Annotated in this window: 101 protein-coding genes, 1 tRNA gene and 4 pseudogenes (1 of these 106 running past the window's edge); 69 read left to right on the top strand and 37 right to left on the bottom strand. The window is 61.4% G+C overall.

Annotated features, from left to right (window positions below; translation table 11 throughout):
- Nucleotides 1–33 precede the first annotated feature (33 nt).
- A complete protein-coding gene (locus C1725_RS16350; RefSeq protein WP_102412751.1) occupies nucleotides 34–1,026 on the top strand; it encodes a substrate-binding domain-containing protein in 993 nt (330 codons plus the stop codon).
- Between the two features lie 46 nt (nucleotides 1,027–1,072).
- Here the strand turns inward: C1725_RS16350 and uvrA are convergent, their stop codons facing one another.
- Nucleotides 1,073–3,928 (bottom strand): excinuclease ABC subunit UvrA, encoded by a 2,856-nt coding sequence (gene uvrA, locus C1725_RS16345; protein WP_102412750.1) that lies wholly within the window; start codon nucleotides 3,926–3,928, stop codon nucleotides 1,073–1,075.
- Nucleotides 3,929–4,088: 160 nt separating this feature from the next.
- Nucleotides 4,089–5,084 carry a LacI family DNA-binding transcriptional regulator gene (locus C1725_RS16340; RefSeq protein ID WP_346026760.1) on the bottom strand — a complete coding sequence of 332 codons (996 nt, stop codon included), beginning with the start codon at nucleotides 5,082–5,084 and terminating at the stop codon, nucleotides 4,089–4,091.
- Between the two features lie 264 nt (nucleotides 5,085–5,348).
- Here C1725_RS16340 and C1725_RS19510 point away from each other — a divergent pair, with 264 nt between their 5' ends.
- The 6 genes and pseudogenes from C1725_RS19510 to C1725_RS19660 form a co-directional block, all read left to right on the top strand.
- The gene (locus C1725_RS19510; RefSeq protein ID WP_346026759.1) at nucleotides 5,349–6,776 is read left to right on the top strand and encodes a sialidase family protein; all 1,428 of its coding nucleotides are present in this window, start codon (nucleotides 5,349–5,351) and stop codon (nucleotides 6,774–6,776) included.
- A 4-nt stretch (nucleotides 6,777–6,780) separates the two neighbouring features.
- The gene (locus tag C1725_RS16335; protein WP_346026758.1) at nucleotides 6,781–7,590 is read left to right on the top strand and encodes an HpcH/HpaI aldolase family protein; all 810 of its coding nucleotides are present in this window, start codon (nucleotides 6,781–6,783) and stop codon (nucleotides 7,588–7,590) included.
- The gene (locus tag C1725_RS16330) at nucleotides 7,587–8,528 is read left to right on the top strand and encodes an ABC transporter permease subunit (RefSeq protein WP_102412747.1); all 942 of its coding nucleotides are present in this window, start codon (nucleotides 7,587–7,589) and stop codon (nucleotides 8,526–8,528) included. The genes C1725_RS16335 and C1725_RS16330 overlap by 4 nt, the downstream gene beginning before the upstream one ends.
- Nucleotides 8,525–9,442, top strand: coding sequence for a carbohydrate ABC transporter permease (locus tag C1725_RS16325; protein WP_346026757.1), 918 nt, complete (start codon nucleotides 8,525–8,527; stop codon nucleotides 9,440–9,442). The genes C1725_RS16330 and C1725_RS16325 overlap by 4 nt, the downstream gene beginning before the upstream one ends.
- A gap of 101 nt (nucleotides 9,443–9,543) precedes the next feature.
- Complete coding sequence (locus tag C1725_RS16320; protein WP_102412746.1) at nucleotides 9,544–11,211, top strand: type 2 periplasmic-binding domain-containing protein; 1,668 nt, start codon at nucleotides 9,544–9,546, stop codon at nucleotides 11,209–11,211.
- 26 nt (nucleotides 11,212–11,237) lie between these two features.
- Nucleotides 11,238–11,429 (top strand): annotated as a pseudogene (locus tag C1725_RS19660) (hypothetical protein); the annotation flags it as partial.
- Here the strand turns inward: C1725_RS19660 and uvrB are convergent.
- The 3 genes and pseudogenes from uvrB to C1725_RS16305 form a co-directional block, all read right to left on the bottom strand.
- Nucleotides 11,389–13,356 (bottom strand): annotated as a pseudogene (gene uvrB / locus C1725_RS16315) (excinuclease ABC subunit UvrB); the annotation flags it as partial. The pseudogenes C1725_RS19660 and uvrB sit on opposite strands and share 41 nt — an antisense overlap.
- A gap of 224 nt (nucleotides 13,357–13,580) precedes the next feature.
- The gene (locus C1725_RS16310; protein ID WP_102412744.1) at nucleotides 13,581–14,612 is read right to left on the bottom strand and encodes a response regulator; all 1,032 of its coding nucleotides are present in this window, start codon (nucleotides 14,610–14,612) and stop codon (nucleotides 13,581–13,583) included.
- Between the two features lie 18 nt (nucleotides 14,613–14,630).
- Entirely contained in the window at nucleotides 14,631–16,361 is a 1,731-nt protein-coding gene (locus C1725_RS16305; RefSeq protein ID WP_102412743.1) for a histidine kinase, read from the bottom strand.
- Between the two features lie 178 nt (nucleotides 16,362–16,539).
- On the opposite strand from C1725_RS16305, the gene C1725_RS16300 reads away from it, so the two are divergent.
- From C1725_RS16300 to miaA, 5 genes are all read left to right on the top strand, one after another.
- Nucleotides 16,540–17,487, top strand: a complete 948-nt coding sequence (locus tag C1725_RS16300) for an ABC transporter permease subunit (RefSeq protein WP_102412742.1) — start codon at nucleotides 16,540–16,542, stop codon at nucleotides 17,485–17,487.
- A 14-nt stretch (nucleotides 17,488–17,501) separates the two neighbouring features.
- Nucleotides 17,502–18,398, top strand: coding sequence for a carbohydrate ABC transporter permease (locus C1725_RS16295; protein ID WP_346026756.1), 897 nt, complete (start codon nucleotides 17,502–17,504; stop codon nucleotides 18,396–18,398).
- Between the two features lie 90 nt (nucleotides 18,399–18,488).
- The gene (locus C1725_RS16290; protein ID WP_346026755.1) at nucleotides 18,489–20,051 is read left to right on the top strand and encodes a type 2 periplasmic-binding domain-containing protein; all 1,563 of its coding nucleotides are present in this window, start codon (nucleotides 18,489–18,491) and stop codon (nucleotides 20,049–20,051) included.
- A 59-nt stretch (nucleotides 20,052–20,110) separates the two neighbouring features.
- The gene (locus tag C1725_RS16285; protein ID WP_102412740.1) at nucleotides 20,111–21,523 is read left to right on the top strand and encodes an MBL fold metallo-hydrolase; all 1,413 of its coding nucleotides are present in this window, start codon (nucleotides 20,111–20,113) and stop codon (nucleotides 21,521–21,523) included.
- 80 nt (nucleotides 21,524–21,603) lie between these two features.
- Nucleotides 21,604–22,509, top strand: a complete 906-nt coding sequence (gene miaA / locus C1725_RS16280; protein WP_102412739.1) for a tRNA (adenosine(37)-N6)-dimethylallyltransferase MiaA — start codon at nucleotides 21,604–21,606, stop codon at nucleotides 22,507–22,509.
- A 271-nt stretch (nucleotides 22,510–22,780) separates the two neighbouring features.
- Here the strand turns inward: miaA and C1725_RS16275 are convergent, their stop codons facing one another.
- From C1725_RS16275 to C1725_RS16265, 4 genes are read right to left on the bottom strand one after another with little or no spacing between them, the layout of a single operon-like run.
- Entirely contained in the window at nucleotides 22,781–24,433 is a 1,653-nt protein-coding gene (locus tag C1725_RS16275) for a CotH kinase family protein (RefSeq protein WP_102412738.1), read from the bottom strand.
- Nucleotides 24,423–24,578, bottom strand: a complete 156-nt coding sequence (locus tag C1725_RS19505; RefSeq protein ID WP_346026754.1) for a hypothetical protein — start codon at nucleotides 24,576–24,578, stop codon at nucleotides 24,423–24,425. Before C1725_RS19505 ends, C1725_RS16275 begins: the two co-directional genes overlap by 11 nt.
- A gap of 34 nt (nucleotides 24,579–24,612) precedes the next feature.
- Complete coding sequence (locus C1725_RS16270) at nucleotides 24,613–25,860, bottom strand: hypothetical protein (protein WP_102412737.1); 1,248 nt, start codon at nucleotides 25,858–25,860, stop codon at nucleotides 24,613–24,615.
- Nucleotides 25,860–26,336: a sigma-70 family RNA polymerase sigma factor gene (locus C1725_RS16265; RefSeq protein ID WP_102412736.1), complete on the bottom strand. Its 477-nt coding sequence runs from the start codon at nucleotides 26,334–26,336 to the stop codon at nucleotides 25,860–25,862. The genes C1725_RS16270 and C1725_RS16265 overlap by 1 nt, the downstream gene beginning before the upstream one ends.
- Before the next feature lie 128 nt (nucleotides 26,337–26,464).
- Between C1725_RS16265 and C1725_RS16260 the strand changes: the two genes are divergently transcribed.
- Both C1725_RS16260 and C1725_RS16255 read left to right on the top strand, forming a co-directional pair.
- Complete coding sequence (locus C1725_RS16260) at nucleotides 26,465–27,061, top strand: GNAT family N-acetyltransferase (protein ID WP_102412735.1); 597 nt, start codon at nucleotides 26,465–26,467, stop codon at nucleotides 27,059–27,061.
- Nucleotides 27,062–27,076: 15 nt separating this feature from the next.
- Entirely contained in the window at nucleotides 27,077–27,571 is a 495-nt protein-coding gene (locus tag C1725_RS16255) for an NUDIX domain-containing protein (protein WP_102412734.1), read from the top strand.
- 79 nt (nucleotides 27,572–27,650) lie between these two features.
- On the opposite strand, the gene asnS is transcribed toward C1725_RS16255, so the two are convergent.
- Nucleotides 27,651–29,045 carry an asparagine--tRNA ligase gene (asnS, locus tag C1725_RS16250; protein WP_102412733.1) on the bottom strand — a complete coding sequence of 465 codons (1,395 nt, stop codon included), beginning with the start codon at nucleotides 29,043–29,045 and terminating at the stop codon, nucleotides 27,651–27,653.
- 209 nt (nucleotides 29,046–29,254) lie between these two features.
- Between asnS and C1725_RS16245 the strand changes: the two genes are divergently transcribed.
- The 11 genes and pseudogenes from C1725_RS16245 (at nucleotide 29,255) to C1725_RS16195 (ending at nucleotide 39,573) form a co-directional block, all read left to right on the top strand.
- Nucleotides 29,255–29,330, top strand: a tRNA-Ala gene (locus tag C1725_RS16245).
- A 244-nt stretch (nucleotides 29,331–29,574) separates the two neighbouring features.
- Nucleotides 29,575–30,027, top strand: a complete 453-nt coding sequence (locus tag C1725_RS16240; protein ID WP_102412732.1) for a YfcE family phosphodiesterase — start codon at nucleotides 29,575–29,577, stop codon at nucleotides 30,025–30,027.
- 567 nt (nucleotides 30,028–30,594) lie between these two features.
- The gene (locus C1725_RS16235) at nucleotides 30,595–32,724 is read left to right on the top strand and encodes an AraC family transcriptional regulator (RefSeq protein ID WP_346026753.1); all 2,130 of its coding nucleotides are present in this window, start codon (nucleotides 30,595–30,597) and stop codon (nucleotides 32,722–32,724) included.
- A 629-nt stretch (nucleotides 32,725–33,353) separates the two neighbouring features.
- Complete coding sequence (locus C1725_RS16225) at nucleotides 33,354–34,472, top strand: mandelate racemase/muconate lactonizing enzyme family protein (RefSeq protein ID WP_346026752.1); 1,119 nt, start codon at nucleotides 33,354–33,356, stop codon at nucleotides 34,470–34,472.
- A gap of 54 nt (nucleotides 34,473–34,526) precedes the next feature.
- Nucleotides 34,527–35,519, top strand: a complete 993-nt coding sequence (locus C1725_RS16220) for a DctP family TRAP transporter solute-binding subunit (RefSeq protein ID WP_102412728.1) — start codon at nucleotides 34,527–34,529, stop codon at nucleotides 35,517–35,519.
- A 62-nt stretch (nucleotides 35,520–35,581) separates the two neighbouring features.
- Entirely contained in the window at nucleotides 35,582–36,121 is a 540-nt protein-coding gene (locus C1725_RS16215) for a TRAP transporter small permease (protein WP_346026751.1), read from the top strand.
- The gene (locus tag C1725_RS16210) at nucleotides 36,122–37,420 is read left to right on the top strand and encodes a TRAP transporter large permease subunit (RefSeq protein ID WP_102412726.1); all 1,299 of its coding nucleotides are present in this window, start codon (nucleotides 36,122–36,124) and stop codon (nucleotides 37,418–37,420) included.
- 26 nt (nucleotides 37,421–37,446) lie between these two features.
- A complete protein-coding gene (locus tag C1725_RS16205) occupies nucleotides 37,447–37,623 on the top strand; it encodes a twin-arginine translocase TatA/TatE family subunit (protein ID WP_102412725.1) in 177 nt (58 codons plus the stop codon).
- A gap of 77 nt (nucleotides 37,624–37,700) precedes the next feature.
- Nucleotides 37,701–37,883: pseudogene (locus tag C1725_RS19045) on the top strand (hypothetical protein); the annotation flags it as partial.
- Nucleotides 37,884–38,145: 262 nt separating this feature from the next.
- Nucleotides 38,146–38,985, top strand: a complete 840-nt coding sequence (locus C1725_RS16200) for a GNAT family N-acetyltransferase (protein ID WP_346026750.1) — start codon at nucleotides 38,146–38,148, stop codon at nucleotides 38,983–38,985.
- 27 nt (nucleotides 38,986–39,012) lie between these two features.
- Nucleotides 39,013–39,573 (top strand): DUF447 domain-containing protein, encoded by a 561-nt coding sequence (locus C1725_RS16195; RefSeq protein WP_102412723.1) that lies wholly within the window; start codon nucleotides 39,013–39,015, stop codon nucleotides 39,571–39,573.
- Between the two features lie 450 nt (nucleotides 39,574–40,023).
- Here C1725_RS16195 and C1725_RS16190 read toward each other — a convergent pair whose 3' ends face one another.
- From C1725_RS16190 to C1725_RS16155, 8 genes are all read right to left on the bottom strand, one after another.
- Nucleotides 40,024–40,356: a phage holin family protein gene (locus C1725_RS16190; RefSeq protein ID WP_346026749.1), complete on the bottom strand. Its 333-nt coding sequence runs from the start codon at nucleotides 40,354–40,356 to the stop codon at nucleotides 40,024–40,026.
- A complete protein-coding gene (locus C1725_RS16185; protein WP_102412721.1) occupies nucleotides 40,356–41,072 on the bottom strand; it encodes a pseudouridine synthase in 717 nt (238 codons plus the stop codon). The genes C1725_RS16190 and C1725_RS16185 overlap by 1 nt, the downstream gene beginning before the upstream one ends.
- The gene (locus tag C1725_RS16180; RefSeq protein ID WP_102412720.1) at nucleotides 41,065–41,937 is read right to left on the bottom strand and encodes a class I SAM-dependent methyltransferase; all 873 of its coding nucleotides are present in this window, start codon (nucleotides 41,935–41,937) and stop codon (nucleotides 41,065–41,067) included. Before C1725_RS16180 ends, C1725_RS16185 begins: the two co-directional genes overlap by 8 nt.
- Before the next feature lie 134 nt (nucleotides 41,938–42,071).
- Nucleotides 42,072–43,463 (bottom strand): family 4 glycosyl hydrolase, encoded by a 1,392-nt coding sequence (locus tag C1725_RS16175; RefSeq protein ID WP_102412719.1) that lies wholly within the window; start codon nucleotides 43,461–43,463, stop codon nucleotides 42,072–42,074.
- A 6-nt stretch (nucleotides 43,464–43,469) separates the two neighbouring features.
- A complete protein-coding gene (ileS, locus tag C1725_RS16170) occupies nucleotides 43,470–46,595 on the bottom strand; it encodes an isoleucine--tRNA ligase (RefSeq protein WP_102412718.1) in 3,126 nt (1,041 codons plus the stop codon).
- Between the two features lie 358 nt (nucleotides 46,596–46,953).
- Nucleotides 46,954–47,712 (bottom strand): HAD-IIIA family hydrolase, encoded by a 759-nt coding sequence (locus C1725_RS16165; protein ID WP_102412717.1) that lies wholly within the window; start codon nucleotides 47,710–47,712, stop codon nucleotides 46,954–46,956.
- Nucleotides 47,713–47,734: 22 nt separating this feature from the next.
- A complete protein-coding gene (locus C1725_RS16160) occupies nucleotides 47,735–48,448 on the bottom strand; it encodes a hypothetical protein (RefSeq protein WP_102412716.1) in 714 nt (237 codons plus the stop codon).
- Nucleotides 48,445–49,332: an ATP-binding cassette domain-containing protein gene (locus C1725_RS16155; protein ID WP_102412715.1), complete on the bottom strand. Its 888-nt coding sequence runs from the start codon at nucleotides 49,330–49,332 to the stop codon at nucleotides 48,445–48,447. The genes C1725_RS16160 and C1725_RS16155 overlap by 4 nt, the downstream gene beginning before the upstream one ends.
- Before the next feature lie 194 nt (nucleotides 49,333–49,526).
- Between C1725_RS16155 and C1725_RS16150 the strand changes: the two genes are divergently transcribed.
- The 10 genes from C1725_RS16150 to C1725_RS16105 all read left to right on the top strand — a co-directional run bounded on the left by C1725_RS16150 (nucleotide 49,527) and on the right by C1725_RS16105 (nucleotide 60,845).
- Entirely contained in the window at nucleotides 49,527–50,339 is an 813-nt protein-coding gene (locus tag C1725_RS16150) for a hypothetical protein (protein WP_102412713.1), read from the top strand.
- Between the two features lie 161 nt (nucleotides 50,340–50,500).
- Entirely contained in the window at nucleotides 50,501–52,804 is a 2,304-nt protein-coding gene (locus tag C1725_RS16145; RefSeq protein ID WP_346026748.1) for a peptidoglycan-binding protein, read from the top strand.
- 109 nt (nucleotides 52,805–52,913) lie between these two features.
- The gene (locus C1725_RS16140; protein ID WP_102412710.1) at nucleotides 52,914–53,624 is read left to right on the top strand and encodes a ThiF family adenylyltransferase; all 711 of its coding nucleotides are present in this window, start codon (nucleotides 52,914–52,916) and stop codon (nucleotides 53,622–53,624) included.
- A gap of 231 nt (nucleotides 53,625–53,855) precedes the next feature.
- On the top strand, nucleotides 53,856–54,491 hold the full coding sequence (locus C1725_RS16135) for a GntR family transcriptional regulator (protein ID WP_346026747.1): 636 nt from the start codon (nucleotides 53,856–53,858) through the stop codon (nucleotides 54,489–54,491).
- A 23-nt stretch (nucleotides 54,492–54,514) separates the two neighbouring features.
- A complete protein-coding gene (locus C1725_RS16130) occupies nucleotides 54,515–55,438 on the top strand; it encodes an ABC transporter permease subunit (protein ID WP_102412707.1) in 924 nt (307 codons plus the stop codon).
- A 2-nt stretch (nucleotides 55,439–55,440) separates the two neighbouring features.
- Nucleotides 55,441–56,295, top strand: coding sequence for an ABC transporter permease subunit (locus tag C1725_RS16125; protein WP_146009275.1), 855 nt, complete (start codon nucleotides 55,441–55,443; stop codon nucleotides 56,293–56,295).
- 67 nt (nucleotides 56,296–56,362) lie between these two features.
- Nucleotides 56,363–57,883, top strand: a complete 1,521-nt coding sequence (locus C1725_RS16120) for a type 2 periplasmic-binding domain-containing protein (RefSeq protein ID WP_102412704.1) — start codon at nucleotides 56,363–56,365, stop codon at nucleotides 57,881–57,883.
- Between the two features lie 66 nt (nucleotides 57,884–57,949).
- Entirely contained in the window at nucleotides 57,950–59,608 is a 1,659-nt protein-coding gene (locus C1725_RS16115; RefSeq protein ID WP_346026746.1) for a DUF5060 domain-containing protein, read from the top strand.
- Complete coding sequence (locus C1725_RS16110; protein ID WP_102412701.1) at nucleotides 59,605–59,997, top strand: cupin domain-containing protein; 393 nt, start codon at nucleotides 59,605–59,607, stop codon at nucleotides 59,995–59,997. The genes C1725_RS16115 and C1725_RS16110 overlap by 4 nt, the downstream gene beginning before the upstream one ends.
- A gap of 74 nt (nucleotides 59,998–60,071) precedes the next feature.
- Nucleotides 60,072–60,845 (top strand): sugar phosphate isomerase/epimerase family protein, encoded by a 774-nt coding sequence (locus C1725_RS16105; RefSeq protein WP_346026745.1) that lies wholly within the window; start codon nucleotides 60,072–60,074, stop codon nucleotides 60,843–60,845.
- Between the two features lie 88 nt (nucleotides 60,846–60,933).
- Here C1725_RS16105 and C1725_RS16100 read toward each other — a convergent pair whose 3' ends face one another.
- Together C1725_RS16100 and C1725_RS16095 are read right to left on the bottom strand one after the other, a co-directional pair.
- Entirely contained in the window at nucleotides 60,934–61,821 is an 888-nt protein-coding gene (locus C1725_RS16100; RefSeq protein WP_102412697.1) for a helix-turn-helix domain-containing protein, read from the bottom strand.
- Between the two features lie 136 nt (nucleotides 61,822–61,957).
- A complete protein-coding gene (locus C1725_RS16095) occupies nucleotides 61,958–62,686 on the bottom strand; it encodes a glycerophosphodiester phosphodiesterase family protein (protein ID WP_102412695.1) in 729 nt (242 codons plus the stop codon).
- A 170-nt stretch (nucleotides 62,687–62,856) separates the two neighbouring features.
- Between C1725_RS16095 and C1725_RS16090 the strand changes: the two genes are divergently transcribed.
- From C1725_RS16090 to C1725_RS16055, 9 genes are read left to right on the top strand one after another with little or no spacing between them, the layout of a single operon-like run.
- Nucleotides 62,857–63,870: a glycosyltransferase family 2 protein gene (locus C1725_RS16090; protein WP_346026744.1), complete on the top strand. Its 1,014-nt coding sequence runs from the start codon at nucleotides 62,857–62,859 to the stop codon at nucleotides 63,868–63,870.
- Entirely contained in the window at nucleotides 63,867–64,991 is a 1,125-nt protein-coding gene (locus tag C1725_RS16085; RefSeq protein WP_102412692.1) for a glycosyltransferase, read from the top strand. Before C1725_RS16090 ends, C1725_RS16085 begins: the two co-directional genes overlap by 4 nt.
- A complete protein-coding gene (locus C1725_RS16080) occupies nucleotides 64,988–66,172 on the top strand; it encodes a glycosyltransferase (protein ID WP_102412690.1) in 1,185 nt (394 codons plus the stop codon). Before C1725_RS16085 ends, C1725_RS16080 begins: the two co-directional genes overlap by 4 nt.
- A 39-nt stretch (nucleotides 66,173–66,211) precedes the next feature.
- Complete coding sequence (locus C1725_RS16075) at nucleotides 66,212–67,552, top strand: O-antigen ligase family protein (RefSeq protein WP_102412688.1); 1,341 nt, start codon at nucleotides 66,212–66,214, stop codon at nucleotides 67,550–67,552.
- Complete coding sequence (locus tag C1725_RS16070) at nucleotides 67,549–68,565, top strand: glycosyltransferase (protein ID WP_102412687.1); 1,017 nt, start codon at nucleotides 67,549–67,551, stop codon at nucleotides 68,563–68,565. The genes C1725_RS16075 and C1725_RS16070 overlap by 4 nt, the downstream gene beginning before the upstream one ends.
- A gap of 36 nt (nucleotides 68,566–68,601) precedes the next feature.
- Complete coding sequence (locus C1725_RS16065) at nucleotides 68,602–69,252, top strand: sugar transferase (protein WP_346026743.1); 651 nt, start codon at nucleotides 68,602–68,604, stop codon at nucleotides 69,250–69,252.
- Between the two features lie 44 nt (nucleotides 69,253–69,296).
- Nucleotides 69,297–71,123, top strand: coding sequence for a hypothetical protein (locus C1725_RS19500; protein WP_346026742.1), 1,827 nt, complete (start codon nucleotides 69,297–69,299; stop codon nucleotides 71,121–71,123).
- A 14-nt stretch (nucleotides 71,124–71,137) separates the two neighbouring features.
- Nucleotides 71,138–71,935, top strand: coding sequence for a pyrroline-5-carboxylate reductase (gene proC / locus C1725_RS19495; protein ID WP_346026741.1), 798 nt, complete (start codon nucleotides 71,138–71,140; stop codon nucleotides 71,933–71,935).
- Nucleotides 71,936–71,943: 8 nt separating this feature from the next.
- Nucleotides 71,944–72,702, top strand: coding sequence for a CHAP domain-containing protein (locus tag C1725_RS16055; RefSeq protein ID WP_102412685.1), 759 nt, complete (start codon nucleotides 71,944–71,946; stop codon nucleotides 72,700–72,702).
- An 89-nt stretch (nucleotides 72,703–72,791) separates the two neighbouring features.
- On the opposite strand, the gene C1725_RS16050 is transcribed toward C1725_RS16055, so the two are convergent.
- Nucleotides 72,792–73,631, bottom strand: a complete 840-nt coding sequence (locus tag C1725_RS16050; protein ID WP_346026740.1) for a DUF7687 domain-containing protein — start codon at nucleotides 73,629–73,631, stop codon at nucleotides 72,792–72,794.
- Nucleotides 73,618–73,851, bottom strand: a complete 234-nt coding sequence (locus C1725_RS16045) for a helix-turn-helix domain-containing protein (RefSeq protein WP_102412684.1) — start codon at nucleotides 73,849–73,851, stop codon at nucleotides 73,618–73,620. Before C1725_RS16045 ends, C1725_RS16050 begins: the two co-directional genes overlap by 14 nt.
- 86 nt (nucleotides 73,852–73,937) lie before the next feature.
- On the opposite strand from C1725_RS16045, the gene C1725_RS16040 reads away from it, so the two are divergent.
- Nucleotides 73,938–74,795: a DNA adenine methylase gene (locus C1725_RS16040; RefSeq protein WP_102412682.1), complete on the top strand. Its 858-nt coding sequence runs from the start codon at nucleotides 73,938–73,940 to the stop codon at nucleotides 74,793–74,795.
- A 298-nt stretch (nucleotides 74,796–75,093) separates the two neighbouring features.
- On the opposite strand, the gene C1725_RS16035 is transcribed toward C1725_RS16040, so the two are convergent.
- From C1725_RS16035 to C1725_RS16020, 4 genes are all read right to left on the bottom strand, one after another.
- A complete protein-coding gene (locus C1725_RS16035; protein WP_102412680.1) occupies nucleotides 75,094–77,136 on the bottom strand; it encodes an FtsX-like permease family protein in 2,043 nt (680 codons plus the stop codon).
- A complete protein-coding gene (locus C1725_RS16030; RefSeq protein ID WP_102412678.1) occupies nucleotides 77,129–77,911 on the bottom strand; it encodes an ATP-binding cassette domain-containing protein in 783 nt (260 codons plus the stop codon). The genes C1725_RS16035 and C1725_RS16030 overlap by 8 nt, the downstream gene beginning before the upstream one ends.
- 148 nt (nucleotides 77,912–78,059) lie before the next feature.
- Nucleotides 78,060–79,040 (bottom strand): ATP-binding protein, encoded by a 981-nt coding sequence (locus tag C1725_RS16025; RefSeq protein ID WP_102412676.1) that lies wholly within the window; start codon nucleotides 79,038–79,040, stop codon nucleotides 78,060–78,062.
- Nucleotides 79,033–79,719 (bottom strand): winged helix-turn-helix domain-containing protein, encoded by a 687-nt coding sequence (locus C1725_RS16020; RefSeq protein WP_102412674.1) that lies wholly within the window; start codon nucleotides 79,717–79,719, stop codon nucleotides 79,033–79,035. Before C1725_RS16020 ends, C1725_RS16025 begins: the two co-directional genes overlap by 8 nt.
- Nucleotides 79,720–79,884: 165 nt before the next feature.
- On the opposite strand from C1725_RS16020, the gene C1725_RS16015 reads away from it, so the two are divergent.
- The 12 genes from C1725_RS16015 (at nucleotide 79,885) to C1725_RS15960 (ending at nucleotide 93,805) form a co-directional block, all read left to right on the top strand.
- Nucleotides 79,885–80,961, top strand: coding sequence for a substrate-binding domain-containing protein (locus C1725_RS16015; protein ID WP_102412672.1), 1,077 nt, complete (start codon nucleotides 79,885–79,887; stop codon nucleotides 80,959–80,961).
- Nucleotides 80,916–81,404 carry a ribose 5-phosphate isomerase B gene (gene rpiB / locus C1725_RS16010; protein WP_102412670.1) on the top strand — a complete coding sequence of 163 codons (489 nt, stop codon included), beginning with the start codon at nucleotides 80,916–80,918 and terminating at the stop codon, nucleotides 81,402–81,404. The genes C1725_RS16015 and rpiB overlap by 46 nt, the downstream gene beginning before the upstream one ends.
- A 224-nt stretch (nucleotides 81,405–81,628) precedes the next feature.
- Complete coding sequence (locus C1725_RS16005) at nucleotides 81,629–82,894, top strand: extracellular solute-binding protein (RefSeq protein ID WP_102412668.1); 1,266 nt, start codon at nucleotides 81,629–81,631, stop codon at nucleotides 82,892–82,894.
- A gap of 71 nt (nucleotides 82,895–82,965) precedes the next feature.
- Nucleotides 82,966–83,883, top strand: a complete 918-nt coding sequence (locus C1725_RS16000) for an ABC transporter permease subunit (RefSeq protein WP_102412667.1) — start codon at nucleotides 82,966–82,968, stop codon at nucleotides 83,881–83,883.
- Nucleotides 83,884–83,896: 13 nt separating this feature from the next.
- Nucleotides 83,897–84,718 (top strand): ABC transporter permease subunit, encoded by an 822-nt coding sequence (locus C1725_RS15995; protein ID WP_102412665.1) that lies wholly within the window; start codon nucleotides 83,897–83,899, stop codon nucleotides 84,716–84,718.
- Nucleotides 84,719–84,736: 18 nt separating this feature from the next.
- Nucleotides 84,737–87,898, top strand: a complete 3,162-nt coding sequence (locus C1725_RS15990) for a hypothetical protein (protein ID WP_102412663.1) — start codon at nucleotides 84,737–84,739, stop codon at nucleotides 87,896–87,898.
- A 12-nt stretch (nucleotides 87,899–87,910) separates the two neighbouring features.
- Complete coding sequence (locus tag C1725_RS15985) at nucleotides 87,911–89,314, top strand: L-fucose isomerase (protein ID WP_102412661.1); 1,404 nt, start codon at nucleotides 87,911–87,913, stop codon at nucleotides 89,312–89,314.
- Nucleotides 89,315–89,402: 88 nt separating this feature from the next.
- Nucleotides 89,403–90,230, top strand: coding sequence for a TIM barrel protein (locus tag C1725_RS15980; protein WP_102412660.1), 828 nt, complete (start codon nucleotides 89,403–89,405; stop codon nucleotides 90,228–90,230).
- Nucleotides 90,227–91,030, top strand: a complete 804-nt coding sequence (locus tag C1725_RS15975) for a phosphoketolase family protein (protein WP_102412658.1) — start codon at nucleotides 90,227–90,229, stop codon at nucleotides 91,028–91,030. The genes C1725_RS15980 and C1725_RS15975 overlap by 4 nt, the downstream gene beginning before the upstream one ends.
- Nucleotides 91,027–91,962, top strand: coding sequence for a transketolase C-terminal domain-containing protein (locus C1725_RS15970; RefSeq protein WP_102412656.1), 936 nt, complete (start codon nucleotides 91,027–91,029; stop codon nucleotides 91,960–91,962). The genes C1725_RS15975 and C1725_RS15970 overlap by 4 nt, the downstream gene beginning before the upstream one ends.
- 1 nt (nucleotide 91,963) lies before the next feature.
- A complete protein-coding gene (locus C1725_RS15965) occupies nucleotides 91,964–92,860 on the top strand; it encodes a TIM barrel protein (protein ID WP_102412654.1) in 897 nt (298 codons plus the stop codon).
- A 3-nt stretch (nucleotides 92,861–92,863) separates the two neighbouring features.
- A complete protein-coding gene (locus C1725_RS15960; protein WP_102412653.1) occupies nucleotides 92,864–93,805 on the top strand; it encodes an NAD(P)-dependent oxidoreductase in 942 nt (313 codons plus the stop codon).
- A gap of 56 nt (nucleotides 93,806–93,861) precedes the next feature.
- On the opposite strand, the gene C1725_RS15955 is transcribed toward C1725_RS15960, so the two are convergent.
- Nucleotides 93,862–94,092 carry a helix-turn-helix transcriptional regulator gene (locus C1725_RS15955; RefSeq protein WP_346026739.1) on the bottom strand — a complete coding sequence of 77 codons (231 nt, stop codon included), beginning with the start codon at nucleotides 94,090–94,092 and terminating at the stop codon, nucleotides 93,862–93,864.
- A 94-nt stretch (nucleotides 94,093–94,186) separates the two neighbouring features.
- Between C1725_RS15955 and C1725_RS15950 the strand changes: the two genes are divergently transcribed.
- Nucleotides 94,187–94,459: a hypothetical protein gene (locus C1725_RS15950; protein WP_102412649.1), complete on the top strand. Its 273-nt coding sequence runs from the start codon at nucleotides 94,187–94,189 to the stop codon at nucleotides 94,457–94,459.
- Here the strand turns inward: C1725_RS15950 and C1725_RS15945 are convergent.
- Both C1725_RS15945 and C1725_RS15940 read right to left on the bottom strand, forming a co-directional pair.
- Entirely contained in the window at nucleotides 94,428–95,372 is a 945-nt protein-coding gene (locus C1725_RS15945; RefSeq protein ID WP_102412647.1) for an EamA family transporter, read from the bottom strand. The two genes, C1725_RS15950 and C1725_RS15945, sit on opposite strands and share 32 nt — an antisense overlap.
- A 22-nt stretch (nucleotides 95,373–95,394) precedes the next feature.
- Complete coding sequence (locus C1725_RS15940; protein ID WP_346026738.1) at nucleotides 95,395–96,498, bottom strand: sensor histidine kinase; 1,104 nt, start codon at nucleotides 96,496–96,498, stop codon at nucleotides 95,395–95,397.
- A gap of 235 nt (nucleotides 96,499–96,733) precedes the next feature.
- Here C1725_RS15940 and glf point away from each other — a divergent pair, with 235 nt between their 5' ends.
- Complete coding sequence (gene glf / locus C1725_RS15935) at nucleotides 96,734–97,834, top strand: UDP-galactopyranose mutase (protein ID WP_102412645.1); 1,101 nt, start codon at nucleotides 96,734–96,736, stop codon at nucleotides 97,832–97,834.
- 242 nt (nucleotides 97,835–98,076) lie between these two features.
- Entirely contained in the window at nucleotides 98,077–98,958 is an 882-nt protein-coding gene (locus C1725_RS15930; protein WP_102412643.1) for an ROK family protein, read from the top strand.
- 314 nt (nucleotides 98,959–99,272) lie between these two features.
- Here C1725_RS15930 and C1725_RS15925 read toward each other — a convergent pair whose 3' ends face one another.
- Nucleotides 99,273–99,593 (bottom strand): helix-turn-helix domain-containing protein, encoded by a 321-nt coding sequence (locus tag C1725_RS15925; protein WP_102412641.1) that lies wholly within the window; start codon nucleotides 99,591–99,593, stop codon nucleotides 99,273–99,275.
- 294 nt (nucleotides 99,594–99,887) lie between these two features.
- Here C1725_RS15925 and C1725_RS15920 point away from each other — a divergent pair, with 294 nt between their 5' ends.
- The 5 genes and pseudogenes from C1725_RS15920 to C1725_RS15905 all read left to right on the top strand — a co-directional run bounded on the left by C1725_RS15920 (nucleotide 99,888) and on the right by C1725_RS15905 (nucleotide 103,468).
- The gene (locus C1725_RS15920; protein ID WP_102412639.1) at nucleotides 99,888–100,730 is read left to right on the top strand and encodes a DegV family protein; all 843 of its coding nucleotides are present in this window, start codon (nucleotides 99,888–99,890) and stop codon (nucleotides 100,728–100,730) included.
- Between the two features lie 250 nt (nucleotides 100,731–100,980).
- Nucleotides 100,981–101,367, top strand: coding sequence for a transcriptional repressor (locus C1725_RS15915; RefSeq protein WP_102412637.1), 387 nt, complete (start codon nucleotides 100,981–100,983; stop codon nucleotides 101,365–101,367).
- 48 nt (nucleotides 101,368–101,415) lie between these two features.
- Nucleotides 101,416–101,814 (top strand): annotated as a pseudogene (locus C1725_RS19490) (flavin reductase family protein); the annotation flags it as partial.
- Between the two features lie 150 nt (nucleotides 101,815–101,964).
- On the top strand, nucleotides 101,965–102,510 hold the full coding sequence (locus tag C1725_RS19485) for an NADH peroxidase (RefSeq protein WP_346026904.1): 546 nt from the start codon (nucleotides 101,965–101,967) through the stop codon (nucleotides 102,508–102,510).
- Nucleotides 102,511–102,724: 214 nt separating this feature from the next.
- Nucleotides 102,725–103,468: a helix-turn-helix domain-containing protein gene (locus C1725_RS15905; protein WP_102412633.1), complete on the top strand. Its 744-nt coding sequence runs from the start codon at nucleotides 102,725–102,727 to the stop codon at nucleotides 103,466–103,468.
- A gap of 331 nt (nucleotides 103,469–103,799) precedes the next feature.
- Here C1725_RS15905 and C1725_RS15900 read toward each other — a convergent pair whose 3' ends face one another.
- From C1725_RS15900 to C1725_RS15890, 3 genes are read right to left on the bottom strand one after another with little or no spacing between them, the layout of a single operon-like run.
- The gene (locus C1725_RS15900) at nucleotides 103,800–104,858 is read right to left on the bottom strand and encodes an HlyD family efflux transporter periplasmic adaptor subunit (protein ID WP_102412632.1); all 1,059 of its coding nucleotides are present in this window, start codon (nucleotides 104,856–104,858) and stop codon (nucleotides 103,800–103,802) included.
- A 44-nt stretch (nucleotides 104,859–104,902) separates the two neighbouring features.
- Entirely contained in the window at nucleotides 104,903–107,209 is a 2,307-nt protein-coding gene (locus C1725_RS15895; protein WP_102412630.1) for an FtsX-like permease family protein, read from the bottom strand.
- Entirely contained in the window at nucleotides 107,203–107,904 is a 702-nt protein-coding gene (locus tag C1725_RS15890; RefSeq protein ID WP_102412628.1) for an ATP-binding cassette domain-containing protein, read from the bottom strand. Before C1725_RS15890 ends, C1725_RS15895 begins: the two co-directional genes overlap by 7 nt.
- Nucleotides 107,905–108,169: 265 nt before the next feature.
- Between C1725_RS15890 and C1725_RS15885 the strand changes: the two genes are divergently transcribed.
- Nucleotides 108,170–108,712: a TetR/AcrR family transcriptional regulator gene (locus C1725_RS15885; RefSeq protein ID WP_346026737.1), complete on the top strand. Its 543-nt coding sequence runs from the start codon at nucleotides 108,170–108,172 to the stop codon at nucleotides 108,710–108,712.
- A gap of 106 nt (nucleotides 108,713–108,818) precedes the next feature.
- Here the strand turns inward: C1725_RS15885 and C1725_RS15880 are convergent, their stop codons facing one another.
- The 3 genes from C1725_RS15880 to C1725_RS15870 all read right to left on the bottom strand — a co-directional run bounded on the left by C1725_RS15880 (nucleotide 108,819) and on the right by C1725_RS15870 (nucleotide 111,538).
- Complete coding sequence (locus C1725_RS15880; RefSeq protein ID WP_102412625.1) at nucleotides 108,819–110,648, bottom strand: hypothetical protein; 1,830 nt, start codon at nucleotides 110,646–110,648, stop codon at nucleotides 108,819–108,821.
- Complete coding sequence (locus C1725_RS15875) at nucleotides 110,641–111,189, bottom strand: sigma-70 family RNA polymerase sigma factor (protein WP_102412624.1); 549 nt, start codon at nucleotides 111,187–111,189, stop codon at nucleotides 110,641–110,643. Before C1725_RS15875 ends, C1725_RS15880 begins: the two co-directional genes overlap by 8 nt.
- Nucleotides 111,190–111,295: 106 nt before the next feature.
- A complete protein-coding gene (locus C1725_RS15870; RefSeq protein ID WP_102412622.1) occupies nucleotides 111,296–111,538 on the bottom strand; it encodes a helix-turn-helix domain-containing protein in 243 nt (80 codons plus the stop codon).
- A gap of 111 nt (nucleotides 111,539–111,649) precedes the next feature.
- Here C1725_RS15870 and C1725_RS15865 point away from each other — a divergent pair, with 111 nt between their 5' ends.
- On the top strand, nucleotides 111,650–111,937 hold the full coding sequence (locus tag C1725_RS15865) for a helix-turn-helix domain-containing protein (protein ID WP_102412621.1): 288 nt from the start codon (nucleotides 111,650–111,652) through the stop codon (nucleotides 111,935–111,937).
- 187 nt (nucleotides 111,938–112,124) lie between these two features.
- On the opposite strand, the gene C1725_RS15855 is transcribed toward C1725_RS15865, so the two are convergent.
- The gene (locus C1725_RS15855; RefSeq protein ID WP_102412617.1) at nucleotides 112,125–112,604 is read right to left on the bottom strand and encodes an NUDIX domain-containing protein; all 480 of its coding nucleotides are present in this window, start codon (nucleotides 112,602–112,604) and stop codon (nucleotides 112,125–112,127) included.
- A 281-nt stretch (nucleotides 112,605–112,885) separates the two neighbouring features.
- On the opposite strand from C1725_RS15855, the gene C1725_RS15850 reads away from it, so the two are divergent.
- Both C1725_RS15850 and C1725_RS15845 read left to right on the top strand, forming a co-directional pair.
- On the top strand, nucleotides 112,886–113,848 hold the full coding sequence (locus tag C1725_RS15850; RefSeq protein ID WP_102412615.1) for an ABC transporter permease subunit: 963 nt from the start codon (nucleotides 112,886–112,888) through the stop codon (nucleotides 113,846–113,848).
- A gap of 12 nt (nucleotides 113,849–113,860) precedes the next feature.
- On the top strand, nucleotides 113,861–114,373 hold the 5' portion of the coding sequence (locus C1725_RS15845; protein ID WP_102412613.1) for an ABC transporter permease family protein. 399 nt of this gene lie beyond the right edge of the window; only the first 513 of its 912 coding nucleotides appear in the window; it begins with the start codon at nucleotides 113,861–113,863; the stop codon falls past the right edge of the window.

Below are 114,373 nucleotides of genomic sequence, written 5' to 3'. Positions count from 1 at the left end.
AAGTTATCGATTACAAAATCGGAGGAACATAAGATGGCGACGTGCAAAGATGTTGCCCAGCGTGCAGGCGTATCGACGGCAACCGTGACCAGGGCTTTTGAAAGCGGCAGCACGATTAAGGAGTCAACACGGCAAAGAATTTTACAGATTGCACACGAAATGCAGTATACTCCAAACCTTACGGCACGCAGCCTTAAACAGCAGCGTACGCATACGATCGGCATCACCCTAAAGGATGCGGATAACCCGTTTTACATGCAGGTAGCGAAGCGTTTGGAGCATCGCTTATTGGAGCGAAATTATCGCGCGCTGCTTTCGTTTGCGGATCCCGTGACGCTGGATGAAACGAAGTGCTTGGAGGTCATGTTCGGCTCGCGGGTAGACGGTGTTATTTTTTCTCCTGAAACGACGGCTTGCGCTTCGGTGGTGGATGCAATGCAGGCGCAGAATATTCGATTTTTGCAAATCTTTAAGCATTCATTCGCCAATTTGGACGCCCTGTGCATCGAAAACGAGTTGGGCGTGTTTATGGCGGCACAGTACCTCCTAGACCTTGGACACCGACGTATGCTATTTATCAGCGACGGACACGACGCGCGCATTGCCGGATTTTGGAGGGCGCTGGAAACGCGGCAGGTGCCGCCGTTCTGTGCACAAGAGGTTCCTCTCGAAAAAGACGCGGCGGAGGCGACGGCGCATCTGCGGGCAGAGATGGATCGTATTCATCCTACGGCGATGATCTGCATTGCAAACCGCGCCAGCACAGTGGCGTTTCGCTTGCTTTGGGATATGGGGCTTCGCATTCCGGAGGACATGAGCCTGATAATTAACGACGATCTTCAGTGGTGCCAAATGCTCGATATCACGACGGTCGCCCATCCTTATGACGAGATTGCGCAATGTGCGGTTGATAAACTGCTAGACCGCTTAGAAAACCCCTCCCAGCCTCAGGAACCGAAGACAACATGGATTAAGCCGTTGCTGATTCGGAGAAAATCCGTGAGCCGCATAGCGCCGGGTGAATAAGCGGAGCGGGCTGCAGACGAAACATCGTCCGCAGCCCGCCCCTCCATTATTCGTACTTCCCGTTTTCGAGCGTCCGCTTGAGGAACTTGCCGGTGTAGCTCTTTTTGCACCTGGCGACTTCCTCGGGCGTGCCGGTGACGACCACCTGACCGCCACGGTCGCCGCCCTCCGGCCCCAGGTCGATCACGTAGTCGCAGGCCTTGATGACGTCCAGGTTGTGCTCGATGATGAGCACGGTGTTGCCGGCCTCCGCCAGGCGCGAGAGCACCTGCACCAGGCGGTCGCAGTCGGCCATGTGCAGGCCGGTGGTGGGCTCGTCCAGCACGTAGAGCGTCTTGCCGGTGGAGGCGCGGGAAAGCTCCGTCGCCAGCTTGATGCGCTGCGCCTCGCCGCCGGAAAGCGTCGTGGAGGGCTGCCCCAGCTTGATGTAGCCCAGGCCCACGTCGTAGAGCGTCTGCAGCTTGCGCAGGATTTTCGGGTGGTTTTCAAAGTAGGAGAGCGCTTCCTCGACGGTCATCTCGAGCACGTCGTAGATGTTCTTGCCCTTGTAGGTCACCTCGAGCGTCTCGCGGTTGTAGCGCTTGCCCTTGCAGACCTCGCAGGGTACGTACAGATCCGCGAGGAAGCTCATGTCGATCTTGATGATGCCGTCGCCGGAGCAGGCCTCGCAGCGGCCGCCCTTGACGTTGAAGGAAAAGCGGTTTTCCTTGTAACCGCGCTCCTTGGCGTCCGGCGTCTGCGCGAAGACCCTGCGGATGAGGTCGAACAGCCCCGTGTACGTCGCGGGGTTGGAGCGCGGCGTGCGCCCGATGGGCGACTGGTCGATGTCGATCACCTTGTCCAGAATGGGCTTGCCTTCCGGCGGGAAGAGCCCGTCGATGGCGTCGTGATCGCCGGGGCGGGTCTTGGCGCGGTTCAGGTCGTGGGCGAGGGCCTTGTAGACGATTTCGTTGACGAGCGAGGACTTGCCGCTGCCCGAGACGCCGGTGACCACGCACATGACGCCCAGCGGGATGTCCACGTCGATGTCCTTGAGGTTGTGCGCCCGCGCGCCGCGCACGGTGATGAAGCCCGCGGGCTCGCGGCGGCGCTTCGGGATGGGGATGTAGCGCTTGCCGGACAGGTACAGGCCGGTGATGGAGTCGGGGTTTGCCTTGATCTCCTCCACCGTGCCTTGCGCGATCAGCTTGCCGCCATGCGCGCCCGCGCCGGGGCCGATGTCCACGATCTGGTCCGCCGCGTACATCGTGTCCTCGTCGTGCTCCACGACGACCAGCGTGTTGCCCAGGTCGCGCAGGTTTTTGAGGGTATTCAGCAGCCGTTCGTTGTCGCGCTGGTGCAGGCCGATGGAGGGCTCGTCCAGGATGTAGAGCACGCCCACGAGGCTGGAGCCGATCTGCGTCGCCAGGCGGATGCGCTGGGCCTCGCCGCCGGAGAGCGTGCAGGCCGAGCGGGAGAGCGTCAGGTAGTCGAGGCCGACGTCCGCCAGAAAGCCCAGGCGCGAACCGATTTCCTTGAGCACCTGGTGGGCGATCATGCGCTCCTTTTCGGTGAGCTCCAGCCCGTCGAAGAACTTCTTGGCCTGCAGAACCGACATGTCGGAAATCTGCGCGATGTTCTTGCCGCCGATGGTGACGGCCAGCGCTTCGCGCTTGAGGCGCTTGCCCTTGCAGGAGGGGCAGGGCGTCTCGGTCATCAGCTCCTCGTACGCTTCCTTCGCGCCGTCGCTGCTGGTCTCGTTGTAGCGGCGCTCGATGGTGGTGATGATGCCCTCGAACGGCGCCATGAAGCTGCCGCTGCCCTGCGCGCGGCTGTATTCAATCTTGATCTTTTCGCCCTTGGTGCCGTAGAGCAGGATGTCTATGATCTCCGGCGGCAGATCGGAAAGCGGCGTGTCCAGCGAGAAGCCGTAGTGCTTGGCGAGCGCGCCGAAGAACATGCTCGCCTGCGAGGAGGCGTCGCGCGTGTTCCAGCCGGTCGCCTGTATGGCGTCCTCGCTGAGGCTCTTGGACCAGTCGGGGATGACGAGGTTCGGGTCTACCTTCATGAGCGAGCCCAGGCCCGTGCAGGTCGGGCAGGCGCCGTAGGGGCTGTTGAAGGAGAACAGGCGCGGCGCGAGCTCCTCGATGCTGACGTTGCAGTCCGGGCAGGCGTAGTTCTGCGAAAAGAGCAGCTCCCGCTCGCCGGGGCCGATGTCCACCACGGCGAGGCCGCCGGACTGGTGCAGCGCGGTTTCCAGCGAGTCGGTGAGGCGGGTGGAGATGCCCTCCTTCACGGCGATGCGGTCCACCACGACCTCGATGGTGTGCTTTTTCTGCTTGGTGAGCTGCGGCACGTCGCCCACGTCGTACGTCTCGCCGTCCACGCGCACGCGGACGAAGCCCTGCTTGGCGATGTCCTCGAAGAGCTTTTGGTATTCGCCCTTGCGGCCGCGCACGAGGGGGGAGAGGATCTGAATGCGCGTGCGCTCAGGCAGCGCCTCGATCTGGTCCACCATCTGATCGACCGTCTGCTGCTTGATGACCTTGCCGCAGACCGGGCAGTGGGGAATGCCGATGCGCGCGTAGAGCAGGCGCAGGTAGTCGTGGATCTCCGTAACCGTGCCCACGGTCGAGCGCGGGTTGCGGCTCGTCGTCTTCTGGTCGATGGAGATGGCGGGGGAGAGGCCGTCGATGTAGTCCACATCCGGCTTTTCCATCTGACCCAGGAACATGCGGGCGTAGGAGGACAGGGATTCCACGTAACGGCGCTGGCCCTCGGCGTACAGCGTGTCGAACGCGAGGGACGACTTGCCGCTGCCGGACAGGCCGGTGAAGACCACCAGCTTGTCGCGCGGGATGGTCAGGTCGATATTCTGCAAATTGTGCTCGCGGGCACCTTTTATGATAATTTGGTCTTGCACGGAGTACCTCCACCTGTCATTTGAATGCGGGCTCATTATAACACAATATAAAAATGAGAACAAGCGTTTTTATAAAAGAAGGAGACCGGAAAATCCCGGGGGGAACGAAAACAGCGCCGGGGAGAGGGCGCGGCGGGCCGTTTCGGCCTTCCGCGTCCGTTCATTCTCTGAGCGAGCGCACGCTGCCGCGGGCGTTCAGCCTAGGGGAATAGATGGTCTTCACATGGCGGCCCAAAGGGTCCGCGATGCGCTTTAACAGGGTTTCCGCCGCCGCGCGCCCCATGATCTGCGGCTCGCAGCTGATCGTGGTGAGATTGAGGCCATCCTCCGACACCAAAGGCGAATCGTCGAAGCAGACGATGCTGATGTCCTCGGGAACGCGTCTGCCCAGCTTGAGAAGCTGGTGTACGGCGCCTGCCGCCATGTAATTATTGCCGATATAGGCGGCGGTATAATCGCGCGGCATGAGCCAATCGGCAAATTTTTTTCCGCATTCGCGCGAGAGGTCCCCAAAGACGGCGTCGTCCTGGGTAAAGGGAACGCCGTTATCGTGCATGGCTTCGGTAAAGCCGCGCAGGCGGTCCTGGGGCGCGGCGGAGTTGCGCGGCCCGGCCAGGTGCGCGATTCGTCTGTGCCCATTTTCAATCAGGTGCTGCGCGGCCAGGTAGCCGCCCCGGTAGTTGTCGATGCGGACGACGTCCAGGTCGAGGGAGCGTATATACCGGTTGACGAGCACGACGGGGATTTCGGCGCTTTGCAGAAAGGAAACCAGCTCCTGCGTTTCCACCGCGGTAATCATGATGATTCCCGCGTAGCCGTTTTCCTCGGCGGTCTTGATGCAGCGCATTTCGACCTCGGAATCATACCGGCTGTTGCAAAGCGACATCTGGTAGCCGTTCGCTTCGAGCACGTCGTAAAGGCCGAGGATGATGTGCGCGAAAAACTCCGTGGCGATGTCGCCGACCACGACGAGCACCGTCTTGGAGAGGATGCCCCTGCCCTGAAAAAGGGCGTCGCTGTCGCTGATGCCCAGCTCCTGCATGGCTTTGCGGATGCGCTGCATCGTCTCCGGGCGCACCTTTGCGCTATGCGTCAGCGCTCTGGAGACCGTCGCGAAGGAAACGCCCGCCTTTTCCGCGATGAGTTTTTGCTTCATCTCTGCGCCCTCCATTTGTTTCCTGCCGGTATTATATAGCCAAGCCCTCCTTGCGTGCAACTTGATTTCATGAAAAATTTGAAATTCGTGAAATTGGATTGCGGCCGCAAGAAGGGAACCCTATAATGAACACAAAACAGGGGAGGAAAAATGGAGATTATCTCCAAACCCTTTGAAAGCTGCACACGCTGCGCTTAGCGTACGGACATCTGAGGGGACCTCGAAAGCGATGCCTGAGAAAATATTTCAGAAGGAGCGAAAGCGATGATTCATCCTGTTGGATGCCGGCGCGAGCTGTTCGTGGATGGCGAGCTGCTGGACGCCGGACGGACGACCGCGCGCGAGACGCTGCACCATCCGCAGCGCCGGGAATGCGTCATGACGAACGACGCGCCGTGGGAGGCCGACGGCTGGGTCTATTACACCGTGTTGCAGGACGAGCGGATATTCCGGATGTATTATCTGTGCATGCCGATGTACAACCGGGAGCATACGCGCCACGATCCCCCGTTTCATCATATCTGCTATGCGCAGAGCGGGGACGGGATTCACTGGCACAAGCCAGATCTGGGTATCTGCGCCTATGAAGGCGACACCCATAACAACATCGTGGCCATCACGGACACGATGGACGCATTTCACGTGTTCATCGACCGGAATCCCGCGTGCCCGGCGAGCGAGCGCTATAAGGCCGTGTATACGCGCCCGGGGCGGCAGCTCTGGTGCATGACCAGCGCGGACGGTCTCCACTTTCAGGACGGCTGGATGCTCTGCGATAAAGGGGTCTACGATTCGCACAACACGGCATTTTGGGACGGAAACACGGGACGGTATGTGTGCTACGCCCGCGATTTTCACGAGAGCGCGGAGGGCGAACGGATCCGCGACATTCGGCGGATGGAGTCCGGGGATTTCCGCACCTGGTCGGAACCGGAGCGCATCTCCTACGCGGACTCGCCCTACGACTTTCACATGTACACCAACGGCATTCAGCCCTACTTCCGCGCGCCGCATCTGTACGTCGCCTTTCCGGCGCGATATACGGAACGCCGGGAATGGACGGCGAATTACGAACGGCTGTGCGGCGCGGAGCGGCGCAGGTGGCGCATGCAGTTCCACCCGCGCTATGGCCTGGCGGTGACGGACGGGCTGTTCATGTCCTCGCGCGACGGAAGGCGCTTCAGGCGATGGAACGAGGCTTTCCTGCGGCCCGGCCCGGAAAGCGAGAAGCGTTGGGTATACGGGGACGGCTATGCGGCCTATGGCCTGATCGAGACGCAAAGCGCCGTGGACGGCGAGGATCGGGAGCTCTCGCTTTACGCCAGCGCGAACGATTGGTCGGACACGCCCGTGCAGGTGTTCCGCTACACGCTGCGCCTGGACGGCTTCGTCAGCCGCGGCGCCGGCTACGCGGGCGGAGAGGTCGTCACGCAGCCCCTCGTCTTTGAAGGGGAGGCATTGTCCGTGAACTTCGCCACCTCGGCTGCGGGCGGCATGCGCGTTCGCCTGGAGGATGCGGAGGGCAACGCGTTAGCGGGGTATGACAGCGGCGAGCTTTTCGGCGACGCCACCGACCGGCGGGTTGACTTTGAAAGGCCGCTTTCCGAGCTGCGGGGCAGGCCGGTGCGCCTGTGCTTCCATTTGCGCGATGCGGAGGTCTACGCATTTCAATTTTTGCCGAAGGAGAAATGAGCGAATGAAAAATCAGTTTCGGGCGGCGCTCGCTTCCGGGCGGCGTCTCCTGGGCACCCACGTCAACCTGACCGACCATCGCGTGTGCGAAATGCTGGGCTCGGTGGGCTTTGACTACCTGTGGATCGACATGGAGCATATTTCCACAAGCTTTCATGAGATGGAGACGCACCTCATCGCCGCAAAGGCTGCGGGCACGCCCAGCATGGTGCGCGTCACCTGGAACGACATCCCGAACATCAAGCGCGTCCTGGAGGCGGGGCCGGACGCCATCGTCGTGCCCATGGTCAACAGCGTCGAGGATGCCCGGCGCGCGATCGACACCTGCATCTACCCGCCGGAGGGCAGGCGGGGGTTCGGGCCCTGCCGGGCGATTCGTTACGGCCTGGACAGCGTGCAGGACTACATCGACCACGGCAGCAAGGAGCTGTGCAGGTTTTTGCAGGTGGAGACGCTGGACGCGGTTCACGCCATGGAGGAGGTCGCGAAGATTCCCTATGTAGACGGCTTCGTGATCGGCCCGATGGATCTCAGCGGCTCCGTGGGCGAGCTGGGCCACGCGTTGCAGGGGGAAAGGACCAACGCTTATATCGATTTGGCCATCCAAAAAGCGCACGACGCGGGCAAGCCCATCGGCCTTTCCACGGGCGCGGATACCGCCGCGGAGCTTGCGCATTGGATGAGCAAGGGCGTAGACTTCATTTCCGCGAGCACGGACATGTGGAGCATTTTAAAGGGCGCGCAGGATCTCCTGGCGCTCATGCAGGAGGTGTCCGGCAGATACCCGCGCGATGAGGGAGGGAAGGCCGTATGACGGCCGCCGGAAAAAACCGCCGGCGAGAGGCGGTCCGAAGGCTGGGGCGGGATGTCGTGCGCGACCGTCAGCTCTACCTTCTCATCCTGCCGGCTGTTTTGGTGGTGTTCTTCTTCAACTACGTGCCGATTTACGGCCTGCAGATCGCTTTTAGGGACTTCAAGCCCTCGCGCGGCATCTGGGGAAGCCCGTGGGTGGGGCTGAAATACTTTGAGCGCTTTGTAAAGTCGCCCAACATGTGGACGTACGTGCGCAACACCCTGAGCCTTTCCATCTGGGGCGTGCTGATCGCCTTCCCTTTGAAGGTATTCCTCGCGCTGGTGATCAACGAGATCGGCGCGCCGCGCTACAAGAAGTTCGTGCAGACCGTGACGTACGCGCCCTATTTTATCTCCGTGACCGTGCTCATCAGCATGGTGAACCTGATGCTGAACAAGGAAACCGGCGTCCTGACGCTTCTCTTTCAGGCGATGGGGCTACACGCCGAGGACTGGCTCACGAGCCCCAGGGCCTTTCAGTGGGTTTACGTCGTCTCCGGCATGTGGCAGCAGACGGGCTGGGGCGCGGTGATCTTTCTGGCGGCGCTGTCCGGCGTGGATCAGCAGCTCCACGAGGCGGCGATGATCGACGGCGCGACGCGCGTGCAGCGCATTTGGCACGTAAATCTGCCGAGCATTCTGCCCACGGTGACGATCATGTTCATCCTTCAAATGGGCGGGCTGATGAGCGTCGGCCATGAAAAGGCGCTTTTGATGCAGAACGCGCTGAACCTGGAAGCCAGCGAGCTGATATCCACCTACGTCTACAAGGTAGGCCTGCAAAAGGCGCAGTACAGCTTTTCGGCGGCGGTAGGAATGTTCAACTCGGTGGTCAACGTCGTGCTGATGCTGACAATGAACTGGATCGTCAAGAAGATGGGGCAGGTGAGCGCGCTGTGAACGCTAGACGTGTATCCCGGAAACGCCTTTCAAGCGGGGATGACTTTATCGTCGACTTCATCGTGCTGCTGTTGACGGCTGCCGCCCTGATCGTCGTGCTGTATCCGCTCCTGTTTGTGCTTTCCTCCTCGGTCAGCGAACCGATGAGCGTCGTGCGCGGCGAGGTTCGGCTGCTGCCCGTCGGGTTCACCCTGGAGGGCTACAGCCGGATTCTTGAATACACCCCCATCTGGCGGGGCTATCTGAACACGATCTTTTACACGCTCGGCAGCGTCGCCGTCACCCTCGTCACGACGATTCCCGCAGCCTACGTGCTTTCGCGCAAAGAGCTGCGAGGGCATGGCTTCCTGACGGCCTATTTCGCGTTCACGATGTTTTGCAACGCGGGCCTGATTCCGACCTACCTGGCCGTTCAGAGCTACGGAATGCTCAATACGTTCTGGCCGCTGATCCTGGAGGGCGCGGTAACGATGTCCAACCTGATCGTCGTGCGCACTTACTTTACCACGTCCGTGCCACGCGACCTTTCTGAGGCGGCCTTTATCGACGGATGCAGCAATATGAAGCTGTTTGTGCAGATCATGCTGCCGCTGGCCAAGCCGGTGATCGCGGTGATCGCGCTGTACGCGGCGGTCGCGCAGTGGAACAGCTACTTCAACCCGCTGATCTACCTGTCCGACCCGGCCAAATATCCCCTGCAGGTTCACCTGCGCAATATCCTCATCATGGGGGAGACGACGGACTTCATGGGCTCCGACCCCGAAGAGCTGGCGGATATGGTGCGGCTGCGCCAGCTTCGCGAGTCGATGAAATATGGGCTGATCGTCGTATCGGCGCTGCCCATGCTCTGCGTTTATCCGTTCCTGCAGCGCTTTTTTATGAAGGGAATCATGATGGGGTCGATCAAGGGCTGATCGTAAAGCGGCCTGGTAACGCGGCGGGAAAGGAGGGGGACGATTTTCAACGGAGCACCGACGAACAGAATGACCGACCTACTATGAAAGGAGTTCACGTGATGAAGCGCTTTCTGGCGTTGTTTCTCTCGGGGTTGCTTTGCGTTTGCGCGTTTGGCGCCTGGGCTGACGACAACTTATCCGAGTACAGCAAGCAGATCGACCTGACGGTCGATTACCCGGTCTTTATGCAGGAGGACATCACCTTCCCTCTGGTCGAAACGCCGATGACGGTAAGCGTCCTGTTTCCGCGCACCGCGAGCCATGCCGAGGATTTCAGCGACATTTGGTGGACGAAGTACGTCGCTGAACTGACCGGCATTACCTTTGACTTCAAGCTGGTGGAAAACAGCGTCTGGGAAGAGCGCAAGAATCTCGCGTTCATGTCCGGCGATTACCCGGAGGTCTTCTTCACGGGCATCACGGCCGCGGACGAGCTCTCCTATGGCTATGAGGGGAAGCTGCTCGACCTCAAGCCGCTGATCCAGGAATACGCGCCCAACCTTTGCGCGCTCTATGAGGCATTTCCGGACGTGGTGAAAGGCACCATGCACGAAAACGGCGCGATTTACGTGCTGCCGATGATCTCTTACGCGCCAAGAAGCGCCAACCCCGCCTGTATCACGATCAACCAAAACTGGCTGAAGGCCGTCGGAAAGGAGGTTCCCACGACGACGGAGGCGCTTTACGACGTGCTGAAGGCGTTCAAGGAGGGGGACCCGAACGGCAACGGCGAGGCGGACGAGATTCCCACCACGCTGATGGCCACCGACAGCAATGGCGAGCCGAAAAACGACTACCTGCTGTACGCCTTCGGCTATACGGATATGACCGACGACATTCTTGATGGGCAGTACGTGTTCGTGCCTGCGCAGGACAACTACCGCGCTTACGTGGCGTTCATGCACAGGCTTTACACCGAGGGCCTGCTGGACGGCGCCTACTTTACGCAGGACACCACGGAGATGGAGTCCAAGCTGTCGGCGGAGCAGGTTGGCGTCACGACGACCGGGCTGACGGCGCTGCTGGGGAACTATCAGGACTATATCGCCGTCCCGGCGCTCACCAGCCCGGAAAACGCCGAGGCGGTCTGGCCGATGACCAGCATCAACTATCAGCGCAACGTAGCCTGTATGGCCCTCACGGATAAGTGCTCCGAAGAGACCGCGATCGCGATGATCCGTTTCGCCAATTACCTGGTGACCACGGAGGCGTCGCTCGCCGTGCGCCTCGGCCCGTCGCAGGCGGAGAGCGATGACGGTTACGGCTACACCTATGATTCCATCGAAAACAAGCACGCCTATGGCGCGACGCGCAAGTTCCCCGACGCGTATTCCAGCTATTACAACTTCCGGATGAGCAAGACGCCCATGAATCTGCCGGCCTACATCAATCCGCTGGTGGACGACGTGGTCGTGGGCAGCGACGACAAGAACAACTGGTCTACGACGCTGTGGACGAACGCTGGCATTTACGCAATCAGCCGTCCGGTGTTCGACCTGCAGTGCACGTTTACGGAGGAGGAGCAGACGGACCTCGCGTATTATCAGGAGCTCGTTTCCTACGCGACGTCCAGCCGCGCGAAGTTCATCTCCGGCGAGGTCGAACTGACGGACGAGAACTGGAACGCCTACCTTTCGACGCTCGAATCGTACGGGCTGAGCGACTACTGCGCCCTGTGCCAGGCGGCCTATGAGCGCTATCTTGCGCTGCCGGATACGATCGGCTGACGGATGCCCGCGGTCAGCGCATTCATATGAACGCGGCCATCGGCATTGCCGACAACCTAAACGCGCTCCCGGCCGAAAGCTCTTCGGCCGGGAGCGCGTTTGACTGGGCCCCGATTACCTGCTCCTTCTGCGCGAGCGCTGGCGGCTTCTTACCTGCTCCTTCTGCACGGGCGCTTCCTCGCCGCGCAGCTCGAACAGCCGGTCGCGCAGCTTGGCGGCGAGCTCGAAGTCGAGGTTGGCCGCGGCCTGCAGCATCTGCTCCTCGACGTGCTCCTCCATGCGGCGCTGCTCCTCGTCGGTGAGCGGCTGCTCGCGCAGGCGCCCCTTCTTCTTCTCGCCGGGCGCGTGGCCAATCTCCAGCAGCTCGCGCACCGCCTTGCTGACGGATTGCGGCGTGATGCCGTGCGCTTCGTTGAAGGCCATTTGAAGCTGGCGGCGGCGGTTCGTCTCGAAGATCGCGGCGTTCATGCTGTCGGTCATGACGTCCGCGTACATGATGACGCGGCCGTCCACGTTGCGCGCCGCGCGGCCGATGGTCTGCACGAGCGAGACCTCCGAGCGCAGGAATCCTTCCTTGTCCGCGTCGAGGATCGCGACCAGCGCGACCTCCGGGATGTCTAGCCCCTCGCGCAGCAGGTTGATGCCCACCAGCACGTCGAACTCGCCCAGGCGCAGGGCGCGGAGGATCTCCTGGCGTTCCATGGTCTGAATGTCCGAATGCAGGTAGCGCACGCGGACGCCCATCTCCTGCAGGTAGCTCGTCAGGCTTTCCGCCATCTTCTTGGTGAGCGTCGTCACCAAGACGCGAAAGCCCTTCTCCGTGACGAGGCGCACCTCCGAGAGCAGGTCGTCCACCTGCCCCTGCGCCGGGCGCACGATGATTTCCGGGTCGAGCAGGCCCGTCGGGCGGATGATCTGCTCCACCACCTGCGAGGAGCGTTCCAGCTCGTACTGCGAAGGCGTGGCGCTGACGAAGACCGTCTGGCCGATGCGCGCCTCAAACTCGGAAAACTGCAGCGGGCGGTTGTCAAACGCGGAGGGCAGGCGAAAGCCGTATTCCACCAGCGAGGTCTTGCGCGCGCGGTCGCCGTTGAACATCGCGCGGATCTGGGGAATCGTCACGTGGGATTCATCGATGAAGCAGATGAACCCCTTGGGGAAGTAGTCCAGCAGCGTGTAGGGCGCGTCGCCGGGCTTGCGGCCGTCGAAGTAGCGCGAATAGTTCTCGATGCCCGTGCAAAAGCCGATCTCACGCAGCATCTCGATGTCGTAATTCGTGCGCTGCGAGAGGCGCTGGGCCTCGAGCAGGCGGTCGTCCTCCTTGAGCTCCTTTACGCGGGACGCCAAATCCTGCTCGATGTTCGCGATCGCCTGGTCGATCGCATCGCGCGGGGTGGCATAGTGCGTCGCGGGGAAGACCACCGCGTGGTCGAGCACCATTTCGACGTGGCCGCTGACGACGTCCACCTGCGAGATGCGATCGATCTCGTCGCCGAAGAACTCCACTCGAATGGCTTTATCGCTGCTGTTCGCGGGGATAATCTCCACAACATCGCCGCGAACGCGGAAAGTTCCGCGGTCAAACTCCATATCGTTGCGCGTGTATTGAATATCGACGAGGCTTCGCAGCAGCGCCTCGCGGTGCATCTCCATGCCGGGGCGCAGGGAGACCATCATGCCCTCGTACTCGCTGGGGTCGCCCATGGAGTAGATGCAGGAGACGGAGGCCACGACGATGACGTCCCTGCGCTCCCGCAGGGCGGCCGTGGCGCTGTGGCGCAGGCGCTCGATTTCGTCGTTGATCGAGGCGTCCTTTTCGATGTAGGTATCCGTCGAGGCGATGTACGCCTCCGGCTGGTAGTAGTCGTAGTAGCTGACGAAGTACTCCACCGCGCTGTCGGGGAAGAACTCGCGAAACTCCGCGCAAAGCTGCGCGGCGAGGGTCTTGTTGTGGGCGATGACGAGCGTGGGGCGCTGCACGCGCTCGATGACGGACGCCATCGTGAACGTCTTGCCCGAGCCGGTGACGCCCAGCAGCACCTGCCCCGGATCGCCATTTTCGATGCCGCGCGCGAGCGCCTCGATGGCCTGCGGTTGATCGCCCTGCGGTTTAAAGGGGGACTTGAGGACAAAACGTCCGTCCATGGTTTCAACTCCCTTAAATCGGCTGGATCGCCGTTGATAGTGGATGGGGAATGCGACGGCATGGCTGCCTGAACGTTTATTATACCACATATTCCGGAAAATTAGAACGCCCGTTCGTAAAAATGCGCGAAAAGAGGCGGACTTTGCGTCAAAAAAGGACGGCAAAAGCCGCCCAAGAGAGGGTGGGGAAAACAGGAGACGGGGTGCGGCGAGTACGCAGGGGCCTACAGCAGAAGATCGCGCCGCAGGCGGCATTCTTCCGGCGTCATGGCAAATTCCCGCTTGTACAGGCGGCCGAAATAGCTGGTATCCCAATATCCGACGGATTCCGCGACCTCGCGGATGCGCATGTCGGTGTGCAGCAGGCGCCACCGGCTGAGGTGCAGGCGCACGTGCTGCAAAAAGGAGGCGGGCGAATAGCCGGTATGGCTGCGAAACAGGGCGCACAGGCGCGTGCGGGACAGGTAAAAATGGCCGGCGAGCTCGTCGAGCGAGGGATTGTCCAAAAGACGCTCGCAAAGATACTGCTGGATGTCCGCGGCCTGCTCGTGTTCGCTGAAGGCAAAGCATCCGCGCAGAGAGAGCTCGGCTTCCGATAAAAATGCGCCGAAATCGCGGAAATCCCGATGCACGCGGCTGAGCCCGGCATGCGCGGGAACGGACGGGATGCCCTTTTTCTGTGCGATCAGCCACGCGCTGACGTACCCGTGGACGCGGAGCGCGCCGGCGCACGTGTTTGGAGCCTCAGCCGGCCGAAAGGCGTATTCCGAAAGGAGAAGAAAGCAGCGGGCATGAAGGGACACCTGGCTGCAAAGGCGCGAGAAGGCAGGATTGGCCCGATAGCTGAGCGGTTCAAGCGGATCTACGCAGGGCAGCTCCTGGCGGCTCAGGCGCTGGCGCAGTTCAGCCAGCGTGGCCAACACCTCGTCCTCTTCAAAGGGCTTGACGATATAGCGGCTCACCCCCAGCCGGATCGCCTCCTTTGCCGCGTCAAAATCGCGGTAGGAGCTGATGAATACGATCTCGGGCTTTTGCCCGGCGGCATTCAGCGCTTCGATCAGTTCAAGCCCGCTCATTTCCGGCATCCGGATGTCGGTCATGACCACGTCCGGCCGTTCCGCACGAATAAAGCTAAAGGCTTCGCGCGCGGAGGTAAACCGTCCGACGATCGTAAAACCGGCTTCTTCCCAGGGAATGAGGCCGCTGAGCCCTTGAAGCGCGAGCTCCTGGTCGTCTACGAGCACCACTCGGATCATGGCGCCTGCCGCCTCCTTTCAGATGTCGCAGGGAATGCGAAGGTGGATGCAAGTATAGTGCCCCGGTGAGGAGGCGAGGTCAAAGGAGAAGGCCGGACCGAAGAAGAGGCGAAGCCGCCGCGTGATGTTTCCCAGGCCGATGTGCTCCCCCTGCTCCAACGCGCGGTCATCCTTGCATAGACGGTAGATTTCTTTGAGCCGATCTTCGGAGATGCCGTGCCCGTTGTCCGCGACGCGCAGCGAGAGGCGACGGTCGGGATCGATCTCCGCCGCGATCAGAATTACGCCGGGACGGTTCAGCCCCGACAGCCCGTGCAGAAGGGCGTTTTCGACCAGCGGCTGCAGCGTCATGGAGAGCACCTTCGCTTCCTTCGCCTCTTTACTGGCCCGGACTTTGAGGGTCAGCGGCTCGGCGTACTGCGGCCGCAGGACGTTGAAATACCCCTCCACGCTGCGGAGCTCTTCGGCGAGGGTGACGACCATATCCGCGCTGAGCAGGTACCGGTAGCTCCGGGACAGGCCGCGCACCTGCTCCTCGATCTCGGGCACGCCGTGCCGCTGCGCGAGAGAACGAATGCATTCCAGCGCGTTAAAGAGAAAGTGCGGGTTGATCTGCGTGCGGTAGGCGTAGAGCTTGGCGCGCGTCTGCTCCTCCTGCGCGGCGTAGAGCCTCTCCCGTGCCTCGCTCTCGTTTTGGTTCGCATCTTCAATCTCGGCCAGCATGCGGTTGATGGCGTCGGAAAGGGTGACGAATTCCTCCATTTTGGCGGGGCGCACGCGCGTGTACTGCGTGTGGCGAATCGCCTGCACGTCGGAAACAAGGCGGCGCAGCGGACGCGCCACAGAGCAGAAAAGGAGCAGGAAGAGCGTGAGCAGGACGGCCATTTCGCCGAGCAGGAGCATCACCGCGATGTTTCGCAGGCGTGGGGCGCTGCCGGAGAGCGCGGCGCGCGGGGTCAGGAACACGAGCGTCCAGGGCAGGCGCGGGGACGTGACGCGATAGAGGAACGACTGCCCGCGTAATCCCGTGTCGCTCGACAGCACGAGCGCGCGCTCGCTTTCCGTCAGGTCGCGTCCGGAGGCGATCAGGCTCCCCTCCGAAAGGAGGCATACCGTGCTTCCCTGTGCTGAATTCCCCTGCAGGGTTTGCAGCATTCCGCGCAGATCACAGGCGACCGCGCATAGCGCTTCGGGCCTGGAGCCGACCTTGCCCGGACGGATGTCCGATACCGGCATGACATATAAAAAATAGGGACGCGCTTCGCCGGTGGCGCTGTTGAAGAAGACGGGGCTGAAGAAGGGCTCGCGCTCCAAAGCCCCCTCCTCCAGGTACGCTTTCAGCCACGGGCGGCAGACGGACTTGGCGCCTGAAAGCACGTAGCCCTGCCTGTCGGAGGTGCAGAGCAGATAGATGAAATCCGCATAGACGTTTCCGTCGCGCAGCAGGTTGATCACCTGGTCTGCGTCGGAGCGGGCACGCAGATAGTCGCTGGGCACCTGCGTGAAGAGCACCGTCTGCACCTGCGGCGCGTACGCGGCGGCCTTGGCCGTGGTTTCCAGGGTTTCGACCGCCAGACTGACCTGCGTTTCCATGCTGTAGGCCAGCGTCGCAAAGGAATGGCTCGCGTAGGCGTCGATGGCCTGGTCGTACGAGAGCAGGCAGAGCCCCACGACAGACAGCGTGCTCAACGCGAGCGCAAGCGCGGTACATTGAAGGCTTTTGCGCAGCGAAGGCAACTTCGTTTTCAAGGCAGGACACCTCCGTCGGGCTTCTTGTCGATATCCATTGTATATCTTTGTGGAAAAAGTGAAAAGCAAATTGGACGAAATGTGGAGGATCGTGCGATAAAACGCTACGATCCTCCCTGTCTTTTGGATTGTAAGAAACGTAAAATACAGTTGCACATCAAAAAGCGGGGGATGCACGATGAATCGAACGGCAGCTACGGCACACGGACCGCGGGGGCTACGACGCCTTGGTGCGGAGGTCTACAAGAATCGCATGGTGTATACGCTCGTCCTTCCCGGGCTGATCTGGTATCTGCTCTTCGCCTATGGGCCGATGGGCGGGCTGTCCCTGGCGTTCAAGACCTACCGCGCGAACCTGGGGATCTGGGGGAGCCCCTGGGTCGGCATGCAAAATTACCATTACGTCTTTCGGGATGCGGCCTTCTGGAGGTCCGTCTGGCGGACGCTTTACATCAACCTGGGGCGCCTGATCTTTGAATTTCCGATACCCGTGTTCCTCTCGCTCATGCTCAACGAGCTTCGCGTGGGCCGGTACAAAAAGGTGCTTCAAACCGTCTTCACGTTTCCGCACTTTCTGTCGTGGATCATCGTCTCCAGCGTGCTGATCAATTTCCTGTCGGCGGAGGGGCTCGTCAACAGCATCCTCAAAAACTGCGGGGGCGAGGCGTTTCATTTTCTGGGCAATACCGCGACCTTCCAACCGATGCTCTACATCACGGCGATCTGGAAGGGCGCGGGGTGGAGCGCGATCATCTATCTGGCCGCCATCAGCGGCATCGACGTGGACCAGTACGAGGCGGCGGAAATCGACGGGGCTTCGCGCCTGCAGCGCGTCGCGCATATCACCCTGCCGAACATCCTGCCCACCGTCATCGTGATGTTCATCCTGCAGACCGGCAATCTCATGTCCGCGGGCTTCGACCAGATCTTTAACCTCTCTAACGTCGCCGTTCGGGACGTGGCGGAAACGCTGGATATGTTCATCTATCGCATCACGTTCCAGGCGCCGCCCGACTTTGGCTTTTCAATGGCCGTCAGCCTGTTCCGGTCGGTCATCAACATGGCGCTGCTGGTGCTCGCGGACAGGGGCGCGAAGCTCATGGGCGGGAGCGGTTTGTTCGCATGAAGGAGGAATGCAGATTGAAGGGTCATCAAGCGGCAGCGGGAAGACGGGAGCGCATGGAAGCGCTCGACGTCGTGCTGCTGATCGTCGTCACGCTCTGGGCGCTTTTGATTATCGTGCCGGTGTACAACGTCGTCGTCATTTCCCTGACGCCGCAGAAGGCTTACCTGGATCATCCGGTTCTTCTGTTTCCGCAGAACGTGACGCTCAAAAATTACGCGGATCTGTTTGAAGACGGCAGAATTTTTACGGGCTACCGCAATACGCTGTTGATCCTCGCGTGCGGCCTGCCGCTGAACCTGCTGCTCACGACCAGCTTTGCGTACGGCACCAGCCGGGGAAACTACCCGGGCAGAAGGCTGCTTTTCATGATGGTGCTCTTCACGATGATCTTCAACGGCGGCATCATCCCCATGTACCTCATCATGAAGCAGATGAAATTGACCAACACGGTTTGGTCCGTCGTGCTGGCTTACGGCATCAACACGTTTTACATGATCATCATGCGCAATTATTTTTCCACGCTGCCGGAGTCGCTCATGGAATCCGCCAAGCTGGACGGCGCGGGCGAGTGGCGTACCCTGATCTCCATCGTGCTGCCGCTTTCCCTGCCCATCATGGCGACCATCACGCTCTTTTACGCGGTGGACCGTTGGAATGAATGGTACAACGCCATGATCTTTATCCAGCGCTCCGGCCTGCAGCCGCTGCAGCTCGTGCTTCGGGCCATCGTCATCGAGTCGCAGGTGCTGGATTCGTATGCGAGCGCGGACGCGCTCATCGACGCGCAAAAGTTTTCGATGGGCCTGAAATCTTCTGCGGTCGTCGTGACGATGCTGCCCGTCATGTGCGTGTTCCCTTTTCTTCAAAAGCACTTTGTCAAAGGCGTGATGGTGGGGGCGATTAAGGCGTAAGCCTGAAAACATATGAAAGGAGGATATGAATATTTACATTTCACATGTTGCAGGAGTATGATAACACAGATTGGAGGAGAAAGCATGTCCATGAAACGTTTTTTTAGCTGCCTGCTTGCGGCGGCGATGCTCGTGTCCGCTTTTGCGGTTCCCGCGCTGTCGGAGGACGGCCGGGCGCAAAAATATACCTACACCTGGTGCACGCCGGGCGCTCCGGACGGAACGGATTATACCGCAGGGGACGCCTACGCGAAGTTTTTTACCGACCAGTACAACATCGAATGGGACAAGATCAACACGACGTTTGACAACCACACCGAAAGGCTCCGCATCTGGATTAACTCCGGCGATATGCCCGATTTGGTGAACGAGTGGAATTTTAACTTCAGCGAGCTCAAGAGCTACGCGGAGCAGGAGCTCGTCGGCCGTTTCCCGGACGACTGGAAGGAGCGCTGGCCGAACCTGGCGAGCGCCTATGCCCGCACGGGCGTCGGTGAGGAGCTCGAAGAGCGCCTGGGCGGAACGTACGCGCTGCCGCACCCGATCTTTGCGGAACATCAGCCGATCGATCCGCTGGTCTGGCATTACGTTGCTTACATGCGCAAGGATTGGATGGAGGCGTGCGGGATCGAAATCAAGGACAGCTACACCGTCGAGGAGCTGCTTGACATCGCCCGCGCGATCAAGGAGAAGGATCCCGGTCAGGTAGGCGCGAATCTCAAGGTCATCAACACCCACGTGGCCTACATGGCTTACTTGATCCCCTATGCGCTCTACGAGGGCGCGTGGCCGGACGGCGTGTTTTTCAGGGATGCGGACGGGACGGTGCAGTGGGGACCGGCGCAGCCCGAGATGCTGCAGGCGCTGAAGGTCTATCAGCAGGCCTATCGGGAGGGGCTGATCAACCCCGAGTTCTACACGCTCAAGACCAACGAGGGCGCGGAGGATTTTTATACGACGGGCAACACCGCGATCACGGTGGAATGCGGCATGGCGGTGTTCATGGATCGCTATCGCGGGTACATGGAGGCGAACCTGGGGCTCAACTACGACGACGTGGTGCATACGGCGGTCATAACCGGCATGGACGGCAGGTATCACAGCGCTGAGCTGGCGAACTTTGCGAATGCGCTGCTGGTGTCGCCGCAGCTCGTGGCGGACACGCCGCGCTTCGAGCGGCTGATGGACTTCCTCGACTACATGTGCACGGACGACGCGCAGCTCGTGCAGCGCCTGGGGCTTGAAGGCATCGACTGGAAACGCGCGGAGGACGGGGAGATCGAGGTGCTCACGCCGGGCGTCGTGCGCGAAAAATACGCGACGGCGCAGCGCTGCTGGAGCAACGTGTACGTGCTCTCCGACGACTTCGGCATCATCAATCCCACCTATCCACAAATTTATCGCGATCGCGTGAAGACGCTGTACGAGATCAAGCACGAGCTCGGCGCCGGTACCGTGCTCGATGCGGACTGGGATCTGCGCTTTTACACCTCCCCGTCCCGGGATCGCGTCAGCTTCATCTACCCCGATGAATACGCGGCGCTGATCCTGAAGGAGGGCGATTTGGAGGAGAACTGGAACGCCTGGGTAAAAGAGGCGATGAACACCTATATTCAGCCTGTATTGGACGAGATGAACGCGCTCAGCAAATAAGGACATCACATGGCGCCGCGCGGCAAGCGCGGCGCCGTGTTTGAAAGCGGGAGGATATCATGGAACGCACATATTGTGGCGCGGAGGGCGCGACGCTTCGGTATACCCTTCATCTGCCGCCTGCCGAATCGCAGCCGCTTTACGTCTGCTTGTATTCGGGGGAGCGGCCGGAGGAGCGGAGCGCGCAGCAGGCAGGCTACGTCCTGATACGAACGGAGAAGGGCTGCCTGACGGATGCCTGCGCGTTAAAGGCGATCGCAGCCCTGCTGCACGAGATCTGCCGGGATCCGAGGGTGGACGACATGCGCCTCTACCTTCTGGGCGTGAACAGGGGAGCGGACGGCGTCTGGGCGCTGCTTTCGCTGTATCCCCGTCTGTTTGCGGCCGCTGTACCGGTTGGCGGCTGGGGGGATCCATACGCCGTGCGCACGGTGTGCACGACGCCGGTCTGGAGCTTCTACCGCCCGGAGGATACGCCCCAAACGCCTGCAGGCGGGGCACGAGGGCTGGCGGACGGCAGGCTGATGACCCTTTCCCTTCGGGGGCAGGGGCATGAGCAGGCGCTTTGCAGCGCGTGGACGGATGAAAACCCCTTGGAACGCGCGGACGTACAGCGTTGGCTGCGCGCGCAAAGCCGCCGCACGCAGCTGGAGATTCACTGCATCCGGCCCGGTCTTTGGCATATGGAGGATTACTTCCGGGCTTCGTGCTATCTCGTGGAAGGGAAGGAGAAGGCCCTGCTGATCGATACGGGCATGGGAGAGGTAGACCTGCCCGCCGTCGTGTCGCACTTGACGCGCCTGCCGGTCGAGCTGGCCATTACGCATGCGCACGGCGATCATTACGCAAACGCGGGCGGCTTTGCGCCCGTATACCTGCATGAACGCGACGTGAAGACGCTGCCGCGGCAGATCGAGCGCTTCCGCCTGCGCCATCCCGACGCCGCGCAGGCCGACCCCGTGAAAGCGGATGCGCTGCGCCCCGTGAAAGAGGGCGACGTCATCGACCTGGGCGGCGGAATACGCTTTGAGGTGCTCGAGCTCCCGGGGCATACGGTGGGCTCGGTCGCCTATGTGTGCGAAAGTCTGGGGCTGATCTTCACGGGAGATGCGATGGGGTCGGGGGAAATCGTCCTCCTGTACGGGCAGCGCGACGAGCTTCACGACGTAATTGCCGGGTATCAAAAGCATCTGCGGCACTTCATCGCACGGCTTGAAGGGATGGCGGAAATGACGTTTTTTGGCGGACACCGCATGCAGGACGCGAGCTGTGAACTTCTCGAGCAGGAGCGCATCGTCAGCGGCGGCATCGCCTATTACAACCCCCTTTGCCTGCAGGTCGCCCGGGATATGGAAGGGCTTTGCGGCGAAATTCTGGCCGGTCGCTGCCTCCCCGCGGAGGATGGGACGGCCCTCACATTCAAATATCGCCGCGGGGGCATCGTTTACCGGCTGGAGCCGCGGGTCGTTTGACGCCTCTGCGTGCTCCGCGCTTGTCCCTTCGCCGGCGATCTGATATAATAGGGGAAAACGCCGCAAGGAGAAATGCGTCTATGCAAAAGCTGCCCCCCATCATCGCCGTCGTCGGCACCAACGCCTCCGGCAAGAGCGGGCTTGGCGTCGAGCTCGCCCTGCGCTACGGAGGCGAGATCCTCTCCGCCGATTCGCGCCAGGTGTTCCGGGGGCTCGACCTGGGCAGCGGCAAGATCACCCCGGAGGAGATGAAGGGGGTTCCCCATCACCTGCTCGACGTGCGCGCGCCGGGGGAGTTCTTCTCCATGGCGGACTTTCAGCGCCTCGCGTACGAGGCCATCGAGGCGATCCGGGGCCGGGGCGGCTTGCCGTTCATCGTGGGGGGCACGGGGCTGTACGTCGATTCCGTGGCGGACGGCTACGTGCTCTCCGACTGCGCCCCGGACCTCGAGTACCGCGCGGAGCTGGAAAAGCTCGACACGCCGGAGCTTTACCGAAGGCTCATGCAGCAGGCGCCGGACGCGCAGATCGATCCCCGCAACCGCAACCGGGTCATGCGCGCGCTGGAGCGGCTGAAGGCGGGGGACTACCACCCCGGGCGCAAGGAGCCCCGCTACGACGTGCTGCGCCTGGGCGTCACCTGGGATCGGGAGACGCTCGGCAGGCGCATCGACGAGCGGCTTTCGCGAAGGCTCGGGCAGGGCATGATAGACGAGGTGCGCGGGCTGCTGGAGGCGGGCGCGAGCGCGGAGTTCCTGCTGGGCCTCGGCCTCGAGTACCGCTACATCTGTCAGTACCTGCTGGGCGAAATCCCTACGCAGGAGGAAATGGCGGACCAGCTCGCGGCCGCGATCAAGAAGTTCGCCAAGCGCCAGATGACCTGGTTCCGCCGAAACCCGGACGTGCTGTGGCTCGACATGGCGGGCGACCCCATGGCGCAGGCGTGCGAGGCAATCGACGCGTTCCTCGAAAAACACGGAAAATAGCCGCAAAAAACAAGCGCCCGACGGCGGAGAGCTCCGCCGTCGGGCGCTTTGGCTATCGGCAGGGCCGACGGCCTAAGGCAAAATGAAGGCTTGCGTTGCACGAAGGACGCGGGAAATGTGTCCCACCGCAAATGCCGCGCGTTTGACGGCAGGGTGCGGGGAGGGCCGTGCCCAGCGCGCCGATCGGGGCGCAGCGGGCAGAGCTTATCGATACGACTTCTTTGATAGAAGAGGAAGCTTCCCCTTTTTTAGGACGACGCTTTGCCGATCATCAGAGCGCCCACTCCCGCGCGAGAAACTCCGCGCGCGCCTCGATGAACGCGCGCAGCATCTCCACGTTTTCCGCGTGCGTCCGCCCGATCGGCGCGGCGGTCGTGGGGTTTTTCGGAATCGGCCAGCGCACGAAGTTCATCGCCGCGGAGTCCTCGATCTCCTGCGCGTAATCGGAAAGGGAACGCATCTGCCCGCCGTCGCCGGTCAGGTCGAGCAGCAGGGGCAGAAAGTCCTGCGCGTAGAGGCACGCGACCGCCGCGCGGAAGTCCTCGTGCGCGTACAGGGCGGGCCACCAGTACTTCCCTCCTGAACGGGTGGCGACGGAAAGCCCCTCGGGCCGCAGCACGTCCATGCCCTTCTCCCGCGCGTAGCCCGCGTAGGCGCTGTCGTAGTCCCAGGCGGGCCCGGCGTAGAGCAGCGTGCTCTGCGCGTCGCGCGGCTTGTAGAAGAACTGGCTGCTCTGGTTGCCGTCGTAGTTCTTGCTGATCTCCTCGATCAGGTACTTGCGCGCGAGGGAGGGCAGGTCCGCGATCTCGTCGTAGCGCAGGCCCGAGGACGGGTCCACGCCGTCCGGAGAGCGGATCGCGTCCTCAAAGCGCTGCAGGAGCGACGTGATGTACGCCATCTGCGCCTTTGAAGCGTATTCCGGGCTCTTGACGACCAGCACCGCGCCGCCCTGCGTGGTGTAGGCGCTCGGTTCCTCCTTATAGCGCACGGGATAGGCCTCGTATTCGACCAGGTACCCGCCCGTGATGTCCGCCGGGTCTGCGGGCAGGTCGAAGTACTTGAAGCCGCCAGCCAGGCTTTTCGCGCTGCCCTTCTGCGCAAACGTCTCGGCCTTGCAGCCGAGAAACGCCTCCGTCTCCTTTTGCAGGTCGTCGATGTCCACGCGGCCTTCGTTCACCTCGACCTTTTCGCACAGGAGATAGGTGCCGCGGTACTCGCCGTTCATGTACAGATCGACGGATTCGCTCTCCGGCGTGCAGGCCAGCCCTGAAAGCGCGGCCAGGTCCAACGTAACCTTGTTGCGCAGCAGCGAGCGGTCGCGCGCGTTGCCGATCAGAACCCAGCGCTTGGCCTTGTCCATGCCGAGCAGCGGCTCCCCCTTCTCCAGCTTGATCTGGTAGGACTTCTTGTTGAACTGAAAGGACGAATTGCCGCGCGCCTTCACGTGTTCCAGCGCGCCCTGCGCGAGCGGCTCGCCGTCCGCGCTCAGCAGCGCGTATGCGCCGGGCTCCTTGTTCGTCTTCTTTTCGTGGATGAACGAAAGCGTGCCGGACTGCGTGGTGATGAAGAGCGAGGGCACGGAGGAGGACTGCATCACCCGCACGTCCAGGGCTTTCCCGCCGGCCTCGAGGCGAACCGTGTCGCCGTCCGCCAGGTGCGGCGCGCCAGCGCCGCGACTCAGGCGCGCACCGGCAAGGACGACGGGCTCCGGGCCGTAAATGCGCCATTCCTCCGTGCGGATGCCGGAAGGAAGAAAAAGGTAGCAGCCCGTCCTGTCCTGATAGAGCGAGATGCGCGGCGCGCCGTCCGGGGTGCCGCGGGCGAGGCAGAACGCCTCCGCCCCGGCGCAAAGCGGAAGGAGCAGCAGAAGAAGAAGCGGCAGCGCGGCGCGGTATGCGCACAGGCGCCGCGATTTAGCGGACATCCTGCACCTCTGCTGCGCCGGTGGGCGGAGAAAACGGCTCCCGGTCCGCCGCGCGGCCCAATCCTGTGGCGAGCAGCATTAGGGCCGCCACCAGGATCGCGATTTCCGCCAGGTCGATCATCCATTCACGCCTGATAAACCTCATGGGCTCCCCTCCTTTAGCGATGTCGTCCCTTGTTTCAGCGGATGCGCAGGGCATTTTCCATCTGGACGCCCGTCACGTTCCACGATTCGTCGCGTATCGCATAGGCGAGGTAGAGCTCCTCCGGCCACGGCTCCAGGACGGGCAGGGTGTACCAGGATTTGTCTCCGCCTGCGCTCATGCGGGCCTCGCCCACGTAGTTGCCGTCGCCGTCGGCAAAGCATATACGATTCCATCCCTCTTCGCAGGCGACGTCGTAGGCCGACGCCGGCCAGTTAAAGCCGGATTCCTCCGTGTATTTTGCGGTCATCGCGTCGATGGCTTCCTGCGTCGCGGTGAAATTCACGTTGACGTACAGGCTGAGCGGCGTGTAGACGACGTCGCCCACGCGCGCGGTGCTGTTTTCAAACTGCACGGCATAATCGGGGTGCTCTACGCGCTTCTGCTTGGCCATGGAAAGGTCCAGCTTGAAGGTAAACAGCCCGTGCTCCGGCGCGAGCATCGTTCCGTCCTCTAAAATCTTGGGCCTGTCCGCCTCCGTGTGCGGCAGGATGGGAATGCCGATTTCCACCTCGTCGCCCGTGAATTCGACGTCCAGAAGGTAGTAGTCCGCCTGCCAGTAGTGCAGCGCTTCGCCGGGGTTGGGGCCGCCGAAGACCTGCTCCCCGTGTATGGGCATGACCGCCTTGCCGTTGATGAAGACGTTGTCGTTCCACCAGCCGAAGCCCGCGTTCTGCGCGCCCTGCGGCGCGCCGTCGTAAATGTACCGGTTTTCGTCGCCCACGTCGTTTTCCCCCAGCAGATTGGGGTCGCTGTGGTCGCGCACGCTGTATACGAGGTAGAGCGTCATGCCGTCGTAGGTGGCTTCCTCCATGCGCACCTCGATGTCGCCCTCGCGGTAGGAGGCCAGGTCGCGCTGGAGCATTTCCGCTTCCTTTTCCTTGGGCAGGGTGATCCACCAGGCCTCCAGCGCGCTCAATCGGCTGGCGACCGCGAAAGCCACCGTCGCGAGCAGCAGCGCGGCGATCAGGATGAGGAGGCCTGTGCGGGACTTCCTGTGCGAATGCTTTACAACGGGGCGCTTCGGGGATTCCGTTTGTCCGGCTTCCTGCGATACGCGCGACGTGTCGAGACGGACGCGCCGGCTTCGCTCCGTCTTGCACGCGCCGGTTTCCTGTGCTACAATTTCCGAAAGCGTCTCTTCCATGGCCGCTTTGAAGAGGTCCGGTACCGGGGGAAGCGCCTGACGCAATTCCTTTTGAAACTTCGTGTCCATCTTTTCCATCACCCGATCACCTCCTCTTCGGACAGCATGCCGCGCAGCCGCCTTCGGGCGCGCATGAGCCGCATCTTGACGGTGTTCTCCGGTGTATCGAGCATTTCCGCGATCTCGCGGACCGAAAAGCCCTCCAGGTAGTGCAGCACCGTGGCGACCCGCAGGTCCTGCGGCAGCCGGTCCAGCGCGTCGCGCAGCGGCAGGGTGTCCGCGTCGCCCGTAGGGACGATGACCTCGTCCAGCAGCACGAGCCGCGCCCGCGCGCGCTTCCTGAGCATGGTGTTGCAGGTGTTGACCAGTATGCGCGTCAGCCAGGGCTTGAACGAAGACCCCTCGCGCAGGTCTCCCCGATGCTGCCAGGCGAGCATCAGCGTCTCCTGCACCGCGTCCGCGCAATCCTGATCGTTTCTCAGGATGGAGAACGAAACGTGGTACAGAAGCGTCTGCAGGCGCATCGCTTCTTTTTGAAATGTTACCGCATCCATCTTCTTCCCCCTTACCCCGCGCCGAGGCCCGGCGCTTGCTTGTCCATTCATCTACCTATTAAGATGCAAAAAGAGGGAAAAAGGTTCACCCGGCCGACAAAAAATTTTATCTTTGGGAGGAACCGCGCATGCACATCCGCTTTGCCGCGCCCGAAGACGCAGAGGCGCTGCTTTCGGTCTATCGCCCTTACGTCGAGCGTTCCGCGGCAACGTTTGAAACAAAGACGCCCACGGCGGAGGATTTTGCCGCGCGCATCCGTTCATTACAGGAGAGCGGCTTTCCGTATCTGGCGGCGGAGGAGGACGGGCAGGCGCTCGGATACTGCTACGCCTCCCCGTTCGCGCAGCGCGCCGCCTATCGCCCCACGGTCGACCTGTCGCTCTACCTCGCGCCCGAATGCCACCGCAGGCACGCGGGTCTGGCGCTGTATACGTGCGTGCTGCGCCTGCTTTCGGCGCAGGGGTTTGAAAGCGCGTTTGGCGTCATTACCGCCTCCAACGCGCCCTCCCGCGCGCTGCACGAGCGCATGGGCTTTCGGCTCGTGGGCACGCTGGAGAAGGTGGGGTATAAATTCGACGCCTGGCATGACGTGTGCTATTACGAGCTGTTTTTAGGGGAGCATCCGGTTCCGCGGCGCGAAATCCGGCCGGTTGACGCGCTGGAAAAGGCGTTTGTGGACGCGGTGCTGCGGGATGGGGAGGCGCGCGTCCTTCCGAGGGTCTGAAGTCAGGAGGTACTTATGGAATATTGGGATTTGCTGGACGAGAACAAGCGGGCGACGGGCGGGCTTCACCTGCGGGGCGAGCCCATGCCGGAGGGGCTATACCATCAGGTGGTCGACATCCTGACCGTGAACCCCAGGGGGGAACTGCTGATTACCCTGCGCCACCCGGCCAAGCATTACGGCGGCCAGTGGGAATTCACGGGCGGCTCGGCGCTGGCGGGGGAGACCTCCCGCATCGCGGCGGCGCGCGAGCTGTCGGAGGAGACGGGGCTTTGCGCCGCGCCGGACGCGCTCAAGCTGCTGCTGGAGCATCGGGGGCGTTCAAATTTCTACGACGAATACCTCTACCTTTGCCCGCAGGAGCGTCCGGCCATCGTCCTGCAGGAAGGCGAGACGGTCGATTTCCGCTGGGTCACGCGGGCGGTCTTCGAGCGGATGATCGAGGCGGGCGAGGTGTGCGTTCCGGTGATGGAGCGCTACGCGCTGCTGCGGGACAGGGTGCCCTTCTGACCGGCGGGCAGAAGGGAATTTGGGGCGGCAAAAAACAGGCGGAAGGGCATAAGCCTTTCCGCCTGTCTGGGTATGCGATTTAAAAGTCCGCGCTGCCCGTGGTGCGGGGGAAGGGGAGCACGTCGCGGATGTTGCCCATGCCCGTCAGGTACATGATCAGCCGCTCGAAGCCCAGGCCGTAGCCCGCGTGCGGCACGCCGCCGTATTTGCGCATCTCCAGGTACCACCAGTAGGATTCCTTATCGAGCTTCAGCTCGTCCATGCGCGCTTCCAGCACGTCCAGACGTTCCTCGCGCTGGCTGCCGCCGATCAGCTCGCCGATGCCGGGCACGAGCAGGTCGGCCGCCGCGACGGTCTTTCCGTCGTCGTTCTGGCGCATGTAAAACGCCTTGATCTCCTTCGGGTAGTCGTAGACGAACACGGGCCGCCCGAAGTGCTTTTCCGTGAGATAGCGCTCGTGCTCGGTTTGCAGGTCGCAGCCCCAGGAGACCGGGTATTCAAACGCCGCGCCGCTCTTTTGCAGGATGTCGATCGCCTCGGTGTAGGTGACGCGCGCGAACTCGCTGCCCGCGACCAGCGTCAGGCGCTCCAAAAGCCCCTTGTCCACGAACTGCCCCAGGAAGGCCATTTCCTCCGGCGCTTCCTCCATCACCTTTCCGACGACGAACCGAACCATCTCCTCGGCCAGGTCCATGTAGTCGAACAGGTCGGCAAAGGCGATTTCCGGCTCGATCATCCAGAATTCCGCCGCGTGGCGGGGCGTAAAGCTGCGCTCCGCGCGGAAGGTCGGGCCGAACGTGTATACGTTGCGGAAGGCGAGCGCGAAGGTTTCCACGTTGAGCTGGCCCGAAACCGTGAGGTTCGCGGCCTTGCCGAAAAAGTCCTTGCTCGAATCCACGCGCCCCTGCTCGTCGCGCGGGGGATTGTCGATGTCGAGCGTCGTGATGCGGAACATCTCGCCCGCGCCCTCGCAGTCGCTGGCCGTCACGATCGGGGTGTGCACGTAGACGAAATTGCGCTCGTGGAAGAATTCGTGGATCGCCTGCGCGGCGAGGGAGCGAATGCGGAACACCGCGCTGAACGTGTTCGTGCGCGGACGCAGGTGCGCGATGGTGCGCAGGTATTCAAACGAGTGGCGCTTTTTCTGCAGCGGGTATTCCGGCGGGCACGCGCCCACGACCTCGATCGCGTCGGCCTTGATTTCAAAGGGCTGCTTGGCCCCCGGCGTCAGCACCAGCGTGCCCGCGACGCGGATGGCCGCGCCCACGCCGGTTCTGGCGATTTCGGCGTAGTTGGAAAGGCCTTCCGCCTCGGCGACGATTTGCAGGTTCTTGAAAAAGGTGCCGTCGTTGAGCTCGATGAACGCGAACGCCTTGGAATCGCGCAGCGTGCGCACCCAGCCCGAAACGCACACGTCCCTCACATCCTGCGCGGGCGTGTTGCGGAAAATCTCCCGGACGGTCAGGCTTTGCATGTAAAAGTTCCTCCATCCCCATGGTAATATGATACGGATATTATACCATTGAGCGCGTGAAAAGCAACGCTCTTTTCGATCAAGCAGGCCCTTTTTCTGAAAAAAGCTGAAGAAAATGCAAAAAAGGCCTTGCATCGACGCTTAATCTGTGCTATTATATTGTGCGTACCGAGCGAATGCCATTCGAAAACGCTCGAAATTGAATACTTGGGGCATTAGCACAGTTGGTAGCGCGCTACATTCGCATTGTAGAGGTCAGCGGTTCGAATCCGCTATGCTCCACCATAAAAAGTCTGAAAGCTGCGGTTTTCAGACTTTTTGTTTGTTTTCTTCCCAATGTCAACCTTGTCTACAACCTGAAAGGGCTTTTTTCATCTCCTCTCGTAAGCGTTTCTTTCTCAGGGCAAGTCGTCGGTCTTGCCTGTGATCGGCAGGGTTTATGCGCGCGTGGGAACCAGGCTGAGCGGGAGATCAAAAATCTGATAAGACGCCGCCTGGCTTTTGCGGGGGCGCGAAGGAGGGGTGCGGTATGGCCGTCAAGGCGGGCGTGATATCCGACACGCATGGGCTGCTTCGTCCGCAGGTGCTGGACGTTTTGGCGAGCTGTGATTGCATTGTGCATGCCGGTGATTTTGACACCCTTAGGGTCTATGACGCGCTGAAAGCGGTTGCGCCGCTGTATGCGGTTCGCGGAAACAACGACGGCGATTGGGCGGCGGAGATGCCGCTCAGCCTGTCCTTCAGGCTCGAAGGCGTCGCGTTCTTCATGACGCACGACCGCAAGCGGATTCCAGAGGATCTGGCGGGGGCGCATATCGCGGTCTACGGCCACTCGCACCGGTATTCGGAGCAGGAGACGGACGGCCGCCTGCTGCTCAACCCGGGAGGCTGCGGAAGGCGCCGTTTCAGCCTGGAGCTTTCGATGGCCGTGCTTTGGATCGACGGCGGGAGCTTCCGGCTGGAAAAGGTGGCGCTGGATTGAGACGAGCGCGCCGGGGCAGCGCTTTGAACCGCGATGCCCCGGCGTTTTTTGCCTTATGGGGGCGAAACGCCGCGCATGCTGTCGTCGCCCTTGATCGGCCCATTGCTGACCCTCGTACAGCATACACGTTTAACGCCTTTTTTCCCTATCGTTCACGCAGCTTGCAGAGCAAAAGAAACGCGGCTTGCTGGACGCTGCAAATATTGAAGGGCTTATCCGTCATTTATTTCAGGCAATGAGGCGCGATGTGAACAAAAGTGCATGAGGAATCCAGCGGGCAGCTATGTTATAATATTCTCGGCAGATCCTAATGAATTTTCATCATGCGGGAATCCATGATGAAAAATCTGCCCTTGATTGATAGAAAAAGGTGGGGATTTGTGAATGGGCGCGTGGGCATCTTTGCATATACGCGAAAGGATGGGCCGGCTGACGAGAAAGCAGCGCTATCAGCTTAGCATCTGTTTTTGCGTTGGCCTGTTGGGGTGCATTACGTCCATTGTTGTCCTGAACATCGAAAGGGAAAATACCTCTCGCTATCGAGCGGAAAATTATGATCGTCTTGAAGTGAACACACAGCTGTTTTTGCAAGTTGTCGACGACACCGATTCCTTCTGCGAGAATCTGTATACCTCCATCGATGCACTGCCTACCCTTGAAGCGTATACCTCCACGGAGCTGCTCGCCCAAATGACCGAGCCAGGTTTTCACGTCGTGGAAAACATGTCCCCGTTTCAACGCGGCACTGACCCGCATAGGATGTTCAATCGCCTGCTGAGCTTTGCCATGGTCAATCAGAACTATTCCGAAATTGTGCTCTGTCTTCCGCATTCGGACGTATACATCGCCCTCGCTGAAAACGGGCGCTATGCCGCTGTATGCCATGGCGTCGAAGAGCTGCGCATGATAATCAATTTGCAGGGCGATACTGCAAATCTTAAAAACGGTACACTGTTGGCGGCGAAACCGACACATTACGCCTCCTCCCCGGTCTATGTCGTGTGCGCTGTCGACGATTCGTTTCTGCTTTGCGGCATCTCCGACGAGGTTTTTCAGGAGAGCCTGCTTCGGGACAGCAGCGGCAGGTCGTATGACACGGAACAGATGGTCTGCGTGCTGCCGGATGGACAGACGCTTATGAAAGGCGGCGGCGCGCTTCCCGTGGAGGAAGACCGTCTGCTCGGCGAAGCGCTGGTCGAGAATGTGGGGCAATACACGCTCATGCGCTTTGAGCTTGAGGCTCCGCGCTGTATGCTGATCGCCGTGCTTCGTGAAACAGGCGTAACTAGCGCCGTGACCTCCGCGTGGTTCAGACTGATGATCGCGCTCAATGTGCTTTGGGTGCTGTCCATGGTCTTTATTTACACTTATTTTATCCTGCACGTACTCAGGCCGCTCAGGCAAATCAGCGAGGAGGTTCCCGTTTCGGACGCGCAGGCGGAAGATCAAAGCAATACGGATGAGCTGGAAAAGATCGCGTACGCCATTCATCACTATTACCAGCAGCTCTCCACCAGCCAGAAAACCATCGATGAGCAGATTCGCCAGCTCCGCAGAGCCTGTCTGGAACAGCTCGCGCTGGATCAGTATCCCTCGCTGACCGCGGAGCAGCTCGAAGAGCTGGGGATTCCCGGACTCCTCAGCCGATACCTGCTCATAACCCTCTATCCCGACGATGGGCGCTGGGGACACGTGGATTGCAGCGATCAGGAGTATCGCTATCGTTGCCACATTACGCTCGCCGCTGTATCCGAGGCGCTGAGCCCTCAACTGGAGGGGCTGGACGCGCAATGCCTGATGCTGCAATCCTGCCTGCTGATCGTCGTGTGCGTTCCCGGAGACGAAGCAGAAGACTTCGTCCGCCAGCGGCTTGAAAGCTGGGTCTCCCTCATCAGCACACAGCTTTGCGAAAGATTGCAGTATGGCGTGAGCAAGGTTTGCTCCGGTCAGGACAGCTTCAGCCACGCTTACCATGAGGCCATGCTGCATGCCGCGCTCGTCGAAGAGAAGGAGAGCGGCCGTTCGGAGCATATCAGCCTCAACGCGCTGCTCAAGCAGAACATGCACATGGCGGACTTGGTCTACATGGAGCGTTACGATGAAGCCTATGCCTGTTTCAAGGAAATGGTCGAAACACTTTTCCAGCAGAAAAGCCGGCACCTGCGTACCCAGCAGCTTACCAGCATTCTGCAACTGACGCTGACCATGATTACCGAGACGAATGAAAGCAATATATTTTTGCTGGAGCAGATGAATTTGGATACCGCAGAGCTTCTCCGCCCCGAAGGAAAAAGCGAGGTGCTGTCCCTTTGGCAGCACGTATTTTGCCAGCTTGAGACGCACCGGGATAATCGGATTCACGGTCAGTATTCCGGGCAGTTTGCCTCGGTTTACCAATACATGCATGCGCACTTTCGCGATTCCGGCCTTTCGCTTTCAATATTGGCGGAGGAATTTGGCATGAGCGTATCCACGCTTTCCCGCGAGTTTCAGAAAAATTTGGGGCAGGGCTTTCTGGAGAGCCTGCATCGCCTGCGGATTGAGGCGGCCAAATATGAAATCGAACATACCAATGTGCCGCTGAGCGACATCGCCGTGGCCGTTGGGTACACAAATACACTGACCATGACGCGCGCCTTCAAAAAATACATGGGCAGCACGCCCAGCGTATTCCGCAAGACGGACACCGCACTCTAAACCACGCCGTCCTGTCCGAAAGACGGCGTAAAACAACATACGCCAGCGCCTGAACCCGCAGATTCGCGGGTTCAGGTTTTTTTGCGGCGGGAGTTTAGCGCGCGTTTTGTGAAGCGCCGAAGGCGCCTCGTACAGCACGTGCTTTCCTGTATTGTCGGGCGCCGCCGCTCCGCCTCCCTTTTAAACGGCGAGGCCTCATACAAAGCGGAGCATCAACTTTTCCGGCCCGTTCTTTCCCCGGCGAAGACCGGAAAAAGAGGGCGTCCTGACCCGCAAAAACTGATGCAGGCGAGGTTCATCTACGGTAAAACAGACGGGTTTTCGGGTTTTACGCACGCTACTCAGGGCCCGTATGCGAAAAAATCGGGCAATTTAGTGAACCTTGACCGCAAGAATTTGCACAAATATACTAACGGCAACGAGCGGGACGCAAACGACACACCGAAACCACCCAATGATTTCTGGAAAGGATGAACATGATGAACAACATCTCCCGCAGAACCTTTCTCAAGGGAGCATCGGCATGCTCAATGGGCCTGGCGGCCAGCAACATGCTGGGCATGCTCGGACCGTCCGCCGCTTATGCAGAAGCGCCCGTCGAATCACCCCATTATCAAGGAGGAAGTGCCATGAAAATCACCAAGGTTGAACCGATTCTCTGCGCGTCTCGCTGGCTGCTGGTTAGGGTCGAAACGGATTCCGGCATCGTTGGCTGGGGAGAATGCGGCGCGTGGGCCTGGCAGACAGCGACTGCCGAGGCGCTCAGGGTGCTGGAATCCCTGCTCGTCGGGCAGGATCCGTTCCGCATTGAATGGCTCTGGAATGCCATGACCCGCACGCCCCACTTCCGGGGCACCATCGTCAACGCCGCGATTTCAGGCATCGACATCGCCCTGTGGGACATCAAGGGGAAGGCGCTGGGCGTGCCGGTTTACCAGCTCCTGGGCGGCAAGGTGCGCGACAAGATCCGCGCCTATGAGACGACGTCGGGCAAGACGCCGGAAGAGGTGGCGAGCAAAGTCAAGGCGCTCGTCGACGAGGGCTGGAAGCACGTCCGGGTGCGCCCGTTGAGCTCTAACGCCTCGGATACCGTCGCGGCCATGTGCTCCAAGAACGAAGCCATGTTCAAGGCCATCCGAAAGGCCGTCGGATACGAAATCGATCTGTCACTTGAAATTCATCGCCAGTGCAAGCCGGTCGAGGCGATCGAAATCGGCAAGGTACTCGACAAGTACATCATTCACTTCTTTGAGGACCCATTCAACGATTATCCGGAGGTTGCCAAATACGTCTCCGCCCAGTGCCCGATTCCGATTGCAAACGGCGAGCGCTGCTTCAACATCTATGAGCTGGCCAACCTCGTGGATAACACCGACGTGGCCTATCTGCGTCCCGACATGTGCGTGATCGGCGGCATCACGGCCGGTATGAAGGTTGCACGCATTGCCGAGGCCAAGAGCGTGGGCATCATTCCGCACAACCCGTTGGGGCCGATTTCCACGGTCGCCGCGCTGCATATCGATGCCGTCGCGCCGAATTTCGAGGTGCAGGAATGGCCGGGCACGTTCGGCGACTTCAACGCTATGATCAAGGGCGCGCCCCTTAGCGTGGAGGACGGTTACATCACCATGCCGGAAGGCCCCGGCCTCGGAATCGACCTGGTCGAAAACATCGCGGAAAAGTTCCCCTTCCAGGGCAGGAAGCCGAGCTGGAGCACGCATGAGGACGGCTCCATCATCGACCGTTAATTTTCATCGGCGGAAGCCATGGCCTTTCAAATTTGAATTTAGGAGGAGACCCTCATGAAAAAGATTTTCACAATGCTGCTTTGCGCCATCCTCGTGCTGATGTGCGCCGCCGCATCCGCCGACTATGCGTTCGCAACGCACCATATCGGCTCGACCGTTCACCCGTATCAGCTGGGCGCTGAGTTCTGGAATGAAAAGCTGCAGGAGTACTCGAACGGCACGCTGTCTCTGGATATCTATCCGGCGAATCAGCTTGCAACCGGCTCCAAAGCCGTCGAAGGCAACGCGCTGGGGACGATCGATATCTGCATAGAGAACCCGATGAGCGTGTGCAACATCGTTCCGGCCTTCGACGCGATGAATCTGCCCTACATGTTTGATACTGCGGAACAGGCATTTGCGATGATGAAGACCGAGGAAGCGGAGGTTTTTGCGCAGGAGTGCGAGAAGTACAACCTCAAGCTGCTGGGCTACTGGTACAACGGCTGGCGCAACATTTCCAACTCCAAGCGTCCGATAGAAAAGGTGGAGGATCTAAAGGGACTGACAATTCGCATCGCTGAAAGTCAGGTCTTCGCGGACATGATGAATGCGTTGGGCATGAACGCGGTGCCGCTGGCCAATTCCGAGGTCTTCACCGCTCTGCAGATGGGCACGGTGGACGCACAAGAAAACCCGCAGAACAACTACATCAACAACAAGTACTACGAGGTAAACCGCTACTTTTCCATGACCCGCCACGTGTTTACGGTGGAACCGGTGACCATGAACCTCGATCTGTGGAACTCTCTCACCGTCGAGGAACAGGAGGCCGTGCAGAAGTCCTTTGACGAGGCCGCCGATTATCAGATCAAGCTGGCGCAGGAGACCGAGGAAAAGCAGCTTGACGAGGTGATCGCCGCAGGCGCTGATATCGTTGTGACCTACATCGACGACCTTACCCCGTTCAAGGAGGCTGTCGCGCCCGTGATTGAGAAGTACATGAACACCGACCTGCGCCCGTACATAGAAGCGCTTCAGGCCGCTCAGGCCAAGGTCAGCGAGTGACCCACTTCCCTCAAGGCCGGGCTCGTCCCGGCCTTCATTCCATGAAAAAGGAGGCCGGCACCTTGAACAAATTTTTCAGCGGCGCGGATCGGTTCTTTCAGAATATGGACCGCTTCGCATATCTGGGCGCTGCCGTTTCCGTGGGCGGGATGCTGTTTTGCGTCACGCTTCAGGTAGTCGCTCGTATGAGCGCGCTGACAGTCAACTGGACGACTGAGCTTTCGCAGTACTGCTTTCTCTGGAGTACGACGTTTGCCAGCTATATTGCGGCGCGCCGCGGTAAACTGATCGGTGTGGAGCTGATTCAAAACAAAATGCCGGGGGTCGTCAAACGCACGATGAAATGCCTTGCTTGGCTTATGTGCGGCATTTTCTACGGCATGGTGAACTATTATTGCGCAGTTCAGCTTCCGCGGCTAATGGAGCAATTTACACCGATACTTAAATGGCCGATGGGTCTTATTTACATCATCATGATGGTGGGGCTGTTGCTCCTGACGGTGTACAGTCTCTATTTGGCGCTAAAGGCGTTCTTTAAGGCAGACAGCACGAATGACGGAAGAGAGAAAACGGCGGCGGAGATCGCGGAGGAGGTTGAGTAGATGATACCCTGGCTGTTTGGCACATTCTGTATTCTTTTGCTGATCGGCACGCCGATTGGCGCTTGCCTTGGCCTGGCGGCCGTCGTCACGATTGTTATGACGGGTATGCGCGTCAATATGGTCGTCGTCGCGCAGACCATGTTTGCGGGAATGACCTCGTATCAGCTCATGGCAATTCCCCTTTTCATTCTGTGCGGCAATCTGATGGGGGATGGGGGACTGAGCAAAAAGCTGGTCGATTTTATCAACCTCTTTTTTCGCCGCTTCAAGGGAGGCTTGGCATACGTGACCATCGCCGCCAGTGCGTTCTTTGCCGCAATTTCCGGTTCCTCCCCGGCGACAACCGCCGCAATCGGCGGCATTATGACGCCGGAGATGGAGAAAACCGGGTACGATGAGGACTTTAGCCTTGCGACGGCCGCCGCCGCAGGCACGTTGGGACAGATCATACCGCCCAGCGTCGGCATGGTGTCCTATGCCGTTCTTGCGGAGGTATCTGTAGGGACGCTGTTTTTGACGGGCTTTGGCCCCGGCATTCTGATGGCGGTTATGATGATGATCTACGCGCACTTGTACGTGAAGAAAAATCCGAACATCATCGTGAACACAAAGCAGGTCACGAAAAAGGAGGCCGTCAGAACCTTCCTTGAGAGCATCTGGGCGCTCGTGATGCCTCTCATTATTCTTGGCGGTATTTACTCCGGAATTTTTACGCCGACCGAGTCGGGTGCGATTGCCTGCGTATACGGCATCATCTGCGGAAAATGGATTTACAAGACGTTGAAGTGGAAGGACCTGCCGAAGATTCTGGTGAATACGGCTGTCGGCGCGGGCACCATTATGCTCATTTTAGGCAGTGTGCAGACCTTCGGCTTCGTTCTGACGCGCGGACACATTCCGCAGATTTTGGCGGAGGCTATGCTAAGCATTACAACGAACAAGTATGTCATTCTGATGCTCTTCAACATTCTGCTCCTGTTTGCCGGCATGTTTCTCAACGCCGTTTCAGCCATTGCACTCTTCACGCCGATTCTTCTCCCGGTGCTTACGAGCGTCGGCGTCAATCCCTATCTGGTCGGAATCGTGATGATCGTGAACCTGGGGATCGGAATGATTACGCCTCCTGTGGGGAACTGTCTGTATGTCGCGTGCGGCATGAGCAGGCGGCTGAGCTTCGAGCAGATATCCAAGGCCTGCGTACCTTACATTATCGCGCTGGCAGCAGCCCTGCTCCTCATTACGTATTTCGAGCCGATTTCCATGGGCCTTGTCTGGCTGACCGGCGCAGCAGCCATATGACGCGGTTTGAAAAGGAGGAATGCTTTATGAGACTGGGCACAACAGAGATGATTCTCATCCTCGTTTTGGCGCTTGTCATCTTCGGCGGCGGGAAGATTGCCGGAATCGGCAAGGCGCTAGGGCAGAGCATCCGGGAATTCAAGAGCGAGATTCGGGATGCAAAGGACGCCGCGCAGGATGAACCGAAAAATGGCGCCGCGTAAAGCAGAGCGGCACAGCGGAGAATGCGACTGCCAAGCGCCGCGTCAGCGAGAGGACGCCCGGCGCGCAGGCATCGGTCTACGGCCACTCGCACCGGTATTCGGAGCAGGAGACGGACGGCCGCCTGCTGCTCAACCCGGGAGGCTGCGGAAGGCGCCGTTTCAGCCTGGAGCTGAATGCACCATTTCCGTATTGCGGCGGGCCGGGCAGGGAGGGCGTCGGCAGCCCCTCAGGGCCGGGACCGGGCGTCGCGGGCTGCTGATCCGGCAGGGAGGGCGTCGGCAGTCCTTCGGGGCCGATGCCGGGGGTAGCGGGCAGATTTCGATTATCCATGATGAGCGCTCCTTTTCATACGCGCGAATTTATGTGTCAGGGGTTCCCGCATTACCCTATGCGCGGGAAACGCGGGGCGTGCGCAAAGCGCCCCCCGCGAAAGAAAACTGCCGGAAGGGATTGATATTTTCAAATCCTACGCTATAATGGACGATAACTTCCATGCAATTCTGAGGAAAGCGGGTGCAAAAATGCGGCTTACCATCTTTCAAAGCGTGCGCGCGTTTTACGAGCGCGTGCGGCCTATTCTGCTGGCGCGCGAGGCTCTCAACAACCTGCCGGTCGGCATTCTGGAGCGCGGGCTTGGCGAAGAGCAGACCGACTGGTTCATGGCGACCCTGACGGACGATGCGGAAAGGGACGTGCTGGTCGCGCTGCGGACCCCGCCGCAGAATCTGATCCTCGTATCGCCGGACGGGCCGGCGCACGCCGGGGCCGTGGAGGAGCTCGCCCGGTCGCTTTCAAACGATGCGCCGCTGCCGGGGGTGATCGGGGAAAAGGAGCTCGCCCTGCTGTTCGCGCGCCATTACGCCGAGGCGGCGGGCGTCGCCATGCAGGTGCAGATGGAGGAACGGGTCTACCGGCTGGACGCGGTGGCGGACGTGCCGCGCGCCGGGACGCTTCGCCCCGCGACGGAACGGGACCTGTACTTCCTGCCCTACTGGCAGAGCGCGTTCGAGGGCGACTGTTTCGGCACGCCCGGCCCGTTGGACGCGGAGGCGCAGCGCGCCATGGTCGTGCGCGGAGATCTTTTCCTGCTGGAGGCGGAGGGACAGCCGGTCAGCCTCGTAGGCACGACGCGCCAGATGCCGCACGGGCGCAGCGTGGGGCCCGTATATACCCCGCCCTACTTTCGGGGACGCGGCTACGCCTCCTCCGCCGTCGCGCAGCTCAGCGAGGAGATCCTGCGCCGGGGAAACGACTACTGCGCGCTGTTCGCGGACCTGGCGAACCCCATCTCCAACGGGATCTACCAGAAGATCGGCTACCGCCCGCTGTGCGATTACGCGATGATCGCGTTCAAGGCGTAAAATAAGAAAGGGGAAACCGGGGCGCATATGAAGAGAAAGTCGATAGGCACAAATTATTCGATGTGCGTGCAGCCCACATTTATCGTGGGTACGTATAATGAGGATGGACGGCCCAACTTTGCTCCTATCACATGGGTCAGCGCTACCTGTGAAGGGGAAAATTATTTGATCGTTGTCAGTATATATGGCAAAAAGCGAACGAAACAAAACATATTGCGAACCGGACAGCTTTCCGTGAATTTGGTGAGTGTGGACATGCTGGAGCTGGTGGATTATTTTGGGAATTCATCCGCCGAGCATCGTGGGGACGGGAATATTTCTTATTCGTATACTGCAAGTGAATACGTTTATGCGCCGCTGTTGGATTCAAGCCGCTGGATATACGAATGCGAAGTTTCGGAGGCCATCAAAACCGGCGAATCGGATACGTTCTTTTGCCGTATAAAGAATGTCCAGATCGATGAAAGCATCGATGTGGGGAATACATTTGAAATTAACTTAGTTCCGTTTGAACCGGTGATTTATTCCGGACAATATCATTCGCTCGGAAAACATCTCGGTAAGATCGGGGATTTTTATAAGCGATAAAAAAATAAACGGGTATATAACTATGAAGATGGCGATTATATTAAGCTTGCAATTTGAATGATATACAAATCGGAATTTATCGTAAGACTAAAAGAAAGCGGAAAATATTTTGTATCGATATAAATTCGAACTTAAAACAGCACTCATGTATAATCAGGATTTAAAGATAATAGACGGAACCAATATATACGATGCAATCGCAGAATTTGCGCCGAGAAAAGAAAGCACGCTTTTAGTCTGGTTAGATGATTTTAATATTCCTTCTAATAAAATAGACTCGATAAAAGATGAATTAGAGCTCTGGCTTTCAAGCAAGAATATTCTTGTGATTTTCGAATCGGGAAATAGAATTGGATAAAGCGATGATTGTTTTAAGACGTTTTTACTGGGTTTTATAAACAAAATGTCGCGGCCGTACAGGTCGCGACATTTTGCTTATGCCGACAGATTTTAAAACACCGGCAGCCCGCGCAGCAGCAGCTCCACCGCCGCGATGCACAGGGCCCACAGGGGATTGGAGACGTAGAAGCCCGGAACGAAGCGGCTCAGGGCCAGCACGATCAGCACGTCCACCAGATAGCCGAGCGCCAGGGCCGTATACTTGCCGGGCAGGCGGTGAAGCTGCAAGAGCGCCGGGCGCAGCACCTGCGCAATCGCGCCCGCGAGCGCGCCGGTGAAGAGCAGCGTCGCAAAGCCGTCGTGCGCGATGCCGGGCAGCAGATAGCCACACAGGATGTAGGCCGCGATGCAGCCGATCATGCGATAGGGCAGTTTTTTGAGCATCATTCGTCCTCCTCTTCGAGCTCTGGGAACGTCTCCGGCAGATCAAAGCGCCGCCAGGGCTCCGCCTGAGCGGGCGGCGGCGCGTAGAAGCACAGCCGCTCGCCCTTCGTGGGGTGCGTCAGGTGCAGAAAAGCGCCCCAGAGCGCGATCTGCTCCCCGGGCTGCCCGCCGCCGTAGCGCGCGTCGCCCCAGAGCGGGAGCCCCGCGTGCTGCATCTGCACGCGTATCTGGTGCGAGCGCCCGGTGTAGAGGCGCACGCGCACGAGCGAAAGGCCGTCCCGTTCCCCGCAGGCGTAGTAGCGCAGCCGCGCGTCCTTCGCGCCCGCCGTGCCCCCCGCCACAACGCGGACGGTGTTGCGCGCGCCGTCCTTGAGCAGCCAATCGCAAAGCTCCGCCCGCGCCTGCGCCCGCCCCTGCGCGACGGCCAGGTAGCCGCGCGAAAGGGTCTTTTTCCGCACCTGCTCGCTGAGCCGCGCCGCCGCCTTGGACGTGCGCGCGAGCACCACGAGCCCGCCGACGGGCCGGTCCAGCCGGTGCACGAGCCCCAGGTAGACGGCCCCCGGCTTTTGATAGGCCTGCTTCACGTAGTCCTTCATGGTGGAGAGGAGGTCCGCGTCGCCGCTGTCGTCCGCCTGGGTCGGCATGTTCGGGGGCTTTAGGGCGACGAGCAGGTGGTTGTCCTCGTAGACGACCCGGACGCCGCGAAAATCAGTCATGGCGCTGCCACCTGCCGGATGCGCCGCAGGGAAGGACGCCGCCCGCCGTCACGGGCAGGCCGATCTCGTCCGCCGCGCTGACGCCGCCATGGCGCTTGCCCACGGTCATGTCGATCATGTTCTTGAGCACGGAGGCCTGCAGGCCTGTGGTGTAGCTGTTGATGAGGAAGAACAGCGGGTCGTCCGACAGCGCCTCCGCGCAGGCCGCGACCAGGCCGTACAGCTCGTTTTCCAGCTTCCAGACCTCGCCGCCGGGCCCGCGCCCGTAGCTGGGCGGATCCATGAGGATGCCGTCGTACAGGCTGCCGCGCCGCTTTTCGCGCTGCACGAACTTGAGCGCGTCGTCGATGATCCAGCGCGTGCGATCCTCCGGGATGCCGCACAGCGCGCGGTTTTCCCTCGCCCACTGCATCATGCCCTTCGCCGCGTCCACGTGGCAGACCTGCGCGCCCGCCGCGGCGCAGGCCATCGTCGCCCCGCCGGTGTAGGCGAAGAGGTTGAGCACGCGGGGCGTGCGGCCCGCGCGGACGGCCCCGGACACGAGGCCGCGCATCCAGTCCCAGTTGACGGCCTGCTCCGGGAAGAGGCCCGTGTGCTTGAAGCCCGTGGGCCGCACGTAGAAGGAAAGGTCGCCGTAGCGGACGGTCCAGCGCTCGGGCAGGCGCTTGAAAAATTCCCACTCGCCGCCGCCGCGCTCGCTGCGGTGATACCAGGCGTCGGCTTTATCCCACAGCGCCGGGTCCTGCTGAGGCCAGATGGCCTGCGGGTCGGGGCGGCGCAGGATCACGTCCTGCCAGCGCTCCAGCTTCTCGCCTCCGCCGCAGTCGAGCACCTCGTAATCCTGCCAGTTCGATGCTAAGTACATGGATGGCTCCTTTCAAATGTGTGAAGGCTGTGAAAGCTGTGAAGGCTGACCTACTGGGAGTGTATAGAGGAAAAAGGTATTATAGAAGCGGCCTGCACAGCCTTCACATGCTTCACAGGTGCAGCGCGCGGCCGTCAGAACCGCGTGAGCACGTCTTTGCTTTGCTCTATCAGGTCGTCCACCGTGTCCAGCGCGTAGAGCAGGTCGATGCCGTCCGTCGCGGGGTCGGCCTCCAGCGCCTCGCGCAGCGCCACGCGGTCGCCGCAGGCCGCCGCCTGTGCGTACAGCAGGTTCGCCTCGGTCACCCGATCCAGCAGCTCCTCCAGCGCCATGGGGAAGGGCGGCAGGGGCTCCGTGAAGACGTCGCTCTCGGATACGACGGCGGGCACCTGGATGAAGCGGCCGTCCGCCACGCAGGGAATCGAGCCGTCGCTGGGACGGATCAGCCCCGGCACGGCCAGCGCGCCCGCGCGGCCGCTGAGCGCGTGGACGAGCCGGATGGGCCGCAGGGGGCCGCCCGATTGCAGCATCGCCTCAAAGGCGGCACGGCCCTCTTCCTTGAGCGGGCCGTGCACGGCGAGCGACGCCAGATGGCGCAGCCGCAGCTCCTGATCGGCCTCGCCATAGCGCAGGGGGAACGCCGTGAGCCGAGGGCTTTCGGGCGTGTCCTGAAGGAGCTGCCACTCCCCGCCCGTGGCGGGCACGGCGTCGTACCAGTCCACGTACTGGGCGGAGATCAGGTCGGGGCGCTCCTCCTTCGCGGGGGCCTTGAGCAGTTCGTCAAAGGAGAGACGATCGTCCTGCTCCTTGGCCTGCTGCCGCTCCTTTTCCCGTTTCTCCTTTTCGCGGGCGCGGAAGGCCGCGGCGTCGAGGAGCAGGCGCTGCTTGACGTCCTCCAGCCTGTCGAGGCCGTCCTGCTTGACGGAAAGCGCCCAGGAGAAGCCCTCCGTGCCCGCGCAGGCGACCTCGGGCGCGTCCTTTGCGCAAAGCAGCGCCTGAAAGCGCGCGGCCGCCTCGTAGGGCGCGGGGGAGAGGCCCAGCGCGCGGATGCCGCCGAAGCGCTGCGCCACCTCGCACAGCCGCGCGGCGGGGCCGGAGGCGACGATCAGCACGGCCTGCGGGCACTCGCGCTGCATCTGTTCGCAAAGGTCCATGAGCAGCCCGCCCGCGCGCAGGGTGCTCATCGCCCCGGCGATGCCGCCGAAGGGGCGGGCCTGTTTGCCCAGGCCGATGGCGTCCAGCGCCTTTTGGTCGCGCAGGAACGCCTGCGGGCCGCATGCGTCGCGGCACAGGAGCACGTAGTCCGCGCCGGAGAGCGCCTTGCGCGGGTTGGCGGTGTAGAAGAAGCGGGCGGGGATCGCGGCGGCCTTGGCCAGCGCCTGCGCGGCGCGGGCGGTCAGCTCCGCCACGTCGAGGCTGTCGTCCACGAGCCACAGGTCGCAGACGGTATGGGTTTGGACGAACAGATCGTCCAAAAGGGCGGGGGCAAGCTCATATGCCCCCGCGCCCAGGATGACGATTTTCATCTTTGATTAAGCCTTTCGCACGGAGAGAACCGCGCTCTCGCCGTTGATGTTCCATTCCTTCTGATAGGCGTCCGCCGGGGCCGCCGCGCGCTCGATGGAAAGCGCCAGCACGCCGGAGGCGATGGTCTCGCGGCTGGACTCGATGATGCCGGCAAGCTTATCCGCCGCGTCGTAGGTGACGCGGATGCGGTCGGTCACGTCGAAGCCGGCCTCCTTGCGCATGGTCTGCAGCTTGGAGATCACCTCGCGCGCGAAGCCCTCGGCGATGAGCGATGGCGTCAGGTTGGTGTCGAGCACCACGGTGACGCCCTTGTCCGTCTCCGCGACGAAGCCGGGCTTCTGCGAGGGCTCGGTGAGCACGTCGTCCTTCGAGAGCTCGACCTGCGTGCCCTCCAGATCAAAGGAGACGGTGCGGCCCGCCTCGAAGGCGTCGACCACGTCGTTGCCGTCCAGTGTCTGCAGGTGCGCGCCGATCTTGCCCAGCAGCTTGCCGTAGCGCGGGCCGAGGGTGCGCATCTGGGGCTTGAGCCTGTAGGTGGTGAACGCGCGGGTGTCTTCGGTGAAGCGCACGTCCTTGACGTTGAGCTCGTCGCGGGCCAGCGCGACGAAGTCCTGCGGGAGCTGCGCGCCGCGCACGTACAGGGCGGCGGCGGGCTGGCGCACCTTCATGTTCGCGCCCGCGCGGCAGGCGCGGCCCAGCTGCACGACGGCGAGCAGGTCGGCCATGTGCGCTTCCAGCTCCTTGTCGATGCGCGCCTCGTCGCAGACGGGGTAGTCGCACAGGTGCACGGAGATGGGGGCGTCGGGGTTGACGGAGCACACGAGGTTGCGGTAGATGCTTTCCGCCATGAAGGGCACGAACGGCGCGATCAGGCGCGAGAGCGTCTCCAGCACCGTGTAAAGGGTGACGAACGCGGCCTCCTTGTCGCCCGCCATGCCCTTGCCCCAGAAGCGCTCGCGGCTGCGGCGGACGTACCAGTTGGACAGCTCATCCACGAAGTCGCCGATCGCGCGCGCGCTCTCGGTGACGCGGTAGTTCATGAGATCGTCGTCCACCTCGCGCACGAGGGTGTTCAGGCGGGAGAGCACCCACCTGTCCATCAGGGAGAGCTGCGCCCTTTCGAGCGGATGCTCCTTGGGGTCGAAGCCGTCGATGTCGGCGTACAGCACGAAGAACGCGTAGGTGTTCCACAGCGTGCCCATGAACTTGCGCTGCGACTCGGAGATGGCCTCCGCGTAGAAGCGGTTGGGCAGCCACGGCGCGGCGTTGACGTAGAAGAACCAGCGCACCGCGTCCGCGCCCTGGGCGTTGAGCACGGTCCAGGGATCGACGACGTTGCCCTTGTGCTTGCTCATCTTCTGGCCGTCCTTGTCCTGCACGTGGCCGAGCACCAGGCAGTTTTCAAAGGGGCTCTTTTCGAACAGGCAGGTGGAGATCGCGAGCAGGGTGTAGAACCACCCGCGCGTCTGGTCGATGGCCTCGGAGATGAACTGCGCGGGGAAGCGGCGCTCGAACTCTTCCTTGTGCTCGAAGGGGTAATGCCACTGGGCGAAGGGCATGGAGCCGGAATCGTACCAGCAGTCGATGACGTCCTTCACGCGGTGCATTTCGCCGCCGCACTTTTCGCAGGGGATCGTGACCTGATCGATGTAGGGGCGGTGCAGCTCGATGTTCGGGTCCACGTCGTGGCCGAGCTCGCACAGCTCCTGCCTGGAGCCGATGACGTGCACGTGGCCGCACTCGCAGGTCCACACCGGCAGGGGCGTGCCCCAGTAGCGCTCGCGAGAGAGGCCCCAGTCGATGACGTTTTCCAGGAAGTTGCCCATGCGGCCTTCCTTGATGTTGTCCGGCATCCAGTTGACCGAGCGGTTGCTCCGCAGCAGCGCTTCCTTCACGGCGGTCATCTTGATGAACCAGGAGGAGCGCGCGTAGTAGATCAGCGGCGTGTCGCAGCGCCAGCAGTGCGGGTAGTTGTGGGTGAACTTCGGGGCCTTGACCAGCAGGCCGCGCTCCTTCAAATCGGCGAGCACCAGCTTGTCCGCGTCCTTGACGAACACGCCCGGCCAGTCCGTCTCCGGGGTCATCTTGCCCTGCGCGTCCACGAGCTGCACGAAGGGCAGGCCGTAGGCGCGGCCCACGCGCGCGTCGTCCTCGCCGAACGCCGGGGCGATGTGCACGATGCCCGTGCCGTCCTCGGTGGTGACGTAGCCATCGCATACGACGTAAAACGCCTTTTCCTTCGGGCGCGCGAAGTCGAAGAGCGGCTCGTACTCCATGCGCTCGAGCCTGGCGCCCTTGAAGGTTTCGACGATCTCGCAGTCCTTCGCGTCCTCGCCGAAGATGGACGGAACGAGCGCCGAGGCCATGATGTAGCTGTCGCCCCGGTAGAGCAGGCGGCAGTAATCCACGTCGGGGTTCACGCACAGCGCGACGTTGGAGGGCAGCGTCCAGGGCGTGGTCGTCCAGGCCATCAGGTAGGCGTCTTCCTGACCCTTGACGTGGAAGCGCACGACCGCCGAGGTCTCGGTGACCTCCTTGTAGCCCTGCGCCACCTCGTGGCTGGAAAGCGCGGTGCCGCAGCGCGGGCAGTAGGGCACGATCTTGTGGCCCTTGTAGAGCAGGCCCTTTTCCGCGATCTGCTTGAGGCTCCACCATTCGGACTCGATGTACTCGTCCTCGTAGGTGACGTAGGGGTTTTCCATGTCCGCCCAGAAGCCGACGCGCTCGGACATCTCCTCCCACTCGGTCTTGTACTTCCAGACGGACTTCTTGCACTCCTGGATGAACGGCTCGATGCCGTAGCGCTCGATCTGCGGCTTGCCGTCCAGACCGAGCATCTTTTCGACCTCGAGCTCCACGGGCAGGCCGTGGGTGTCCCAGCCCGCCTTGCGCATGACGTCGTAGCCCTTCATCGTGCGGTAGCGCGGGATCAGGTCCTTCATCGCGCGGGTGAGCACGTGGCCGATGTGGGGCTTGCCGTTGGCCGTGGGCGGGCCGTCGAAGAAGGTGAAGGGCTCCTGCCCCCTGCGCTGCTCGCACTGGCGCTTGAAGACGTCGTTTTCCTTCCAGAACTTGATGATTTCCTCTTCACGCGCCGTAAAGCGCATGTCGGTGGGCACTTTCTGATACATGGGGAATCCTCCTTGCGATGGTGGTTTGAGGCATAAAAAAACTCCGTCCCGAAATGGGACGAAGGACTTCGCGGTACCACCCAAATTGGCGCAATGCGCCCGCTCTGCGGACGGATGCGGCATCCGTCCGTCCCGCTGACGGGGGACAAGGCCGTTCCGCGCTCCGCCGCCGCCCGAAGGCCGCGCGCTTCGCGTGGACCGCTCCCGAGTGATTCAGACGCATGCCTGGCCTCCGGCCTTTCACCCTGGGCAAACGCCCCGCCGGCTCGCTTTGCGCCGCACATGCGCACGTCTCGATCATCGCGTTTTTTGTTATTACCTTACTATTATATTCACCGCGCGGGAAATGTAAAGGGTTTTATGAAAAATTTGCGGGGGAAAGGGGGTGCGCGAGCGCTTGGAGGCGCTCCGTGAGCTCGCACCAGCGGCGGATGTGCAGGTGCGGGCAGCGGGGCGGGCCCAGCGGGTCGAGGCGGACGTCGTAATCCGGCTCGCCCGACTCGCCTTCGTACCACACGGGGAAGAGCCCCGCCGCGTGAGCGCCCTCCACGTCGGCGCGGACGTTGTCGCCGCAGAACCAGACGCGGTCGGGGGAGAGCCCGGCCTTTTGAAGCGCCAGGCGGAAGATGCGCGGATTCGGCTTTCTGACCATGTACTCGCTGGAGGCGATGACAAACTCAAAGCGGCTGTCCGGCAAAAGGCGGCACAGGCGCTCGCGCAGGGACTCGCCCGAAAACGAGATGTTGCTCACGACGCCCGTTCGGATGCCTAGGGCCTGAAGGCTGAGCAGCATTTCCCGCGCGCCGGGCATGACCGCCCCCGGCGACATGCCGTCCCAGAAGACGCGTTCCGCCTGCGCCCAGGAAAGGGAGAACTCGATGCCCAGGGACTCGTACAGCAGGCGCTGGAACGCGAAGTTGTGCAGCTCGAACCCGCCGGCGCGCGCGGCGCCCGCTTCCTTAAAGAGCTGCGTGGAAAACGCGCAGATTTCCTCTGTGCCAAGGCCGCGCGGATTGCGCGTCACGTAGGGGGACAGCGCCCGCTGGCCCCGCAAAGGATCGCTGCCGGGCTCTGATAGCAGGGTATGGCCGTAGTCAAAGAGGATCATTTCGGGCATCCGCACGGCGTCATGCCTCCTTTTATAGCAGGTCGCGCCGGTTGAATCGCAGCAGCGCCAGGGGGATGCACCCGAGGCCTGCCGCGCCCCACAGCAGGGCGGGCAGGACCCTGATGCGGGCGGAAAACGTGAACACGGGCGACAGGTACAGCAAAAAGGAGGGCCCAATCCCCGCGTAGGCGAGCAGCGCCGCGCCGTGCAGCAGGAAAAAACAGAGCAGCGTCAAAAGCAGCGCATGCTCCGCCCGCAGGCATTGGCCGGAGAAAGCGAAGCCCACCAGAAACGCGCAGAGCAGCGCCGGGAAGCGCAGGGCGGCCGCCTGGGGCAGGGCAGAGGTGCGCGTCGCGCCGCCGAAGGCCATCGCCCCCAGCGACACGGCCGCGCCCGCGCACAGCGCGAAGAGCGTCAGCGCGCAAAGGCGCGCGACGAGGCAGGAGAGCGCGAGCTGCTCGCGGCTGAGCGGCAGGGAAAAGCGGTCCTCCCGGGAATCGGGGTCGTCCGCAAAGCTGAGGGCGTGCGCGCCGCTGCCGGCCGCAAAGAGGAAGCAATAGAGGTACAGGACGTCCAGCAGCAGGCCGGGCAGGGAAGGAAGGAGGAAACGCAGGGAACGGAGCAGGCCGAAAAAGCTGTTCATGCGCGCGTAGAGCACCAGCAGCAGGGCGCACAGGCCGACCAGGACGCCGTGCAGCGCCGCGCGGGGCAGAAGCCGGCGAATTTCCAGAAAAAGCAGGTTCATTCCATCCCTCCTTCGGCCTGCGAGCGGACGAGCACGTCGTCCGCGCTGGCGTTTTCGATCGTGACCTCGCGCGGGTGCAGCGGGGCGAGCGCGAGCAGCAGCGCGTCGGCCGCCCCGTCGTAGAAGAAGGAAACGCCGTCCGCCTCCCGCTCCACGCAGAAGGCGCGCAGCTTTTGGAGCGCCTCGTCGCCGGGCGCCGCGCCGGAGATACACACCCGGCGGCAGGGCAGGCGCAGGCGGTCCAGCGTCCCGGCGGCGAGAACCTCGCCGCCGCGCAGCAGCAGCGCGCGCGTCAGGGGCAGCGGCGGGGCGTCCAGATGCGGGCAGGTCAGGATCAGCGTGGTGCGCTCGTTTATCTCCGATTCGAGCGCCTGCGCCAAGAAGGCGTCCTCGGCTTCCTCAAAGCCGGGCGCGAAGGGCTCGTCGAGGATGAGCAGTTCGGGCTGTACGGCCAGCGCGAGGGCGAGGCGCAGGCGGCGCGCCTGCGCGTGCGTCATGTCGCAGGGAAGGAGATCCGCGTTCAGCTCCAGCCGGTCGAGCAGCGCCTTGGCGTAGCCTATGGAGGCGCGGGGATAAAAGGAAAGCATTTGCCGCAGGTGCTCCCCGGCGGTGAGCCGCTGAGACAGCGCGGTTCCGGCGGGCATGTAGCCCGTCAGCTGGCGGCAGATGCGGCCTCCCCGCAGCACGTCGTGGCCGAAGATGCGCGCGCTGCCGGAGGTGGGCACGAGCATGCCCATCAGCAGGCGGCACAGCGTGGTCTTTCCAGCGCCCGCGGGCCCCGCGACGGCGAGGCGCTCGCCGGGCTGCAGGGAAAACGAGACGCCGGACAGGACCTTTTTTTCTTCCAGCACCTTGGTCAGGCAGTTTACTTCCACAACGGGCATGGGGCGCCTCCTTCAGGATCGGGCCCCGCGGCAAAAGCGCCGCGAAGACGTGCGTTTTCATGGGAACAGAAGCAGGAAGCCTGTCCCCCTACGGAACCATCATATCACCCCTTGCCAAAGGAAGCAACTGTGATTTGACACGCGGTCAGGCGCATGGCATAATGAACCGAGGATGAAATGAAGGAGGGGTGCCGGTGTTCTTTGAATTGCCGCTCGCGCTCGCGCTTTCCTGTCTGCTTTCCGAGGTACCCGCGGTGCACGCCGCCTGCTTTGCGCTGCCCGCCCGCCTGTGCGCGCTGCTCGAGCGGCTCATCGCCCGGCGGCGCGCGGAGGACGCAGGGCGCCTGGCTGCCCGCGCCGCCGCCGGCGTGATCGCCCTCCTGGCGGCGCTGCTGTCGCTCCTGCATCCCGCCGTTCGCGTGGCGCTGCTCGCCCTCGCCCTGCCCGTGCGCGCGCTGATGGACGAGGGGATGCGCGCGCGTGCGCTGCTGGAGGAAGGGGACGTGCGCGGGGCGGCCGAGGCGCTCGGAAACGGCGCGCAGGCGCACACATACGAGGACGTGGTGCGCGCTGCCTGCGAAAAGATCAGCTTGAATACCGCGCACGTGGCCTTTGCGGGCGCGCTGCTCGCGCTCGTGGGAACGCCCCTGCGCCTGGGCCCGGCCCTCGCCTGCGCCTACGCTGCGGTGCTCTGCCTGTGGCGGGAGGAGCCGCTCTTCCTGCGCGTCCGGCGCGTCCTTTATCGCGCGAGCGAATGGCTATACGCCGGGCTGTGCGCGCTGCTGACCGCGCTGTGCGGGCTGGAGGTGGAGGCGGCGCTCGGCATGCTCAAAACCCCGCTGGAGGGGCGGCTTTCGCGCGTGACCGCCGCCGCCGTGGGCATCGGGCAGGAGCCCACGCACGACCCGATCGCGGGCGACGTGGTGCAGACGGCGCTGCTGCTGTGGCTCGCGCTGGGAGCCGCGGTGCTCGCCGTCTCGCTGGCGCTGCTGCCGCTGATGCGCTGAATGCCATCAATATTTCGGAAAGGTTTCCTTATCTTACATATTTAAGTTAAATATTACGGAAATGTTAAAAATCGTATTGACAAATCCCGGCGTCCGTCATAAAATATTCACACAAGATCAAAAGTGGGGTGCGCATGATGGTGCTGGGAAGATATTGCGGTGTGAAGAAGGCGGTAAGCCGCGCGCTGGCGGGTGCGATACTGGCCACGTGCATGGCGGCGGCGCCTTTTTCCGCATTCGCGGAGACGGTGCTGGCCAACGGGCACGTCTACCTGCGCAAAGGCGCCACCACGCAGAGCGACATTCTGGTGGTGCTCGCCCCGAACGCCGAGCTGGAGGTCATGGACACCCAGGGCGAGTGGTATTACGTCAAGTACGGCTCCAAGAAGGGGTACGTGCGCTCCGACGTGGTGACGGTCAAGGGCGGCACCACGTTCACCGGCGCGACGACGGGATACAACACCTCCGTGACCTCCTACCGCACGCTGAGCAAGGGCTCCTCGGGCGAGGACGTGCTCGCGCTGGAGACGCGCCTGGCGACGCTGGGCTTTTTTGACGGCGAGCCGGACAAGAAGTACGACGACTCGACCGTCTACGCGGTGCGCCTGTTTCAGGAAGAAAACGGCCTGAAGGCCGACGGCGTGGCGGGCGAGAAGACGCAGGAGCTGCTCCTGGGCGTCATCGGCACCGCAGGCGGAGGCAGCGTCAGCGGAGGCGGCGCGACCGGCGTCTATCGCTCGCTCAATCTGAACGATACGGGCGCGGACGTGACGGCGCTGCAGCAAAAGCTCAAGGACCTGGGCTACTACGACGGAGAAGTGACGGGCAGCTACGGCCGCCTGACGAAGGAGGCCGTGCGCCAGTACCAGAAGAAGAACGGACTGGGCGCGGACGGTATCGCGGGGCAGAAGACGCAGGCCAAGCTGTACGGGGAAAGCACCTCTTCCGGCACCAGCACCGGTACCGGCAGCGTGCAGACGGTAGTTTCCGCCACGCTGCGCGAGGGCGCGAGCGGCGCGGACGTGACGGCGCTGCAGCAGAAGCTCAAGGACCTGGGCCTGTACACGGGCGAGATCACGGGCAGCTACGGCCGCCTGACGAAGGAGGCCGTGCGCCAGTACCAGAAGAAGAACGGACTGGGCGCGGACGGCATCGCGGGGCAGAAGACGCTCGCCAAGCTCTTCAGCGAGACGACGGGGGGTACGCAGGAAACCCCCTCCGGCGACACGAACAGCGGAACGACCGACACCTCGGCGACGCTGATGGAGGGCTCCAGCGGCGTGCAGGTGACGGCGCTGCAGCAGAAGCTCAAGGATCTGGGCTATTATACGGGCGAGATCACGGGCAGCTACGGCCGCCTGACGAAGGAAGCCGTGCGGCTGTACCAGAAGGATAAGAACCTGGGCGCGGACGGCGTGGCGGGCCCGAAGACGCTGGCGATGCTGAACGCGACGCCCTCCACCGGCACGAGCGGCGGGTCTGGAAGCGGCGCGGTGAGCGACGAGTCGAGCAAGGTCAGCAATACGACGCTGCGCCTGGGCAGCCAGGGCACGGACGTGAAGAACCTGCAGCAGCGCCTGAAGGATCTGGGGTATCTCGCGGGCAGCGCGGACGGCGTGTTCGGCTCGGCCACCGAGACGGCGCTGATGACCTTCCAGTCCTCCAACGGACTCACGGCCGACGGCATCGCGGGCAAGAACACGCAGACCGTGCTGTACGGCGCGAGCGCCAAGGCATACTCCACGGCCACGGATTCCAGCACGCTGAAGCGCGGCAGCCAGGGCACGCTGGTGAAGAACATGCAGCAGAAGCTCAAGGATCTGGGCTACTACACGGGCTCGGTCACGGGCAACTTCGGCACCATCACCGAGGAAGCGGTGCGCTCGTTCCAGCGGGCCAACGGACTCACGGCCGACGGCGTCGCAGGCGTGAGTACGCTCAACAAGCTGTACGCGATGTCGGGCTCCGGCACCACGGGCGGCACGGAGAATCCGGGCGGTTCTTCCGGCGGACAGACGACGACCGCGCCGAACGCGGCGAGCGTCAGAAACGTCAATTGGTACACCGGCATCAGGCCCAAGTACAAGGCCGGGACGGTCATGCAGATCTACGACTTCGCGACCGGCTACACCTGGCAGTGCGTGATGATGTCCAACGGCGCGCATGCCGACTCGCAGCCGCGCACGGCGGACGACACGGCGATCATGTACAAGGCGTTCGGCAACAAGAACACCTGGACGCCGAAGGCGGTCTGGATCACGATGCCGGACGGGCAGACGTACATCGCCTCCATGCACAACGTACCGCACCTGTCGGGCTCCATCAAGGACAACAACTTCGACGGCCACCTGTGCATCCATTTCCCGCGCGAGATGAGCGAGGCGGAGGAGACGGGACCGTACGCGGTGTCGCACCAGAAGGCGATCCTCGCCGGCTGGGAAGCGACGCAGAAGATGATCAAGTAAAGGATACGCGAAGGGCGGCGGCTGAAAATTCCCGCGCGGGCCGGAGGGGGCCCGGCGGGGAGACGGCCGCCGCCCATTTTCGGTGGAAACGAAGAAGGGGAGGGCCCGCATGAACGCATTTTCGCGAACGCAGATGCTCCTGGGGGAAGAGGGGATGGAACGCCTGCGCGGGGCGCACGTCGCGGTGTTCGGCGTGGGCGGCGTCGGCTCCTACGTGGTGGAGGCGCTCGCCCGCTGCGGCGTGGGCGAGCTGTCCGTGTTCGACGACGACGTGGTGAGCCTCACCAACGTGAACCGCCAGCTCGTCGCAACCCTTGAGACGATCGGCCGCCCCAAGGTGGAGGTGGCGCGGGAGCGCGTCCTCGCGGTCAATGCCGACGCACGGGTGCACGCGCGGCGGCTGTTTTACACCGCCGAAACGGCGGGAGAGGTGGACATGGCCTCCTTTTCCTACGTCGTGGACGCGATCGACACGGTGTCCTCCAAGCTGACGCTGATCGAGCGGGCGCGGGCCGCGGGGGTCGATATCATCAGCTCCATGGGCACGGGCAACAAGCTCGACCCCACGCGGTTTCGGATCGATTGGATTGAGAACACGAGCGTGTGCCCGCTCGCCCGCGTGATGCGCCGGGAGCTCAAGGCGCGCGGCATCGGGCGCGTGAAGGTGCTCTACTCGACCGAGGAGCCGCGCAGGCCGCTCGACCTGGGCGAGCCCGCCGCGGCGGGTCGGCGGCAGACGCCGGGAAGCGTCTCCTTCGTGCCCTCCTGCGCGGGGCTGATCCTCGCGGGCGAGGTCGTGCGGACGCTCGCGGGGGTGTAAGGACAGCGAATGGGACGGACAATGTGAAATACATAAAATAGTGGCAGAGCAGAGCGGGAATTTAGCCGCGTATCTTTTTCTGTCGCTATTTTTTGTCTCCAATTATAAAATGAATGGATTATCTGGTTTTTCTTTTTGGAGAAAAACGCCTAAAAAGCAATGCAGTATATTGACAGGACTCATATTGTATTCTATAATGTATACATTGAAGAATACAAAGGAGAGCGTGGCATGGATAAGGTATCGAGAACGAATAAGGCATATGAAGAAATTCGAGCCAGCATTTTCGATGGTTCTCTGTTTGGAGGCTATCCCGTTTCAGAAGTGGAGCTTGCAGAAAAGCTTCAAATGAGCAGAACCCCCGTGAGAGAAGCGCTGGTGCGTCTGCGGAGCGAGGGGCTTTTGGAATATATACCAAGGAAGGGGGTCATCGTGAAACAGTTTAGCAAGACGGAAATCGACATGGCGTATGAGTTTACCGAGGCGCTTGAAGCAAAGCTTGCCTGCATTTTGGCGGAACACAGAGAGAAATTGGACTTTTCTGGATTGCATGCAAGAATTGCTGAGATGGATGCGGCCTTGGACAGAAATGATATCGATGCATGGGTTGAAGCGGACGATCAGTTTCATGTAGATATGCGCAATTTGTGTCCCAATAAGTTCATCGTGGATGCCTTAAAAGAGGTGGCGGGCCAGATCTACTACACGCGTATGCTCGTGACGCGCGTAATGCTGGATAAGCGGAGATCCACGCAAGAGCATGGAGAAATGCTTCGGTATATTGAACTGGGTATGGGGCAGGAGGCTCGCGATCAGACGGAGCAGCATATTCGCAGAATCCGTAGGGAAGTCATGGGGATATTGTAAAGCTGAAAGGGGGAGAAGGGGCCATGATGCTAAGACAAGGAAAGAAAGAGACGCTTTGGCAAAACATGCGAAGGCATAAGGCCTTATACTGGATGATATTGCCCGGGATGGCTTACTTTATAGCATTTAAATATGTGCCGCTTCTTGGATCCGTAATCGCTTTTCAGAATTATCAAATATTTAAGGGGCTGTTTCAAAGTCCGTGGGTCGGCTTGGAAAACTTCCGCTATATCTTTCAATATCCCGATTTTTATCGCATTCTGGGCAATACCGTTAAAATAGGCTTCGCTCAAATATTGTATGGATTTCCTGCACCGATTCTTCTGGCGCTTTTGCTGAATGAAGTGGGGAACCGAAAGGTCAAGCGATGCATGCAAACGGTCCTTTACCTCCCACATTTTCTTTCCTGGGCGATTCTTGGCAGCATTTTGTTTGAAATATTGAGCCTTAACGGTATATTCAATACCCTTCGAGTCTCCATGGGAATGGACCCGATCCTGTACATGCAAAAGGTCGATTGCTTTGTTCCTATCGTTATCCTTTCCTCTATCTGGAAGGAGGTTGGCTGGAGCGCGATCGTCTATTTGGCTGCCATAGCAGGGATCAGCCCCGAATTATATGAGGCGGCCGTTGTAGAGGGGGCATCACGCTTGAAGCAGTCTCTCTACATTACGTTGCCGCTTCTGATGCCGACGATTACGATCATGTTTCTGCTGCGCGTGGGCAATTTTCTGAACCTTGGATTTGAACAGATATACGTCCTGATGACGCCTGTGACCCAGTCGGTGGGAGACATTTTGGATACTTATGTGTATCGGTATGGCGTATGCGAGGGAAAGTACTCCGTCACGACGGCCATTGGTCTCTTTAAATCGGTTTTTGGACTTGTATTGATGGTTCTGTGCAATAGCCTGTCCAAACGTGCGACCGGAAGAGGGGTGTATTGACCGTGAAAAGACGGATGAGCCCGGGTAAAATATTTGTTCTTGTTTTACTCGTCGTCATTGCGCTGAGCATGCTTCTGCCGTTTGTGCGCGTGATATCCATTTCCATCAGTTCACGCATCCCGGTAGAGCGGAACGAGATTAATATCCTGCCCAAAAAGATTACGGGCGACTCTTACGCACATGTGCTTGCTGAACCGCGCATCTGGAGGTCGATGAGCGTAACGATTTTTGTTACATTGGTGGGCACAGGATTGAGCATTGTGGTCACGGCGTTGATGGCGTACGCGGTTTCGCGTAAGGAGTTTAGGCCGCGTAGAGGCGTCATGATTTTTGTGCTGTTAACCATGGTCTTTCAAGCGCCCGTCATTCCTTTTTTCCTTACGGTAAAAAGCTTTAAGCTACTGAACACGGTCTGGGCATTGATTTTGCCGCTCACGGTAGATGCTTTTAATCTGGTCATTATGCGTTCGTTCTTTGAGGAAACGCCGGAGGCGCTCATTGATAGCGGACGTATCGATGGCTGCGGGGATGCAAGACTGCTATTTTCGATTGTTTTGCCGACGGCTAAGCCTGTATTGGCTACGATCGCGCTATTTTATGCCGTTTCTTACTGGAACATTTTCTATAACGCCCTGATGTTTATCTACGACAAAAATTTGCAGCCATTGCAGATTATCGTTCGCAGCTATGTGGAGACGAGCGTGGAAACGCCAGGTGTCTATCTGGACGTAAATTACAACAATACCACTTTACAGATGGCGACGATTATTGTGGTTACACTTCCAATTTTGGCGGTATATCCATTTTTGCAAAAGTATTTTACAGCCGGAGTGATGATCGGTGCAATTAAAGAATGAGTATGGATTTGGCGTGTGTGCACCGCGCCAAAACACATAAAATTTAAGAAAGAAGGCAGGGAGACGAATGAAGAAGAGGAACTTGTTTGCGCTTGCGCTGGCTTTTGTTTGCTTAGCGTCGAGCACAGCTTTCGCGCAGGACGCGCCCAAGGTCTCTATCTTGAGAACTTGGTCATCGCCGCCGGAAGCGGATCACCCCTATGTACGGTACGTGACCGAAAAGACAGGCGTGGAACCGGAAATACGAGCCATTTCAGGCAACTATGCAGAGGGGCTGCAGATGATCTTCGCATCAGGCATGAACGTGCCGGACGTGTTTAGGCCGCTCAACACAGGCGTGGATGCGACGCTGGTGGAGCAGGACGCCGCTGTGCCGCTGGATGACCTGTTGCCGCTTTACGCACCGGACATGTGGAAGAACATCCCGGAGCGCGTGTGGAATCTGATGCGAGCAGACTCCAAGGATGGGCACATTTACATTATTCCGCAGGTATACATCGACTACGCAGAGCGCGGCTGGATCATTCGTCAGGACTGGCTGGACAAGCTGGGGCTGGAAAAGCCTCAGACAAAGGATGAACTGGTCGAAGTCCTGCGGGCGTTCCGGGATCGGGATCCAAATGGAAACGGGCTTCAGGATGAGCTGCCCACGACTTTCCAGTCTGATCCTAACTGGATGCATGGATTTTTTGCCATGTATGGTGTGCCGATGTTTAACTCGGATCCGTTGTGGGACATCTACGATGGAAAGCTAATGTATTCGGCGATCACGCAAAACGCCAAGGATGCTTTGGCCTTTATGGCTGAGCTTTATGCGGAAGGCTTGATCGATCCGGAGGCTTTTCTGAATTCCGGAACGGACTTCAACGCGAAGATTCAAAACGATCAGGTGGGATTGTTCTACCACGTGCTTCATCAGGCGGATACGGCTTACTTCACGAATTTGCAGCATGTCAATCCCGAAGCAAAGCTGTCGGCCATTGCTCCGCCCAAGGTAGACGGCTATGACGGGTTTATTTGCCGGCTGGAAGTGGCGAACCGCGATTGGTGTTTCCCAAAGTCGAACGAGCAGAATGCGGCGAACGTGTTGAAATACCTGAATTGGTTTGAAACGGAAGAAGGAAGGCTATTTACGGCTTACGGTATACAAGGCGATACCTGGGACATGGTGGATGGAAAGGTTGTTTATTACCCCGAAAAGGATTCGGCGGACCTGTTCGGTAAGCGGTATCACGGACTGAAGGGATTGCAGGCGAACGATGCGGACTTCTTTGTCAACAACATCTGCGCGGTGAAGCCGGATGGACTCGGCGAGATGCTGGTGGACATGCAGAACACCACATTCCCGGCGTCTAGGACGATTGCCGGAGACGGTTTGCCGCTTACCGTTTACGACGGTTATCCGGATCACAAGAATCATAAGCTCTTCTACGAGTACGCGGTCAATATTGTTACGGGAGAATGGCCGATCGAAAAGTTTGACGAGTTTGTGAGCGAATGGTATCGCACAGGCGGCGACGTCGTCGAACAGCGCGCAAACGAATGGTACGAGAAATATAGAAAGCTGGAAGACGGCGTATCAGACTAAGGGTAGGATCGGGAGGACGTTTATCCGCCCTCCCGTTTCCCTCAACCGCAGAGAGGAATGGATGCTATGAATACAATACCGCGCTTTGAAATATTTGAGCGCGTCTTCATGGCGGACGCGAAGGGAGCCAATCCATTTGTGGATGTCGATTTATCCGCGGTATTCACAAACGGCGAACGAGAATTTTCGGTGGATGGCTTTTATGACGGAGATCAAACCTATCGAATTCGGTTTGCGCCTCCTGAAGAGGGAAAATGGCGGTATTGGACGAGGTCTAATTTGAAGGAGCTCGCCCACATCAGCGGGGAGTTCACCTGCACAAAGGCTATATCACGCGGAGCCTTGACGATAGACGCTCGATACCCGCACTGGTTCGCGCGGGAGCTGGGAGGGCCGGAGTTCGTCGTAAATGACGGTTGGTATCCGCATCCCCTTTTCGGTGATTCGCTTTCGTTTGAGGGGCTTGATTTCCCGCCGCCCACCGAGGCGGACATGCAAACGTACCTGAGCGTGCTGGGAAAAAACGGCGTTAACATGACGATAGAAGTAGACCAGCTTTACGCACGCCAGAGCGTCATTCAAGACGAGAGCTTTAATTGGCCTTGGGCCTGGGCGAACCGCGAAGAGCGCCGGATAGAACGGGAACGTTTTAACCTTTCTTACTATAGGCGGCTGGAGAGGACGCTCGCCTTTGCGAAGGAACAGGGGGTATTTTATGGCATAGAGCTCCTGTTCGACAATTCCGTCTTCAGGCCGAGAGAGTGGTCGGCGCACCCGCTTAATGCCTGCAACGGCGGGTGGCTTTCAACAGACGAAGCGGGGACGGGCTGGAATGCGATATTTGATTTGGACAACGAGGAGCATGTTCGCCAAATCAGCCGTTATCTTCGCTATACGGTGGCGCGTTTGTCAGCGTACTGGAATGTTTTCTGGGCTTTGGGCGCGGAAAGCGGAAACCTTGCGAAGGTGCCCGGACGGGAGATGCCGGCAGAGCGCATACGCGCGTGGTATGAGCATTGGGGAGATTGTGTGGCGGATTGGGATGTTTACGGGCGTTTGCAGTCTATTGGGGATACGGGTGAGCAGGAAGCGCTCATCCGAAGCCGGCGCAATCAATTCATCATTACACAAGAGCATACGTCGATGGCAAGGGAAGATGTCTTCATCGACGCCACACATCGATTTGGAAAAGCCTTCTGGAAATATGGGCGGCCGACGGTCATTGGGGAACAGGATCGTCACAATGTCGGCGCATACGACACGGAACGGAAGGGCTATTGGATCGCCTTTGTGAGCGGTTTTTTCATGGGGCGGGTAGACCGGCATTTTGGCGTGGCGCAGCAGGGAAGGCTCGTCGAAAGCGATCTTTTTCAGTGCGGGAACCCACCCCCTATTTATGGCGATCTGAGACGTATGCGCCAATTTGTGGAATCGGGGAAAATACGGTATTGGCGTATGCGGCCCTGCGATGAATTGCTGACCGATGTGAAGGGGATCGTCCATTGTCTTGCAAAACCCGACGAAGAATATGTGCTCTATTTTGCAAGCGGTGGAGCGGCTACGCTCAAACTTCCGCAATGTATGCTGGAATGGTTTAATCCGCGCACGGGAGAGCGCCGTACCGAGATTTGCCCGGAGGGGCCGCATGCCATAGAAGCGCCCGATGCGCAGGACTGGGCGTTGCATATCCGTAAGATGGATGGAGAAGGGGAGAAAAGCGTATGAAAATCATGAATGCCTGGGAAGAACCCGGTGTGACGGTGGCTGCACCGTATCAGCGCAATATCAAGGTGCTTTTTGCACCGGATCGAAATGACGTGCCCGAACTGACGTTCAGCCATGCCATCATATATCCGCATCAACAGACAGACTATCACAGGCACGATCGCCCGGAGCTCATTTATGTCGTGTCTGGCCGAGGCGTTTCCCTTTGCGAAGGAGCTGAAACGCCGGTGCAGGCAGATACCGCCCTGTGGATTGAGGCGGGAGAAATGCACCAGATGATTAATCTTGGCGACGAGACGATGAAGCTGGCGACGGTTTTTATACCGGCTTATACGGCGGAAGAAAACTATGCACGCTGCTGTAAAGCGGCCGAAGCGGCGGCTAAATGATGTGGGGCTGAAGTGCGCGTATGAAGACGGGGATAAGCTCTTATACATATGGCTGGGCTGTGGACAACGGAGAGATGGACGCATTTGAGTTGGTTCGCAGAGCCGACGCACAGGGATTTCGGTTATTGCAGATCGGAGACAACATAGCGCTTGACGGTTGGAGTCAGGAGAGGCTTCAAAGCCTGGGAAAGACGGCACAGCGCTATGAGGTGGAGCTTGAAGTGGGCATGAGGGGGCTGACGTATTTACACGCCCTTCAATACATTCAAATTGCGCAATGCCTGCATGCACGGCTACTGCGCGTTGTGGTAGATGCGGCTGGCTATGAGCCCGATCCGCAACAGATCGTTACGATTCTGCAGCAACTGACGGAGCCTTTGGAGCAAGCGGATGTTGTGCTTGCGATTGAAAACCACGACAGGCTTTCCGCCGGCGTATTAGCGGAGATCATCTGCGCGGTCGGCCATGCACGGGTCGGCATCTGCTTGGACACGGCAAATTCGTTTGGCGCTGGCGAAGACGTTGGAACGGTACTTCCGATCCTGATGCCATACGCCGTGAACGTACATCTTAAAGATTTTGCCATTCAGCGGCTTGCGCATAAGCAGGGCTTTCTGCTGGAAGGAAGGCCGCTTGGTAAAGGCATGTTGCCTGTGCAGCAAGTATTAGAGCAAAAGAGGACATTTTGTCCGGAGGCGAACCTGATTTTGGAATTGTGGACGCCACCGGAGGTACGTGTTGAAGAAACGATACAAAAAGAGGCTGCCTGGGCCTTGGAAAGCATGCGCTTTATTAAAAAGATGGCGCTTGATCGGGCTGCGCTGTTTCAAGCTGTCGAACGTTCATGATAGGGTGTAAAAGAGAAAACGAACGGGACTGTCTTGCTGCTTTTGCTAGCTTGACAGCCCCGTTCGTCATATCTGCCCTGCCTTCGGATCAGATGCGCGCGCGCTTCACCGGCCAAAGCTCGATGTAGCCGCGCGTGCCGACGGGCTCGAGCTGGACGCGGGGGCTCTCGTCCGTGGCCCAGGCGAGGCCCAGCACACCGGGATCGTAGCGCTCGATCGCGCGCTGCACCTCCACGATGGCCGTGGAGTAGTCCTCCTCCGCGAACGGCTCGCCGCGGAACATCAGGTACTGCTGGGCGGGCAGGTCGATGACGTCAAAGCCCGCCGGTGGGGACGCTTCCTCCGTGCATGCCACCTCGACGCCCTGCACGTACTCGGACGTGCCCGGCGCGCGCAGGCTTTCCGGCAGCCACAGGCTGACGGGCTCGCCGTCAAGGGACTTCATGCTCGTAAGCAGCCCCCAGACGTCGCAGCCGACCTCCTCACAGTAGGCAAAGTAGTCGGCGGCGCTGACGCCGCGCCGGATCACGGCCCGCCGCGCGGGCTTTTCGATCAGTTGAACGAAGACGGTTTTTACCTCTTCCACTTCTTTCCGCTCCTTTCTCAGCGATACATATTGGACGCCGTAGGGGGTGAACAGCGGGATCGGGATCGGACGCGCGGCGTATTCGCCTGGGTTGCAGCCGAACGCGCGCCGGAACGCACGCTGATAGCCGTCCACGCTGCCAAACCCGAGGTCAAACGCGACGTCGATGATCCGGCAGCCCTCGTCCCGAAGCCGCAGGGCAGAGCGCGAGAGCCGCAGGCGGCGCACGTACTCCGCGGGCGTGAGCCCTGTATGGCTGCGAAACAGGCGATAGGAATACCACGGCGAAAACAGGGAAACGCGTGCGAGCTGCGAAAGCGTGATGTCTTCGTTCAGGTGCTCCCCGATGTAATCCTGCATGCGCTGCACGGCCTGTATCTGATCCGTCATGCTCGCTTCCTCCCCTCCGGCGCGTCCATCATACCGCGAAGAGGCGGCGCGGCGCTCGACGTTTTTTGCTGAAAGAGAACGGGCGCCTCCGAAGGGGAGACGCCTGTCTGCGCGTTGTTTTCGCTGCCGGACGTCCTCAATCGCCGTTTGCGACGCGCCTGGCCACGTCCGGGTAGTTGGTGATGATCGCGTCCGCCCCGCGCTGAAGGCAAAGGCGCATGTCCGCCTCGCTGTTGACGGTCCAGGGGTGCACCCGGATGCCGCGCCGGTGCGCCGCCTCGCAGGAATCCTCGTAAAGAAGCGCGCTGTGGTGCGGGTGCAGCGCTTTCGCGCCGAGCGCGGCTGCGTAGTCCCAGGGGTCGATCAGCGTGGCGCTGTAGAGCAGGCCGCAGGGCAGCGACGGGTCGATCTCCATCACGCGGCGCAGGCTGTAATGGTTGAAGGAGGAGTAGAGCACCCGGTCCGTCATGCCCATCCGCGCGGCCAGGTCGATGCAGGCTTCCTCCATGCCGGGGTAGAGGAAACTGCTGTTCTTGAGCTCCACGTTGACCGTGAGCCCCAGCGGCAGGAGCAGCTCGTACACCTCGCGCAGCGTCGGGATGCGCGCGTCCGCGTACTCGGGATGCGTCCTGTTGAAGCGGAGCGCTTTGAGCGCGCTCAATGTGTGGTCGCGCACGAACCCGCTGCCGTTTGAGACGCGGCTGATCTCCTCGTCGTGCGTGACGACGAGCTCGCCGTCCTTTGTGAGGTGCACGTCCAGCTCCACGCCGTCCGCGCCCTGGCTGGCCGCAAGCGCGAACGCCTCCAGCGTGTTTTCCGGCGCGTAGCCGCTCGCGCCCCGATGGCCCCAGACCTTAGCAGACATAGAAACCCTCCCTGCCTTTGATAAAGCTGCCTCCATTATACCACCGCGCCGCGCGGATGGAAAGCGGCGCGGCGAAAAGCCGGTTGAGCCCGCAGGCGGGATATGGTATAATAGAACATCACGGACTATGCCCTCGCCCCGCGAGCCGGGACGGAATTGGATGTGAACACATGGAGGCACCCTTTATATCGCTCGTCTTGCCCGTGCGCAACGAGGAAAAGTACATACGCGCGTGCGCCGAATCGCTCTTTTTGCAGGATTACCCGAAGGAGCGGATGGAGGTGCTCTTTGTCGACGGCTGCTCCACGGACCGGACGGTGGAAATTCTGGAGTCCATGCGCGCGGAACATCCGCTGCTGCGCGTGCTTCAAAACCCGAACCGCACCGTGCCCTACGCCATGAACGTCGGCATCCTCGAAAGCCGGGGCGAGTACATCGTGCGCATGGACGCGCACGCGGAGTACGCACGCGACTACGTCTCCGGCTGCATCCGCGCGCTGCAAAGCGTGGCGTGCGACAACGCGGGCGGCGTGTGCGTGACGCGCGGGCGCGGCTACATGGGCGAGGCCATCGCGGGCGCGCTGTCCACGCCGTTCGGCGTGGGCAACTCCATGTTTCGGCTGGACGTGCGCAGCGGCTACGTGGATACCGTGCCCTTCGGCGCGTTCCGGCGCGACCTGTTCGACCGCATCGGGCTGTACGACGAGCGGCTGACGCGCAACCAGGACAACGAGCTCAACTACCGCATCCGCAAAAACGGGGGCAAGATCTACCTCGACCAGAACATCCGCTGCACGTATTACTGCCGCGACACGCTGCGCGGCATCATGAAGATGGGCTTTCAAAACGGCATGTGGAACGTCGTCACCCTGTTCCTGTGCCCGGGATCGATGGGCGTGCGCCACTTCGTGCCGCTGTGCTTCGTGCTCTCCACGCTCGTGCTGCTGGCGCTTTCCCTGCTCCTGGGGCCGCAGGTGTTCGGCGTGCTGCTCGCTCTGGAGTGGTTCGCGTACCTTTCGCTGGACGCCTTTTACAGCTACACCGTCGCGCAGCGCCTGGGCATGAAGTACCTGCCCGTGCTGCCGGTGATCTTTCCGGCCTTTCACATCGCCTACGGCCTGGGCTCGCTGCGCGGCGTCTTCGCCCTCCCGCGCTTTCTGGGCGGAAAGCGGGGGAAGAAATGAAGATTCTGCACATCTGCTGCAACTACGCGGACACGAAGGTGTTCAAAAGCCTTTTCTCCCACCTCGCGGCGCAGGGCGTCGCGCAGAGCGTCTACGTGCCCGAAAAGCGGGCGGGGGACATGGGCAAGAATCTGCCGGAGGACGGCGCGTATCCCGTCCGATACAGCCTGATCGTCCGCCCGATGGACAGGCTGCTCTACTTCACCAAGGCGCGCCGCGCCCTGCCCGACCTGCTTGAAAAGATGGATCTTGCGGACGTGACGCTCGTGCACGCGCACACGCTGTTCACGGACGGGGGCATCGCCTACCGCCTGCACCAGCGCACGGGCCTTCCGTTCGTCGTGACGCTGCGCTTTTCGGACATCGAATACTTCTTTAAGTACGAACCGCACCTGCGCCCCTACGCGCTGCGGATGCTGCGCGCTGCGAGCCGGGTGCTCTTCCTCTCGCCGGTGCATCGGGACAGGGTGCTCTCGCGCTACGTGCCCGCGGGGGATCGGGAGGCGATCCTGAAAAAGTCCGCGGTCGTGCCCAACGGCATCGAGGAGGCGTGGCTCACCGGCCGCCCGCACGCGCTGCCGGAGGGGCGCCTTCGGATCGCCTTCGCGGGGAAGCTGACGGCGCGCAAGCAGCCGGAGCGCGCGATGGCGGCGGCGGAGCTGCTCGCCCAGCGCCTGCCGGGACGCAGGGTCACGGTGCACCTCGCGGGGGACGGCGAGCTGCGGGAAAAGCTCTCGCTGTCCCCGTCGGTGCGGACGGGCCGCGCGGAGCTGCTCGGCCGCGTAGAAGGGATGCAGGCGCTTCAATCGTTCTATGACGGGTGCGACCTGCTGCTCGTCCCCTCCACGGCGGAGACGTTCGGCATGGTCTATCTGGAGGCGATGAGCCGGGGGCTGCCCGTGCTGTACACGCGCGGGCAGGGATTTGACGGCCAGTTTCCGGAGGGCGACGTGGGCTTTCACGTGGACGCCGGCGACGTTTCGGACATGGCGGACAAGGCGGCCGCGTGCCTGAAGGGGTACGAGGCACGAAGCGCCCGGTGCGTCGAGCGCGCGCGCAGCCTCGCCTGGCCGCGCGTGGCCGAAAGGATGCGGGACATCTACAGGGAGGCGGGCGCATGACGAACGAAAGGCCGCTGCGGGTGCTCGTGCTGGTGCACCGCCAGCAGGACAACAGCCCCTACTGCTTTTTTGTGCACGACCAGGTGAAGGCCCTGCGCGCGCTGGGGCACGACGTGCAGGTGATATCGCCCGTGGGCACGCTGCCCTTTTACGACCGGCTGCGCCCGGAGGCCGCGGCGGTCGTGCGCGGCACGCCCAGGCGCGCGGTGGTCGAGGGCGTGCCCGTCTACTACCCGCGCTTCCCGGCGCTGGGCGACGCGGGCGAGCGGCTGCTCGGCGGCGGCCCGGAGGCGCGCGCGGCGATGCGGATCGCCCGGCGCCTGCACCGGGACAAGCCCTTTGACATCCTGCACGCGCACATGCTCGACCGCGACGGGCACGCGGGGCTCTTCATCGCCCGGCGGCTCGGCGTGCCGATGGCGCTGACCGTGCACGGCACGGACGTCTTCCGCTACTTCGGCGGCGGGCGGGTGCCCAGCCCTCGCAACGCGGAGACGGCGCGCTCCGTGGACGGGCTGATGGCTGTTTCGCGCAAGCTGCTTTCGCTGGTGGAGCCCTACCGGGACGGCGGGCTTTGCGAGGTGATTCCCAACGGCGTGGATCTCTCGCTCGTGCGCCCCGCGCCCGTGAATACGCCGCGCCGCATCCTTTCGGTCGGTACGCTCAAGGCGCGCAAGTGCATGGGCGCGACGCTGGAGGCGTTCATCGCCCTATCCGCGGACTTTCCGGACGCGCGCCTCACGATCGTGGGCATCGGGGAGGAGCGGGACGCGCTGCAAAGGCGCATCGACGAGAGCGGGCTGGGCGCGCGCGCGGTGCTCGCCGGCGGCGTTTCGCACGCGGAGGTCATGCGTCTGATGGCGGAGAGCGACGCCTTCGTGCTGCCCAGCTACGACGAGGGGCAGGGCATCGTCTACCTTGAGGCGATGGCCTCCGGCTGCGTGGCGGTGGGCAGCGTGGGCGAGGGCATCGCCGAGACGATCCGCGACGGGGAAAATGGCTTTCTCGTGCCCGCGGGCGACGCGAAGGCGGTGGAAGAGACGCTTCGGCGCGTGTTTTGCGCGCCGGACGGCCTGCGGGACTTGCGCTCGCGGGCGCGAAGGGACGCGCTCTCCCTCTCCTGGGCGGAAAACGCCCGCCGCACGTCCGCGTTTTACCGAAAGGTGCTTTCCGGCAGGTAGCCCCTTTCCCATCCTCGCTCATTGAAGGAAGGTGCAATCATGAAGAAGAAAGACGGCGTGGATTCGTCGGGCCTGCTCAGGCTGTACGACCGGTGCGTGGGCGTGTTTGCGGAGCTGTTCGACACGCGGCTGCTCACGCCCATGGTGACGGCGCTCCTCTTTTATACGGTGCTCTTCACGCAGCGCAAGTTTCCCATGCGCTGGATGTACTTCGTGCTCTTCGGCATGGTGCTGGTGCTGATCGTCTCCTTTACGGCCCGGACGCCCGGCATGCACCGGGCGCGCTGGCACAGGGGCATGGCGGGGCTTTGGTTCGCGCTGCACGGATGGATGGTCGTCTCCGGCCTCTTTTTTGAGGACTGGCTGCCGGAGGCGCTGGCGCTTCTGATCGCCTATCCCTTCGTGTTCTCGGTGTTCACGTCGCGCGAGGACCGGGGGACGTTCCGCTCGATCCTGATGGGCTGCGTGTTTTCGGTGCTGCCCTTCCTCGTCTGGTCGTTTGCGGCAAAGCCGCTGGTGCTGGGCTACCCCGGCTATTACGGCGTGTTCTACAACGCCAACGGCCTGGCCATGTGCTGCATCGTGATGAGCGTGAGCGCGCTGCTGCTCACGCAGACGGCGTGGCTGGAAAAGAAGAAGGGGCAGGCGGTCTTTTACGGCGCCGTGACCGCGGTGGGCAGCGCGACGCTGCTGCTGACGCTCTCGCGCTCGGCGCTGCTCTCCTACATCGGGGTGCTCGCGATCGTCGTGCCCGCGATGCTGCTGCGCACGGCGCGGCGGCCCGGCCGCGTGATCGCCCTGACGCTCGCGGCGGTGGTGGCGCTCGGCGGCGTGGGCCTGTACGTCACGCAGCTCAAGTTCCATCAGGTGGCCGTGGACGACTGGGAAACGGCCCTTTACAACAACGAGCACTACGGCGCGCCGATCATCGTCGATCCGCCGGAGGAGCGCAGGATGACGCTCGACGACCTGACGAGCGACCGCTACGGCATCTGGCGCATGGCGCTTTCCAACCTGACGCTCTTCGGCCACGAGACGGCTGTCGTGGAGGAGTGGGCGGCCTGGGACGGCGGCGCGCGCAGGTTCAATTCGCACAATTCGTTCGTGGCGGTCGCCTACCAGAACGGCTGGCCCGCGGGCATTCTGTTCCTCTGCTACGTGGCGCTTTCCACCTGGCGCGCGGGCCGGTATTACTGGCTGCACCGGCGCAAGAGCCCGCTCTACATGGCGCCGCTGGCCTTTTCGGTGGTGTTCATCATGGAAAGCCTGTTTGAATCGGTCTACGCGCCCTTTTCCGTCGTCGGCTGCGCCTATCTGCTGCTGCAGGGCGTGCTGCTGCGCTCGAACCTGATGGACGACGGGTCGGAGGAAAAGGCATGAAGGTTTCCATCGTGGTGCCGGTGTACAACGGCGCGCACTATCTCAAGGAGTGCCTGGATTCGCTGCTGGGCCAGACGCTTTCGGACTTTGAAATCCTCGTCGTGGACGACTGCTCCACCGACTCGACGCCCACGGTGCTGCTCGATTACGCCCGGCGCGACCCGCGCGTGCGGGTGCTGACGCAGCGCAAGAACCTGGGCGTCTCCTGCGCGCGCAACCGGGGCATCGAGGCGGCGCAGGGCGAGTACGTCGGCTTTTGCGACGCGGACGACTGGATCGAGCCGCCGATGTACGAGGTGCTTTACGACGCGGCGAAGCGCAGGGACGCGGACATGAGCTTCTGCGGGGTCTACAAGAACCTTGAGCGGCGCGCGGTGCAGGTGAACCTGCCCTTCGAGGACGGCGCGTGCTTTTCCGCCTCGGGCATCCGCGAGACGATCGTCCCCGCGATGCTCTCCACGAAGACGGACAGCGAGGAGCTGCCGGTGAGCGGCTACACCCCGCGCAACCTCTTTCGCCGCGCCCTGCTCCAGGGCCTCTCGTTCGACGCGGACATTCACTACGCGGAGGACCTGCTGTTCATCGTGAAGGCGCTGCTGCGCGCGAACGGAGCCGTCGTGGTGAACCGGCCGCTGTACCATTACCGCTTTCACGCGGAATCCGTCACCAAGCGCTACAGCCCCTACGTGCCGGCTTCCTACGAGCGCTGCCATCAGCAGCTGGAGGCGGCGTTTCAGGCGGAGGGGCTGCTGGAAGCCTACGGGCCGCGCATGCGCATCCGCAAGCGTAAGTGCGCGGTGCAGGCGGTGGAGAACCTCTGCCTGCCGGGCACGCCGTACGGCTTTGCGCAAAGGGTCAGGGAGGCGAGGGCGTACATGCGAAGGGAACCGGTGCGCGCGCTCTTCGCGGACGTGTCCCTGCGGGGGCTGCCGCCGCGCCTTTTCGTCAAGTTCGCGCTGATGCGCGGGCGGCAGGCGCTTTTGCTGACGGCGCTGTTCAGCCTCATGCGATAGAATGAAAGAAAATATGAAGACGGTGGAGGGCTTTTCGTGGGCAACTGGGAGGACATCGAGGAAACCCTCGCGAAGAAGAAAGGGCAGCTCGCGGTCAAGCGCGCGGCGGACGTCGCGCTTTCGCTGGCGGGCCTTGCGGTGCTCTCGCCGGTGCTGCTCGTCTGCGCCGCGGCGATCAAGCTGGATTCGCCGGGGCCCGTGTTTTACAGGCAGGTGCGCGTGGGGCGCGGCGGGAGCGTGTTTCGCATCTTCAAGCTGCGCACGATGACGGACGGCGCGGACAGGCGCGGGCCGGAGATCACGGTCGGCGGCGACGCGCGCATCACCCGCGTGGGCGCGGTGCTGCGAAAGTACAAGCTGGACGAGCTGGCGCAGCTCATCAACGTGCTGCTGGGGGACATGAGCTTCGTGGGCCCGCGGCCCGAGGTGCCGCGCTACGTGCGGCTTTACACGCCGGAGCAGCGCAAGGTGCTGCTCGTGCGCCCGGGCATCACGGACATCGCCTCCATCGCGTACCGGAACGAAAACGACCTGCTCGCGGGGAGCGACGACCCGGAGCGCGCCTACGTGGAGACGGTCATGCCCGCAAAGCTCGAGCTGAACCGGCAGTATATCGAGAGCTTTTCCCTCGCGGGGGACGTGCGGCTGATCTTCCGCACGATCTTCGCCGTGGCCCAGGGAGAGTAGTCCCCGTGCGGGGATGGGGCGGCGCCCCAGGAGGAGGATTTACAATGCCTAAAGCGTATCAGATTTTCAAACACCATCAGCTCACCGACCCGTGCGTGACCGCGGGCGACCGCGCCTGCCTCATCGGCACGCAGGACGGGCTCTTCCCGGACATGGGCCGCGCGATTCCCGGCGAGATGGGCGGATTGTGGGCGGGCGACCTCAAACTGTGCGACGGCTTCTTCTTCGCCATCGACGACGTGCCGCTGCGCGTATGCGACGCGTTCGAGGCGCGGCCGGAGTGCTGCACGTTTCACTACCGCCTGCAGGAGGCGGGGCTGCACGTCGTGCGCAGGCAGTTCGTGCCGGACGGCGCGGCGGGCTGCGTCGTCGATCTGCTGATCGAAAACCTTCGGCCCGCGCCGCGCATGGCGGAGGTTTCCTTCACCGTGCGCACGGACATCCTGCCCGCGCACAGCGAGGAGAGCGACCGCGAGACCGGCCGCGACGTGTGCGAGTACGACGAGCGCACGCAGGCGTTCTACGCGCGCGACACGCGCAACCCCTGGCACGTGTGCTGGGGAGCGGACCGGCAGGCGCCCGTGCTGCTGTGGGACATGCCGCAGGAGGTCTACGGCTTTGGCAACACGCACGGCCGCGGCATCAACGGACGGCTCTTTTACAGGCTCAGGCTTCCGGCGGGCGGCCAGGCGTCGATCCGCCTGTACGTCGCGGGCGGGCGCATCGCGCGCTCGCAGGCCGAGGACCTGATCGAGCGCCTGCGCAGCGGCGCGGAGGCGATGCTAAAAAGCAAGTGCGCGCGGCTCGGCGTGATGGCGGAAAGCGCGCTGGCGACCCTGCCGGACGCGGACATCGAGCGCGCCTGGAACTGGGCGAACGTGAACCTGGAGTGGCTGATGCGCGCCGTGCCGGGCGGGGCGCGCGCGGTGTGCGAGAACCTGCCGGAAGCGCCTGGGTTCTTCCTGGGCGACGGGGAGGAGGCGCTCTCCGCGATGCTGCCGCTGGGCGGCGTGGAGACGCTGGAGGCAGCGCTTTTGCTCCTGCGCGACGTGAGCCAGGAGGCGGACGGCCCCGCGGGCCGCGTGGCCGGGGGTATCGCCCCGGACGGACGCGTGCTCTCCCCGGGCGACGCGCTGCAAAGCGCGCGCTTCCTGTCGCTCGTGTGGCGCGCGTTCGAGTGGACGGGGCATACGGCTTTCCTCGCGGAGATGATGCCCTTTCTCGTGCAGTGCATGAACTACATCCGCCGCGCGACGAAGAATTTTCAGGACTTTTCGCTGGTCTACCCCAAGACCGTGCGGCGAATCGCCATGCAGTACGCCGCCATGCTGGACGCGCTCTCGTACGCGGGCGCGCAGGAATGGCTGGACATCGCCAATCGCGTCGAGGCGACGGAGGAGGAGGCGCTGCCGGAGGGCGCGCCGCTTTCCAAGCAGGCCGCGTGGCACGGCGCGCGCGGGCACGTGGAGCAGATGCTGGGCTGCGTGCGGCGCATCGCCGCGACGCTGACCGAGGGCATGCCGGGCGCGCTCACGGACGAGGACGCGGCGGACGGCGTGTTCGTGCAGGCGAAGGCCCCTGCGGGCATCGTCTGGCCGATGACGCGCTACCTGTTCGGCGTGCACCCGCAGTCGCCGCGCCGCGTAATCCGCTGGGAACCGCACACGCCCATCGGCTGGGACGGCTGGAAGCTTCAAAACCTGCGCGTGGGCGACACGCTCTTCACGGTGGAAAGCCGGCGCGTGTCGCAGGGCAAGGCGGAGTACACCCTGCGGGCGAGCGAACCGGGCTGGCGGATCGCCGTCGTGCAGGAGGGCAAAGAGGAAATGTACGACCTGCAGGATGCGCTCACGCTCACCCTGGCGGACTGACGGAGGCGGAAGAAATGGCAAAGCTTGGTTTCATCGGCGCGGGCAACATGGCCTGCGCGATCATCGGCGGCATCGTGAAGAGCGGCATCGTCCCGCCGGAGGAAATTCTGGTGACGGCAAGGCACGAGGAGACGTGCAGGCGCGTGGAGGAACGCTTTCATGTGAGGAGCGCGCGCACGAACGAGGCGCTTGCGCAAGAGAGCGAGTGCGTGCTGCTGTGCGTCAAGCCCGTGTACCTTTCGCAGGTGCTGGAAGAGGTCGGGGAAGGGCTGCGCGGCAAGCTGGTCGTCTCCATCGTCGCGGGCTGGGACATGGAGAAGCTCCGCAGGCACCTGCCGGACGGCGCGCGGGTGGTGCGCGTCATGCCCAACACGCCGCTGCTGGCGGGCGCGGGCATGTGCGTCTTCGACGCGCAGCACACGGCGACGCCGGCGGAATACGCCTTCGTGCAGCGCCTGTTTGGGGCTGCGGGAGAGGTCTGCGAGGTGGAGCCGCACGCCTTTGAGGCGGCGACGGGCATCAGCGGCTGCGGCCCGGCGTTCGTCTATCAGTTCATCGAGGCGCTGGCGGACGGCGGCGTCAGAAACGGCGTGCCGCGAAAGCTCGCCTATCAGCTCGCCGCGCAGACCGTGCTGGGCGCGGGCAAAATGGTGCTGGAGACGGGGGAGCACCCCGGCGCGCTGAAGGACGCGGTCTGCTCGCCCGGCGGCACGACCATCGAGGGCGTGGCCCTGCTGGAGCGGCGCGGCATGCGCGCGGCGGTCATCGACGCGGTGACGGCGACGGTCGAGAAGACGGAGAAGCTGAAGTGAGGGGTTGCATGAACGCAAGGAGGCTGATCGCCCTGCTGCTCTGCCTTTGCCTTGCGCCCGCCTGGGCGTTGGGCGGCGAGCTGGAGCTCGTTTCCGCGGGGGATGCCCCGGCTGCGCCCGCGCCGGATGCGCAGGCGCTTTTGAATGCGGATGCGTCAGGCGATGACGCGCAGGACGAGGTGCCGGAGAAGATCCGGCGCTTCATCGAGGTGGCGCGGGCGGAATTTGAGGCAAACGACTGGCAGAAGCTGCCCAAGGACAACAAGTACACGGTCTGGTACTACGGCGACCACCGGCAGATCGGCTGGTGCTCGGTGTTTTTGATCTGGTGCGCGAACGAAGCGGGCATTCCGCTCTTCAAGAAGGACGCGGTGGTGGTGCCGGAGGACGGCATCTTCTCGTGCATCGAGGGGCGCGTGGGCAACGTCAAGCTCGGGTTTGAGAGCGTTGGGCGCTGGACGGAGACGGAGCCGCCCCGCCCGGGCGATCTGGTCATCTACGGCGTGCGCGGCTCCACGCCCTACACGCACATCGCGATGGTGGAAAGCGTGCAGGCGCTGGGCGACGGCGTGTACGAAATCACGACGCTGGAGGGCAACGTGAACTCCACGGTCAAGCGCTACCGCTACCGCTACGACCTGACGCCGAAGAAGGCGTATCACAACATGTTCGTCGTGCCGGAGGACGAGCGCACGGACGACAACTGCCAGTACAAGCTGCACAACGAAAGCTGGTACGTCTTCGGCTTTTGCCGGACGTGGGAATAAAGCCGCGGGCTTTCGGCGCGCGGCGTGCAAAAAAGCGGGGGCGAGAAGGGAGGCACTTCGTAAGGAAGAGCCTCCCTTCTCATTATAAGTTATTTCTTAATAATCGAATGTAAAAGCTCAGGCCACCGGGTAAGAACTTCCCGGCCGACAATTACTTCATCAACAACGCCAGAATTCATCGCATCAATCAGACGGCAAAGATATGATTTTCCTTGAACCCACCATGTCCTATAGGCATCAATAAATAATACATGATATACCTTTCTGCCAGTTCTTTCATACAACTCTTTGAATTCGAATCCGTCTAATTGAGTTTCATAGACGCCATCAGCAACCCGGCTACCAAATGTTGTAGCATAATAATATTCTTTGATTTCCCAAACTAATCTGGGGTTTTCTATACTTGGATATGCGCCGTCAAAACGTCGTGATGAAGCACCAATTATTCTACCATCATCCCAAATATAAGCTAAACTACGAGGATCATCATCAAATCCCATTGAATAACTATTGCCTGTAATTTCTCTTATGGTTTTCTCTGCAATGATATTTATAATTGCAGTAAAAAAAGCAACTTGTTTCATTTCACCTTTTTGTTTGTTCAGAGGAAGCTTACAGTAATAATTTCCAACCTTATGAATTGTTTTCAAATTTTGAAATTCTTCACTAGCTGTTTGTGCATCCATAAACATGTTTTTAGCATATCCATTGAGTAAATCAGCACGCAATTTTGAATATTGAGCAACATTGACTATAACTTCCTCTGATGCATTTATACCACGTTCCTCACAGAGAGCTTTAATCGTACTAATTGAATATTCCTTGACAAGACCCTCGCCCCGTTCGGTATATCCGAGGTTTTCAGAAATAAATTTTACAAATGCCCAAAAAGAAGCATCCATCCCCTTAAATACCTTAAATGCTTGCATTTCTTTCAACCTCCTGAAAAAGTTCTGATACATGCATGTTAAGTGCCGTTGCAATCTTCCTAATATTTTCAAGAGAAACATTCCGTTTCCCTAACTCAACATCGCTAATGTATGTACGGTGTAAATCGCACATATCAGCAAAGTTTTCTTGTGATATATCTTTCGAAAGTCTGAGTTTACGGACAGTTTGTCCAAAAGCAAGCAACAAATCTTTTTGCATGACTTGACACCTCCTGACTTGTTTATTATAATAAGAATGTAGACTATTGATCTACAGACTATAAGTCACATAGCGGAGTTAAAACCTTGATACCAGCTTTATTAAAATGGATAGGCAATAAGCAACGTTTCGCAGAAACGATTATTTCATTTATGCCTCATAGCTTTAACAACTATTATGAGCCATTTTTAGGTAGTGGTGCAGTAATGGCAGAATTACTTCATGCTGATGCAACGATGTTGTTTCCACATCTTGAGCATGCTTATGGGAGCGATGTTTTGCCTTTCCTGATTGATATTTTCAACACTACAAAAGAGAACCCACAAACTATTATTGAATACTATAAAAAAGAAATCTCTGAGTACTATCAAAATCCCATAAAAAAATATGATGAGATCAGAGATCGTTTCAACGCCGAACATGACCCACGTGATTTTGTTTTGCTATCAAGAACCTGCTATTCCGGTGTCATTCGATTTCGAAAAGCCGATGGTTATATGAGTACGCCACGAGGTCCACATAAGCCAATCAGTCCGGAAACATTTGAAAAGCGTATCACTCAATGGCATACCCTATTGCAAAAAGCATCATTTACCTGCGAAAGCTATATGGAGTCCATGAAACGCCCCCAAGAAGGTGACGTTGTATATTGTGACCCCCCATATACACATTCACAGAGTATCATTTACGGTGCCCAAGACTTTGATATTGATGTTCTCTGGAAAATGATTTTCGAATGCAAAGAACGTGGCGCAAAAGTAATGCTGTCAATTAACGGAATGCGGGATTCAAAGGAAAAGGATATTTCAGTAACACCACCAGATGGATTGTTTGAGCGAAAACTTCTTGTGGATTGCGGAACGTCAATGATTGACAGACTTCAAAACAATGGAGAAGAAATGAAAGGCAAAAAAGTCGACGATCAATTATTACTCACATGGTAAGTACTACATTTTTATGTCCTCAGCTATAGCGAGCATCGGATTTTGATAGCAAAATCCAAATATTAGTGCAAAACCGGCGTGACTACAACAGTCACGTCGGTCTCTCTTTAGTTATGCTTTATAATCAGGATACTTTCTTTACGTAGGGCGCTCCAAGGCCCCCGCTTTTTTGCGCCTGTAGATAGGGCTTGCCGATACGAATGCCCCCGCCTTTCCGGCGGGGGCATTTGGCCGACCGCAAGGAACCGCCATGCGGACGGGGATGCGGATCGGAAAAGAGCCTTTTCGCGTCTTCGGCTTAGCGCTTCACCAGCCCGTAGTAGGTGCGCGCGGTGAGGCGGAAGACCAGCGCGTACACCGCGCTGAAGCAGAGGCTGGCGATGAGCGCGCACAGGAACGTGAGGCCGGCGTTGTGCAGGGAGAAGGCTTCCATCGCGTGCGCGAGCATGGGGGCCGCGAACGCCGTATGGAGCAGCGCGACGAGCAGCGGCAGGAAGAACACGAGCAGAATCTGCTGGTTGATCGTCCGCTTTACCTCGCGGTCGCCCATCCCGACCTTTTGCAGGATGATGAAGCGGTCGCGATCCTCATAGCCCTCCGACACCTGCTTGAAGTAGATGATGAGCACGGTGTTGACCAGAAACAGCAGCGCGAAGAACACGCCCATGAAGATCAGCCCGCCGAAGAGCGCGTAGCCGTCCAGCCGTTCGTTGTAGATGTCGTCGAAGCTGTAGGTGATGCCCTCGCCTGAGGAAAGGACCTTCATGCGTTCGCCGTGCAGCGCCCGGAGATGGCCGGCAAAGGCGAGGCAGGCGTCCTCCGGGCCGGTCAGGTTGAGGCAGAGGCTTGCGCGGTTGGGCCTGCGGTCCGGAATTTTCAGGAGCTCTGTGAGGGCGCCCATCGCCTCGTCCGTCGGCGCGACGACGTACAGAACATCCGTGCCGGCGCCCAAATCGCGCTGCAGGGCCGCAAAGGAGCGTTCCTTCCGGCTGATGGCGAGCTCCGGCCAGCCCAGTCCGACCGGCGTGTAGCCGCCCAGCGCGTCCCGGTCAAAGGAGAGGGTGCGGTCGTAGAGGATTCCGATTTCGTCTGCGGCGAGGTCGAGCGCTTCGCCGGTGAGCGTCCTGTACGCGCTGGGCGGGAGCAGCACGAGGTCGGTGACGGAATAGGATTCCAGCCCCGTCGGATCGACGCCGAGGCGCACGGCGCCGTCCTGCGCAATGGCGCACAAGCCGCCGCTTGCCGAACGGTAGAGCAGCGCGTCCTCTATCTGCACGCCGTAGGACTTCGACGCGGCGCGGGCCTCCTCCAGAAGGTCGGCGTAGGCGTCGTAGACGTCGCTCCCGTCGCTGTCGCGCGCCGCATGGCTCGCGATGTCGAAGGGATTGCGCTCGCGGGCAATGTCCTCCTGCCCAAAGTAGAGCCCGCAGCAGGCGGTCATGGTGACCAGCACCATGGTGGAGAGGATGCAGATGTTGGAAAGGCCCGCCGCGTTCTGCTTCATGCGGTACTTGAGCGAGGAGACGGCGATGAACGGGCCGGGGCGGTAGTAAAAGGAGCGGCAGCGAGAGAGCAGGTTCAGCGCAAAGGCGCTGCCGGCGGTGAAGAGCAGGTACGTGGCGACGATGACGAGCAGCACCGCCGGCCAGAACAGGAGCATCGCGTTGATGGGGCTGGCGGCCAGCAGCGCGCAGGCGTAGGCGGCCCCGAGCAGCACGGCGCCCAGCACGGCCATCAGCGGGGTGAAGCGCGCGCGGCGCTCGCCCTTCTGCCCGCCGTGCAGCAGCTCGATGGGGTTCGCGCGGTAGACCTGCAGGAGGTTATAGGCGGTCGTCAGGACGAAGACGACGCAGAAGACGCCGCAGGTCGCGGTAAGGGCGTCCGGCTCCAGCCGGTAGACGCTGCCCGCCGCCACGCGGATCACGCGCATCAGCGCGAGGAAGCAGAGCCTGCCGAAGGCGCAGCCGATGGCGAGCCCCAGCGCGAGGGCCGCCAGGTTCAGATACAGGCTTTCCAGCAGGATGATGCGCGCGACGTGGCGCTTTTCAAGCCCCAGCACGCCGTACAGGCCGAATTCCTTCTTCCTGCGCTTCATGAGAAAGCTGTTGATGTAGAACATGTACCCGACGATGAACAGCGTCATCAGGTACTGGCCGATCATCAGCATGCTCTGCGTGGTCGCCCCATGGCTCATGTTCTGAATGCTTTTTGCGAGCAGCAGGTTGGTGATGATGAAGTACATCGCAGACATCAGGGCGGCTGCGATGAAGTAGGGAAAGATCATCCGGCGATTGCGCGTGAGGTTGGCAAGCGCGAGCCGGGGCGCGTACAGCTTAGCCAATGTCCACACCCCCGTCGGAAAGCACGGTGAGCGAGGAGACGATCTTGTCGAAGAACGCCCGGCGGTCGCCCGGCGCGCCTTCCTGTCCGCCGCGATAGATCTGCGAGAAGAGCTGGCCGTCGCGGATGAACAGCACGCGCGAGGCGTAGCTGGCGGCCATGGCGCTGTGGGTGACCATCAGGATCGTCTGACCGGCCTGATGAAAGCTCGAAAGCGTCTGTAGCAGGTGCTGCGAAGCCTTGGAGTCGAGCGCGCCGGTCGGCTCGTCCGCGAGCAGCAGCTGCGGGCCGGTGATGACCGCGCGGGCGACGGCCGCGCGCTGCTTTTCGCCGCCGGACACCTCGTAGGGATACTTGTTAAGCAGCCGGGTGATGCCCAGCGTCTCCGCCAGGGGCGCCAGACGCTTTTCCATCTCCGCGACCGGCGTGGAGGAGAGCACCAGCGGCAGCAGGATGTTGTCGCGCAGGTTGAACGTATCCAGCAGGTTGAAGTCCTGAAACACGAAGCCCAAATGGTCGCGCCGAAAGCGCGCCAGCTCCCGATCCGGGATATCCGCGAGCCTGCGGCCTTCCAGCAGGATGTCCCCGCTCGTCGGACTGTCCAGCGAGGCGAGCAGGTTGAGCAGCGTGGTCTTGCCCGAGCCCGACGGGCCCATGATGGCGACGAATTCTCCCCGGCCGACGGTGAAGTTTACGTCGTGCAGGGCGGTAAACGCCTGTGCGCCCATGCGGGTGCGGTAAATCTTCTTGATATGCTGTACTTCGAGCAGCTCCATGTCTTTTGCCTCCGTTTCCTTGCTTAGGGCCGTTCCGGCGTCGCTTGGCCGGCCTGCCCGGGCTTCCTGTGAGCCCGCCGTCAGCATACCGCAAAAACAGACGCCCTGCCATCGATCCTCGTGACGGCAGGGTGACATTTGTGTAAGGTTAGGCGCGCGCCGTGATCTCTCCCTCCGCGGGGAAGACGAGGCGGGCCGTGGTGCCCTTGCCGGGCGTGGAGGTGAGCGTCAGTCTTATGGCGAGCATCTTCGCCGCGCGCTGCGCCATCGACAGGCCCAGCCCGCTTGCGCGCTTGTCCAGCCGCCCGTTGTAGCCCGTGTACCCGGGCTCGAACACGCGGGGCAAGTCTTCAGAGCGGATGCCGATGCCGCTGTCCGCGACGCACAGCGCCCCGGCCTGTTCATAAATGTGCACGCCGCCCCGGTGCGTGTACTTGACCGCGTTGGAGAGCAGCTGCTCCAGGATGAAGCAGAACCACTTTTCGTCCGTATGCGCCGAGAGGGAAATCGGATCGAGCGTCAACGTGAGGTGCTTGGCGATGAACATTTCGGCATAGCGCTTGACGCTCTGGCGCACCAGCGGCTCGATCCGCGCCTTTTCGATCACGAGGTCGCTTTCCGCGTGCAGGAGACGCGCGTACTCCAGCGCCATGCCGGTGTAGCGCTCGATCGCGAACAGCTCGCGCGAGAGCGCGGCCGGATCGACGGGCCCGCGCTCCATCAGCAGCCGCAGCGCCGCGATCGGCGTCTTGACCTGGTGCAGCCACATCGTGTAATAGGCGATGAGCTCGCCGCGCGCGCGTTCATCCTCCGTGCGCTGCTGCTGCGCGCACGCAAAGAAGGCGGAGAGCAGCCGCTGGTATTCCGCCTCCTGCGCGTCCTCGGGCGGCGGCAGGAGGGGCGCGGCCTCGTCGCGCGCCCTGACGGCCCGAAGCGCAAGGAGCCGCGCGCGAAATCGAAAGAAGCCGACGGCGCCCGCGAGGGCGAGCACGAAGGCGGACAGGAACAGCCCGTAGACGACGGGCGCCAGCGGCTGCCCGGCGGCAATGCAGGCGGCCAGCACCATCGCCGCCGTGACGCAGGCGGCGAGGATCGCGCCGCGCCGCGCGCGCAGGTATGCTTTAATCATGGATCACGTACCCCAGCCCCTTTTTGGTTTGGATGAACTCCGAAAGCCCGATGCCCTCGAGCTTGCGGCGAAGGCGCGCCATGTTGACGGTCAGCGTGTTGTCGTCCACGAACACGTCGTCGTCCCATAGCGCCTTCATGAGCGCCTCGCGGGGGACGATTTCATTTTTCCGGGCGAGCAGCGTCAGCAGGATGCGGGATTCGTTGCGCGTGAGCTCCACGCGCTGCGAACCGAAACGCAGCGTGGCGTCCTGCACGCTGAGCGCCGCGCCGCGCGCGCTCAGGGACGTCTCGCCCGCCTCCGGCGGCGACGCGTAGCTGTAGGCGCGGCGCAGCAGCGCGGCGATTTTGGCGAGCAGCACCTCCATGGAAAAGGGCTTCGTGACGTAGTCGTCCCCGCCCATGGTCATGGCCATCACCTGGTCTACGCTCTCTACGTGGGAAGAGAGGAAGAGGATGGGCACGCGCGAGCGCTCGCGCAGGCGCTGGCACCAGTAAAAGCCGTTGAAGCGCGGAAGGGAGACGTCCATGAGGACGAGGTGCGGCGAAAAGGCCGAAAACTCCGCGTCGATGCGTTCAAAGTCCACGGCGCAGCGCGCTTCATAGCCCCAGCGGGAGAGGCTGTCCTCGACGACGGAGGCGATGGTGAGGTCGTCCTCGACGATCATGATGCGGTACATGGCGATCCCTCCTGGCGCTTATTATACGGAGATTTGCGGCTTTGGGCAAGGGGCGGGTATTTTAAACGCGGTTTCTTTTGCGAACCTTCGGGAATAGCATGACAGAAGCAGCAAAATACGCTATAATGAATTGATGAAACCATTCATTCAAAGGGAGGGATACGGATGACGACCATTCGAGACGTGGCAAAACTGGCGGGCGTGTCCCTGGGGACGGTATCCAACGTGCTCAACGAGCTTCCTACGGTCAGCGTGGAGAACCGCGAGCGCGTGGAACAGGCGATCGCGCAGCTTGGGTACCGGCGCAATCAGGCGGCCTCGCAGCTGCGCTCGAACCGTTCGAACGCCATCGGCCTGGTGATTCCGGACATCACGAATCCCTTTTATCCGGAGGTGGCGCGCGGCGTGGACGACGCCGCCCGTCGGGCGCAGTACAACGTCTTCCTGTGCAACAAGGATCGCTCCATCAAGAAGGAAGAGGACGCGATCGAGGCGCTGCTCAGCAAGAACGTGGACGGCATACTGCTGTTCAAGCCGAGAATTTCGCAAAAGCGGATCGATGCCGTGGCGGAGCAATGTGCACTGGTTCTTCTGGATACGAATCCCGCTTTGGTGAGCTGTGACACGGTGAACGTAGAGGACTATCAGGGCATGGAGCGCGCTGTGCGCGAAGTCGCAGCCAGGGGGCATCGGCGGATCGCCTTCATCTCCGGACTTCAGGACTCGTTTTCCAGCGCGCGCCGCCTGGAGGCTTACCAGGAGACCCTGCGTCAGCTGGGGCTGCCCGATGTGCCTGAATACGTGTGCCAAGGCGATTTTACCGCCAGGAGCGGCCACGAGAGCATCAAAACGCTCATGGCGCTTCCGCAGCCGCCGACGGCGGTGATGACCGCCAACGACATGATGGCCTTGGGCGCCATATCGGGCGCGTATGAACTGGGCATCCGCGTGCCACAGGAATTGTCCGTCGTCGGATACGACGACGTGCAAAACGTTCAGTGGTCCTTCCCGCGATTGACGACGATCTGGCATCCCAAATATGAGATGGGCGAGTCGGCGGTGCGCCTGCTGATCGAGAGAATTGAGGCGCGGCGAAGGCATGAGGACCTGGCGCGGCGCAATCTTGTGCTGGAAACGCGGATGAAGCTTCGCGACACGCTCGCCCAGCCCGGCAGCGGAAAAAGGAGGAAAGACGAATGGACACCATCTGGATTGGAAACGACCACGGCGGCTACGAAATGAAGCGGGACATCCTGAGCTACCTGGAAGAACGGAAGATTCCCTATCGGGACGTGGGCTGTCATTCGACCGAGATCGTCCGCTATCCTTACTATGCCGCGCAGGTAGCGGGCGCGGTTTCCTCGGGCGAGGCGAAGCGCGGCATCCTCATCTGCTCCACGGGCATCGGCATGTCGATCATCGCAAACAAGTTCAGCGGCGTGCGCGCGGCGCTGTGCACGTCCGCATACACCGCCAGAATGACGCGCGCGCACAACGACTCCAACGTCCTTTGCCTCGGCGGAAAGACGACGGGCCTGTTCGAGGCGTTCTCCATCCTGGATGAATGGCTCTTTGCCGAGTATCTGGGCGGGAGGCACGACATCTCACTTTCGCTGATCGACGAATGTGAAAAGGTTCATTTTACTGGGGAAAGCTGGCGCCCTGACCTCGAGCACATGCGCTGAATTTCCTGAGATTGTGCGAAATAAACGAAAATCGGAGAAATAAAAGCACAAATGACTTGACAGACACAAAGAAGTACGGTATTATGTGTGAAATGAAAGGTTTCATTCGTTCGACACAACGGAATATTTTTTTACCAGATAAATGGAACGTTTCATTATCCCCCTGAAACCTAAAGGGCTTGCATGCAAAGCCCTTTGGAAAATAAGATAGGAGGCCCCAACGTATGAAGAGAAAACTCACGGCAATCCTCTCCCTCTGCATCTGTGCGTTCCTGCTGGTCCCCGCCTTGGCACTTGCCCAAGAGCCGGTCAGCGAGATTCAGGTGCTCACCTACGACAACGATTTTTTTGACGACGTCATCGCGGACTTTGAGAGCAAGAACCCGGACATCAAGGTAATCCGCAAGCTCGGTCAGGGTATCGACACGGGCGCCACGGTCGCGATGCTGTCCTCGGACGATGCGCCTGATGTGCTGCTGGTCAATTCCGGCCCCGGCCGCGTGCTGCCGCTCGCGCAGGCGGGTCTGCTGGAGGACTTGACGCCCTATTATGCCTCGCGGGGCTGGGATCAGGTCGTGAATCCCTCCATTATCGAGACGATCCACAACAACGATGAAAAGATGTGGGAAATCTGCAACGGCATGGACGTCTTTTCGGTTTACTACCACAAGGAGATATTTGACGAGCTGGGTCTTGAAGAGCCCAAGACCTTTGAGGATTTTGAGAAGATTTGCGCCACGATTCGCGACAGCGGCATGACGCCGATCGTCGTGGGCGGCAGGGATAATTATCAGCTCGGTTGGGTCATGGGAAACTTTTTTCAGTCCGTCGCCGGCCGCGATTTCATGACGGGCCTCATCTACGGCGACGGCAAGTTCACGGACGACGTCTTTAAGCAGGCGCTGAACAAGGTGCTGGCGTTTTACGACAACGGTTACTTTAACAGCGACGTGGTAGCGATCAGCGGCGATGAAGCATTTACCAGTTTTGCAATGAAACAATCGGCGATGATCTTTTCGGGCCAGGGCAACCTCAAGACGTATTTTGCCGACGGTACGCTGGATATGGCGCAGGTTTCTTCCTTCGCCTTCCCCAGCGTAAAGGGCGACGCGGCCATTCCCACGGCGGGCATGGCGCATAGCTGGGTGGTCAACAAGAACGCTAGGAACCTCGAGGGCGCGCTTCGCTTTATGGATTATGTCGCCTCCTTGGATTATCAGATCTGTCTTGGCAGCATGGATGAGTGGCAATATGGCATCGGCGCCATTCAGGTAGAGGACCTTTCGCTGCTCAACCTGAACCCGATCGTCAGCAGCGCCTTTGAACAGCTTCAGGGCGGCACCGGCTACAACCCCAGCGTATACCTGCTGGGCAATCTGAAGTCGGTCTATTACGCGGACAATCAGGAACTGCTCATGAAGACGAAGACGGTCGATCAGATCGCAGAGGAGCTGCAGGCTTCCAAAGAGGAATATCTCGCCAATAAGTGATCCTAACCTGCCGGAGGGGGAGCCCCCTCCTCCGGCAGGCACTCAGGAAGAAATCCTGAAGGGGTGAAATTATGCAAAGCGCAGTCATACCGGCGCGGCGGACTTTACGCCGCAGACAGACCTGGAAAGAGTACGCCGTAGCCCTGCTGTTTGTCCTTCCGTCCTTTTTGCTTCTCGTTTATTTCGTCATCATTCCGACGCTCCGCACAGTTCAGATCAGCTTTCACGATTGGGACGGCGTCAATCCCGCAATGAAGTTTGTCGGCCTCGACAATTACCGGTACGTGCTGAAGGACCCGCTCTTTTACCAATCGCTGAAGAACAACTTTATCTGGACGGTCATGCACCTCGTCTTTGCCTGCTTTTTCGGTTTTGTGCTCGCTTATTTTATCTCCCGCATCGCTTACGCGAAGACGCTCTTTCGCAACGTGCTGTTCATGCCCAACGTCATCGCGCTTTCCGTCAGCGGCATCATCTGGACGCTGATCTTCAATCCGCAGATGGGCATGCTCAACGGCATGCTGGACGCGCTCGGCCTCTCATCGCTCAAGGCGAGCTGGCTGGGCGATCCGAAGATCACCATCTACGCCATCAGCTTCGCCAGTTCATGGCAGGCCTACGGTTACTACATGACGCTCTTTTTGGCCGGCCTTCAAAATATCGACGTCGATCTGTACGAGGCCTCCGATTTGGACGGGGCGAACAAGTTCGACCAGTTCATTCACATCACCATCCCGGGCCTTCAAAACGTCTTTTCGTTTGTGTTCAGCATGGGCATCATCAACGGCCTCAAGGGCTTCTCGACCGTTTGGGTCATGACGCAGGGCGGGCCGGGGACGTCCAGCTATCTGCTGACGCTGTACGGATATGTGAAGGCCTTCCGTGAGCAGAATTACGGACAATCTATGGTGAGCGGCATCGTGCTCGGCCTGATGATCATCGTCATTACCCGCGTTTTCAACGCGATTCGCGACCGCTACGCGGCGTAAGGAGGGATGAAACGTGAAGGAGCGCAGGAACTGGCCGCTGTACGCGGTCTTGACGGTCTTCGCCCTCGTCGCCATCGTGCCTTTTCTGTGGGTGCTGATGTGCAGTCTGATGAACACGGTGGAGATCTATTCGGGCAACCTGATTCCGCCGAACTGGCGGTTCTCTAACTATGCCGAGGCGTGGCGCCGCGCGCGGCTGGGGCTATATTTTAAAAATTCACTTTATATCACCGTGCTTGCGCCGCTGCTGGGGATTGCGCTGGACTCTTTGGCAGGCTATGCGTTTGCCAAGCTGAGGATCAGGCGGTGGAATTGGCTGTTCTTTCTCTTTCTGCTGGGCATCTTTGTCCCCGGTGAGGCGAACCTGCTCTCTACGCGCCTGCAGGTGCAGGCGATCGGCCTGCAGAACAACCTGAACGGCGTCGTCCTGGCGATGCTGGGCACGGGCATGGCGTTCGGCATCTTCCTGATGCGCAACTTTTTCCTGGACATTCCCGATTCATTCGGCGAAAGCGCGAAGATGGACGGCGCCGGAACGTTCGCGATTTTCTGGCGGGTCTATCTGCCGCTGGCGCGCAGCGGGCTGGTCGCCCTGTTCATCTTCAAGATCATCGGCGCGTGGAACGAGTTCAACCTCTCGCTCTTCATCCTGACGGACTCCGATAAGTGGACCATTCCGCTGGCGGTCACGAGCTTTCGGAGCATGCCGGGCGCGAGCAACTACGGGTACATCTTCGCGGCAGCGATGATCTGCGTTTTCCCCATCCTGATTCTCTACTTCATCTTCCAACGCTCCTTCATGGAGGGCATCACAGCCGGCGGCGTCAAAGGCTGAAAATTTGAGGTGATTAACATGAAAGATACCTGTACTGCCGTGCTCGGAAAGGTCGATGCGCCTGCGCGGCACGGAATAGAGGAACTGATCCAGACGCTCAAGGAGACGCAGTTTTCGGGAGGCGTGACGCTGGGCTCGGTGACGGGCAGCGCGGAGATCGCGTCCTGGGTGCATTCGGGAAGGATCAGGCTGAAACCGGTGCACGAGGCCTTTTCCGTTTGCGTCGAACCGGAGCGCGTAATCGTGGCCGGGTTCGACGACGTCGGCCTGATGTACGGCTGCTTGGCGCTGTGTGAAAAGCTGCGGCGGGGGCGGGGGCTCGTGAGCTTTGACGAAGCGCCCTACTTGGAAACGCGCGGCATCTACGAGCTGCCGCACAATCGGGATCTGGAGAAGGACCGGTTTTATTCAAAGGAATACTGGACCACCTACTTTAACATGCTCGCGCGCAACCGGATCAATTCCTTCAATTACGTCTTCTCTCATCAGACCTCTTACATGGCGCCGGTCTTCGCCTATTTTCTGCGGGACGAAAAGTATCCGCAGGTGCGCCCGGACGACGTGGACGAGGAGACGATCGACCGCAACGACGAGATGATGGCCTTCATCACGCAGCTCGCGGCGGATCGGGGCATCACCTTTATCCTCGGCATCTGGGAGATCTATCCCTGGAACGGCTGGGAGGGGGACTGGCGCCATCACCAGGAGAACCACGTCCAGGGCCTTACGGAGGACATTTTGGAGGACTACGTCTACCGTGGGGCGAAGGCTATGCTCACGCGCTATCCCGCGATTGCCGGCATTCAGGTGCGCGTCAACGAGGAATCGAGCATCCCTACGGCCAGGCAGACGGAGTTCTTTAAGCATACGATTTTCCGCGCGGTCGCGGAGACGGGGAAGCTCATGGATTACCGCGGCTGGCTGGCGCTTCCGGAGACCACTCAGGCGGTCATCGACATGTGCCCGAATCTGCGCGCGTCGATGAAGTACTGGGCGGAATTTCTCGGCGCGCCGTATCAGCCGGCAAAGATCGAGCCCGGCTACAGCTACGGCGATCTGCTGGTTAAGCCCATGCCCTATCGGTTCATGTGGCAGGTATGGTCCCTGGGTTCCCCGAGGCTGCTGCTGTGGGGCGACCCGCAGTACGTGCGGCGCTTCGTGGAAAGCTGCCGCCTGGGGGGCGCGGAGGGCTTTGAGATCAACCCGATGCTGGCGCAGAAGGGCTATGGAAATGCGCCCGGGTTCTGGCGCATCTTTAAGCACAGGGAGGACGAGTACTATACGCACGAGTACGAGCGCTACTGGATGTTCTACCTGCTGATGGGCCGCATGGCCTACGACCCCGGTCTGGCGGAGGACGTATGGATGGACGAGCTCAAGGCCCGCTTTGGCGAAAAGGCGGAAAGCCTGATGAAGGCCTACACGCTCTCCAGCCGCGTCATTACCTTTCTCATTCAGTATTCGCTCAGCGATCCCAACATGTACACCTGGCCGGAGACCGACATCGGCGGCCTGCTGGAGTTCTATCTGGAGACGCCGACGAGCGACCGGTGCGTCCTGCAGACGATCCCGGAATTCGTCGCGGGCCTCGTGAAAGGAAGGCCGGGCGGTAAACGCACGCCGCACGACAGCGCCGCGCAGTTTAATGAATACAGCGAAGGCATTTTGGCGGTGCTTCGGGGGATTGTGCCGGGAGACGATGAGAAGGAGCTGCGCTCGAGCCTCGTCGACTTCAAGGTTTTGGCCTATCTCGCACGCTATCACGCGCTCAAGACGGAGGCCGGCATTCGCGTGGAAGGGTACTTCCAAACGGGCGACGGCAGCCTGCTCCGCGAAGCGCAGGATCTGCTACGCCAGGGAACGATGGTGTGGGAAGCGATCATCTCCCTCACGGAGGACATGTACTACGACCGGATGGTGACCGGCCCCAGCGACGCGGGCTGCTGGAAGGCCAAGCGAAGCCTCGTCTACGAGGACGAGCTGCGTCTGGCGGAGCTTTGCGCGCTGCACGAGCGCTACGGCCTGCTCCACAGGGGCTTTGACTTCGGCAGGCTTGTCAGCATGAAGGGGTTTGAGAACCGTGCCTTTGATCTGTTCGAGCGTTTCTCCGTCGAACGGGGATTTGAAGGCGTCGCAGAGACGTGCGCATACAGTCCGGAAAGGGGCTTCGGCTTCGTGACGGGCGATGTCCAGGGCGTGGGCATGGGCAGGCCGCGGCTCACCGACCGCACGTGCGACTGGATCTATCGCCGCGATGCGCTTTACAAGGTGGATATGAGCAACATGCGCGCGTACAGGAGCCCGCTGACAGAGGACTACCTATATGGATCGGACGCGGCGCAGTTCCGGTGCGACCTTGAAAACGGGGAATACGTGGTGACGCTGCTCTTCTGCGATCAGAGCGCGGAAGCGGCGCTGCATGGCCCCTTTGCGGTAAAGGTAAATGGAGAAACGGTTGCGGAGGACCTGACGGTCATGCCGCTCACGCGCGTGGAGCGCAGGATCAGGGTCTCCGTGACGGACGGGACGTTGCTTCTGGCGCTTTCGGGCGATTGGTTCATCTCCGCGCTGATGATTCAAAAAGCGGCGCCCTCCATCGCGCATATGCCGCCCCGCCGCATGCAGCTGGGCGAGCCGGGCAGGCTATGCGTCACTGCGACCGTGCCCGGCGGCGAGGCGGACAGGGTGAGCCTCATCCTGGACGGCCGGCCGCGCCCCATGCGCTGCACGGGAAGCGGTCACTACGCGGCGGACATCTCGGACGTTACGGGAAGCGCGGCGTCGCACACGTATTCCTTCGAGGCGGAAGCGGGGGATGCGAGGGAGAAGAGCGGCACGTATACGCTGACCGTGGCCGCCCCCATGGCCTTCCGCTGCAGCCATGAAGCGGTGAAGCGCTGCCGCGCAGGAGAGCCGGTTCCGCTTTCGATAGAGGTGGAGGGGAACGATGCCGCGTCCGTCCTCTGCCACTATAGCCGCACCGATCAGACCCAGCCGCTTCATACCCTGTGCATGGAGCAAAGCGGCAACACGTTTACTGCCGTCATCCCCGCGCAGGATGTCAGCGCGCGCTGGGATCTGCTTTACTACTTTGAAATCCTGCGGGAAGGCGGAGACGGCGCGCTCTATCCCGACTTCCGCGAGCGCACGCCGTATTACGTGATTGAAACAGAGGCGTAAAGGAGGGGTTTCATGACGGTTCGCATAGGCATACTTTCTTTTTCAGACGGTCGCGCGCGCGTGCACGATACGCTGAAGGATTATATTGCGTCCTGCGAGGCGGCGCTGGCCGCGCGGCTTCGCGGAACGGGGGAGGTCGAGGTCGTTGCCGCGCAAGAGCAGGTCGCGGCGAGCGAGCTGGCGGAACGGATGGCGTCTTCGCTCCTTGGGGAGAAGCTGGATGCGTGCATTCTAAACGTCCCGGTGTTCGCCTTCCCCAACTTTGCGGCCATCGCCGCGCGCATCCTGCACGGGGTGCCGCTGCTGGCCATTTCGCCCGCCAACGGGAGCTATCCCGGCCTGGGCGGGCTGCAGGCGGCGGTCGGCATGATCCGCCAGACGGGCGGACAGTGCGAGAAGGTATGGGGGAATATCGAAGAGGATTCCGTCCTGCAGCGCGTGCTGGCCTTTCTGCGCGCGGCGCACGCCGTTTCGCGCCTGAAGGGGCAGGTTTACGGCCTGTTCGGCGGGCGCAGCATCGGCATGGGCTCGGGCGCCGTATCGCCCGACGTGTGGATGCAGCGCTTCGGGGTGGATGTCGATCACGTAGACCAACTGGAGATTTTGCGCCGGGCGCGTCTCGTGCCGCCGGAGGAGACGGAACGGGCGCTCAGATGGCTGGAGGAGCGGATGGGCGCCGTCGAATACGACGGCAAGAAGCTGACGCGCGAGTCGTTGGGCATGCAGGTCAACTGCTACATCGCGCTCAAGGCGTTGATCGCGGAGCGGGGGCTCTCCTTCGTCGGCGTCAAGTGCCATTACGACCTGAGCGAGTACTTCGTCACCCAATGTCTGTCCGCGACGCTTTGCAACGACCCGTATGATTGGGATGGGGAAAAGGAGCCGGTCGTGTTTGCCTGCGAAGCGGATTCGGACGCTGCGCTGACGATGCAGGTCCTCAAGCTGATTTCGGGCCTGCCGGTCGTGTTCATGGATTTCCGGCACTACATGCAGCAGGAGAATCTCTTTGCGTTCTGCAACTGCGGCGCGTGTGCCACCTGGTACGCGGCCCGCAGCGAGGACCCGGCGGAAAATCTGCGGCGTGTACGCCTCTGTTCCGTCATCCCCAAATACGGCGGGTGCGGCTGCCACGTGCAGTTCATGGCAGAGGCAGGACCGATGACGTTCGCGCGCCTGACGCACCGCATGGACCACTACGTCATGCAGGCGTTCGAGGGCACGTTTGAAAAGCTGCCTGTCGAGCGCATGCGGGAGACCTGCGAGGCGTGGCCGCATGGATACGCCTCGGTCGAATCGGAGCCGATGGAGCTGCTCGACCGCTTCGCCAGCAACCACATTCACGCGGTAAGCGGCTGCTACCTGCGGGAAATCCGCGCGTTTTGTGAGCTGACCGGCGTGGAGCTGGAGGTGCTGTAGAAGGCATTGCAACATGTCCTTACGGGCATGTTGTATTTTGGGAATTATTTGAAACGTTTCATAACCTGCGGACAGGGGGAAAAACAAGATGAAACTTTCCGTGGTCATCGCCGGCGAGGACGCGCCGGAGAGCGCGTTCGTCGTCTGGCGGGGCTTCAAAAATTCAATGGATAAGGCGAGGCGGTTCGGGTACCAGGGGGTCGAGCTGGCGCTTGGGTGCGCGCAGGACGTCGATACCGGCGCGCTGGATCGGGAGCTTGCGGCGCACGACCTGCGCGTGAGCTGTATCAGCACGGGCCTCACGTTCGCGCGCATGGGCCTATACATGACGCATCCGGACCCGGTGAAGCGGGCGGAGATCGTCCGGGTCTTTCGGGATCTCGTGCTGCTGGCGGAGCGGCACGGCGGGCTGATTAACGTGGGACGCGCGCGCGGCTTCGTCTCAGCCGATCAGACGCGCGGGGAGGCGGAGGCGCTCTTCCTGGGATGCATGGGTGAAATTTTGCCCTTTGCGGCGCAGCATGGCGTGACGGTTCTGATCGAGCCCATCAACCGCTATGAGAGCAATTTTCTCAACAGCGTGGACGAAGCCTGCGCGCTGCTCGCGAGGCTGCCGTTTGAAAATGTCGGCGTCATGGCGGACGTATTCCACATGAACATCGAGGACGACCGCATCGGCGCGTCGCTCAGGCGAAACGCGAAGCGGGTAAAGTACGTGCACATCGCGGATTCCAACCGCCGCGCGCCGGGTCAGGGGCACACGGACTTCGACGAGATATTGGACGCGCTGACGGAAAGCGGCTACGACGGCTGGCTCAGCGCGGAGGTGCTGCCGGGCGCGGACGCGGACGGCACGGCGCTGCGGACGGCGCGGTACATGCGCTCGCGCTTGCTGGAAAGGGGGCTTTTGTCATGAGCGAGGAGGCAGATCGCCTGCGGCTGGCGGTGCTTGCAATGGGCCGGGCGGCGGGCAGCGGACACATGGGCGGCAGCCTGTCCTGCGCGGAGATCTTAAACGTGCTCTACGGCCGCGTGCTGCGGGTCGATCCCGCGCGCCCCGACTGGCGGGAGCGCGACCGCTTCGTGCTCTCCAAGGGCCATGCCGCGCCGATGCTCTACGCCTGCCTCGCACGGGCGGGGTTTTTCGGGGAGGAGCTGCTTGAAACGCTGCGCGAGCTGGGCAGCCCGCTCCAGGGACATCCCTGTATGTTCAAGCTGCCCGGCATCGACATGTCGACCGGCTCGCTCGGGCTGGGGCTCTCCGTTTGCGTGGGCATGGCGCTGGCGCTCCGGAACACGCCCGCGCACGTTTACGCGCTGCTGGGCGACGGCGAGCTGCAGGAGGGGCAGAACTGGGAGGCCTTCATGTCCATGCGCGCCTTCGCCCTGCAAAACATGACGCCCATCGTGGACCTCAACGGCGTGCAGCTCGACGGGCCGACGGACGTGGTGCAGCCTGCGCAGGCGGCGCTTTCGCAAAAGCTGGCGGGCTTCGGCATCCGCGTCTTTGAGGTGGACGGGCACGACGAGGGGCAGATCGAGCGCGCGGTGCGCGAGGCAAAGAACTGCGGCGAGCCCCACGCCGTCGTCGCCCACACCGTCAAGGGGAAGGGCGTCTCCTTCATGGAGGGGCAGGCGGCGTGGCATGGGAAGCCGCTTTCGGCGGAGGATTACGCGGCTGCGCGGGCCGAGGTAGAGGGGAGGCTCATGCGATGAGCAGGACGATGCGCCAGGTGTTTGGCGATGCGCTGGTGCGCTATGCGGAGGCTTTTCCGGAGATGGTCGTGCTCGACGCGGACGTCTCCTCCAGCACGCAGACGAAGCAGTTTCAGGCTGCGTTTCCCGATCGCTTTTTCAACTTTGGCATCGCCGAAGGAAACATGGCTGCCGCAGCGGCGGGCATGGCGGCCTGCGGCAAGATCCCGGTGATCTCGACCTTCGCGTTTCTGCTGGCGGTGCGGGCGATGGATTCCATCCATTCGCTCGCCGCGTACAACCGCCTAAACGTCAAGATCTGCGGCGGCTATGCCGGGCTCTCGGACTTCGCGGACGGCGCGAGCCACCAGGGGATCTGCGACATGGCCATGATGCGCGCCGTGCCGGGCATACGGATTCTGGCCCCTTCGGACGAGGAGAGCACGATGGAAGCGGTGGGCGAAATGCTGCGCATCGAGGGGCCGGTCTATCTGCGGCTCTCGCGCGACGCGGCGCCCAGCCTGCACGGCGGCCGGGCAGGAGTTCGGCTGGGAAAGGCAAATCTCCTCATGGACGGGCGGGACGTGACGCTGGTGAGCACGGGCACGATGCTCGCGGCGGCCATCGAGGCGCGGGCGCTGCTCAAAGCACAGGGAATCGACGCGGCAATTTTGGAAGCCATCAGCGTAAAGCCGCTGGACGAGGAGGCCGTCTGCCGCATGGCGGAGCGGACGGGCCGCGTCGTCACGCTGGAGGAGCACACGGTAAACGGCGGGCTGGGCGACGCCGTCTGCGCGGCGCTCTGCCGCGGGCGGCCAACGCCCGTGCTCAAAATCGGCCTGGAGGACACGTTCGGCCAGAGCGCGCGCAGCTACGCACAGCTCGTCGCGGCGTACAGCCTGGACGGCCCGGGCGTCGCGCGGCAGGTGGAAAATTTCGTGAGGGGGCATTGAAATGCGCGAATCAATTCACAAGTACTTTCAGATCGGGACGATCAGTTGGATGAGCTTTCCTGGAAAGGACGCGGTGGAAACCGTCCGGCGCATCGCGGAGGACGACTTCTTCGATGCGATCGAGCTGACGCGGTTTGACTCAGAGGAGGAACGGGCGCGGGCTAAACGCCTGCTGGATCAGTCGCACCTGAAGGTCTGCTACGGCGCGCAGCCGCGCCTGCTGGGGCCGGGGCTCAACCCGAACGACCTGAACGAGGAAGGGCGGCTGAAGGCGCAGGCTACGCTGATCGAGGCCGTGGACGAGGCGGAAGCGCTCGGCGCGCGGGGCGTCGCTTTTCTGGCGGGGAAGTGGGCGCAGGAGACGCGGGAGGAGGCGTACGCCCAGCTTCTTCGCACGACGCGCGCGGTGTGCGCCTATGCCGAGGGGAAGGGCATGGACGTCAACCTGGAGGTCTTCGACTACGATATGGACAAGGCGGCGCTCATCGGCCCCGCGCCGCTGGCGGCGCGCTTCGCGGCGGACGTGCGCATGACCTGCAAAAACTTTGGCCTGCTGGTCGATCTGTCGCACTTCCCGACGACGTATGAGACGAGCCGCTTTGTCATCCAGACGCTGCGCCCCTACATCCGCCACTTCCACGTCGGCAACGCGGTGGTGCAGCCCGGCGCGGAAGCGTATGGCGACCAGCACCCGCGCTTCGGCTTTCCGCGCAGCGCGAACGACACGGAGCAGCTTTTGGACTTCTTCCGCGTGCTCAAGGCAGAGGGCTTCTTCCATGCGCGGGAGCCGTACGTGCTCTCGTTTGAGGTCAAGCCCTGGGCGGATGAGGATTGCGAGGTCGTGCTCGCGGGGACGAAGCGCGTGCTGCGGCGCGCGTGGGCGCTATTGGAGGATTAAGCGATGAAAATCGTCATTTTGGATGGCTACACGGAAAATCCGGGCGACCTCTCCTGGGCGGGCTTTGAAGCGCTGGGAGATGTTACGGTATACGAACACACAAAGGCGGACGAGGTTGCCGCGCGCATCGCGGGCGCGCAGGTCGTGTATACGAACAAGACGCCCCTGACGCGCGCGACCCTCGAGGGCGCGCGGGAGCTGCGCTTCATCGGGGTGCTCGCCACAGGCTTCAACGTGGTCGATATCGAGGCGGCGCGCGAGCGGGGAATCCCCGTATCCAACATCCCAACCTACGGCACGCAGGCAGTCGCGCAGTACGTGTTCGCGCTGCTGCTGGAGATCTGCCACCGCGTCGGCCACCACGCCGAGGCGGTGCAGGCGGGCCGGTGGACGAACGGGCGCGACTTTTGCTTTTGGGATTATCCCCTGATGGAGCTTTCGGGCAAGACGATGGGCATCGTCGGCTACGGCCGCATCGGGAAGGCCACGGCGCAGATCGCTCGCGCCTTCGGCATGCGCGTGGTGGCCTACGACGCGTTCGTCAAGGCCCCGGAGGTGCTTCCGTTAAACGACGTGCTCGCGCAGGCGGACGTGCTGTCCCTGCACTGCCCGCTGACGCCGGAGAACACGGGCATGGTGAACCGCGAGACGATCGGACGCATGAAGGACGGCGTGATCCTGATCAACACGGCGCGCGGCCCGTTGATTCAGGAGGACGCCCTGCGCGAGGCGCTCGTGGACGGCAAGGTGTACGCTGCCGCGCTGGACGTGGTATCGGCGGAGCCCATCCGGCCGGACAATCCGCTGCTCGGGCTGGACAACTGCCTGATCACCCCGCACATCGCCTGGGCCTCCCGGGAGAGCCGCCAGCGGCTGATGGACATCGCCGTCGCGAACCTCGAAGCGTTCCTTTCGGGGAAGCCCGCAAACGTCGTGAACCCGTAAAGAATGGGTAAAACAGAAAAAAGAGATCCCGGGGCGCGTCCCCGGGATCTCGCCGTCTAATCGCGATCTGGATACGGCATCCCCTTCGGCAGGCCGAGCAGGTAGTCTGCGGACACGCCGAAGAAGAGGCAGAGGTTTTCCATGTCCTTTAAACTGGGCTCTAGTTCACCCAGCTCCCAGTGAGATACCGTCCGCTGGCTTACGCCGAGAGCGGACGCCAACATGGTTTGCGATAATTTAGACGGGTGATTTTTGCGCAGAAACCTGACCTTTTCCGAGAAGAGCATGAAAATCGACCTCCTTTGCAAAAAAATCGGTTTTTTCTTGACTTTTAGCCTGTTTTGGGCTAGAATGTATTTGGAAAACATGGGAAGTGAGAACATGCTTGTGATAAAAGATTTGGAGGAAGACGACCTTCTCGAAGACCTGGACTGGCACACCCTCGCGCTGCGGGGCCTGGCGGTCTGCCTGCGCTGCCTGCTGTGCGCGCTTTCGCAGGAGGAGGAGCTGGACGCGGAGGCGGCGGAGTCGTTGATGCGGCTGGTCGAGGATCACGTCCGCGCGCACGCGCACGAGGCGGAGCTGGACGTGAACCTTGTGCTGCGCGCCTGCCGCGCGCGCCTTACGCCCGCTTCGCCGCCTGCTGACCGTTGACGAGCCAGATGCCCGCGCACACGAGCGCCAGCGCCGCGAGCCCCGCCGCGCCGAAGGCGTTCTGGCTTTCGCCCAGCAGCAGCGCGGAGAGCAGCACGCCGCACACGGGGTTCATGAAGCCGTAGATGGAGACGCGGGCGACGGGGTTGTACTTGAGCAGCGTGCCCCAGAGGGAGTAGGCCACCGCGGAGAGCAGCGCGAGGTAGCCGAGCATCAAAAGCCCCTGCACGCTGACCTGCGCGATGCGCCCGCCCGCGACCAGGCCGCAGACGACGAGCGTAGCGCCGCCCAGCACGAACTGATAGCCGCTGAGCGTGATGGGCAGCTCGTCCCGGGAGTAGAGCTTGATCATCACGGAGGAAAGCGCGTAGGCGCACGCGGAGAGCAGGATCGCCCCCTCGCCCATGAGGGAGACGTGCATGTCCACCCCCTGCCCGGCGGCGTTGATGAGGACGACGCCCGCGAAGCCGACCGCGCAGCCCAGGAGCTTTCGCACCGTCATGCGCTCCTGCTTGAAGAGCAGGCTCGCGGCGAGAATGGTGAGAAAGACGGTGGAGGACTCGATGATCGAGGACTTCACGCCCGACGTGTGCGCAAGGCCGACGTAGAAGAAGAGGTATTGGATGACGGTTTGCATGAGCGACAGCTTGGCGATCTTTGGCAGGCTCGCGCGGGCGGGCACCAGCAAACGGCGCTGCATGACGCTGCCGATCAGGATCGTGAGCGCGCCGGCCAGCGTGAAGCGCAGCCCCGCGAAGAGCACCTGCGTGGCGGTGTCGCCGGAGCCGATGGCGAAGTAGGCGTAGCCGAGCTTGATACAGGGAAAGGCGCTGCCCCAGAGCGCGCAGCATACGAGCGCGAGCAGGCCGACGGTGAGCGGGCGGGACAGGGCGGATTTCCGGGCGCTTTCCATTTTGAAAGCCCTCCTCATTCGTTTATTCGGCCTCTTCGGGCCATTGAGGGTCGTCGTCCAGGGGCAGCGTGAAGCGCAGGGCCGCGCCGCCGGACTTCCTGTTTTCGGCGCGCAGGCTTCCGCCGTGCGCGCGCACGATGGACATGCACACGGACAGGCCGATGCCCATGTTGCGCTTGCTGTCGCTGAGCGGGTTGTCCGCGCGGGTGAGGTATCCGTCGAACATGTGCGCCAGCACGCCGGAGGGGATGCCCTCGCCGTCGTCGAGCACGGAGATGACGCATTCGCCGCCCTGACGCTCGACGGTGAGGTCTGTATGCGTGGCGCCCTTGGCGTGCTCCGCCACGTTTTCGAGCAGGTTGACGATCACCTGCTCGATCAGGATGGGGTCCATGCGCGCCATCAGCATTTCGTCCGGCAGATGAATGGCGACGCTTCTTCCCGGAAAGCGCTTCTTAAACTTGCGCACCGATTCCGCGACGACCTCTTCTACCGCCTCGGGCGAGGTCTTGATGTTCGCCGCCTCACCGCTGATGCGCGTGATGGAAAGCAAATTTTCGACCATGCGGATCAGCCATTCCGCATCCTCGCGTATGTCGCAGATCAGGCGGCGCTGATCCGCCATGGACAGGGGGGCGGGGCCGTCCAGAATGGCGCTGCTGGAGCCGATGATGGACGTGAGCGGCGTGCGCAGGTCGTGCGACACGGCCCGAAGCAGGTTGCCGCGCATCTTCTCCATCTCGGCCTCGCGGCGCAGGCGCTCCTGTTCCTTGATCTGCGTGGTCATGGCGCTCGTGGTGAGCGAGACGAAGAGCATGCTCAGGAACGTGAGCGGGTAGCCGGAGATGGTGAAGTTGAACGCGAAGTATGGATAGGTGAAGACGTAGTTGACGAAGACGACCCCCGCGAAGGAGGCGGCGATGCCGTAAAAATAACCGTTCGTCACCCGCGCGGTCACGAGCACGGCCAGCAGAAAGATCATGGATACGTATACGTCGCTGGAATCGAGCATGCGCAGCAGCATGCACGCGAGCGCCGCCGCGGCCATGATGGCGGCGCAGAGCGCCGTGTCGCGCGCGCAAAGGGGCATGCAGCGCTTCATGCGCGCGCGCAGTTCTTTGTTCAAGAAGTTCACCTCCGTCGATCGATCAAACCCTATCATAGCATTTAGGCGGCGCGGATTCAACTGAAAATCGCGCACGAAAACGCGCGTGGCATGGCTGGCGGCTGCCTCCGCCGGGGACGGACAGGGCGCGCTGGATTCCCTTTGCGAATAGGCGCCGAATGCGCCTGACAAAAGGCGGTGGAATGTGATATAGTATTTAGGAAGAAAAGCCCTGAGCCCGGAAGGAGAAACGGACATGAAGACATACGACTTTCTGATCGTCGGCGCGGGCCTGTTCGGCGCGGTCTTCGCGCAGCAGGCAGCGGAGCGCTCAAAGCGCTGCCTCGTGGTCGAGCGGCGGAGCCACGTCGCGGGCAACGTGTACACCGAGCCCGTAGAGGGCATACAGGTGCACCGCTACGGCGCGCATATTTTCCATACCTCCAATCCGGAGCTGTGGGCGTACGTGAACCGCTTCGCCGGATTCAACCGCTTCACCAACGCCCCCATCGCCAACTACCACGGCGAGCTGTACAACCTGCCGTTTAACATGAACACCTTTTACCGCATGTGGGGGGCGGTCACGCCGGATCAGGCGCGGGCGATCATCGAGCGCCAGCGCCGCGAGGCGGGCATCGGGGAGCCGCGCAATCTGGAAGAGCAGGCTATTTCGCTGGTGGGCACCGACATCTACAAAAAGCTGGTGGAGGGATACACCGAAAAGCAGTGGGGAAGGCCCTGCCGCGAGCTGCCCGCCTTCATTATAAAGCGGCTGCCCGTTCGGTTCACGTTCGACAACAACTACTTCAGCGATCCTTATCAGGGCATCCCCATCGAGGGCTACACCCAGATGGTGGAGCGGATGCTCGCGGATGCCGATGTGCGGCTCGAAACCGATTATCTGGAGCGCCGGGACGAGCTGAGCCGCCTGGCGGAGCGGGTGCTATACACGGGCCCCATCGACGCGTATTTCGGCTACCGGCTGGGCGCGCTCGCCTACCGCAGCGTGCGCTTTGAAACGCAGGTGCTGGATACGCCCAATCATCAGGGGTGCGCCGTGATGAACTACACCGACCGGGAGACGCCCTATACGCGCGTCATCGAGCACAAGCATTTTGCGTTCGGCAGGCAGGAAAAGACCGTCGTCAGCCGCGAATTTTCGACGGAATGGAAGCCGGGGGACGAGCCGTATTACCCGGTGAACGACGAGGTGAACGGTGCGCTGTACGAACGCTATCGGGAGCTTGCGGCGGGGGAGAAGGACGTGCTCTTCGGCGGGCGGCTGGGCGAGTACCGCTATTACGACATGGACAAGGTGATCGCCTCCGCCCTGACGCTGGCGAAGAAGGTGCTGTAAAAGCAAACGCGCGCCTGTTTCCAGTTTGAACACGGAATGCGATCTGACGTATTTTTGGACATTCCAGTCTTTTCGTCGGGCAGTCCGCGCCTTCGCGAAAGTTCGGGGCAAAATGCGGAAAGAGGCGGAAAGGAAATTGACAAAACCCTGCCAAGCGGGTAAGATGAAACCATGAAAAAAACGGCGCAGGACGCCGCAGCACGCCCGCGCGCGGCGCGGGGAACAAAAGGGGAGGAAACACAATGGTTTTGGGCGCATTGGAGGCGGGCGGGACGAAAATGGTCTGCTCGATCGGCAACGAACGCGCGCAGGTGCTCGACAAGCAGAGCTTTCCCACGCGCACGCCGGAGGAGACGGTTCCGCAGATGATCGAGTATTATCGGGGCAAGGGCATCGAGGCGCTGGGCATCGGTTCCTTCGGCCCGCTCGATTTGAATAAGCAATCGGAAACCTACGGCTACATCACCTCGACCCCCAAGACGGGCTGGATAAACTATCCCCTGCTGCCCGCGCTCAGCGGCGCGCTTTCGGTTCCGGCGGAGCTGGACACGGACGTCAACGCGGCGGCGCTGGCGGAGGTGTCGATGGGCGCGGCGAAGGGATTGCGAAGCTGCCTTTACGTGACCGTGGGGACGGGCATCGGCGGCGGGCTGATCGTCGAGGGCAACCTCGTACACGGCCTGGTGCACCCTGAATTTGGGCACATGCTGATGCGCGCGGCCGCGGGCGATCCCGCGCCGGACGGCTTTTGCCCCTACCATAAGGGGTGCCTGGAGGGCTGCGCGAGCGGCCCGGCGATCGAAAAGCGCTGGGGCAAGAGCGCCAAGGAGCTCGCGCCCGACCACCCCGCGTGGACGGTGGAGTGCGAATACCTGGCGCAGATGTGCGTCAACGCGATCGTGAGCTTCTCGCCGGAGTGCATTGTGCTGGGCGGCGGCGTGATGCAGCAGGAGCACCTGTTCCCGCGCATCCGCAAGCGGACGATCGAGCTGCTGGGCGGCTACGTGCGCACCCCCCGCATCGAACGTGAAATCGATTCCTACATCGTGTCGCCCGGCCTGGGCGTGAACAGCGGGGTCACGGGCGCGCTGCTGCTGGCCCTGCGCGCGGCGCAGGCGAAGTAAGCAAAGCAAGGCTTTTATACACGAACGCGCCCCGAAGCATCGCTTCGGGGCGCGCGGAATATCGACCCAGCAAGGTCATGTAAGAGGGGGATGCATGAAAGGGAGCCTTCCCCTTCATGAGAAATCGTATCGACCGGCTCTGCCGGTCGGGCGGGGCGTTTTCCGCAGTCAAATGCGCAGCATTTGCGGAGGAAAACATTTCCCGTGACCTTCGTGCAAAATGAGCCTTCATTTTGCACGAGGCCATCGGCTTTGTCGATGGCCAAACGCGCCCCGAAGCATCGCTTCGGGGCGCGCGGTATTTTATGCTTTCGTCATGCCAAACCCAGGTGGCTTTCGATGCGGCGCAGGCGTTCCTCCCATTCGCGGGGAACGGTCACGGCGGCAGGCAAAGCGCCGTCTCCCTCGAGCGCCGCGAGGTCGTATTTTTTCACGTCCGTACGCGCGAGCAGGTAATCCACCGATACGTCCAGCGTGTCGGCGAGCAGGCAGAGCGTCTCCAGGCTGGGCTGGCGCAAACCCCGCTCGTACAGGCCGACGGTGTTCAGGCTCTTGCTGATGATGTCGGCCAGGGCTTGCTGGCTAAGTCGCTTCGCGTTACGCGCCATTTTTAGTCGTTCGCCGAATTGTACCATATGCTGCCCCTCCTGTTTCCAACTATATTATTAGTATACAAATAGATATGGTGTGTGTAAAGAGACAAAAAATATGTGTTTTTGCAAAAATATTAAAAATTCGACAAATTAATTGTGCAGTCCATACATTTTGGATGGAAAATTGTTCTTAATCAGGCCGGCAAACCGATGCGCATCGATACGTCGGCCTGCTTTTTGCTTCAATACATTGATCTTCAAAATAAATAGCTTGACATTCAAACTAATTTTACTATAATAGAGGAGGCTCATACACAAAGCATAAAGGAGAAAACCATGGCAGTTCGATTGATTACGGATTCCACAAGCGACATCTGCGCCCGGGAGGCACAGGCATTGTCCATAGAGGTCATTCCCCTGAAGGTCATCTTCGGCGAGGACGTCTGCCGCGAGGGCGTAGACATCGGCATGGAGGCCTTTTATGACCGCCTGACCAGCGGCAGGGAACAGCCGACGACGTCGCAGCCCGCGCCGGACGACTTTCTTTCCGTCTTTGAGCGCGTTCAGGCGGCGGGCGACAGCGCGGTGGTGCTGACGCTTTGCAGCGGCCTGAGCGGGACGCTGCAAAGCGCGATGATCGCCAAGGACATGTGCGGCTACGAGGACATCCACATCGTCGATACGCGCACGACGATCACGGGCCTTCGCCTGCTGGTCGAATACGCCTGCCGCCTGCGCGACGAGGGACGCTCCGCCGCGCAGATCGTGCAGGAAATCGAGGCGGCCAAGGGCCGTATTCGCCTGTACGCGGTGGTCGATACGCTGGAATACCTCTGCCGGGGCGGACGGCTTTCCCGCTCTGCGGCGGTGGTGGGCTCGCTCCTCAACCTGAAACCCATTCTAACCCTGACGGACGGAGCGCTTTCCGTGCTGGGCAAGGCGCGGGGACTCTGCGCGGCCTATGGCCGGGTCGTGGAGGAGATTCGCGCGGGCAAGGGTGCGGACCCGGTCTGTCCGGTCTACTTCGGCTACACGATGACGGATGAGAAGGCGAAGGCCCTGCGCGAGCGATGCAGGAAGGAGCTGGACATGGACGGCGATCTTTGGCCGGTGGGCTGCGTCGTGGGGGCGCACGCGGGCCCGGGCGCCTGCGTGGTGACCTATCTGGAGCGCGCCTGATTCTCCCCTTCATGCGCCCAATCCCCGTGCACAGTTTTTTTTACGGTCTGCCTCCCGAACCATCGGGAGGATTTTTTTGTGCCTTTTTGCATATGCTATCTGTGTACGCTCATCGGCATGGCGCGGAACGGAAAATGGAAAACAAGAATAATTCTCATTATTTTCTGAAAAACACTTGACATGTGAGGGGGAAGGTGCTACTATAGTGATAAAGGATATCACATTCGAGATGGAATGAGAGGTGGCGGGCATGAGCGAAAGAATCAGCAGGCAGGGACGCCAGGTGCTCGCCGCGCTGAGCTCTGAACGTGTGCACCTGACGGCGGATGAAATCGTGCGCAAGCTTCCGGACATCGGGCAGGCGACGGTGTACCGCAATCTGGATCAACTGGAACGCATGGGCCAGATCAAGCGGCTCAACCTGGGGCAGCGCAGCGCGTATTACGAGTACGTGCGCGACAACCACATCCACTTCGTCTGCGACCGGTGCCATGAGGTGTACGACGTTTCCTGCGATGTGACGGGCCTTGTGCGCGAGGTCAACGCGCTGTCCGGCCATCGGACGGACCGGGTAGAGGTCACGTCCAGCGGCCTGTGCGCTGAATGCATGAAGCAGGAAAAGAAGGAGCAACAATAAACGCGGAGGTGGTTTCCTGTGTCTTTGGACTTTAACGCCCTGAACCAGATGTCTTACGGCCTGTACGCCGTCACATCCATGGACGGGGCAAGGCCTGCCGGCTGTATCGCCAACACCTGTTTTCAGGTGACCGCCGAGCCGCCCGTGCTGGCCGTATGCATCAACCGCGACAACCATACCCATGGCGCGATTGAAAAGACGGGCCGCGTGGCGATCAGCGTGATCGCGCAAAGCGAGGCGCCGCTCACGATCGGTACGCTGGGCTTCCGGTGCGGGCGCGATGTGGACAAGTTTGCGTCCATCCCCTACGAGATGGTGGACGGCCTGCCGGTGCTCAAAAGCGCGGTCAGCTGCGTCACGGGCACGGTGATCGGCCGGCACGAGCTTTCCACGCACACGCTGTTCTTCCTGACCGCCGACGAGGCGCGGATGGTCGCGGGCGGCGAGGTGATGACCTACGACTACTATCACAAGGTGGTCAAGGGCAAGACGCCGAAGAACGCGACGACTTACGTGCCGCCCGAGGCGCTGAAAGAAAGTCTCCCCGTGAGAAAATCACTCGATGTACAAAAAGCAGAAATCAAGGAGGAAAAAGTTATGAAGAAGTTTGTTTGCCCGGTTTGTGGTTATGTCCATGAGGGCGATTGCCCGCCCGAGAAGTGCCCGGTGTGCGGCGTCGCCGGTTCCAAGTTCATCGAGCAGGCGCAGGGTAAGGTCTGGGCGTCCGAGCACGTGATCGGCGTGGCCAAGGACGTGGACGAGGAGATCAAGGAAGGCCTGCGCGCGAACTTCGTCGGAGAGTGCACCGAGGTGGGCATGTACCTGGCGATGGCCCGCGCCGCGCACCGCGAGGGATATCCCGAAATCGGCCTCTACTGGGAAAAGGCCGCGTTTGAAGAGGCGGAGCACGCCGCGAAGTTCGCGGAGCTGCTGGGCGAGGTCGTGAGCCCCTCTACCAAGGAGAACCTCACCGTCCGCGTCGAGGCGGAGAACGGCGCCACCATGGGCAAGACCGAGCTGGCCAAGAAGGCGAAGGCGCTGGGTCTGGACGCGATCCACGACACCGTGCACGAGATGGCGCGCGACGAAGCCCGCCACGGCAAGGCGTTCGAGGGCCTGCTGAACCGCTACTTCGGCAAGTAAGAAAAGTTTTCAGGAACGGTTCCTTGGGGAGCCGTTCTTTTTTGTTCTCTTGAGAGATGCATGAGGGGAAGCGGCTGTTTAAAGGCGGCGGCACTGACCGCCCGCAACCGCGGCCCGACAAGCCCGCGCGAAAGGGCAATCTGCGGTTGATGGACAGCGGGCCCGCGGCCTGCTATAATGCCGGAAAGATCGCTGAATTGAGGGAGGCTGCAGGATGGCATTCGGTGCGAATTTACAGTATCTGCGCAGGACGCATGGCGGCATGACGCAGGAGAAGCTCGCGGAGCGCATGGGGGTATCCCGTCAGACCGTGTCCAAATGGGAGGCGGACGAGGCCTATCCGGAGGTGGGCAAGCTCATCGAGCTGTGCGGCATCTTCTCCTGCAAGCTGGATGCGTTGCTGCGCGAGGACATGGCGGCCCGGCACGACGCGTATTCGGACGTGCGGCTGGAAACGGTAAAGGCTTTCCGCATGGCACGCTACGTCGTCATCAGCCCCAACCCGGAGAATGACGTGCGCGCCTGTCTGGACGCCTGGGCGCGCGCAAGCGGCCTTGAAGCGTACCAAGGCGGCTCGGGGGAGCGGATCGGCTGGGACTTCCCCTTCGTCTCGGCGGAGCAGAAGAACCGTTTCGGCCTGCGCGGCTACGCGCTCGCCTGCATCCTGCCGGACGGCTTTGAACCCGCGTGCGGCGGGGCGGAGATCGCCCGGCAGGACGACGCCGTGTACGCCGTCATCTCCATCCGCGAACCGTTTAAGGCGGCTTTCGAGCGGATTCCGCACGCCTACAAGCTCCTGCTGGACTACCTGAACTGCAACGGCTTTAAGGAAAACACGTCCGGCGCCCCCCTGCCCTGTTTTGAGCGGGTCTATCAGAAGGACGGCGTGGAGTTCATGGACGTGTACGTCCACGCGGACGGCGTGGGCCGGGCCAACCTGTTTACGAGCCTGGGTTGAGGCGCGTGCGAAGGGGCGGACAGGGAACGACCCAAAAAAGCCTGAAGGGCGTTTTTCGCCCTCCAGGCTTCAGACCGTTGACAAAGTATCGTCTTGTAAAAGGGGATGCATGAAGGGGAGACTTCCCCTTCATATGAAATCGTATCGACCGGCTTTGCCGGTCGGGCGGGGCGTTTTCCGTAGTCAAATGCGTAGCGTTTGCGGAGGAAAACATGACCCGTGACATTCGTGCAAAATGAACCTTCATTTTGCACGAGGCCATCGACAAAGTCGATGGCCAGTAGCCTGAAGGGCGTTTTTCGACCTCCAGGCTTTTGCTGTGCGCGGCGGCTTATGCGCCGATGTAAACGGTCGCGCTCATGCCCGGAAGCAGATCGCGGTTTTCGGGCAGGCTGATGCGCACGTCGTAGTAGGCGGCGTTCTGCCGGCTCTCGCCCAGCGGCCGAATCTCCGTGACCGTGCCCTTCATCTGCTCCCCGGGGAAGGCGTCCAGCTCGAAGGCCAGCGTATCGCCCACCTTGACGCCGGAGAGGTAGACCTCGTCCATCTCGGCGCTCAGCTCCAGCCGTGTGAGGTCGGCGATGCGGCAGAGCAGCTGGCCCTGATAGACCTGCGCGCCGGGGAGCACGTCCACGGAGCTCACCGCGCCGGACGCCCCGGCGCTCACGGTGCACCCGTCGGTCGAGGGCGCGCTCGCAGCATCGATCAGTTCAAACAGCAGGTCGCCCGCCCGTACCGCGTCGCCCTCCGCCCTGTGCACCCGCAGCACGCGGCCGCTCGCGGCGACGGACGCGTCCGGGTAGCGATGCGCCTTGCCTGAGCCGGTCACGCTGTCCGATGCGTAGCCGCTTTCGCGGTAGCACTTGACCGTGTCGCCGGGGTCGAAGTCGCCGGTGAGGATTTCAACGGTGTAGTTGCCCTCCTGTACGTTGGTGACGCGGCCCGTGCCCTTGTCGTTCCCGCTCTTGAGGTAGAGCGTTTCGCCCGCGTGCAGGTACTTGTTGTCGCTGTCGTTGTAGGCGGTGGAGGTGGAGGCGGCGACGTAAAGCGGCTTTTCCGGCTCGATGACGGCGAGCGCGCCGTAGCGCTCCGCGACGGCTGCGGCATCGTCGCCGGGCTGCGCGAACAGTGCGGCGAGCGTGCCGGTCTGCGGGGCGTAGACCTTGACGGTGTCGAGCTCGAAGAGCGCGTCGCCCGCGCTCACGCGGTCGCCCTGTGAAAGGGAAAAGGGCAGCAGCGTGCCTGAAAAGGGGGCCGTGACGTAAGCGGTTTCGGGCGCGACGACGGCGGCGTTGACGCTGCCGCCCCAGGGCGCGGCGGGCGCGTCCTCCGCGAGCGCGGGGCAGGCGAGGAGCAGGCAGAGGAGCAGCGGGAGAAGCAGCTTTTTCATGGTCGGTTCCTTCCTTTCGACGGAAAATTCATCGCGGACGCGCCTCACTCGACGGACTTGAGCGCCTCGACCATGACGATCGAGCGCACCTTGAGCACCAGCAGGCGCTGGATGAGCACGGAGAAGACGTAGGTGATGACGCAGCTGATGACGACGGACTGCGGGGCGACCTGGCTGATGTAGCGCGTGGTGTCCGTTTCGCACACCCGGAGGATGACGCCTGTGAGCCCGAGGCCCGGCGCAATGGAGAGCGCGAGGGCGAGCACGGTGAGGATCGTGTTTTCCTGCAATATCAGCTTTCGGATCTCCTTTTGGTGGTATCCCAGCACCTTGAGCGTCGCGTATTCCCTCGTGCGCTCCGCAAAGTTGATGAGGCCCATGTTATAGCAGATGACGAAGGCCAGCGCCAGCGCGATGAACATCAGCAGCACGAAGATGGAGGACACCATGTCCAGTGCGACGAGCGCCTCGTCCACCTGGTCGGCCGTATAGTCGATGCTGTCCACCTCGTCCATGTCCTCAAGGCGCGCAAGGCAGGCGGGCGTCGGGCCGCGCAGCTCGATGGCCGTGGGCACGAACGCACCCTTGCGCAGCGATTCCCAGGTCGAGCGCGTCATGTATGCGCCCTGCGCGAAGTTGTTGTAGACGACCTGCGCGACGGGCAGAGTGAACGTCCTGTCGTCGCCGGGGAGCTGGAACGTCACGTCGTCCCCGACGCGCGCGCCGAGCAGCCGGGCGAGCTTTTCCGTCAGGGCCGCCGCGCCGGGCGCGAGGTCGACGAGGGTTTCGTGCTCGCCCAGCCGCAGCATCTGCTGACCGTCCTCCACGACGGTGACGAGCGTGGTGCGGCTCCTCCCCTCGAAGGAGGCGCTGGCGCTGCGTTCCATGACGCATTCCACGGCTTCGGCGTCAAGGCGGCTCCTGTAGGCCTCCGCCTCGCCCGCCTGGGCGTTCAGGTTTGCGCGCACGTCGTAGTCGAGGGCGCGCCCGTAGTGGTTCTGCGCGGTGGCGACGACCGAATCCTGCAGGCCCATCGAGGCGATGATGAGGGCGTTGCAGCACAGCAGGCCGACGCAGGACATCATGGAGCGCATCTTGCTGCGCATGAGGTTGCGCACGACCATCTTGCGGTTGAAGCCCATGCGCCGCCAAAGGGGCGTGATGCGCTCGAGCAGGATGCGCTTGCCCGACTTCGGCGGTTTGGGCCGCAGCAGCGCGGCGGCGGTTTCCTTCGCGGCCTGCCGGTAGGCCCACAGGCAGATCAGCGCGCTCGTCGCGACGGAAACGCCGACCATCAGCCAAGCGGCGGGCGAGATTGGCGGCTCGACGCGGTAGGGATATTCGTTTTGGCCGATCAGCAGATCCCACACGAGGGGCGGAAGCGTCAGGTGGCCGATCACCGCGCCGAGCACGGAACCGACGAGCGAGGGCCAGAGGGCGTAGGAGACGTAGTGGGTCTGAATCTTTCCGGCGGAGAAGCCCAGCGCGCGCAGGGTGCCGATCTGCATGCGCTGGTTGTCGATCATGCGGGTCAGCGTGGTCATGACGATCAGGGCGGCGACCACGAAGGCCGCCAGCGGAAACACGATGGAGAGCGCGCGGAACATGGTGACGTTGTCCAGCGCGGCCGCGGTGCTGCGGTGGGCGCTGCGGTCGACGACGAAGGCCTGCGGCAGGGCCGCGCGCAGGGCCCCGCGCACCGCATCCCCGTCCGCGCCCGGGGCGAGGCGCACGACGACCTGCGTCAGAGGCACCTGCGAAAAGGCGCGCGCGTTCACGAGGATGTAGCCGTACTCGCGGGGATTGGCCGCGATGCCGTTTGAGACGCTGATGAATTCTGGGCTGTAGACGATGCCGCGCACGAAGAGCGGGTAATCCGCACCGTTCAGGCGCACGGTCAGCTTGTCGCCCACGCGCAGGCCGTTTGCCTCCGCAAAGCCCGCCTGCACGAGGCAGCCGCGCTGGTCGCTCACGCTGAGCGCCTCGCCCGCCTCGACGATGGGCACGTTGAGGGTCATCGGCCCGTCGTAGGCGGTGACGTTCAGCGTGGGCTCGCCGGGCAGCGTGGTCTCCATGTCGAGCGAAAAGCGGGCGCAGGCGTCCTCGACGCCGGGGATGGCGCGGATGCTTGCCAGCGCCCCGCGGTCGGCGCTTTCAAGCGTCACCCAGAAGTCGGCGAGGCGGTTTTCCGAAAAGTAGCGGTCCGTGGTCGCGGCGGCCATCTGCGCGATGCCGTCGATGCCCGCAAAGAGGAACGTGCCCAGCACGCACAGCAGGATGAGCGCGAGGAACTGCATGCCGGAACGCTGCATGTCCCGCAGCAGCTTTCTGTTCAGGACGTTTTTCACCATGCGATGTCCTCCACTCTGGCGGGATGCTCGCAGAGCGTGACGGACTCGATCCCGCCGTTTTTGACGCGCACCACGCGCGTGCCCAGCGGCGCGATGGAGGCGTTGTGCGTGATGACGACGACGGTCGCGCCGTGCGCGCGGCTGATCTGCGTGAGCAGCCGCAGCACCTGCACGCCGGTCACGGAGTCGAGCGCGCCGGTGGGCTCGTCGCACAGCAGCAGCGCGGGGTTCTTGCACAGCGCCCGCGCGATGGAGACGCGCTGCTGCTCGCCGCCGGAGAGCTGCGCCGGGAAGTTGTCCAGCCGCTCGCCCAGGCCGACCTGCTCCATCACCTCGCGCGGGTCGAGCGCGTCCTTGCAGACCTGACGGGCGAGCTCCACGTTTTCCAGCGCCGTCAGGCTCGGCATCAGGTTGTAAAACTGAAAGACGAAGCCCACGTCCGTGCGCCGGTAGTCGGTGCGCTCCGCGCCGCCGAGCGCCGTCACCACCTTGCCGCCGACGGTGATCGTGCCGCTGGTCGCCTTGTCCATGCCGCCGAGCAGGTTGAGAATCGTGGTCTTGCCCGCGCCCGACGGGCCCAGCACCACGCAGAAATCGCCCTTTTCGATTTCAAAGCTCACGTCGTCCACCGCTTTGACGACGTTTTCCCCGACCTGATAGTGCTTGCAGACGTGCTCGAAGGAGATGTAGCTCATGACGGCCTCCTGATTTGCTTTTTTGCCGGATGGGAATGGCCCGCCGGGGCTTGCGCGCTTGATCGGGAAGACGGTTCGACACAAATATGTAAATATTTAGAATATCCGAAGGCGCTGGCTTGACAAGGTCATCCATTGGTATTATACTCGACATGTGTTGATCTTACAATCGACTGATTCCTTCCGACTGATTTAAAAACGACACTTTTGGAGAATATGTTGTTTCTTGGGCTAAAGGCCGTCGCAAGAAAGGGGGGGAATGCGCATGGAGGAGAAGACGAACCAGCGGGTGATGCTGACCAAGCGCCTGCTCAAGGACAGCCTGATCCGCAAGCTGAAGGAAGAGAGCATCTATAAGATCTCCATCCGCGAGCTTTGTGAGGAGGCGGGCATCAACCGTTCGACGTTCTACAAGTACTACGGCAGCCAGTTCGACCTGCTGGGGGAGATGGAGGAGGACATGCTGCGCCACGTGCAGGAGGCGCTGATGAAGCCCGAGGACGTGAAGACGGAATCGATCTCCGGGGTGTGCGCCTATCTGGAGGAGAACATCGAGCTCAGCCGCCTGCTCATCAACAACAACATCGACCCCCAGTTTCCGGAGCGCCTCTTTCGCATGCCCTACATCCGCGACGAGATCGAAAAGGTGATGCGCTCGCGCTACGGCGAGGCGGAGCTGGAATACGCCTCCTGCTTTTTGACCTACGGCTGTTACCATCTGGTGCGCCGGTGGATCAATCAGGACGAACACGAACCGCCCGAGAGGATCGCCGCGCTGCTGATGGGGCTCATCGAGCAGCTCGTGTAAAGGCGACGCGGGAAGACGGCAAAGGGCCTCCGCCCGGCAAACCATTGCCGGGCGGAGGCCCTTGATGTACGCGGCGGCGTCTGACGGCCCGCGAGGGCGCGGCAGCTTAGCCGTTTGCGTAGGCGACGGGGTAGTAATACACGGCCTGTATCTCGCCCGTTTCGGCGCTCAGGATGACCGCCGCCACGTCGCCCTCCGCGCTGCGATAGGTGAAGCCCCATCCTTTTCCGCCGTATGAAGCGGACTCGCAGAGCTCGACCGTCACCTCGCACGCGTCGATCCAGGCGTCGGACAAGCCGCGTTCGTCCTTCAGCGCCTGCCGCGCGACCGAGAGCGCGCGTGCTTCGTCGATGTCGCTGTCTTCCGGCAGCACATGGCTGAAGCGCTGAGGATCAAAGCCCGCGTCGCGGAAGAGCTGGTCGTAAGCGGCCGCGTCCTCCAGGCTCATCCATTCGGGATACCGATCTTCCTCCGGATATTTTGCGAGGATGGCGTTGCCTGCGTCCAGCAGCTCGCGCAGCCATGAAAGCATCCGGGCGCTGTACACATCGCTTTGCCCGAAGGTTTCCTTCGTGTACCCGGCGTCGTCCACCTGTCCGTCCAGCGTCCAGCCCGAGGAAAGGGGCTCTCCGGTCGCGGCCAGCAGCGTCACCGTGTAAGCGCCAAGCAGGCTCTCGCGGTCTAATGCCCACGTTATTTCTTCTAAGCGGGGAGAGAAGGCGCACTGGTAGATGCGCTGCCCTTCCTGCTCCAGCAGGGAAACGTGCAGCTCAAAGAAGGTAAGTCCCGCGTCCGTAAAGCCGTAGTCGCGCGCGAGCGCGGCGCGCGCCGCGGCAGGCACGTCGGCCTCCGGAAACTCTCCGTCCTGCGGGGCCGCATAACCCGTTTCGGGCAGCAGCCCGCCAAGCCCCGCCGCCTCCACCCGCGCGCCGACCTCCACCTTTTCCTGCGCGGATAGACCGGCGAACAGGCCTTCCCTCACGTAAACCTTGACGGCCTCCGGGTACGCGCTCAGGTCGCCCGCAGGCAGTCGGCTCTCCTCCGTAGCCAGCCAACCGCAGATCACTTCGCCCGCGGGAGAAGGCACGCGGATGGAGAAGGAATCCTTCCATTTTCCGTTGGCTTCAGATGCGAGCGTGAAGAAATATTGCCGTTCGCCGTCCTGCGCATAATAGAGGAAGGAAAGGTATTTGGGCTCGTAAGCGGCGAGCTCCTGTTCGGAAAAGCCGAACTTTTCCTGCACCGCCTTGCGCCCCAGCGCGATGGCCTCCTCTGGGGTTATGTCGTCCTCCGTGGGCAGAATGTGCGTAGCGCCCAGCGCGTTTTGCAGCTCCGGCCCCAGCGCCGCGTCGTAGGCCGCCCACTGTTCGAGCGTCCAATCGCTCGTATTCAGAGATTCAAGCTCGGCGGCCTGCGCTTCATAGTCCTTTCGCAGCTGCAGCGCGTTTTGAAGCTGCCCGGGCCCCCAGACGGAGGCGGTCAGGCTGTCGCCCGCGTAGACGGCGGGGTCCGTGCCGTCGTGGCTCCAGGCCGCAGCGGGGCTGCCGCCCGCCTTCTTCGTGACCGTGTACTCGCCGATGGCCGCCGCGTTCATGGAGGCTTCGGTAAAGGAGACGGTCCACGCGTCGCCGTCCTGTTCGGTGTGCGAGTTAAACAGGTCGAGCATCTCGTCCGTCAGGCCGTAGCGCTCGTGCAGCGCGTTTCGCGCCTGACGCTGGATGGAATACCGCTGTGAGAAGCCGAGGCCAACGGCCAGCGCGGTGGCGCTGAGCAGCACGAGCAAAAGGCAAAGCGCCAGCGCGGGGCGGATAAGCGCTCTCGTAGAGCGCGTGCTCTTTTCATCTTGACTTTGAATCCGTTTCATCACCTGATCGTCTCCTTTCCATTCAAGCCGGGAGAGACGCCGGTCGACGAGCGTTTTGAAGTCGTCATTCATCAAAATACCACCTTTCCAGCTTGCGGTGCAGCTTGTCCCGGGCGCGCTTTAAGCGGGAAACGACCGTGGGTTCCGGGATGCCGAGCGCATCGCTGATCTCTCCGATCTTCATGTCCTGATAGTAGCGCAGCAGGATGACCTGCTTGTCCCGTTCGGGCAGGCGCATCACCGCGCGGAGCACGGTGTCATCCGGCGTGTGAAAGTCCGCGCTGGGCTCGGGCAGCGCGTCGAGCGGCGTTCGCCGGTCGACGAACCGCAGCCAGGCCGTGCGCTGAAAGTCCTTGCACGTGTTGATGGCGATGCGCATCAACCAGCTCTTTTCCGTGCTCTCGCCCCGGAACTGGTTCAGGTGCGTATACGCCTTGACGAACGTCTCCTGCACGGCGTCCTCGGCGAGCGCCGCGTCGCGCAGGTACAGGTAGGCCATACGAAGCAGCGCGTCGCCGTACTGCGCCATCATGCGCTGAAGCAGCGCCTCGCGCGCCCGCGCCGCCGGCACGCAATCCTCCGAAACTTTGTCTGGTACCGCGACAAAGTTCATTCGCTCACCCCCTTCACCTGTTAGACGAGAGGATTTTAGAAAACAATTCATAAAATGTCCGATAAAAATAGCGCTTTGCCGATCGAAATTTTCGATACGCAAAGCGCTATTCCTTCTCAGACTCGTCGTTCGCTTTTTTGGGCGGCAGCGGGTCGGAAACGTCGGTACGGTCCAGCAAATAGTCGATGTTTGTTTTAAAGAAATCCGCAAGGACGATCAGATCGTTCGTAGAGGGAATCCGTTCTCCATGCTCATACTTGGAGAGTAGGCTTTGATCGATTCCTGTCTCAATCTTGATCGCGATCTGCGTTAAGCGACGCTCTTTGCGCAGTTTTTTCAGATTTCTCATGCACGCTGTCCCTCACATTTCTCTATAAAGGACAGTATGTCATGATTTTGCTTGACAAATAGGACAAATAGACCTATATTGGAAGAAAGAGAAATTGAAAGGAGTCGTCATATGGATTACGCGTTTATGGGCGCGGCGTTTCGCAGGGCGCGGCAGAAAAAGAACTTATCGATGAAGCAAGTGGCAGATGCAGCCGGGATCTGCCTGTCCTTTTATGGGCACATTGAGCGGGGAACGAGAAAGGCCAGCCTCGAAACAGCACGGAATATCAGCCAGGTTCTTGAAGTATCGCTGGACTTAGCATTGCGGCTTGACACGGCGACACAGCTCGTCAAAATGGACCGGAGCGTGGAAGCCGCGCGGAAATGGCTAAGAAAAGCGCTAAACGAGCTGAAATAACCCAGCGACAGCGTGCTTGGAATTTGGGTTGCAAATGCTGCGGGAGAACCGCAGTTTTTCATTTCCGCGAATAAACTGAAACGCCGCGTGCGCCGCGCGACGAGCGAGGACGCGGCGGAGATCAAGTCCCTGATCGTCCGGGTTGCTCTGCCGTATAGCTACCGGCCGCTTGAAAATCAGGCCGTCGTCATCGCTCGCTGAGCGGCAGCTTCCGGCCGTTCAGGACGGCTTCCTTCAATTCGTCGCCCTTGTAGACGAGCTTGAGCGAGAAGAAGGGGGCGTCCGCCGCCAGCTGGCGCAAAAACACGCGGTCGCCGTCCCAGAGCGGCAGGCTTTCGACCTGCGGGATGGGCACCCAGGCGAGGTCGCCCTCGTCGCAGGCATGCGCCTCGCCCGTGAAGGCGTCCGCCGTGAACAGGTGCATGATTTCCGTCTCCCATTCGTCCGACACGAACGTGACGATGCCGCGCGGCCGGTAGCGCGTGAGCGCGAGGCCCGTCTCCTCGCGTACCTCGCGCAGCAGGCAGTCGTCCGGGCTCTCGTCCGGTTCAAACTTGCCGCCGACGCCGATCCACTTCCCGGCGTTGGCGTCCGCCCGCTTCTTTGTGCGGTGGAGCATCAGGTAGCTGCCGTCCTTTTCGATATAGCAAAGCGTGGTGTTCTTCATTTTTCTTTCCTCCGGAAGGTTTTGGCGGGCGTTTGCCCGCCTTTTTATTTTGCCCGCAGAGGCAGGCTTTGTCAACGTGGTGCTCATTTGTGCTCATTTATGGCCGAACTTGGCGTACAACACGGAAAGTGTGAAATATATCCACCTGGATTGACGGAAATAGGTGAAACTGATATGATGAATTTGCAAAAAACGATAGGATATACATAAAAGATGCGCGTGAACCGCACAAAAATCGTTTGAATTTTCAATGCGGCAATGAGCAGAGGGGACGGACAAAGATGAAATCATCAGCCTACGCGGCGGCGCAGACCGGCAGGGTCATCAAAGCGCCCAGGAAGAAGAGCATGCTGAGGCGGCTGCTGGGAAGCTGGCAGCTTTACGTGCTCATCGCCCCGGCGGTCATCTACTTTGTGATCTTTCACTACTGGCCGATTTACGGCCTGCAAATCGCCTTTAAGAATTACAAGCCCAAGCTCGGCATCGCCGGAAGCCCATGGGTAGGGCTGGAGCACTTCGTCCGCTTTCTGACGGGGCCCAATTTCGCCAGCTTGCTCGCCAATACGCTGCGCATCAGCCTGAGCAACCTCGTCTTTGCGTTCCCGCTGCCGGTGATCCTCGCCCTTACGATCAATGAGATTCGGCGCGAGGGGTACAAGCGGGTGGTGCAGACGGTCTCCTACGCGCCGCACTTTATCTCCGTCGTCGTCATGGTGAGCATGCTCAGCATCTTCCTCAACGTCAACACGGGCATTCTCAACAAGCTGCTGGGCATGCTGGGCATGGGGCCCTACGACTTCATGGGGACGGGCGAGTGGTTCGCGTCCATCTACGTCATTTCGGGCATCTGGCAGTCCTCCGGCTGGAGCTCCATCATCTTTCTGGCGGCACTCTCGGGCATCGACAGCTCGCAGACGGAGGCGGCCATGGTTGATGGCGCGACGCGTCTTCAGCGAATCCTTCACATCAACCTTCCGGCGATTTTGCCCACCGTCATCATCATGTTCATCCTGGAATCCGGCAAGGTCATGTCGCTGGGCTACGAAAAGGCTTACCTCATGCAGAACGCCATGAATTTGCAGTATTCGGAGATCATCTCCACCTACGTATACAAGATCGGCCTTATCAACATGCAGTTCAGTTTTTCCGCGGCGGTGGGACTGTTCAACTCGGTCTGCAATCTGCTGCTCCTGCTGCTGGTCAATTTCATCAGCCGCAAGGTCAGCGATACAGGGCTTCTTTGAGGAGGGGCGACGATGAAAAAAGAGAAGAAAAACCTCATCCGAAGCCGCGACGACCGGATCGTGGACGCGGTCGTGTGGATCATCAGCCTGCTGGTGCTGCTCGCGGTGCTTTACCCGCTTATCTACATCCTCAGCTCGTCGTTCAGCGAGCCGAACGAGGTCGCGCTAGGCCACGTAACCCTGCTGCCCAGGGGATTTACGCTGGAGGGCTACCAGTACATCCTCGACTACAGCGACATCTGGATCGGATACCGCAATACGATTTTTTACACGGTCGTCGGCACGCTGCTGAACCTCGCCTGCACGCTGCCGGCAGCCTATGCCCTCTCCCGCCGGGATATGTTCGGCAATGGCTTTTTTACCGCTCTCTTCGCGGTGACGATGTTCTTCAGCGGCGGCTTGATTCCGACGTACCTGGTCTACAAGCAGCTGGGCATCATCAACACGGTGTGGGTCATGCTGCTGCCGGGGCTGGTCACGATGTGGAACACGGTCGTCTGCCGGACGTATTTTTCCACCTCCATC

The sequence above is a fragment of the Beduinella massiliensis genome (genome assembly GCF_900199405.1).
Classification (GTDB): domain Bacteria; phylum Bacillota; class Clostridia; order Christensenellales; family Aristaeellaceae; genus Beduinella; species Beduinella massiliensis.
The sequence above is the reverse complement of the archived record's forward strand: the minus strand, read 5'-3'. Positions and strand labels throughout refer to the sequence as shown.

Coding starts and splice junctions, on each gene's coding strand:
- C1725_RS15960 (WP_102412653.1), top strand. CDS start 92,864: ATGAAAATCGTCATTTTGGATGGCTACACGGAAAATCCGGGCGACCTC.
- C1725_RS15865 (WP_102412621.1), top strand. CDS start 111,650: ATGGATTACGCGTTTATGGGCGCGGCGTTTCGCAGGGCGCGGCAGAAA.
- C1725_RS16205 (WP_102412725.1), top strand. CDS start 37,447: ATGAGACTGGGCACAACAGAGATGATTCTCATCCTCGTTTTGGCGCTT.
- C1725_RS16005 (WP_102412668.1), top strand. CDS start 81,629: ATGAAGAGAAAACTCACGGCAATCCTCTCCCTCTGCATCTGTGCGTTC.
- C1725_RS15875 (WP_102412624.1), bottom strand. CDS start 111,189: ATGAACTTTGTCGCGGTACCAGACAAAGTTTCGGAGGATTGCGTGCCG.
- C1725_RS15915 (WP_102412637.1), top strand. CDS start 100,981: ATGAGCGAAAGAATCAGCAGGCAGGGACGCCAGGTGCTCGCCGCGCTG.
- C1725_RS16160 (WP_102412716.1), bottom strand. CDS start 48,448: ATGAACCTGCTTTTTCTGGAAATTCGCCGGCTTCTGCCCCGCGCGGCG.
- C1725_RS16055 (WP_102412685.1), top strand. CDS start 71,944: ATGAACGCAAGGAGGCTGATCGCCCTGCTGCTCTGCCTTTGCCTTGCG.
- C1725_RS16210 (WP_102412726.1), top strand. CDS start 36,122: ATGATACCCTGGCTGTTTGGCACATTCTGTATTCTTTTGCTGATCGGC.
- C1725_RS16085 (WP_102412692.1), top strand. CDS start 63,867: ATGAAGATTCTGCACATCTGCTGCAACTACGCGGACACGAAGGTGTTC.
- C1725_RS16095 (WP_102412695.1), bottom strand. CDS start 62,686: ATGTCTGCTAAGGTCTGGGGCCATCGGGGCGCGAGCGGCTACGCGCCG.
- C1725_RS16330 (WP_102412747.1), top strand. CDS start 7,587: ATGACGGCCGCCGGAAAAAACCGCCGGCGAGAGGCGGTCCGAAGGCTG.
- C1725_RS16220 (WP_102412728.1), top strand. CDS start 34,527: ATGAAAAAGATTTTCACAATGCTGCTTTGCGCCATCCTCGTGCTGATG.
- C1725_RS15980 (WP_102412660.1), top strand. CDS start 89,403: ATGAAACTTTCCGTGGTCATCGCCGGCGAGGACGCGCCGGAGAGCGCG.
- C1725_RS15895 (WP_102412630.1), bottom strand. CDS start 107,209: ATGGTGAAAAACGTCCTGAACAGAAAGCTGCTGCGGGACATGCAGCGT.
- C1725_RS15990 (WP_102412663.1), top strand. CDS start 84,737: ATGAAAGATACCTGTACTGCCGTGCTCGGAAAGGTCGATGCGCCTGCG.
- C1725_RS16105 (WP_346026745.1), top strand. CDS start 60,072: ATGGACGCATTTGAGTTGGTTCGCAGAGCCGACGCACAGGGATTTCGG.
- C1725_RS16175 (WP_102412719.1), bottom strand. CDS start 43,463: ATGAAAATCGTCATCCTGGGCGCGGGGGCATATGAGCTTGCCCCCGCC.
- proC (WP_346026741.1), top strand. CDS start 71,138: ATGGCAAAGCTTGGTTTCATCGGCGCGGGCAACATGGCCTGCGCGATC.
- C1725_RS16300 (WP_102412742.1), top strand. CDS start 16,540: ATGAATCGAACGGCAGCTACGGCACACGGACCGCGGGGGCTACGACGC.
- C1725_RS15930 (WP_102412643.1), top strand. CDS start 98,077: ATGGTTTTGGGCGCATTGGAGGCGGGCGGGACGAAAATGGTCTGCTCG.
- C1725_RS15905 (WP_102412633.1), top strand. CDS start 102,725: ATGGCATTCGGTGCGAATTTACAGTATCTGCGCAGGACGCATGGCGGC.
- C1725_RS16350 (WP_102412751.1), top strand. CDS start 34: ATGGCGACGTGCAAAGATGTTGCCCAGCGTGCAGGCGTATCGACGGCA.
- C1725_RS15965 (WP_102412654.1), top strand. CDS start 91,964: ATGCGCGAATCAATTCACAAGTACTTTCAGATCGGGACGATCAGTTGG.
- C1725_RS16135 (WP_346026747.1), top strand. CDS start 53,856: ATGGATAAGGTATCGAGAACGAATAAGGCATATGAAGAAATTCGAGCC.
- C1725_RS16050 (WP_346026740.1), bottom strand. CDS start 73,631: ATGCAAGCATTTAAGGTATTTAAGGGGATGGATGCTTCTTTTTGGGCA.
- glf (WP_102412645.1), top strand. CDS start 96,734: ATGAAGACATACGACTTTCTGATCGTCGGCGCGGGCCTGTTCGGCGCG.
- C1725_RS16275 (WP_102412738.1), bottom strand. CDS start 24,433: ATGTCCGCTAAATCGCGGCGCCTGTGCGCATACCGCGCCGCGCTGCCG.
- C1725_RS16120 (WP_102412704.1), top strand. CDS start 56,363: ATGAAGAAGAGGAACTTGTTTGCGCTTGCGCTGGCTTTTGTTTGCTTA.
- C1725_RS16240 (WP_102412732.1), top strand. CDS start 29,575: ATGGCCGTCAAGGCGGGCGTGATATCCGACACGCATGGGCTGCTTCGT.
- C1725_RS15985 (WP_102412661.1), top strand. CDS start 87,911: ATGACGGTTCGCATAGGCATACTTTCTTTTTCAGACGGTCGCGCGCGC.
- C1725_RS16130 (WP_102412707.1), top strand. CDS start 54,515: ATGATGCTAAGACAAGGAAAGAAAGAGACGCTTTGGCAAAACATGCGA.
- C1725_RS16195 (WP_102412723.1), top strand. CDS start 39,013: ATGAAGAGAAAGTCGATAGGCACAAATTATTCGATGTGCGTGCAGCCC.
- rpiB (WP_102412670.1), top strand. CDS start 80,916: ATGGACACCATCTGGATTGGAAACGACCACGGCGGCTACGAAATGAAG.
- C1725_RS16165 (WP_102412717.1), bottom strand. CDS start 47,712: ATGCCCGAAATGATCCTCTTTGACTACGGCCATACCCTGCTATCAGAG.
- C1725_RS16115 (WP_346026746.1), top strand. CDS start 57,950: ATGAATACAATACCGCGCTTTGAAATATTTGAGCGCGTCTTCATGGCG.
- C1725_RS19485 (WP_346026904.1), top strand. CDS start 101,965: ATGAAGAAGTTTGTTTGCCCGGTTTGTGGTTATGTCCATGAGGGCGAT.
- ileS (WP_102412718.1), bottom strand. CDS start 46,595: ATGTATCAGAAAGTGCCCACCGACATGCGCTTTACGGCGCGTGAAGAG.
- miaA (WP_102412739.1), top strand. CDS start 21,604: ATGCAAAAGCTGCCCCCCATCATCGCCGTCGTCGGCACCAACGCCTCC.
- C1725_RS16185 (WP_102412721.1), bottom strand. CDS start 41,072: ATGACTGATTTTCGCGGCGTCCGGGTCGTCTACGAGGACAACCACCTG.
- C1725_RS16310 (WP_102412744.1), bottom strand. CDS start 14,612: ATGATCCGAGTGGTGCTCGTAGACGACCAGGAGCTCGCGCTTCAAGGG.
- C1725_RS16155 (WP_102412715.1), bottom strand. CDS start 49,332: ATGCCCGTTGTGGAAGTAAACTGCCTGACCAAGGTGCTGGAAGAAAAA.
- C1725_RS16265 (WP_102412736.1), bottom strand. CDS start 26,336: ATGGATGCGGTAACATTTCAAAAAGAAGCGATGCGCCTGCAGACGCTT.
- C1725_RS16045 (WP_102412684.1), bottom strand. CDS start 73,851: ATGCAAAAAGATTTGTTGCTTGCTTTTGGACAAACTGTCCGTAAACTC.
- C1725_RS16100 (WP_102412697.1), bottom strand. CDS start 61,821: ATGACGGATCAGATACAGGCCGTGCAGCGCATGCAGGATTACATCGGG.
- C1725_RS16080 (WP_102412690.1), top strand. CDS start 64,988: ATGACGAACGAAAGGCCGCTGCGGGTGCTCGTGCTGGTGCACCGCCAG.
- C1725_RS16075 (WP_102412688.1), top strand. CDS start 66,212: ATGAAGAAGAAAGACGGCGTGGATTCGTCGGGCCTGCTCAGGCTGTAC.
- C1725_RS16070 (WP_102412687.1), top strand. CDS start 67,549: ATGAAGGTTTCCATCGTGGTGCCGGTGTACAACGGCGCGCACTATCTC.
- C1725_RS16140 (WP_102412710.1), top strand. CDS start 52,914: ATGAACGCATTTTCGCGAACGCAGATGCTCCTGGGGGAAGAGGGGATG.
- C1725_RS16255 (WP_102412734.1), top strand. CDS start 27,077: ATGGAATATTGGGATTTGCTGGACGAGAACAAGCGGGCGACGGGCGGG.
- C1725_RS16030 (WP_102412678.1), bottom strand. CDS start 77,911: ATGGAGCTGCTCGAAGTACAGCATATCAAGAAGATTTACCGCACCCGC.
- C1725_RS16200 (WP_346026750.1), top strand. CDS start 38,146: ATGCGGCTTACCATCTTTCAAAGCGTGCGCGCGTTTTACGAGCGCGTG.
- C1725_RS15975 (WP_102412658.1), top strand. CDS start 90,227: ATGAGCGAGGAGGCAGATCGCCTGCGGCTGGCGGTGCTTGCAATGGGC.
- C1725_RS15945 (WP_102412647.1), bottom strand. CDS start 95,372: ATGGAAAGCGCCCGGAAATCCGCCCTGTCCCGCCCGCTCACCGTCGGC.
- C1725_RS16225 (WP_346026752.1), top strand. CDS start 33,354: ATGAAAATCACCAAGGTTGAACCGATTCTCTGCGCGTCTCGCTGGCTG.
- C1725_RS15950 (WP_102412649.1), top strand. CDS start 94,187: ATGCTTGTGATAAAAGATTTGGAGGAAGACGACCTTCTCGAAGACCTG.
- C1725_RS15970 (WP_102412656.1), top strand. CDS start 91,027: ATGAGCAGGACGATGCGCCAGGTGTTTGGCGATGCGCTGGTGCGCTAT.
- C1725_RS16340 (WP_346026760.1), bottom strand. CDS start 5,084: ATGAAGCAAAAACTCATCGCGGAAAAGGCGGGCGTTTCCTTCGCGACG.
- C1725_RS15925 (WP_102412641.1), bottom strand. CDS start 99,593: ATGGTACAATTCGGCGAACGACTAAAAATGGCGCGTAACGCGAAGCGA.
- C1725_RS16025 (WP_102412676.1), bottom strand. CDS start 79,040: ATGATTAAAGCATACCTGCGCGCGCGGCGCGGCGCGATCCTCGCCGCC.
- C1725_RS16320 (WP_102412746.1), top strand. CDS start 9,544: ATGAAGCGCTTTCTGGCGTTGTTTCTCTCGGGGTTGCTTTGCGTTTGC.
- C1725_RS15900 (WP_102412632.1), bottom strand. CDS start 104,858: ATGAAAAAGCTGCTTCTCCCGCTGCTCCTCTGCCTGCTCCTCGCCTGC.
- asnS (WP_102412733.1), bottom strand. CDS start 29,045: ATGCAAAGCCTGACCGTCCGGGAGATTTTCCGCAACACGCCCGCGCAG.
- C1725_RS16090 (WP_346026744.1), top strand. CDS start 62,857: ATGGAGGCACCCTTTATATCGCTCGTCTTGCCCGTGCGCAACGAGGAA.
- C1725_RS16285 (WP_102412740.1), top strand. CDS start 20,111: ATGGAACGCACATATTGTGGCGCGGAGGGCGCGACGCTTCGGTATACC.
- C1725_RS16270 (WP_102412737.1), bottom strand. CDS start 25,860: ATGGAAAAGATGGACACGAAGTTTCAAAAGGAATTGCGTCAGGCGCTT.
- C1725_RS16335 (WP_346026758.1), top strand. CDS start 6,781: ATGAAAAATCAGTTTCGGGCGGCGCTCGCTTCCGGGCGGCGTCTCCTG.
- C1725_RS19505 (WP_346026754.1), bottom strand. CDS start 24,578: ATGAGGTTTATCAGGCGTGAATGGATGATCGACCTGGCGGAAATCGCG.
- C1725_RS15955 (WP_346026739.1), bottom strand. CDS start 94,092: ATGCTCTTCTCGGAAAAGGTCAGGTTTCTGCGCAAAAATCACCCGTCT.
- C1725_RS16000 (WP_102412667.1), top strand. CDS start 82,966: ATGCAAAGCGCAGTCATACCGGCGCGGCGGACTTTACGCCGCAGACAG.
- C1725_RS16190 (WP_346026749.1), bottom strand. CDS start 40,356: ATGCTCAAAAAACTGCCCTATCGCATGATCGGCTGCATCGCGGCCTAC.
- C1725_RS16290 (WP_346026755.1), top strand. CDS start 18,489: ATGAAACGTTTTTTTAGCTGCCTGCTTGCGGCGGCGATGCTCGTGTCC.
- C1725_RS15880 (WP_102412625.1), bottom strand. CDS start 110,648: ATGAATGACGACTTCAAAACGCTCGTCGACCGGCGTCTCTCCCGGCTT.
- C1725_RS16015 (WP_102412672.1), top strand. CDS start 79,885: ATGACGACCATTCGAGACGTGGCAAAACTGGCGGGCGTGTCCCTGGGG.
- C1725_RS16180 (WP_102412720.1), bottom strand. CDS start 41,937: ATGTACTTAGCATCGAACTGGCAGGATTACGAGGTGCTCGACTGCGGC.
- C1725_RS15850 (WP_102412615.1), top strand. CDS start 112,886: ATGAAATCATCAGCCTACGCGGCGGCGCAGACCGGCAGGGTCATCAAA.
- C1725_RS15920 (WP_102412639.1), top strand. CDS start 99,888: ATGGCAGTTCGATTGATTACGGATTCCACAAGCGACATCTGCGCCCGG.
- C1725_RS15855 (WP_102412617.1), bottom strand. CDS start 112,604: ATGAAGAACACCACGCTTTGCTATATCGAAAAGGACGGCAGCTACCTG.
- C1725_RS16260 (WP_102412735.1), top strand. CDS start 26,465: ATGCACATCCGCTTTGCCGCGCCCGAAGACGCAGAGGCGCTGCTTTCG.
- C1725_RS15885 (WP_346026737.1), top strand. CDS start 108,170: ATGGAGGAGAAGACGAACCAGCGGGTGATGCTGACCAAGCGCCTGCTC.
- C1725_RS15870 (WP_102412622.1), bottom strand. CDS start 111,538: ATGAGAAATCTGAAAAAACTGCGCAAAGAGCGTCGCTTAACGCAGATC.
- C1725_RS19510 (WP_346026759.1), top strand. CDS start 5,349: ATGATTCATCCTGTTGGATGCCGGCGCGAGCTGTTCGTGGATGGCGAG.
- C1725_RS16020 (WP_102412674.1), bottom strand. CDS start 79,719: ATGTACCGCATCATGATCGTCGAGGACGACCTCACCATCGCCTCCGTC.
- C1725_RS16110 (WP_102412701.1), top strand. CDS start 59,605: ATGAAAATCATGAATGCCTGGGAAGAACCCGGTGTGACGGTGGCTGCA.
- C1725_RS19500 (WP_346026742.1), top strand. CDS start 69,297: ATGCCTAAAGCGTATCAGATTTTCAAACACCATCAGCTCACCGACCCG.
- C1725_RS15890 (WP_102412628.1), bottom strand. CDS start 107,904: ATGAGCTACATCTCCTTCGAGCACGTCTGCAAGCACTATCAGGTCGGG.